Origin of the sequence: Crocinitomix algicola (genome assembly GCF_001661595.2) — a bacterium.
In the GTDB taxonomy this organism is placed as follows: domain Bacteria; phylum Bacteroidota; class Bacteroidia; order Flavobacteriales_D; family Crocinitomicaceae; genus Crocinitomix; species Crocinitomix algicola.
Map to the genome: position 1 here is coordinate 57,672 of NZ_LYPF02000007.1, position 115,343 is coordinate 173,014.

Below are 115,343 nucleotides of genomic sequence, written 5' to 3' on the forward strand. Positions count from 1 at the left end.
AGTTCAATAATATACGAGCGCTAGTTGAAACAGGAGGGTCGATGTGGCAGGATCGTTCACGACCTTTCGCGGCGTATGAGTATCCATCTGGAAGTGGTAACCATGTCTTGTTCTCTGGTGCTTTATGGATGGGTGGAACAGATATTAATGGTCAGCTAAAACTTGCGGCTCATACCTATAGACAAGGAAATGATTTTTGGCCAGGTCCTTTGGGTGATTTAATTGAAGGAACTGGAAACTATGATCCATTCATTCCTCAAAATGCTGAAGTTACGCTTTACAAAGATTATGGAGCTGCTGAAATTACGCCTGAACAATGTTCAGAGTATGATCAATTTTTTACGATAAGAAAAAACGAAGTGTTACAATTTATCACTTGGTGGAATTGTGAAAATGGAATTACTGATCCTTCAGATTGTGATGACGTTGTTCGTCCAAATGAGGATATAATGAGACGAATAGAAAACTGGCCGGCGCATGGCGATCCAGGTTTAGGACAAGATTTCTATTTAGCACCTTTCTATGATAATGCTCCTGAAGGAGAATCAGGAAATGGTATTTATGATCCAATAGCGGATGGTGATTTCCCTTGGTATGATATAGAGGAAGAAGTGGATTGTCGAAATGATAGAAGAATTACACTTTTTGGTGATGAAACGCATTGGTGGGTATTCAATGATAAAGGGAATATTCATACAGAAACTGGTGGTGATCCGATTGGAATGGAGGTAAGAGCGCAAGCATTTTCGTTCGCGACTGATGATCAAATCAATGATATGACCTTTTATAATTATGAGTTGATTAACCGTGGTACGCAAACTTTATATGATACTTATTTTGGTCAATGGGTGGATCCAGATGTAGGATTTGCAGAGGATGATTTTGTTGGTTGTGATGTGGCTAGAGGTTTAGGGTATGTTTATAATGCAGATACTGAAGATGAAGGGGCTACTGGTCAACCAGGTTATGGTTCAAATGTTCCGGCTGTAGGAATTGACTTCTTTGAAGGTCCTTATTTGGATAATGATGGTATTGATAACCCATTATATAAGCCAGAAGCAGATGAAGACGGTCCTGCTGTTTTAATACCAGAAGTATATGCTCAAAAGGGTATTCCTTACCCAGGTCTTGGAATTGGTTATGGTGATGGTACTCCAGATAATGAGCGATTTGGTATGTCACGATTCATGTATCATAATAGAGATAACGGTCCTTATGGGGATCCAAGTTCGGCTGCTGATTATTACAACTACCTTAGAGGTATTTGGAAGAATGGTCTAGACATGCAATTCGGTGGTAATGGAAATACAACCGGTTCAGGTGTTGCAACAAAGTATATGTTCCCAGGGGATTCTGATCCATTGCATTGGGGAACGTATCCTGTACCACAACCATCTTCCGAACCATGGAGTGAAATTACTGCTGGAATATCACCTTTCGATAGAAGATTCATGCAATCTGCAGGTCCATTTATTCTTAGACCGGGAGCAGTAAATAACATTACAGTGGGTGTTGTAGTTGGTCAAAGTAGTGAAACGGATTTGGAAGCACCAGTTAGGGCTTTAAAAACGGCTGATACAAAAGCACAAGCTTTATTTGATAATTGTTTCCAAATTGTTGAACCGCCATTTGCTCCAGTTCTAGAAATTCAAGAATTAGAGAACGAGTTAATTTTGTTTTTATCAGATCCTGCGGGAATTGAGCCGTTAGAGGATTTTGAAGAGGAAGATCGTATTAATATTATTACTCCTGATGAATTATTAGCTGAAGGTATAGAGTACGATAATAAATACCGTTTTGAAGGTTTTCAAATTTACCAAATGGTCGATGAATTAGCTTCGGTTTCGGATATAGGTGAAACGGATAAAGCGCGTTTAGTCGCTCAATCTGATGTTGAAAATGGCGTTGGTAAATTGGTGAACTATACTTATGATGAAGAATTAGATATTTCTATTCCTGCTGTAATGGTTGAACCTGCGGGTGATGGAGAATTAGATCAGGGGTTAAAGAGATCTTTCCGTGTAACTGAAGATTTGTTTGCTACTGGTGATCGTACATTAATAAACCATAAAAAGTATTATTATATTGCGGTGTCATACGCTTATAATCAATACAAAGAGTATGATCCAGATGATCCAACTTTAATTGATGGACAAAAAACACCTTATTTGCGTTCACGTTTAACAGCAACAGGGGGTTCTATCGAATCTGTTATAGGAATTCCTCACGACGTTACGACAGAGGCTGACGGAAGAGTTTATACCACTTCTTATGGAATGCAACCAGAGATTACTCAAGTTGAAGGTCTAGGAAACGGAGGAGAGTTTTTAGAGTTGACTCAAGGATCGGTTGATCAAATACTTAATAACGTGAGTATAAAACACCCTACTTATCAAGTAGGTGCTGGTCCAATAGCAGTTAAAGTTATAGATCCACTTAATCTTAAAGGGGGTGATTATGCTTTAGGTTTTGAAAATGATTCAACCGAGGTTGATGAATCAACTTGGTGGTTGGCTAGGTCTTATACGGATGAGTCAGGAGTAAGTTATAACGATACTGTTCGTTCAAACAGAGCAATAACTGTTGTTAGGGAAGAATTAATTCTCGACTGGGGATTGTCGGTTACCATTAATCAACAGTATTTTGTTGGCGGTGGTGCTGCGAATTCATATACAGAACCGATAGGTGCTACAATTGAATTTGCGGATTCATCTCTACAGTGGTTGAGTTTTGTTCAAGATAATGATGCTTTTTATCCTTCTAACTGGATTTTAGTGGGAACAAATGATGAAGGTGCAAATCATACCGAAACACCAAATCCTGACTGTGTTGCAGATAACTGGATTTACCAACCATGTTTATATGATGACAAAGCTCTGGATGCTGAAAATCAATATTACGAAACATTGTTAGACGGTGGAATAGCACCATTCAAATTCGTTGGATATGGTGCATATGGTCACCCATTTGGTTTGCCTGGTGAGAATACGAGTACACCGCATTATGAAACGAATGACTCATGGTTTACAACTGCTTCTTCTATTCAAAACCAAATTTCATTACAAGAATTACATGACGTGGATATTATTCTTACGAATGATAAATCAAAATGGTCACGTGTTCCGGTTATTGAAATAAACGATATCTTAGAGCAAACGGAACATGGTAATGAAGTGATTACACCAAGGGGTGATGCTTCAGTGGATAAAAATGGTCTATCAGTTGCAGAAGGAGGAAACCCAGCTGAGGCGAATTTAGTGAGTGAAACTGGAATGGGCTGGTTCCCTGGATATGCTATAGATGTAAATACTGGTACTAGGTTGAATATGGCATTCTCTGAAAATTCATGGTTGTTAGGAGATAACGGGGATGATATGATTTGGAATCCAACTTCAAGCTATGCTGACAACTCGGGAGTACCGTTATTTGGTGGAATGCACTATGTATATGTTTTCGGTGATGTTTATGACGGAAATGCATATGATGAAGGTGCTTGGTTGAGAGAAATGTTAGAATATGATGTAAGTACTTCTACACGTCGATCAAACTATGGAAAAGCTTGGAAGTCATGTATGTGGGTGATGGAACCTATGTTAACAGCTGGTCAAGAATTATTGGCATGTGATGTTAAGATTAGTGCACGTGTTAATCAACCATACGTTGAGAAAACTGTGGATAATGATAATGAAGGTTTCCCGCTGTATAATTTCCGATTTGATAATCCTTCAATCGCTGGTGTTGGTTCACAGATAGTATCTGTAATTGACAAAATCAATGTCGTTCCTAATCCTTATTATGCTTACAATCAATATGAAACTGGTAAACGTGATACTCGAGTTAAGATTACAAATCTACCGGAGCGATGTGAGGTTACAATCTTTAATATGCAGGGTGCTTTAGTTAGATCTTATGTTAAGGATGATCCGTTGACATCTCTAGATTGGGATTTAAATAATCATCAAGGAATTCCAATCGCTGGAGGAATGTATATTATTCACATAAAGATGGAGATCGAGGGTGAAGATGGTTCAATGCAACAACATGAAAAAATCCTTAAGTGGTTTGGAGTAATGAGGCAGCCTGATTTAGATAACTTATAAGATTAAGAAAGATATTAATTTGAAATTCAGTAAGAATGAGAATACATAAATTAATTACAAGGGCTTTTATGGCCGCAGCTGTAGTATCATTATCAGGAACAGCCTATGCTGGGAATGGTGATCGTGTTGGATCAGCTGGTGCAACAGAATTATTGATCAACCCATGGGCAAGAAGCGCTGCTTGGGGAGATGCAGGTATTTCTTGCGCAAATGGACTTGATGCTGTTTATACAAATATTGCAGGTCTTGCTTTCACCGATAAAACACAAATTCGATTTGATCGTACAAATTGGTTAGGTGGTGCTGGAATAAATATTAATTCGGCCGGATTAGCTCAACGTGTATCAGAAAGTAGTGTTATTTCTGTAACAGTTATGGCAATGTCCTTTGGTGATATTGATATTACTACAGTTGATTTGCCTGAAGGTGGTATTGGAACGTTTACACCGGTATACTCTAACTTTAATGTAGGATATGCTAGAGAATTTTCAAATTCGATTTATGGAGGTGTAAACTTTAAAGTTATTAACGAATCTATTGCGGATCTCCGAGGAACAAGCGTAGCAATTGATGCAGGAATTCGTTACGTTACAGGTGAAGAAGATCAAATGAAATTTGGTATCGCTTTAAAGAATATAGGGCCAACGATGAGCTTTCAAGGTGATGGATTAGGAATTTCAGTGCTTTACCCTTCAACGGGTGATGAGGCTACTTTAGAGCAACGTTCTGCTACTTTTGAAATGCCTTCTTTATTAGCAATTGGAGGATCATATGATTTTAACTTTTCGGAAACTAATAAATTAACAGCGGCTTTAGGATTTACCGCTAATTCATTTTCGAATGATAATTTTCGCTTAGGTTTAAATTATGGAATGGATTTAGATAAAGCAAACTTTAACTTAATGGCGGGATATGTTTACGAAAAAGGTATTTTTTCAAGTGAATTCGATTTTAATTCTCGCGTAACAGCATTGAGTGGATTAAGTGCTGGTGTTTCTGTTGATGCAGTAGTAGGAAAGAGCAAAAGTTTGATAGGAATTCAATACGCATTTAGACAAACAAGATTGTTTAATAATGTTCACACTATTGGATTATCGATTGATTTATTATAATACTTGAATTCAATAAAATTACAAAAGCCGATGTGTATGCATCGGCTTTTTTGTTAAACGCTTATCATACTGTTGTTTAGAACTGAAGAATTAAATGTGTTTCTCAATTTAATTTTGTATATTTGTTATTCAAGAGAGTCCTATTAGGGGCTCTCTTGTTATGTTTAAAATATTGTGTTATGTCAAATGTAAACTACTATACTAAAGAAGGATTAGAAAAGCTAAAAGCTGAGTTAAATCATATGAAGTCTGTTGAACGACCGAGTATTTCAGAGCAAATTGCAGAGGCGCGTGATAAAGGGGATTTATCTGAGAACGCCGAATATGATGCAGCAAAAGAAGCGCAAGGTCTCTTAGAAGCAAAAATAAGCAAGTTAGAACAAGTGCTGTCAAATGCTCGTATTCTTGATGATTCAAACTTAGACACTTCAAAAGTGCTTATCTTAAGTAAGGTTAAGATAAAAAATGTGGATAATGGAATGGAACTAGATTATACACTTGTTGCGGAGAATGAAGCAGATTTGAAAGCTAAAAAGATTTCGGTTGACTCGCCAATTGGAAAAGGACTTCTAGGTAAAGCAGTTGGCGATATTGCGGATATCCAAGTTCCAAACGGAATAATGAAATTTGAAATAATAGAAATCTCACGTTAATATGTCATCTATATTCTCAAAAATTATAAAAGGTGAAATTCCTTGTCATAAAGTTGCGGAAAATGAGCAATTTCTTGCTTTTTTAGATATATCTCCACTCCAAAAAGGACACACCCTCGTGATTCCTAAAACTGAAGTAGATTATATTTTTGATATAGAGGATGATTTGCTAGCAGAGATGATGTTGTTTGCAAAAAAGACCGCCAAAGGAATTAAAGCAGCCTTTGAGTGTAATAGAATTGGTGTAGCAGTTGTAGGTTTAGAAGTTCCTCATGCCCATATCCATCTCATTCCAATAAATTCAATTCAGGATATGAATTTTGCAAATCCAAAAATGAATCTCTCACAGGATGAATTGGTGAGCATAGCTACTGCAATCAAGAATGAGCTTTAAAGTTACGTCTAGAGGTATTAAAAAAGGCTGCTATGATTTCATAGCAGCCTTTTTTAATGATTTTTGATTGACACTATTTTTTATCGTTCTGTAAATTGGAGTCTCCTTTCTCAATTGTTTTAACCATTAGCTTATTTGTAGTGCCGTGAACATATGCTACATAAATAATATTTTTATATTCACAAGAAGCTACTGCTTTTGCAGGTTTATTCGAAAGATTGGTTAGCTCGCCCCAAACCCCTTTTTTATTGTTTTTTAAATACTGTGGCATACCCTCCTTGTTTAAAGAAGTATAAAAGAAATACTCAGAAATATTTAGATTATAATCGCGTGTGCCAATAGCAATAGGTTTATCACATTTTTCTACTATCTCCCATTTTTTTGCTAAATCTTCAAGAGACATAATTAACGGTCCTTTTTCGTCTCTAAACGTGATGTAAGCTTTGTTTTGTATAAATTCAAAGTCATCAATAGCTGGTATGTTTTCATCAACTTTAAGTCGTTTGGTTAAATCCTTCCAAGCATTAACATCTTCTTCTAGTTGATTGACTTCTTTAAATGAAATCCCTTCATTGTTGAGAACAGATAAGTATAAATCACCTCTATAATTCGCAGCTAATTTATAAGACTTCACTCCAATACTTGGCATTAAGTCAAAATCATACCAAGTGGATTCGTTTAATAAAGAGTACATTCTCAACATTTCATAGTCTTTGTCCTCATAAACGATATATGGAGTTTCTCCAATCACCGAGAATTCTGGATTGTGAACACTACCTTCACCAAAACTTTCTTCTCCAACAAATTCCCATTTGTCTTCAATAGCTCTTATAACAGACATCTTATCATCATAATAGCAGAACACGTAAGGAACAGCTTTATATGCAAATAATTTTAACGCTTTAAGCTTGAATATACCCTTGATTGGAGTTACATCAAAATTTTCCCATTTATGTCTATAATACCTTCTGACAACTAGTTGTCCTTCCTCCACCGTTGCAACATGAATGGATCGACCAATTTCTTTAATGTCAATTTTGTCCATCACATGATTGTCCGAGACATAGCCATCGCCATATTTTTCCACAATCTGCGAACTTACGTGAAGCGCTGTAAAACACAGTGCCAAAGCAAATAAAAACTTTTTCATTTTCTCAATTTTTTTCGAATATAATTAAAATCCTAAAACTTTATTACCAAAACTAGCTATTTAGAATTGCATTCTTTTCTCATTATACAATTGCTGTACCAAACTGATGGTATAGGGTGTGTTAAAATTTAAATTTTTCTTCAAAATCACTTTTTTTATACTTTGAAAGTTTTGCGGTTAAGTCATTTTCTAAAAGTACGGTTAGTTCGGATTTTGAATATTTTTTGATTAATGGGATTTGTATAATCCATGATTTGTGTGAGCGGTAAAATTGTGACTCGCCCTCTAAAAGGTTTTCAAAGTGTTTTAAGTTTTTACTCATCATAAATCGACCTTCATCAATAGTATGAATTGTGGTATAGGCTTCTTTCGCCTCAAAAGCAATAATGTTGTTTAACGGAATAACTTTTTGATCGCCATGATTTGGTATGATTATTTTTTTGTGAGATTCTTTACTTAAATTATCTTTTAAAACTTGATAATTTGATTTGATGTGCTTTAACTTCACTTTTTCTTGCAGTCGTTTAACAGACTTTCTAAAACGATCTATATCAATCGGTTTTAATAAATAATCCACAGCAGATAATTCGAATGCTTTTACAGCGTATTGATCATAGGCCGTAACAAATATGATTTCAAATTCAATTTTATCAAAGTAATTCACAATTTCATATCCGGCATAATTCGGCATTTCAATGTCCAAGAAAACTACATCAGGTTGTTCTTTTCGTATTGCAATGATTCCTTGTTCTAAGTCTTCACATTTCGCTAGAACCTCTACATTGGGAAAATAGTTTTTTAACAATCCTTCAATTATGTCTCGAGCGCTTGACTCGTCATCGATAATTACGGCTTTTATAGTTTTCATTTTAATAAATTTGTTGAAATGGTAGATTGATAATGACAATAGTTCCAGTAGCAATACCCTCGTTCTCAAGGTCTGTATAGGTAAAACCAACATGCGGTCCATAGATGTTTTTAAGAATATCAAAACGGCCACTTATTGCACTTGTTGCGAATGATTCGTGTCCTTTTGCTCTTCTTTTATTTATTTCTCTAGAGGCCTTTCGTCCAATTCCATTGTCTTCAATAACACACCTTAATCGTTGTCCAAGGTCAAATCGAATTGTGAGTTGTTTTGATCCTTTTTTATGAAGTAAGCCATGCTTGATCGAATTTTCTATAAATGGTTGAATTAATAATGGTGGAATTTTAATACCTGAAATGTTATTCGTAATAAAATTAATTTGTAAGTCTTCTTTAAAACGCAATCGTTCTAGCGCCAGATAAACTTCAATAGATGAAAATTCATCGTCAATATCTATAAAGTTTTGGTTGGAATGATTTAGCGTTTTTCGAACCAGATCGGCAAACTTATTGATGTATCGATATGATTCTTCCGCTTGTCCTTTTAAAATTAAATCTTGAATCGAGTTTAAAGCGTTGAATATGAAGTGGGGGTTCATTTGGGATTTCAACGCTGTCATTTGGTAGTTCGCAATTGCTTTTTCCGTTTTTTCTGCAGCCAATTTTCGTTCTAATAAATTCTTATTGTAGATTAATAAAGTAATCAATATGAGAATGATGATTATTGTAATCGTTACAAAAATGGCTAGTTTAAAAAAATTGTTCTGCGCTTCTTTATTCTCTTTATCTAAGGCTAAGTTTGCGATCATAGCATTTCGCTCACTCATTTTAAATTTTACTTGTAACATTTCTAATTGTTCAGCCTTTTCATTTTTTTTTTGTGTTTCGTAGGCTTTAATGTATTTTTCCTGATACTGAAATGATGCTTTTAAATTCCCTCTTTCTTTATAGAGCTTACTCAGTGATTTGTATATTGTCAAAAGACGATCACCCAAATCTTGCGTTAGCGCTAATTGTTCTGCTTGTAAATATTTAACAATCGCCGCTTCAGGTTTGCCTTCCGCTTCAAAATTTTGCGCAATTTTAATGTCTGTAATTGCTTCAAGATTGTATATTTTATTTGCCTTAGACAACTCTAAAGCAATGTCTAAATTTTGATTCGCGCGTTCAAAATCTTTCTCTATTATCGCGAGTTTAGACAGGTTTAAGCGTGCATAGATTTCGGCAGTTGTTATGCCGTGCTGATTTGCAATTTTAAGCGATTGTAAAATGTGTTGCTCACCCAAGGCCAAACTGCCAGATGACAAATAAATATTTCCCCACATTAAGTGATTGTTGCAACGAGACTCAAAATAGTAAGGATGACCTCTAAATAAAGCGCAAATTTGGTCGGCTTTTCGCATATATTCCTTCGCAGCTTCCACATCACCAAAGTACGCTACCATTCCAGCAATTGTGTTATAACAAGCGGAAGTTTCTATGGCGTTGTATTTTGATAAAATTTTTAAAGCATCTCTCGCATCGTTCATTCCTGGAGCAAAATTACCGCTCAAGGTTTCAATAATTGACTGACGAAGGAGGAATTTGCCTTCAATCAGTTCAAATTTTAAGTCCTGCGACCTTTTTAAAGCAACTTGTACCAGTTTTTTGACTTCTAACGAATTGTATGCAGCATTAGTAGCAGTGATGATTGAGTCAACGTATCGGAAATCATTCCTTTTTGTGGATGACTGCAATACGAGCCTCAAGCTGTCCGGATTCATACCACTGAACAAGACACCAATTTTAAATAAGAAGAGTAGACTTAAAATTTGACGCATTTACTTCTTTTTTAATCGCGCGGGATTGTCGGATAAAAAGGCTTTCCATGAGCCAGATTTTGATTTATTATGTTCACCAACTCCACCCTGAAAATGATGACAAACAGCCGCAGCTAATCCATCAGTAGCGTCTAAATGTTTTGGCACTTCTTTCACTTTAAACATACGCATCAACATTGCTGCTACTTGCTCTTTTGAGGCATTACCACTTCCTGTAATACTTTGTTTGATTTTTTTTGGTGTATATTCTTCAAAAGGAATGTTTCGATGTAATGCAGCAGCAATAGAAACTCCTTGCGCCCGACCAAGCTTTAACATAGACTGAACATTTTTACCGAAAAATGGAGCTTCTATAGCCATTTCATCTGGATGATACTCCAAAATAAGCTGGTCAACCCTTGTAAAAATTCGTTTTAGTTTATCGGGATGATTGGATAGTTTGTTTAGGTGTATGACCCCAAATGTCACCAAATCCATTTGTCCATTTTTAACATGAATTAAACCATACCCCATGATTGACGTACCAGGGTCGATTCCAAGAATGATTTTGTCTGTTTGTTTTTTCAAAAGGTATGTACTTTAGGCTCTATTATTCGTGTAATTTCACCAGTATTCTTACTAACGTATTTCCAGTCGTCAAAGTTAAAATTAATTTGTACTAACATCGAAGTTGATAATAATAGGTTATCATTTGAAAGGTAGTTTACAGTGTCACTCAAACCGAAATTATGACCTACAAGTAGAACGGCATCTCCTTTTGCTTTAACATTAATAAACTTGACAATTTGTGAACAATCAGCTAAATATAAATCATCAAAAAAATTAATTTGAGGTGAATTAAGGTGATATTTCATTATTTCCGCAGTTTGACTGGTCCTAGTTGCACTTGAACTTAAAATCGTATCAATTTTAACTTTTTCTTCGTGTAAAATATAACCTACCTGATTGACTTGCGCGTTTCCTTTTCGATTTAATCGTCTGGAAAAATCTGGACTATCTCGTTCAGGTCGTGTAGCTTTGCCATGTCTTAATACAAACAATTTCAACATAATTCTAAATAATTTAAAGAATAACCAACCCTAAATTAAGAATAACCGTTATATAAATTGATAAGTTTGTCATAGTTATGGGTTTACTATGATAAAGTGAATCAAACTACTTATTCGAACCAGTCGAGACTAATTCGACTGGTTCTTTTATCCAAAAAGAGTGTATGATTGATCACAGTATTATTGAAGCTTGTCGTAAGAATGAGCGGCGTGCCCAGGAAAAATTATACGAATGGTGTTATGTAAAATTAATGCCTACCTGCATGCGTTATCACAAAAATGAAGAAGACGCACGCTCCATCTTAAACCTAAGTTTTGTGAAGATTTGTAAAAACCTTGATAAGTTAAAGGAAGGGACACCTTTTGAAGCATGGGTGAGAAGAATTACAATGAACACCATAATTGATGAATTTCGTAAGCATAAAAATTATATTCAATTAGTTGATGCCAAAGAGACCGATCGAGAATTAGAAATTCATGTAACTTCTGTTGAAAACGGAGTTTGGTCAAAATTAGAAATGGATGTTTTAATGGGATTGCTGAAACGATTACCTGATGTTTCCCGAAAAGTCTTTAACCTCTATGTGATTGATGGATACACTCACAAGGAAATAGGTAATATGCTCGGAATTTCAGACGGTACTTCAAAATGGCATCTTTCGAATGCAAGAAAATTATTAAGAGAGATGGTCGCAAAACTAGGACGATCAGAAAATAGAGAAATGTGGGCGTAGGAGATGAAGGAGGAAAATAAATACATGGACGAAAGCTTTAAAAGGTTAGAGAAGGAGTTTCAAGTTTCCTACCATAAGTCGTTTTGGGATGAAGCTAAAATTGCGTTGGAGAATGATGCTTTGGACAATGCTTTTCGTAGTGCAGCAACTTCTTCTACTAAAATAACAGTTCCTAACTGGGACAATCAGGGACTTGAAGAAGCTTTTATGGATGAGGCTTTTAGGGACGCTGTTCAAGCTTCTGAAACGAAATATCAAGCAAGTTTTTGGAATGATTTTGAAAATCAGCGTGAGGAACTTGAAGAAAAAGATGCTTTCCAAACAGCTGCGCAGCAAATTAAAGCAACTTACAATCCAATATTTTGGGAAAACGCCAATACGGAACTTGAAAAAGAAGGATTACATTACGAATATCAATCCGCATATTGGAATGAGGCAAAAGAATTGTTAGACAAGTCGGATAGACGAAGATTTATTGGACGTTGGTCGGCGGTGGCAATTGCCCTCTTATTGATTTCCTTAGGCGGGTTCAATTTTGACGGAGTTGAATCAAACCAAAGCCATGTTAGGTATGAGCGCGAGGCTAGTTTAGGTCAAAGATTAAAATCAATAAACGATAATTTTTTCAATATTGCTGAAAATCATCAGCCAACAAGAAATCAAAAATTTGATCTTGTAGGTTCTGTTAAAACGCCAATTAATAAAGGTATTGAATTACAGGATGAAGCGAACAATAACGAGATTTCAGCCGATGTTTTTGATCAAAATAAGCAAGCAGTGTTAAGTCATGGAGAAACGAATATAGTAGCTGAAAACCACTATCAAGAAGAGCAATTAAAATTTGCGAAAGAGGCTTCTTTAAGGACACATGATAAAAGAACACTCAATAATAAACGCGATTCGAGGTCTCGTATTTCGCATCTTCAACAAAATGAACGAATTCAAAATTATGAGTACAGCTTGCTGACACCTATAGAACTAAAAAATAGGCCTAAATTAAACGTCCAAAATTTATCCGTTAATGCAGGATTCGGTTTTGGTAGAGGTTACGGTATAAATCAAAATTTTAATCTTCCCAGGGCTTATTTGGGAGTAGATTATTCTCGGAAAGGTTCGAATAAATTTAATCGGTTTGAGTTTGGAGGAGGCATAGGGGTAAAAGGGTTAAAAGAGGATGGAATTGTTCATGAAAAAAGAACGGTGCGATACATGGAAAACACGAATGCCTTGACAAGTTGGAGAAAACTGAAGATTAATGATTTAATTTATGGGAATTTAAATTTATTCCTCTCTTTTAATATTCGTTCAAAACATTGGACAACAGTGGGTGTAGGTCTTGATAAACTGTTAGCTGTAAGGTCAAATATGGCTTATTTCATCAATGATACCAAAACCAAAAATAAGGTGGGGGAAAATGCATTAGCATCTGATGATTTGACTGATATTAAAACAGTAAACAATAACTGGGGAGTTCAAGAAGGTATTAGAAGAAATGACTTGAATTTCACGCTTGGATATGAGTATCGATTAAACTACAAACTCAGCCTTCAAACAAAATTTAACTTCGGCATATTTGACCGAACAGATGATGATTTTTACAACCAAGACCAAACTTTTAATAATGAAATGAATGCCACAGTTGGTATTCGATATAGATTTTTTACGAAAATATGACAAACAAAACAATAGGTATTTGGGCACTGTGTACAATTGTATTTTTGTTAGGCTGCAAAAAAGAAACGCTCCCTGATTTAGGAGAAAGTAATGCCCCAATCTATCATTTAAAAGGCAGTTTGAATGGAGATGACTTTGCATTTGATATGGAAAAGTCAGATATTTCTGTGAATTATGGAGTAGAAGAAATAAATGGTATGACGGCTCATTTTGGGTCGATGGAGGCAACCAATTCGGGTGAAAAAATTAAAATTAGTGTTCTTGCGAATGAAAAAAGAGTTATCAATAATAACTTTAACGTTTTTCAAGATCAAAATATTCCGTTTTTAATCCATGAGAAAGGTCGTGTGCAGTTTGATTTTGGTGGGATTGGTAATCAAAATAATTATCTGTACCTTCAAGATAAAAATGGAAATTTTGTAAAAACAGATATTCTTGAAATACCGCAATTTGGCAAAATAAATATTAACGCTGTATTTTATGATTATGGAAATAATGCATTTGAATTCGCAATAAATCATGGTTTTCAACAAAATTTATTACTCGCTCAATTCCAAGTTTCTGGTGAAAGCGACACGTTGAAACTTTCTCCAATTCAAGATAATTATATCGATGAATGGTATGTGGATGATATTCTAGTAAGCACCAAAGCACTTTACAAAGGACATATCGAAGATGGAATTCACGTAATTAAGCATATTGTAATGGATAAAGACGGAAATTCTGCAGAAGCATATAACCTTGTTCGTTATAAAGGAGGGAAAAACTTTTGGACAATGAAAATGAATTATCTTCCTAGTTATGAGTTTGAGCCATACAATTTCGGACGACCAATAGTTTCTGTCTATAAAAATAATGAATGGTATAGTACAGATTTATCAATCGCCAATAAGACTAATTCAATGTCGGTAACTAATATCAACGTAATTCCTAATGAAAATGAAAATAAACCACTCGTTGGTTTTGATTTGGAGTTTTCTGCTTATTTAGCAAACGCGAATGCAACAGATTCTATTTTTGTTGAAAATATGGAAGGCCGTTTTTACCTAGGTTTAAAATAAACAAGAAAGTTTTCTACATTCAATGCATTTCGTAAATTTGCAGGGTAAATAATCTTGTCGCTCTGTGTTAGTATACAGAGAGGAAAGTCCGGGCAACAAAGAGTATCATACTTCTTAACGGGAAGGATTTCGGTTAACGAAATACAGATAGTGCCACAGAAAATAAACTACCTCGTTTTACGGGGAAAAGGTGAAAAGGTGGGGTAAGAGCTCACCGCTCTCAAAGTGATTTGATGAGGCAAGGTAAACCTTATGAGTTGAAACATCATGTAAACCAAGGCTTGAAGCTTACTCGGCTAATCTTGGAGGGTAGATGGATTGAGTCTCAAAGTGATTTGAGATCTAGATAAATGACAAGAATTTGGTTCGCTGAATACAGAACCCGGCTTATACATTTACAATTTTAAAAAGGTACTTTATTCGTAAAGTGCCTTTTTGTTGTTTTAAGGTTTTATACGCGAAGCTGTTTTATTCAAGTCCAAAGCCTTATCTTTGCAATTTAAATTTTGATTTTGTGAAAAAGGAAACGGCTCAGGATAAGAAAATTAAAGAATTGCTAAATGATTTAACCTCAAGTCAGGTGGAATATCAAGTTAAGGCGGTAAAAGGATTAAAACAACATGGTAACGAATCAGTTATTGTACCATTATTAGATGCATTATTGGTTTCAGATTCGGATGAATTAAATGCCGAAATAATTGATTTGTTAAATACGACTAAATCTACGAAGGTGCCCAATGAAGTAGCGAAAGCTTTAATGGACAATAAATATTTCCCTTTGAGGCATACTTTATTAACGACCATTTGGAATTCAGGATTGGATTATAAACCGTATTTGCGAGAAATTGTTACGGTTGGTACTGAAGGAGAAATGATGGAGGCGCTGGAATGTATCACCATAATTGAAAATTTGGAAGGAGAATTAACAGAGGATCAGTTATTCGAGCCATTATTGGTGTTAACAGAGTATATTGGTAAAAACCGGAAAGTGACTGGTCCAAAAATGGACATGATTAAAGAAATTACCGTTCTTTTACAAGAAATGAATAACCGATTATAGTTTAGGAATGGCGAAAAATAAGTTAAAACGATTTGCCGATATGCAGACCATGGACCGCGTCATTCAGCCAGAAATGGAGTCGGTTAAACGGGATAATTTTTTCCTAAAAGGTAAATGGGGTAAAGATTTTTTTAAAAATGATAATCCAATTGTTTTAGAACTGGGTTGCGGTAAAGGAGAATATTCGGTAGGTTTAGGTAAGCATTATCCCAACAAGAATTTTATCGGTGTAGATATAAAAGGTGCAAGAATTTGGGAAGGTGCAAACCAAGTGCGAGAAGAAGGGATGTTAAATGTTGGGTTTCTTCGAACAAGAATTGATTTTATAACCACTTTTTTTGACACCAATGAAATCGATGAAATTTGGTTGACTTTTTCTGACCCTCAACCGAAAAAGCCCAATAAACGATTAAGTGCAAAAATCTTTATTGATCGGTATCGTAAATTTTTAAAAACAAATGGTATAATTCATTTGAAAACGGATAGTGACTTACTATTCGAGTCTACATTGGACGAAGTGGAAAAACATAATTATGAGCTTTTAGAGCACACATGGGATTTGTATGGAGAAATGATTGAAGATTTGGATCCATCAACGCAGGAAATTTTATCCATCCGCACGCATTATGAGAACTTGTTTTCGGCAAAAGGATTTAAAATTAAATATTGTAAGTTCAAAGTGTAAATGATTGTTTTCAATAATTTCGGGCAACGCTTTTATTTGGCGAGCGTTTCTTAAGTAAGGAAATTGGGCAAAATTTGAAAATTCAAAAATTTAATAGCGAGAACAAATTATCTTCCATTCGCATGTCTTGTGCAGATGAAGCTGTTTCAGAGGTGAAAAACTTGTTTTTTACAGATCAGCTTATTGAGGAAAATATCCTGCTTGACATCTATACACCAAATTCAGATGGTGTCCAACAAATCGATTTAAAGCGACTGAATATTGATCGCGTTTTTTCAAAAAAACAGATAGCAAGTAAATTCCTATTCAAAAGAGTTCGTTTGGTTGATTCAGTTAAATATCAAGAAGACTATGCGATTAAAACAATTCTTGAAATAAAAAATGAACAAAAACGGCTCGGAAAAAATTTTAAGAATTATTACACATTAATTCCGTCTAGAAGTTTCATAAAAAGAAAAAAAGAGCCGCTTCTATTTGCTCAGGTAGATGAACATATTTTTTATTTAATTAATAGTTATTTACTGGAGGAGTTAGAGGATAAACCTTTCAGTTTTAATGCAATTTACAATTGGCTAATCAAGAAGATTTCTATCAAAACGTATACGAAGTAGTAAAGTTAATTCCATTTGGAAGAGTAACATCCTATGGTGCTATTGCAAATTATTTAGGTGCCAAACGGTCCAGTCGTGTTGTAGGATGGGCGCTAAATTCTTCGCATAAAAATAGTATTGCTATACCGGCTCATCGCGTTGTTAATCGCCTAGGCCTTTTATCTGGGAAACATCATTTTCAAACACCAAATCTAATGGAAGAACGATTACTGTCGGAAGGTCATGTGATTGTAAATGATCAAATTCAAAATTTTGATGCCGTGTTCTGGGATCCTGCCTCAGCGCTTTCACTTTAAGTGAATTATACGTCAACTGAAAAATTACACTATCTTTGCGCCAAGTTTTGGTTTTCGTTTCGGCGAAATTAAAAGGGAATCAAGTGCTGTCCTTTGACAAATTCTTGAACTGTTCCCGCAGCTGTAAGCTTCAAAACTTTTGAGTAATACCACTGTCTTTTTTTGATGGGAAGGTTCAAAAGCAAGGAGTAAGTCAGAAGACCTGCCAGAATTTATAAACAGCACAGTATGTGCAAGCTTTCGGGATAAAAGCAAAGTTTAGGAGGTCTGTTCTAGACCCCTTACACCTTGTTGGTATTCCTTTTTATTAATTCGCTCTAATGATTTAACACGAGCACAAAATTTAAAAGGATGAAAAAAACATTACTTTTTGGAATTTCATTATTCCTTACCGTATTGGGGAAAGCCCAATTCACACAAAACGACTTGCTTTATTATGTTGGCGAAGGTCCTGATACAGCAGTTCTGGTTATTGATTTTTTAGATGAAACAGATCCTTATGCATGGGGGTATTTGTTTGATGCAACAGAATCGGTAACTGCAGAAGCAATGTTGGCAGATATTTCTGATGATGAGGCTTTTTTGACAGTTGAACTTGCAGGAGGTTTTTTAAATAATATCTACTATAACCAGAAAGAAGGCATTGCTGGAGATCCTAATTATTGGGGCACGTGGAGTAAAGATGAAGAAGGTGCCTGGTATACAAATGGCGGTGTAAGTGAAGTACTTGAAAATGGAGAATGGTTTGGTTGTTCTTATACCGACTTTGATCCGGCATTGGAACCTAATAATCCAATTGCGGCGTACGCTTCAAAATGGTTTAGTAAAGATGAAATCGTATATACGGTTGGAGAAGGAGATGATACTGCTATTTTTGTAATTGATTTTGTGACAGCTGGTTATAGTGAAGCAGTTTCTTATGCTTGGGCTTATGCTTTTGATGGCGTAACCACTGGAGGAGAAATTTTAGCTGACTTAGCTGCTGATGACATCAACCTTGATGTTGATGCGGGCGCTTTTCTAAACGATATTATTTATAATCAATTAGAAGGAATAGGTGGAGATCCTCATTATTGGGGAACTTGGAGTGGGACCAATTTGTCTGATTGGGAAATGAATGCAGGTTTATCAACTGAAGTAAATGACGGTGATTGGTTTGGTTGTTCTTATGCAGAATGGGCTCCACGTAGACCATGGACACCGATACCTTCCATTTCTGCTGATACTTTAATTGCTTCTGATCTTGACTTTGTAATTGGTGAAGGTGAAAATCAAGTGGTAATTGTTATCGACTTTAATGAGCGTGTAGCAGGTGGTTCTTACGCTTATGGATATAATTTTGATACAGAAACAATCTTGGCGAGTGAAGTACTTGAGGCGCTACACGAAGCTGATTATGGTTTGTCCATTGACCTGACAGGTGGATTTTTAAATAGTATTTCAAGCAGTGCTTATGGTGAAGAAGGTATTGGAGGCTCTCCATATTATTGGAGCACATGGAATGCTACAAATGCCGGTGGTTGGTACTTAAATTCAGGAATAGGAGAAGAGTTGTCAGATGACGACTGGTTTGGTTGCTCATACACATCTTGGTCTCCGGCAACACCACCAAGTGTTCCTGTGCCAGGTTTATATTTATTAAGTGTCGAACAGGAGGATGAAATAATAGGAGCTTATCCAAATCCAACAGCTGGAACGCTAACTGTACCGGCGAATGATTATGATTATCTAAATGTCTATGATGCTCAGGGAAGAGTGGTTTTTTCAACTCAAGAAACTACAAATAATGTAATAATCGATTTAAATGAGTTTGAAAATGGTGTTTATATCCTAGAGGCAACAATTGGAAATCAAACTTCTCGAGAAAAAATTATTTTAAATAAATAAGTTGAATCATTTCGAATGAACAAGTGTATTTATACCATTTTCATTTTATGCTTGCCGTTCGGAACAAAGTTAATGGGGCAGGATACAACGAGACAGTTGGATCCTGTTCCCGTTTTTGCAAAAAATGATTCAATTACAAGATTGACCAATATTCAGGCAAGTATCCCACATTATATCTTAAATGAAGAAAAAATAGATGCCTTGGGTGCCCTTGATGCTGGAGATGCTTTAAAAGTAGTGCCAGGTGCATTAGTGAAAGATTATGGCGGAATAGGTGGGATTAAAACAATTGCTTACCGCGGATTGGGGGCTGGACACACAAATGTTCAAGTAGATGGGCAACAAATACCTAATCTCCAAAGTGGTGTGGTTAATCTTTCTAATTTTGAACTCTTTGGGGTTGAACAGGTTGACTTTTCTACTGGGCAAACAATGAGTGATCAGGCAGTAGCTTCGTCCTTTGTTCAGGCAAATTCCATTGCTATTCAATCTGTTTTAAATAGTACTCCCAATAAAAGGCGTCTCGGTATTTATTTTAATTCAAACACAATTCGTGCTTTCGAAAAAGGGCTATATTATCAGGAAAAATTAGGGAGAAATTTTTTTATAGGTGGTCAAGGAATGATGCGTTTCGGTGAAGGGACTTATTATTTTAAACACCCCGAAATAAAAAAAGATACGTTATTAAAAAGAGAGAATACGGCCTTAAAGGATTATCGAATTCGTGGAGTCTTTGGTTATGAAACCAAGCTGATGAAAATATTGGTTGGTGGATATTATCGTAATAGTGAACAAGAGTTGCCAGGAGCAGCTGTATTGTTTAATCCTTCTAACGATCAAAACTTATGGAATGTTGATTGGCGCACAAATACCGAAATCAATGTAAGAAAGGGAAAATGGGCAGGAAAAGTACATGGGAACTATCAATCAAATTATACTCGCTATTATGATCCTTTTTACTTAAATCTAGATGGATTTATTGATGCGCGGTATCAACAAGAAAATGCAACTACTGGCCTATTGTTGTCTAGAAGGTTTCGATTTCCCAATGAACGAATTTTTGTAGCAACCGATTTTACGAACGCTAAACTTTTTGGAAATGGGATTACCAATTCACCAAAACGTTTGCAGATGGTAAATGTGATTGGAGGTTCGACTTTGTTTAATAAACTCAAGTTAGACGGTAATCTTACACAACAGATAATAAGGGATGATTTTTTAGTTGACGATCAACTGGAGGAAAGATCCTTTTTACGATTTTCGCCTTTTGTTTCTTTGGCCTACAGGCCGTTTTCGAAGCAAAGATTAAGGTTAAGAATGTTTTATAAAAATACATTCCGCATGCCAACTTTTAATGATCTTTATTACAATTTTATAGGGAACATAGATTTAAAACCGGAGGACGCCCAGTTGTTTAATATTGGGATTACTTATTCAAAAGCGTTCAATAATTGGGGTGTTGAATCGAGTATAGACGGTTATTTTAACGCGGTGAAAAATAAGATTGTTGCCATTCCTACAAAGGATTTGTTTAATTGGAGTATGCAAAATATTGGAGCTGCTGAAATTAAAGGAATTGATTTGAATATGCTGGTGTATTATGAATCGAATAACTGGAAGTTAAACATCTCAACAAATCATAATTTTAATTCTTCCGTTGATATAACTAACGAAAATTCGATAACCTATTTAGATCAAATTCCTTACACTCCTTTCTATACATCATCTTCCAGTACATCAGTCGATTATAAATCGTATAGTTTAAGTGTAAATGTTTTATACACTGGATATCGGTATTCCTTGAATGAAAATATTTATGCCAATTATCTTGAGCCGTTTACTGCAATGAATATTGGTGTTGCTAAAGGATTTACTTTTGAAAAATCCAAGCTGAAAGCCAGTCTAAGGGTCATGAATCTTTTTAATGTCAACTACCAAGTTGTAAGAAGTTTTCCAATGCCGGGAAGATATTGGCAATTTAAAATCCATTACAAATTAAATCAATGAAAAAATTAATTATCATTCTAATAACTATTGGATTGGCTGCGTGTAAAAAAGATAAACCAATCGAACCTGTTGCACTTGGCACTTATGAAAAGGGTATTCTTGTTTTAAACGAAGGGCTTTTTGAACAAAATAATTCGTCTTTAACATTTTATGATTATAATGCGTCTTTTCAGCAAGTTTTTAAAGTTGAAAATGACCGAGGATTAGGGGATACTGCAAACGATTTTAAAGGAGTTGCGTTTGGTAATAAAAATTATATCATCATTGCGGTTGATGTTTCTAGTCAAATTGAAATCATTGATCGATTTACTTTAAAGTCTGTTAAGCAAATTCCACAATTTGAAGGTATAAATGCAAGGGAGCCGAGACGTGTTGTTTTTGCAGCGAATAAGGCTTTTATATGCAATTTTGACGGAACTGTTGTAGTTGTTAACATGGCATCTCTAAATCAAGAAGCGCTGATAGAGGTTGGAGCTAATCCAGATGGTATGGTCGTTGTCGATGATCGTTTATATGTATCCAATTCTGGAGGTTTAAATTATCCGGTGTATGATTCAACCATTACAGTTATAGATATTCACAATAATCTTGTTCTTGAGACTTTTGAAACACGCATAAATTCATCTCAAATGGTGGTTGATCAAGAGGATGATATTTACCTTACTTCAACAGGGAATTATGATGATGTTGCTCCCGCATTTTTAAGAATTAACACCGAATTGAATGAAGTAGAGGCAGTAATGGATAAAAAAGTGTCATCTATGCAAATGGTGGGAGATTGGCTTTATTTTTATAATGGGGAATCGAAGGCAATAGAACGTTACCATACCATTACAGAAACCTTCGAGAATAATCCAATAATTGATGTGAGTGGGTATGAAACATTTTATGGTATGGAAATAAATCCCGTTAATCAAGAGATTGTATGTCTAGACGCAAACGGTTATGTTGTTTCATCTACAGTGAGAGTTTATGATTTCGGCGGAAATTTTTTATATGAATTTAATGGTGGTTTAAATGCTACCGGTGTACTCTTTAATAATTAATTATGAGAATTATAATAACAAGTTTTGTATTAATGTCAACCTTTCAATTGTATAGTCAATTTGCTCCGCCAGTTGGTGAAGAGGGGTCTACGGCTATAAGTAAAGATTCTTCTGCAATTATTGCTTGGGCAACTGAGGTAATCACTTTTGAAAGAGGGTTAGAGGATATCACCAACCCTGAAGGACCATTGGCGAGTTTTGGAGAAGCAGAGGCAGCCTTGTTCGAAGCTGAAGGGACGAGTGTTAATGTTGTAAGCCTTGGAGATGCAGGGCGCATTACACTGGGTTTTGATTATAGTATTAAAAATCAAGAGGGTCCTGATTTTGCCGTTTTTGAAAATAGCTTTTCGGATGATTACCTTGAATTTGCACATGTTGAAGTAAGTTCTGATGGTGAAAGATTTGTTCGCCTGCCATCGATTTGTAATATTAATTCGGAAGAGCAGTTAGGAACCTATGAAACATGTGACGGGAGTTTGGTGCATAATTTAGCAGGTAAATACCGACAAGGATTTGGTACCCCTTTCGATTTAGAGGATATAAAAGACTCAATTGGGATAGATATTATGGATGTGGGTTTTGTCAGAATAGTGGATGTTGTAGGAAGTATTAATCCTGATTATGGTAGTTTTGACAGTGAAGGGAATATTATTAATGATCCTTTTAAAACTGATTTTGAGAGTGGAGGATTTGATTTAGATGCAGTTGGGGTAATTCATAATAATGATCCTTCAGTAAGCATCAAAGAAGAAGTAGCTATTACAGCATCATTTTACCCTAATCCATCGAATGGTGTTATTTATATGAAATCGAAAAATGTGGAAAAGGTAGTAGTCCTTAATTTAGAAGGAAAGGAAGTGTTTAGGGCGAATAATGCGGATGTTATTCAACTTCCAAATAATCTAAATAACGGAATCTATATCGTTTGTTTCGAATTCACTACCGGTCAATTAAAGCAAGAAAAATTACATTTAAATCGATAGTGTTAAAACCAATAAATCATAACCAAAATGACGGTTTTATCGGATGTTGTCAAAAATTAAACTTGAGGTCACGCTCATTCATGATGTCGAATGATATTTTGAACTGCGCGTTTTTCGGTTGATCTATTTTTGGTAATTCAAATTGATTGTTGGCAACACTAAAAACCATGTAAGCTCCTAGCCTTAATCTCCTTCGTGCGAATTTAAAAATTCGTTCTGCACCAAAAAACAGTTCGGTATAAAAATAATCATTATGTTCAGGTAGGTAAATAAAGCCCCCTCCAAGAATAGCTTTTATACCTGTACGTTTCATGAATGGTATTTTATTTATGAGAGCACCGTTGAAATGATGAATATAATGTGCTTCTATGTAAAATTTTTGCGTTTCATAAGAAGAATCTAAATTTTGAAAGGAGTACAGCGGTTGACTGAAAAGGTACCGGAAGATTGCATCCTGATCCGATTGTCTAAAAAATTTACGATCAATGTGTAAAATACTATCTTGATTTACATAGGTTCCTGTTCGAATGCGGTAATTCGATTCTCCAATCGTTCCTATTTGTAAACGCTGTTCGATACCCAAACTTATATAATCAAAATCTACGATTGATTCAAAAGGACCATCCCAACCTTTCTCCCAATAAAAGGTAAAGGTGGGCCATCTACTGCCAAGTATTACTTTTCGATAAGGTTCGGACATGTATTTTTGGGCAGGGGTATAGGATAAAGAAATATTTGTTCGAAATGCTGTATAAGGGTTAAATTGAATGGGAGGAACATTATCTAATTCTTCATCTAACCACGTTACAAACTTATAATCTAATGAAAAAGGTGAACGGTACTCTAAACGCGCTCCAGTAGCTAAAAATAAACCGTTAACTATCTCAAATCGATGCCAAATCCCACCTTGCGTATTTTGATAAATATTATTTCGTGTAAGTAATTTAAACCAAGCGTCATAAGAGTTGATAAAAGAAGCTCCTTTGTTGAACCAGACAGAATAAGTGGCAAACTTTTTAGGGTTGTAGCGATGATAAATTCTACTGCTGCCTCTAAAATCTGCGTTATTAAATCCAATTGTTATATCCCCATCCACATCAACCCATTGCTCGTTTTTCCATTTTTTAAAATAACTTAACCCAGGCCCAAATCGAATTCCACCAATCGCAAATGGTTCAACTACATCAACCACCGAAGACAAGTACCATTGTTCTTTCTTTTTACGATCCCGATGTTCTATGCCAAACCAAAGCACTTTTAGGGCGGTGATTTTATTGAATTCCGCATCAACAGAATCTAAATAGCTCTCAGAAGTATAAATGGCTTTTAGGCTGTCTTGAACAAATTTTTTTCTTTGCTCTTCTTTTGTTAAAGGGATGGGTCTAATTTTCCCCCAATAAGTGGTGTCTCGCTCATAGGCTTCTTTTGTTGTTATTCCTACCTCATTTGAGAAATACTTTGGAGGGAAGTTTGGATTTATTTTATAATCTGAATAAACAACTTGTGTTATGCCTTCGACTGTTTCTTTGCCATACTTGGTTTTATATTCAAACAATTGCTTTTTCATGAGCCATAATGAATCATTTTTCTCAAATTCTTGAACAATTCTAAAGTCATCATATTTTTTAAGGTTACCCTTATGCATTGCGACATCAACTTTAACTAATACCCATTCGTTTTTCAAAATATAAAGTTTACCCTTCATGGTCGATGTTCCTACACTTCTTGGTGAAATTTCAACCGTGTACACCGTATCGTTATCTTCGTTAGTGTTAATTTCTGTCAATTTGTATTTGTAAGATAGAATTCCCGCAGGGTGCAGTGGTGATACTATCGGCGTAAGGTGCAAATCATCTTTGCGAATGAGGCTCTCATAGAAATTAAAATCACCAGATGTAGTGCTTTGAAAATAAATTTGATCAGGTCGACCGACCTTATCGTAACCTGTTCTAATCTCCTTAATTTTATTGGGTTGTTGGAAATGTTTGGTCAGATTGATCTCTACAATATTCAAACGGTCATCACCTTCGATTTTTTTTCGTATTTCTTCTTTTTGTTCTTCGAATATATCTGAAGGCTCTGTATCTTCTGCTTGCTTCTTTTCCTTTTCTTTTCTGTCAAAAGTTTCAACTCCTTTTATGTAAATTTCGCAACTGTATCCATCAAATTGTTGAAGCATTTTATCTTTGTGCTGTATTACATTTTGAGCGATTTGCCAACCCACATTTTTCTTTTTATCCTTAATTTCTATTGTATTTAGCTCATTATTTGATTGTTTGAGAAAAACATTTTGAACCGTTGGCTCAAATTGATTATCTACAGTGACTTGAACGGTTAAATCATCAAAGCCAACACAACGGTAAATAACCTCATATGTGCCTATTTCACAAGCGAAAGAGTATAATCCGTCATGGTTAGTTATGGAACCAACATTGGTGAAATTTTTGGCGTAAACTTTAACGTATGGAATCGGTTGATTATTCTCATCCATAACATAACCAGTAATACTTTGCGAAAAAGCAATGGCCTGCACAAAAAATGTAACTAGATATGTCCAAAATTTGGTTTGCATTTATAGGGTAACTGGTCTCTTGTAGTAAGACAAAAATAGAAGATAAAGGTTACATTTAGAACGTTTTATTTGTTAATGACTAAAATTGACTTCATCTATACAATTACTTTCTACTAAAAAGTAACAGAAAATATCGACACTTTTATAAAAGATTTTTGATGAGGAAATGAATTGAATGGGCAGGATATTTCTACTTTCTGCTTTTTTGAGGAGGAAAGAGTTTTATTTCATGCTAATTAATATTAACTTTGTGCTCTTTTAAAAAAAATTAAAAATCTTTATGAAGTTATCTGCTTTCAATTTTGAACTCCCGGAAGAATTAATTGCAAAACATCCTAATCAAAATAGAGACGAATCTCGTTTGATGGTGTTAGATCGTGAAAAAAGAACAATCGAACATAAGCTTTTTAAAGATGTGTTAGATTATTTTGACGAAGGCGATGTGTTGATTATGAACAACACAAAAGTATTTCCTGCTCGTTTATATGGGAATAAAGAAAAGACTGGAGCTCGAATTGAAGTTTTCTTATTAAGAGAATTAAACAGAGAGAGTTTGTTGTGGGATGTTCTAGTTGATCCTGCTCGTAAAATTAGAATAGGGAATAAGCTTTATTTTACAGAAGATGATTCATTGGTTGCTGAGGTAATTGATAATACAACTTCTCGTGGTAGAACAATTCGATTTTTATTCGATGGTTCTTATGAAGAATTTAAAGCAAAGATTACCGAATTAGGCGAAACTCCAATTCCTCCTTATATAAAAAGTTTAAGAGACGTTGTTCCTGAAGATGAGGAAAGATACCAAACAATCTACGCTAAGAAAGAAGGTGCAGTTGCGGCTCCAACGGCAGGTTTACACTTTAGTAGAGAGTTATTGAAGCGTTTTGAAATCAAAGGAATCGATTTTGCTGAATTAACCTTACACGTAGGTCTAGGTACTTTCAGATCTGTGGATGTTGAGGATTTGACGAAACACAAAATGGATTCGGAGCAAGCTGAGATTACGCAAGAGGTAGCCGATATGGTGAATAAGGCTAAAAAGAACAAAAAACGTGTTTGTGCAGTTGGTACTACCAGTATGCGCGCTATCGAGTCGAGCGTATCTACGGACGGATTGCTTAAACCATTTAATGGGTGGACGAATAAATTTATTTTCCCTCCATATGATTTTTCAATTGCTAATGCGATGATTACTAACTTTCATACGCCGCAATCGACATTGCTTATGATGGTAGCAGCATTTTCTGATCTTGATTTTGTAAAAGAAGCATACGAAGAAGCCGTTAAAGAGAAGTATAAATTTTACTCGTACGGAGACGCAATGTTGATTATTTAAATACGATATTCTTTATATTTAAACCGTCTTGAATTTTCAAGGCGGTTTTTTTTTAGTGAATAACGAATATGGAACAAACCGTAATTATTACAGCTGGGGGAATTGGTAAGCGGATGGGCTATGATATTCCAAAACAATTTATTCCGATAAATGGACGTCCAATATTAATGCACACCATTAAAAAGTTTTATCAGTTTAATGAAAAAATTCAAATTATTGTAGTGTTGCCAAAGGATCAGATAGCGATTTGGGAAAACCTATGCCAAGAGTATGAATTCGACCTTAAACATGAGGTGGCCGCAGGAGGAAAAGAACGTTTTCATTCGGTTAAAAGTGGATTAAATTTAGCTAAAGGAGATCTTATAGCTGTGCATGATGCTGTAAGGCCTTTTGTAAGTTCTTCAGTAATAAATACTTGCTTTGAGTCCGCAAAAAAAGATGGAGCAGCTATTCCTGTTGTGCCCGTTACGGAATCTTTGCGACAACTAGTAGAGGATGATGTTTCTTTAGCTCTTGACCGTTCGAAATTCCGGTTAGTTCAGACCCCTCAATGTTTTAAACGTTCGGTTTTATTCTCGGCTTATGAAACGCCTTATAAATCGCAATTTACGGATGATGCAAGCGTAGTAGAGGCGAGTAATTATAAAGTACAGCTGATAGAAGGGAATCCTGAAAACATAAAAATTACACGTCCTATGGATTTAAAGTTGGCCGAATTATTTTTAAATGCAAATGAATAAAGCGTATTATTTTAAAAGTCCAAATTGCGTTGTTTGTGAATCCCTTTTGCCTAAAATCGAAGCGCATATTAAGTCTCAATACCCTTTATTAGAATGGGAAGTTATTGAGGTTGATAGGTATCCTGATACGGCTGCTCAATTTCATGTTTTTACCGCTCCTACTCTGCTGGTATTTTTTGAGGGGAAGGAATATTTTCGTTGGGTACGTAATTTTTCAGTAGGTGAAATTGATCATCGTTTAAAACGAGTTTATGATTTGATGTTTGATTAAATTTGTATCTTTTGCTTCATGATTAGCTTAAGAAATATTCTCTTTTTTATTGGGGTTCTTAACTTGAATATTTCTTTTTGTCAGTTTACTTATGGTTTCGGTCTTGAAAACTCATTTCTAAAGGTAAATGGTGAATATCATCCATGGGTAAGTGTATACAATGAAAATGAAACAGTTGACCTATATCGGTTGCGTAATCAAATTGGAGTAAGTAGTCAGGGGTTTTCATTGCGAAATTTTGGTGGGCAATTTTTAAATACGAAAGATTTTTCATTTGGATATTCCTTAGAACTGGGTTATCATTTTTTTAAATCACAAAGTCAATTTGTTTATATTGGTAGTTCTACTTCAGATCGTGATTCAATTGTTAATTTGTACGATGATTTTAAGTTTCATACCCGCTATCATAATGTTTATGTTCGTAATTTTCTTGACGCGCATTGGAATTTATCGGAAACTATAAAATGGAGTAATTCTATTGGAGTGGGGCTGCATGCGTTAGTGAAGTATCACGCCGTAAATTATGGGTACGATGGATCTGTTTTTAATACCAATCATCCAATTATAAAACTCATTTATCAAACACAAATCACGGAGCAATACGAGGACTTTTCAATAAGTTATTTCGCAAATATTGATTTGTATTCATTCGCAATCTTTACCAAAAATTATAATTATTCCATCCCCGATTTTCGTATCGGTTACAATAAAATTCATTTCAATTCGATAGGATTAAGATTTATACCGCACTTCAATAAATCGGATGATCAAAGGATTATTTATTAGAAGTTTTGATCCCAACGCTTTTAAATCTAGATACTTTTTACAATTTCTGAGAATTTTTAGCGATTCCAAGAATAATTCCTTGCAAATGTATAAATTTGTTATCCTAATTACTTCTAAATAAAATCTATCAGATTTAATAAAAATCATAAAATGGCACAAAAAGAATCAAAAATAATTTATACCATCACAGATGAAGCGCCAGCATTGGCTACTCAATCATTTTTACCAATAGTTGAAGCGTTTACAAGTTCTGCAGGGGTAGCAGTTGAAACAAGAGATATTTCATTGTCTGGTCGTATCTTAGCTGCATTTCCAGATTATTTAACTGATGAACAAAAAGTGTCTGATGACTTGGCAGAATTGGGTGATTTAGCGAAAAAGCCTGAAGCCAATATTATAAAACTACCAAATATTAGTGCCTCAATTCCTCAATTACAAGAAGCAATTGAAGAATTGCAAAAGCAAGGTTATGCAATACCATCTTACCCAGAAGATCCAGCGAATGAAAAAGAAGTAGAGATCAAGGCACGTTACAATAAAATCAAAGGAAGTGCTGTTAACCCTGTTTTAAGAGAGGGGAATTCGGACAGAAGAGCACCAAAAGCGGTTAAAAATTACGCCAAAGCGAATCCTCATAAAATGGGTGAGTGGCGAGCAGATTCTAAATCGCATGTGGCTAGCATGTCCAAAGGAGATTTTTATGGAAGTGAAAAATCGGTGACGCTTGACAAAGCGACGGATGTAAAAATTACGTTTGTCGGTGCTGACGGTACATCAAAAGTATTAAAAGAGAAGACTTCTTTATTGGATGGCGAAATTATTGATGCTTCAGTAATGAGTGCGAGTGAATTAAAGTCATTTTTAAAAGAACAAACAGCCGAGGCAAAAAATCAGGACGTTTTAATGTCAATACACATGAAAGCGACAATGATGAAAGTCTCAGATCCAATCATTTTTGGTCATGCAGTAAAAGCTTATTTCGAGCCGTTGTTTACGAAATACGGTGAATTGTTTGAAGAGCTAGGAATTGATCCAAATAATGGTTTCGGAGATGTTGAAGCTAAAATTGGCAATTTGCCAGCGGATAAACAAGCTGAGATAAAAGCGGAAATAAAATCATGTTTAGTAAATGGTCCTGAATTAGCAATGGTTGATTCTGATAAGGGGATAACTAATTTACATGTGCCTTCTGACGTTATTATAGATGCTTCAATGCCTGCAGCAATACGTAGTTCAGGTCAAATGTGGGGACCGGATGGTAAGTTGAAAGATATGAAGGCGATTATTCCAGACCGATCATACTCAGGCGTGTATAGCGCAACAATTGATTTTTGTAAAGAGAATGGTGCTTTTGATGTAACAACAATGGGTACAGTTCCAAATGTCGGGTTAATGGCCCAAAAAGCCGAAGAATATGGTTCTCACGATAAAACTTTTCAAATTGAAAGTAAAGGAAAAGTTCAAGTGACAGATGCTAATGGAACTGTATTAATTGAGCATGACGTAGCGGAAGGTGATATTTGGAGAATGTGCCAAGTAAAGGATTTACCAATTCAAGATTGGGTTAAATTGGCTGTTTCTCGTTCAAGAGCAACAAATACACCTGCGGTTTTTTGGTTGGATGAAAATAGAGCGCATGATAGAGAGGTTATCGCAAAAGTGAAAAAATATTTGCCAAATCACGATACCGAAGGATTGGAAATTTTGATTAAAAGTCCAGTTGAGGCTACTAAATATACTTTAGAGCGAATTAAGGCGGGGAAAGACACAATTTCAGTTACGGGTAATGTTTTAAGGGATTATTTAACTGATTTATTTCCAATTTTGGAACTCGGAACGAGTGCTAAAATGTTATCTATTGTACCTTTAATGAATGGTGGAGGATTATTTGAAACGGGTGCTGGTGGGTCAGCTCCAAAACATGTTGATCAGTTTATGACAGAGGGTCATTTACGCTGGGATTCATTAGGCGAATTCTTAGCATTAGCCGTTTCTTTAGATCATCTTGGGGAATCTTACAATAATAACCGCGCTAAGATTTTAGGTGATGCTCTGGATAAAGCCACGGGAGAATTCCTATTGAAAGATAAATCACCTTCTCGAAAAGTTGGGGAACTAGACAATAGAGGATCCCACTTTTATTTGGCAATGTTCTGGGCTAAAGCTTTAGCAGAGCAAAATGAGGATACTGAATTGAGAGAGAAGTTTTCAGCGGTTTATAAGCTTATGTCTGCAAATGAAAACTTAATTGTGGATGAATTAAATAATGCACAAGGCGATACAATGGAAATAGGAGGTTATTATAAGCCAAATGCCGAAGCAATTGCAAAAGCTATGCGGCCTTCTAAAACGCTAAACGGTATAATTGATTCAATTTAACGCAATTTAAAATAATGATATCAAGCTCGATTCTTAGTGAATCGGGCTTTTTTTAGTTAAGAATTAACCATGTGTTGCGCAACTTGTGGGAAACAATTGTAAAGGGCTGTTTTTAGCTCTTCATTCATATCCTTTACCTCCCAAATGGATTCTTTCATCAGTTTTAACCATTCCTCTTTTGCTTCTTGCGTAATTTTGTGGGGCATATGTCTCATTCGCATTCTTGGATGCCCATATTTGTTGTTGTATCGTGGAGGTCCCCCAAGAAACTGTGTTAAAAATCGATATTGTTTATCGATAATTTCATTTGCGTTTGTTTGATTAAAAAGTGGTCCAATGATTTCACTTTTAAATACGCGAGCATAAAAAGCCTGAAGTATTTTTAAAAGCCGCTCATCGCCTACTAATTCGTATAAAGTTTTTGTTTCTTCCATGTTAAGCAAACAAAGTTCGGTAAGATTTTTGATTATTTAAAGTATCTTTATAATATTATCTCAACTATGAGGCTTTTGATTGGCATATTCATTTTTATAACCTGCGCTAATTTGTTTGGGCAAGGCTTTAATATGCATTACTCAAATTCATTTGCTGATTGTTTTGGAGCCGTTGAGGTTACCGATTATGATTCTCCTTCTTATGTGCAATTTCCGGGTAATTTTGGTCAACGAGACGATTTTATTGAAATCGATCCAGACTTTCATGAAGTGAATTCAGTTTGGTTAAGACTTGAACCAAATGTGAATGGAACATTTGAATTTGAGATTTCTACTGAAAATAATGTTGATTTTAGTTATTTTTTGTTTAAAGCTCCGGATAATATGTTTTGCGAAAAGTTAGAGGCCGATCGTGTAAATGCTATGGTTTATCAATCTACTTCATATAGAAATAAAGGAGCAAAAGATGAAGGCGGTCCAGAGTTTTCACATTCAATAGAGGCAAAATCGGATGATATTTATTATCTGATGATTCATACCAACTCTACTTACAAAGGGAAAATTACAGTGAAGTATAACCGGATAGGTGAAATAGCAGCAGAAAAATCAGTTTTACAGGATTTTCGAGATGAAAAGGGATCAAAATACATTCGTATTCGCATTCGAGATAAGGCTACAGGACAACCAGTGGAAGCAAATATGATTATTTCTGGTGTAGGAAAAGACAATTATTTATTCCTTGGAACTGATTTTTATTTTGACGCAAGTACTCACCGAACAATGCATATTGAAACCAATACACAAGGTTACTTTTTATTTGTAAAAGATTTTAAGAATATGGGGCCAGCGAATAATATGGAAATATTAATCGAGTTGGAAAGATTAGCGCCAGGGAAAAGTCTTGCCATGGAAAATATTAAATTTAGACAAGATTCTGATCAGTTTGTTCAAATTTCATATCCAGCCTTAAAACGTTTGTTGGATTTTATGGCTGTTAATTTAGAGGTTAGAATTCAAATTCTAGGTCATGTTAATGCTCCAGGTTATCGGAACAATATGAAGATTAAAAAACTATCCGAAGATCGTGCAGAAGCCGTTAAATCATATTTGGTTAAGGGTGGTATTGATGAGTCTAGAATAGAAATACTGGGATTAGGCAATACACAAATGTTGTATGAAGAGCCACTAGATGAAGCGCAAGAAGAGGCGAATCGAAGAGTAGAAATAAAGATTTTAGAATAAAAATGGCAAGAATACTTTGTATTGAAACGGCGACGAAAGTTTGTTCTGTTTGTTTAGCTGAAGATGGAGTGTCAATTGGGAGTCGATGGTTTGAGTCAGAAAAATATTCACATGCGGAAAAGTTAAACTTGTTAATCCAAGAGCTCTTCCAAGAATTGGATTTAGCGTTATCGGATATTGATGCTGTGGCAGTGAGTGAAGGACCGGGTTCATATACCGGACTGAGAATTGGTACATCTACAGCAAAAGGGATTTGTTATGCGTTGGACAAACCGCTTATTGCAATTAATTCATTAAAATCGTTAGCGGCATTGTCTCAAATAGAAAGTGGTTTGGTTTGTCCATTGTTTGATGCCAGAAGAATGGAAGTTTATGCCGCAGTATTTTCTTCTAATCTCGATCTTCTAATGGAAACTCAACCCGTTATTGTGGATGAATCTTCTTTTAAGTCTTTCCTGGCTAAAGAAAAAGTTTTATTTATCGGTCCAGGAGCTGAAAAATGTTCCGATATTATTCAACATCAAAATGCCTTATTTAACATTGATTTAAAGGTTAGGGCAGAAGGTATGACTGGTTTAGCTCACGAAGCTTTTCAAAAAAAAACGTTTGTTAACTTAGCTTATTTTGAACCTTTTTATTTAAAAGATTTTATAGCAGGAACACCTAAAAAAATTTTTTAACGACTATTTGATCACAGATAAACGAACGATTTCATTTTTTGAGCCTGTCTCGATTCGAATGAAATATATCCCCGATTCATAGTAGCCAAAATTAAATACAATTTCCGCTTTGGCTTTAGCGATGACTTGTGGGTGAATTATACGGCCAAGTTCATCCAATACCGTAATTTTCGAAATGTCAAGATTTTCACCGTGTAAAGTAACTATGTTATCAGTAGGGTTTGGATAAAGATAAGTATCTGAACCGAATACAAATACACTTTCAACATTAGAGTAGGAGAAAGCCCCATTAAAATCGACCTGTTTTAGTCGATAATAATTGAAATTTTCTTCAGGATAGAGGTGAGTATATTCATAGTTTATAACTGATACGCTGTTGCCTGCGCCATCTACGTTATCAAAAGCAGTCCAATCAACACCGTTTACTGAATGTTCCAATGTGAAATAGTCATTATTTCGTTCCGATTTTGTTGTCCAACTAAGTTGTACCTGCGAATTGCTTGTTAGGCTTGCTTCAAATTCTATTAATTCAATGGGTAATGGTCCTGTAAGAATATCAAGAATTCCGGTATTGTCAGGGCCTACGCCATTGGCGGCTTGAGAATTACACGGACTAGAATTATTGTTGCATCCACCATCACCTGTAAGTGTTTCAACTGTAACGTTAGCGGTTGGCTCAATTGTAGAGAAATATATGACGCCTTGACCACCACCACCTCCGCCGCCATGTGTTCCAGAATTACCAACTGAGCCACCATCGCCACCATTCGAAGAAATGGTAAGCGGGCAATCAGAATCTATATTCCACGTGTCCACTTCAAAAACGATTGTTCCACCAGCGCCACCGCCTCCGCCACCATCGTTACCAGGAGCAATTAAAATAGAGGCCCCGTCCGCAGAAATATTAACTCCAGCACAAGAAATTGTTCGAATTTCTTCGGCTTTTACTAACACAATTCCACCTCCATCGGCACCCTCTGTTGCGTAATTATTATTTCCTTCTCCAGCACCTCCACCGCCACCCATAAAAATGCGGTCAACTGAAGCTTCTCCTGATAAAGATAATCCTCCAAGTCCACCAGCACTAGGACTGCAATTATTCCAACCTGGACCACCTAAACCACCAGCAGAATAGTTGCCCCCGCCACCTCCACCTGCATTGTGGCTGTTTCCACCACCTCCACCATTCAATATACGACCTCTTCCAGCTACTTGATTTGCAGTAGTATTTCTATAAATTCCTTCTCCCTTATTAGCATGATTATCTTGTTCAATTACTCGGTAGGCTCCTGTTGGAGTGCAACCTGTGGAACCTCCTAAATTTGTGGCTCCTCCTCTAAAACCTGCGTTATCAGCTGTTAGGTCATGTTCAAGTGTCAGAATTCCTGGTACATAAATAGCTAAAACACCACCGATATTTCCATCCCAAGGCAAAGCTTCCATATCCGAAGTTGTTGTATAGTCAGGACTACCAAATTCTCTTAATGTAACAATTTGTACGCTTGAGTTTGTTCCGGTGTTAAATGTATTTGTTGTAGCATTTTTAATCGTAATACTGGTAGGTACTCCGGCGGTTTCGGTATGCGAGTCTATTTGTCTAATTTCATATAGTCCGGCAGACTCAATATCTCCCAAACTACCGAAAGACGCATTATTATCTATTCCATCTATTACATTATCTTGAATTTGAATAATTACAATCCATTCTTCGTCTTCAAAAGTGTCGGCCGATTCGTCTACAAAATCTATTGAATAAACTAGTCCAGTAATGTTAGTGACACGTGCATAGCCGTTTACAATTTGAGCATAAATTGTAAACTTGGCCATTAGTCCAAATAGAAGTAGGGCGAAATTTTTCATTATTTTGTTCAATTGTTCGATGCTGAACGAATTTAAACAAATGAATAATGTAAATGTTTAACTAATTCATGTAGTTATTAACGATTCGCCCGTCATATCTTCTGGTTGATCAACTCCCATGAGGGATAGAATAGTAGGAGCTACGTCTTTTAAAGCACCATTTTTAACAGCCTTAACTTTGTCGTTTAAAACGATGATCGGAACTGGATTTTTAGAATGCGCTGTGTTTGGAGTACCGTCCTCATTTATCGCATAATCCGAGTTTCCGTGATCAGCGATTATGACAAAAGTATAGCCTAGCGTCGTACCAACTTTTATTAAATCGTCCACACATTGATCAACAGTTTCAGCTGCTTTAACTATGGCGTCATAGACACCGGTATGTCCTACCATATCGGTGTTTGCAAAATTCAAACAGATGAAATCAGGTTGGTTTTCTTGCATTTCAGAGATAATTGCAGCCTTAATTTCTAATGCACTCATTTCGGGTTGTAAATCATATGTTGCAACCGAAGGGCTTGGGATCATAATTCTTTTCTCGCCAGAAAATTCTTTTTCTCTTCCTCCTGAAAAAAAGAAACTAACATGAGGATATTTTTCAGTTTCGGCTATTCTAATTTGACTTTTACCGGCATTAGATAGAACTTCTCCCAATGTGTTTTTTAAATTGTCTTTTTCGAAAATAACATCAATTCCTCTGAAAGATTTATCATAATTGGTCATTGTTAAATATTTCAAGTCAATTATTTCCATTTGTTGATCCGGAAAATTTTTCTGCGTTAACGCGGTTGTGATTTCTCTGCAACGATCCGTTCTAAAATTAAAACAAATTACAACATCACCTTTTTTGACTTTATGGTCGGTTATTCGTTTTGGAGTAATAAATTCATCCGTAATATTGTTTTGATAGGATGAATCAATAGCATCAGCTACAGAATCAAATTTTTCTCCAGTCCCGTGCACCAAACAATTGTATGCTTCTTTAATTCTTTCCCAACGATTGTCTCGATCCATAGCGTAATATCGACCAATGATGGATGCGATTTTTGCCTTCGAATTTTCTAAGTAGTATTCTAGGTTTGCTAAGTGCTTTTTACCAGTAGTTGGATTGCAGTCTCTTCCGTCAGTAAAAGCGTGAATAAAAACGTTCTCAAGTTTGTGCTGATCTGCCATATCGCATAAGGCATATAAATGCTCTATTGAAGAATGGACGCCACCATCAGAAACAAGTCCAATGAAGTGGACTGATTTATTGTTGGATTTTGCATAATTAAAAGCGTTAAGAATGGTTTGATTATTCTGGAATTCTCCTTCTCTTATTGCTTTATTAATTCTAGTAAGCTCTTGGTAAACTATTCGACCGGCCCCAATATTTAAATGTCCCACTTCTGAATTTCCCATTTGGCCTTCAGGCAGACCAACTACCTCGCCGTGTGTAATTAATTCTGCGTTAGGTGCAGTTTTTTCTAATCGATCTATATTTGGAGTGTTTGCATTGAAAATTGCATCCGACTTGGAATGATCGCCATGGCCCCATCCATCTAATATAAGTAGTGCTACTTTTTGATTCATTTTCTTAATTGTATTTTTACTTTTAGCCCATTAGGCGAGTTGTCTTCTAAAGTGATTATACCATTGTGTTGATACACTAAATATCTTGTTATGTAAAGCCCTAATCCAGTCCCTTTAGATTTTCGTGTCATTTCGTTTTCATCTCGATAGAATTTCCGAAATACGATTGGTTTAATTTCTTTTTTAATGCCAATTCCTTCATCAAGTACTTCAATAATAATATGCTCTGGATTATTAATGAGGTTAACGGTAATTTCCGTGTCTTGTGGACTATATTTAGTTGCGTTTTCAATTAAATTGGCCAGTATACTCTGAAAGGCTATTTTGTCGATTTTATAGTTAACATCTGCTAACTGAAGTGTTATTTTATGGTTTTTGAGAAATGTGTTCTGAAAGTTTGGGATGAGCTGTTCGATAAAGATTTTAAGGTTGACTTCCTTTTTTTCAAGGTAATAGTTCTTGTTTTCAATACTTCTTGTTAAAAGCAAGTTATTGACTAGACCATTTAATCGATTGATTTCTTGAAGGGATTGCTCGTACATTTTATCTGTTTGCGTTTGACTGAGCTTTCTTTTCATTAAAGTTTGCAGCGCAAGTTTCACAGATGAAATGGGTGTTTTTAATTCGTGGGTAATTGAAAGGATAAAATTTTCTTGTTGTTTGATTAATTTTCGTTCGTATCGAAATGCCCTTAGAATGGTCAAAATTCCGAAGACCATGATTAGGAAAAATACGATTCCTTCACCCAATAGCATCCACACCTTATTCGATAAGGTTTCAGGGTTGCTATACATTTGATTGTATAACCTAAAAATCAAATACAACCACCAACAAAACTGAACCGTCACGTAACCGACCAGTACGTAGATTAAGAAAATTGGATTTTTAAACCGCTTTTTAAGCATAATACAAATGTGCGGATTTTTTACCAAAAAAAACACCACCACAAGATTCTTGCGGTGGTGTTTAAGGTGATTTATATCAATTTATTAATGAATTATAAGTTTTTTGGTGATTGATTCTGTACCATTTTTAAGTTGCACGAAGTACGTGCCTTTTGCAAATTGTGAAACATTGATGTTTACGGTACTCGACTGTGCAGTAGACTGATAAACTTTTTCTCCTAAAATGGTGTGTATTTGAATAATTGTTCCACTTGAAATTCCCGAAATATTGAAATTGTCGGCTGTTGGATTAGGGTACATTTTAATTTGTGCTTTAGTTTCAGCAGCAATACTGACATCATCCGTCGTTACAGTTACCAAAATTGAGTCTGTATTACATGGTCCAAATACATAAAACCAAGCTTCAAATGTTCCAATTTCACTATAAGTATAGGTCGGATCTTCTAGTGAAGACGAGTTTCCATCTCCAAAGTCCCAAAATACGGAATCGGCTAAAAATGGTTCGCCGTCAAAATACACTGTTGAACCACTGTGGGTGAAAGATGCATTTGCAGATGCTGAGTCTAATACTTCGATAGTTTGACTTAGTTCAACCACGCAATAACTCGGAGCGTATTCAAACCTACGAATTGTGTCAGTCATAGAAATCGTGTAGGTTCCACTTTCGCTATAGGTATGACAAAGTTCGGTTAAGTCCTCATTTTGAAGTCCATCACCCCAGTACCAACGAATTTTACTCTCAGGTTCATCAGCATGGCGATTGTAATGAGGATCAGAAAATATTTCAAATTGATTATATTCGACACAAGCTGCACTCACCACCAGTGGACAGATAGAGTCGGAATTTAGAATGAAATCGTTACTCATTTTATACTTTACTCTAGGATTAATCAAATAATCAATGTCATATCCTGGACCAAAAGTTGCTAATGTATTGTACCAGCCGGTGTAACTTGGTGCAGCGGGATTATCATAATAAGCAAAGGAAACACCTTCAGCTTCTCCATCTCCAGATGGGTCATTCGTTATAATTTTCAACGAATCATCTAGCGAGGTATATAAAGCGACAATGTAGTCTTCTTCAACAAGAACTGGTGAGTCAAAATAACTATTAACTTCAATTTCTGGTAAATCAGCCGTAAATGCATCATGTTTTACCCAAACAGTGTCGCGAGCGAGTTCTGCTCCAGCTGAATCAATATCTTGGTCGTAATCATAAAGTAAGGTGACCACCATTAAAGAATCCTCGTCTGGATTTGTATGGAAAGCGTAGAATTGTACACCGCTTACTTCTATTGGTTGATAGGCATGAAATCGTTGCCCTCGACCTGCATAGGGGTCAAAGTCGGATACACTTCCCGTTCTCAAACCTTCAAAATAAAGATCTGTTGTTTTTTCCAGTCCAATATAATTATTGAAATATGCTCCACATGAATCTTCCGCAGCACGCGTTTCTATACTGCTCCAGTCTGGGCTCGTATTTAACTCATGACTCACAGGTTGAGTTAAAAAGTCAGATTGACTAAATGCTGATGTTGCAGCTAGTAATCCTAATAAAAGGTATGTTTTTCTCATATTTTTTTGAATAGTACACAGGTATATACGCAAAAATTAGGCCAACGGTTTATTTTATGATGGTTACATTTCCATCTAAATAAAATTCCTCACCTAAGACGTTTTCTCCAGAGATTCGATACACAAACGTTTGGGGTGCTAATAATTCATTTTTAAACGTTCCGTCCCAGCCTTCTTTCTGATCATCAGATCTATAGACTCGTTTACCCCATCGATCATAAATTTCAAAATTAAAATTAGTTAAAGCTGGGCCATAAACAAAGAGTTTATCATTGGAGCCATCATTGTTTGGTGAGAAGATGTTCGGAACAAAAATTTCCATAATTCCATTTAAGTCGACAAAAACCGTATCCGAGTTTAAGCAGTTATTATCGTCTCTAACCGTTACAATATACAAAGTTGCGGATTCCGGAATCGCGGTGATTTCAGAGCAATCCTCCGTAATACAGTTAACTTCCGGTGACCATTCATAAAAAGTACTTCCTTCGCTATACGCCCATAAGTTAACTTCACCACCTAGACCAATAACTGTGTCGTTGCTTACTTCAATATGAGGTGGATTATAAACTGTTATGGTAAATACATCTTCACTTGAGCCACAAGCAGGATTTGTAGCCGTTACTGTATAAGTACTGGTTGTTTCCGGTTTAAACCAAACACTTGGACCAGACTGACCATCACTCCATGTGATTTCATAACCATTATGATCAGCATTGATTTGAATTGAATCGCCTCTACAAAGGGTAAAATTTTCGAGAACGTCGATATAAGGTGCGGCTTGAACCAAAATGGTAACTTCAGTCGGGTCGCTTTGACATCCGCCTAATACTTCATATACAAGAATTGTGGACTCACCTGGTGTAAGAGCTGGGATGTACGTTGTTCCAGTTGCCAATAGGGTACCTCCTTCAGAGTACCATTCGATTGTTCCTTCAGAAGCAATTGTGGCTGTTAACTCGCTGGCAGGGTCGCCTTCGCAATACTCCGTAATTCCATCGACTACAGGCGGTTCAGGAGTGGGACTTACACTAATTTCAATTTCAGTTGCTTCACTTTCACACCCATCGGCCGTTTCAGTAATATATAGAGTTGTACCAGGTACGGCCAAGATTGGAGTATAAGTTGACCCTATTGAAAGGATGTCTCCCGTGGGTGGCGCATCATCATACCATGTTATCGTTCCGTCTAAGGAGGGTATTCCAATCAATTCTTCGGCAACGTCACTTTCGCAGTACTCTGTTTCACCAGTGTATGTTGGAGCAGGTGGCACGGGGTTTATTGTGATGGTCACCGCATCCCCTTCACCCTGACAGCCTAAAATATCTTCAGTTTCAGCAGCATAATAGGTTGTCGTTCCAACCCCAGGAAATGGTGTAAAAGTAAGTCCTGTGCCGATTGCAGGAGGAATAAGACCAGGGTTATCATACCAATTTACTTCACCTCCGTCCGTACTAACGACTTCTAAATCTTCAATAGACTCTCCTTCGCAATATGTTGCACTGGATTCAATGTCTACATTAAAAGGAACGATAACAGAGATACTACCAGTCCCGGTAAATGTGCCTTCACAACCATCACCCGAAACAAATGATATTGAATAACCTCCGTCCTCATCAACCAATACTAAATACGGACTTGACATGATGTCTGTTATTAATGGCAAAGTACCACTCGGTCCTGTAATTTCTACGGTATATGGTGCAGGTCCTGTAAATTCAATGATTAACTCTCCTTCATCCCCAGCGCAAATTGTTTCATCCCCAGATATGGTAGCAGTTACGGGAGGGTGAACGTCAATCTCAATAGAGTCTATAATTGTACATCCTGTTTCAGGGTCAGTTATCTCAACATGAAACCAAGTGGCATCAGTAATTGTTGCAGTTGGATTAGGATCTGTATCATCTGAAAGTAGTAACGGATTGTCCCATTGGTATACATAGGATGGCGGGTCAATTCCACAATCGACAGTATGTGTTTCAGTAAGCCCATCTTCCCATTCTCCTGAGCCACCATCAACAGCTATTAGTTCAGTTAGATCGGCATCCAAAAAAATATATTCACATTCAAAAGGACTGTCTTCGCCATGGATAATGAGCTCTAACTCCGTTCCCTGATCAAAGCATAGATCGATAGTGTCACTGGTTGGTGTTCCTGGGGAATATGAAGTTGGTGTATATGTTCCAAAAGTAACGCCGTCAGCAATTATTTCAATTTCGTTTGCAATACCGCTACCCCAATAATCGCCCCATGCGTCATTTAACACAAGTTTGAAACAACATTCTGTAGCTTCAAAAGGAAGTCCTTGCGCATGTAGAATGGTGCTTTCCCCTATACAAACAACATCGTCATCAGCAATCACTTCAGTGTCAAATCCAACTGGTACTGGAATGGTAATTGAGTTTTCACATCCTTCATCGTCTGTTATTGTCAATACTACCTCATATTCACCAGATTCATCAAATGTAAATGAAGGGTTTTCAATGGCTGAGCTACCTATACCACCGAAGTCCCAGCTCCAATCTGTTATCGAATTGAAGGCAAAAGAATTATCAGAAAATGAAATTTCTTCGCCTGGACAATTAGTTGGTGTATAAGAGAAATCTGGTTCTAAAGCTAGGCAAACTGTTTGAATATTTGACAAAACGCCGGTGCTACCAGTCCATCCCCATAATACGTTTGGATTTCCGCCAAATTGCTCGTCAATCATGTCTCCAATATATGTCAATGAGGTTATTCCATCTACAATAATTTCAATGGTTTGATTCGCTCCTGGCGTCCAATTAATTTCAATTAAATGATCTTCGCAATCTTCCATCTCAGGGAATCCTGGTTTAATTTCATGAGGTGTTGGTGTTTCTCCGCTATTTAGACCAGTAGGTGTACCCAAAAGATTGTTGGGATTGTCCGCTTCGTGAAAGGTATCACCATTATCCTGAAGAGAAATATGATCACTTGCAATGTCTAAATTTTCCACTTCTCCCGCGGCATCATTGTTTCTTGTGTCAAATTCAACACTTAGGACGTTGCCTGCAATGTCTTCATAACCAATACCTGCACCATCGTTTCCAGTATTCCAACCTGCGTTCTGTAACACAAATGCCATTCCTTCACCACCTGTTGATTCGCAACCAAAATTGACGGTGAATTTAAAGTTAAAGGCCGTATTCAAGTTGATTGCTGCGTCCTTATGGAATGAACCGTTCTCATTGACTTCATCAGCAGTGATTTCAAAACAATTACAAGAAATGGCAGTCGCATCACCGGTTGTTGTGTACTGCGCATGCAGTTTCGAGAGTCCGAAAATGAATAATAATAGAAGACCGTTTTTATAATGCATAGCGAAATTTGTACGAACGAAATATGTCGTTTTTTCTAGTATTTATACGAGATAAAGTTAAAGAAAGTTGTCTTTTATCCCTAACATTGTAAGGTAAAGTTAATCGTTATGAAAATATTACATAATAATAGATGTTCAAAAAGTAGAACAGGTTTAAAAATTTTAGAGGAAAGCGGACTGGATTATGAGGTTGTTCATTATTTGGAAACTCCCTTGAATGCAGATGAAATCAGAGATTTATTAATAAAGCTAGGTGTGTCTGCAGAATCAATAATTCGAAAAGGAGAAAAAGATTTTAAGGAAAACTTTAAAGGTAAGACAATGTCAGAGGAAGATTGGATTAATGCAATGGTTGAGTTTCCTAAGTTAATTGAGCGTCCAATTGTTGTAAAAGGTGATAAAGCGGTTATCGGACGTCCACCTGAAAATATTTTAAATTTACTTCAATAATAAAAAAAGGGAGCCTACTTGGTTCCCTTTTTTTGTAAAATTTATTTTCAAATGACGTAAGAATTATTCTTCGTCTTCAGTTAATCTTTTTGGTCTTAACATTTCAACAGCACCAATTGTAAGCCACATAGGAACAGCGACTCCTAAAACAAATGCCAATAGCCAAAATGCCATCAAACCAACTAAAAGAAATAAAGCAAATCCTAATGCGTACATGATTTTAAGTATTATTTTTGTGTCAAAATTGTGCGGTAAAGTTAATATTAATTCTTAGAAAAAGAAATAAAAATGAGCTATAGAATAGAAAAAGATACAATTGGAGAGGTGAAAGTACCATCTGATAAATACTGGGGGGCTCAAACAGAGCGTTCTAGAAATAATTTCAAAATTGGTCCGGCTGGTTCGATGCCTCTAGAAGTGGTTTACGGTTTTGCCTACTTGAAAAAGGCGGCAGCATTTGCGAATTGTGAATTAGGAGTTTTGCCTGCGGAAAAAAGAGATTTAATTGGACAGGTTTGTGATGAAATTTTAGCAGGAAAATTGGATGATCAATTCCCTTTAGTTATATGGCAAACCGGATCTGGTACACAATCGAATATGAATGTTAATGAGGTAATAGCTCATCGCGCTCATGAATTAGCGGGAAATACGATTGGAGAAGGAGAGAAAACTCTACTGCCGAATGATGATGTTAATAAATCACAGTCCTCTAATGATACTTTTCCAACGGGAATGCATATCGCCTCCTATAAAATGATTGTAGAAAAAACAATTCCTGGAGTGGAAGCACTTTTGGAAACACTTGAGGCTAAATCGAAAGAATTTTCCGATGTTGTGAAGATCGGAAGGACGCATTTAATGGATGCAACTCCTTTAACCCTAGGACAGGAGTTTTCAGGATATGCCTCGCAATTAAAACATGGTCTAAAAGCACTAAAAAATACGTTAGCTCATCTTGCTGAGTTAGCTTTAGGAGGTACTGCAGTCGGTACAGGACTCAATACACCTAAGGGTTATGACGTGTTGGTAGCAGAATATATTGCAGAGTTTACAGGACTTCCTTTTGTAACAGCTGAAAATAAATTTGAAGCCTTGGCAGCCCATGATGCAATCGTTGAATCGCATGGTGCTTTAAAACAGTTAGCTGTTTCGCTCAATAAAATTGCTAATGATATTCGATTAATGGCTTCAGGTCCTCGCTCAGGTATCGGCGAAATTATTATTCCTGCAAATGAACCAGGATCTTCAATTATGCCAGGAAAAGTAAATCCTACGCAAGCAGAAGCGATTACAATGGTGTGTGCGCAAGTTATGGGTAATGATGTGGCTGTATCTGTTGGAGGAGCTCAAGGACATTATGAATTGAATGTGTTTAAGCCGATGATGGCGTATAATCTATTACAATCAGCTGAGTTAATTGGTGATGCATGCCTTTCTTTTAATGAAAATTGTGCAAAAGGAATTGAACCTAACGAAGGTCGTATAAAAGAACTGCTCAATAACTCATTAATGCTGGTAACGGCGTTAAATACGAAAATTGGGTATTACAAAGCAGCGGAAATTGCTAATACAGCTCATGAGAATGGAACAACATTGCGAGAAGAGGCTGTTCGATTAGGTTATGTGCCCGAAGAAAAATATGATGAATGGGTTGATCCAAAGAAAATGATCGGTTCATTAGACTAATTAGTAATTTTAAATGTGAGCGTCCTGGCGTACAGCTAGGGCGCTTTTTTAATCAATAAATTATGGATAAACGAACAGAGTTGGAGCAACTAGGCGAATTTGGATTAATTGATCGTTTGACAGAAAAGTTCACTATAGAACAAAGCTCTACAGTAAAAGGTATAGGTGACGATGCAGCTGTGTTAAATGGAGGTGAAAAGTTAAAGGTTGTGTCAACTGATATGTTGGTTGAAGGTGTCCACTTTGACCTCTCTTATGTTCCTTTAAAGCATTTAGGGTATAAAGCGGTGATCGTTAATTTATCTGATATCTATGCGATGAATGCAGAAGCAACGCAAATTACTGTTTCAATTGCCGTTTCGAATAGATTTTCACTTGAGGCTTTAGAAGAAGTTTACGAAGGAATTCGTACTGCTTGTGATTTATATAAGGTTGATTTAATAGGTGGAGATACGACTTCTTCGTTGAGCGGATTGGTGATTTCGGTTACGGCAATTGGAGAAGTTGATAAGGATAAAATTGTATACCGATCAGGGGCACAAGAAAATGATTTGATGGTGGTGACAGGAAATTTGGGTGGAGCCTATATGGGGCTTCAGGTACTGGAACGTGAAAAGATGATTTTTAAAGAAAATCCTGATATTCAGCCGGATTTGGCGGGTGTAGATTATATATTGGAACGTCAGTTAAAGCCCGAAGCGCGCAAAGACGTAATACATTATTTAAATGATTTGGGCGTAGTACCTACCGCTATGATTGATATATCCGATGGTTTAGTTTCAGAGGCCATGCACCTCTGTTCAAATAGTAATTTAGGATGTAATATTTATGATGAAAAACTACCAATCGATCATGAAACTTATCGGGTTGCACGTGATTTCGATTTAGATGCAAGCACTTGTGCTTTGAATGGTGGAGAGGATTACGAATTACTTTTTTCTATCAGCCAAACCGACTATGAAAAAATAAAAGGAAGTGAGCATTTGACAGTTATTGGACATTTTACTGAAAAGAATAGTGGAATGAATGTAGTTCAGCGTGATGGCTCTCTTGTGCCTATGAAAGCACAAGGTTGGAATCATTTTTCGGAAGAATAAAATTCAGTAGTGAAGATAAAAAAAGGGAGGCTAATTAGCTTCCCTTTTTTTTTAATCTATTTTTTGGTCAGGATGTACAAGTTTCCTTGTCCTTCCAATTTGGTTCCGTCATCGGATATTGCTGTGTAGTTGTAAAAGTACGTACCATCTTTACATGGGCTACCACTTTTGTCAGTGCCATCCCATCCATTTCCTATGTCATTAATTTCACCAACCACAACGCCCCAACGATTTACAATTACGCAATTAAATTCAGAGATTGAGGCTGACGAAAATTGGAAAGTGAAAATATCATTGATCCCATCGCCATCAGGGCTAAAAACATTGACAGGTGTGATTTTAATTGGTTCAAAAATTTCAATAGTCTTACAAGTTGTATCAGCACAGCCATTTTTGTTTTGAGCAATTAGACAAACATCAACTAAATAAGATTCACCCCTTGCTTCGTAAGTAGTGTCAAAAGTTTCGAAGTAGTCATACGAGAAAAACCAATCATTAAAAGGAGAGTCTAAATTCCATTGGAATGTTGTGTCAGCTAATGGGTTTTTCGGATTAGCAAAGTATAACGATGTGTTGGTGAAAGTTACGTCCACTGGAGCTGTTCCTTTTAGATCATTATTCAGTTGATCAGAATTAATCGTAAAATCTGCGATAGGGTTTAACGAGTCGACCTTTACAGTGTCTGTTAAAATACAGCCGTTGCCATCTTCGATTACAACTACGTAATCTCCTGGGTTTCTTCCTCCCCATGTTCCTTGTTCAACAGTTGTTCCATCTTCAAGGTAAGTCCATTTTGGAGTGGTATAATCAGGTGTTCCTCCTGTAGCAGCTGCAAACACCTCTCCGTTTCCGCTTTGGTAACCATAAACACGGCAATAAGCAGGGAAATGGCCTATTTCGGAGAACTTAAGTTCGGGTGGTGATTGGATCGTAAAATCAAATGTTTTCGAACATCCATTTTCATCATTAATGGTTAACGTATAATCACCATCACCTAAATGATTAGTGAAATAAGCTCCAATTCCATTAAATCCACTTGGGTTAGGAGCCCAATAATAACCAATTTGATCATACGCACCTGTATAATTGAATACTGTGTCGACTTCTACATACCCCGTTTCGATACCGTAACAAAGCGGTTGGTTAACGGTGAATTCAATGTCTAACTCGTCAGGTTGACCAAGCGTGAATGATTCGGAAATCGTACATCCGTTTTTATCTGTTACGGTAATAAAGTACGTTCCTGCTTTTAACGTATTAATCGTGTTTGAATTTTCAACGTTTAATTGTACGCCGTCCGCGTCTGTCATTACATAGGTTTCTCCGCCATTACCGCCTTCTGTATTCACAGTAATCGAACCGTCTGAAAACCCAAAACATGTTGGTTCATTGTGGATTAATTCCATGGTTAGTTCCTCAGGTTCGAATATTTCAAAAGAATGGGACCAAGCACAGCCTTCTTGATCAATCACCGTAACTGTCCAGGTTCCACCATTTAAGTTGTCAATTTCACTATCGCCATCTACAGGGACATCTGTATCTGTGTCATAAACACCTCCAATATTTGTCCAAATAACATCGTATGGAGGTTCAATTCCTCCATTAATATCAAAGATATAAGCTCCTCCATCCATGTCACCAAAACAAGTTACGTCTCTCAGGCTGTCAACCTCCCAAGTGGCAAGAACAGCGTTTTCTCCTAGTCCAACAGGAACTATAGTGTCCATCGTACAACCGTCTTCGTCTGTAATTACTAAAATATAGTCAATTCCTCCAGCAAGGTCATCAAAAACACCACTCGGAACCGGTCCTTCGTAGCCAACAAGTTCGTAGCTCCAAGTCGGGTCATCAGGAGCAACGATAATTGATCCAAGTGTAGGATCGGCAATACCGGGACAATCAACGGCGTCAATAACTGTTATTCCTTCCAAATCAACTTCACCAAATTCAATTTTTACAGAATCCTTAACTGTAAAACAGCCGTCATATACCGAAAGATAATACCAGCCTTCGGCTATAGCCTCTGTGGTGATGTCTTCTGTCTCATCTCCAGTAGGATCCCATTCAAAAGTTAATTCGTCCTCATCATACGGGTCATGCACTGTAGCGTCAATAAAAATCTCTTCTTCAGGGCAAATCACAAATAAGTCTTGGTTGAAGGTGAGATACATATCTGATGCTGGATCGAGTGTGACCTCTATTTCACCAGTGGCTGTCTCGCCGCATACATCTGTAACCTCAACTGTATAAATTGTGGTGCCAATAATATCACCAGGTACCCATTCTTCTATTTCAGTTCCACCTGAACTCCATTCTATTTCCAATTCAGGTACACCATCCGTTTCAAAAGTAAGCATGAGTGAATCTTCCGCACACTCAATAAAAATATCATCAGTAAATACAGAAATGTCGTATGGGTCTATAATTTCTATCGTGGCTTCGGTTAAAATTGTATCACCACACTCATTAATGATTTCTACGGTAATTGTAACGGTTTCAGGTCCCTCAATTACTCCATCATCTTCGGGTACTATCCAAACGGTTACTGTATCTTCGCCTTCCGGGAAAAAAACAAAATCATCCAATTCACCATAATCAACTCCATTAGTCGCTGTTCCTCCTATCTCAAAATCAACAGTTAGATCTACTGTATCCGACCCTACAGGACGAATGAAAGTAACAAGTGCAGAGTCACATCCCTCAATTAATGCATCTTCACCTAAAACGGAAGCAATTTCAACCTCTACACCATTAGAGGAGAAAGAACTAGCTTCAAGAAAAACACCAGAATCATAGGACATATCTCCAGCATCACCTATCGCCATTTTGATATGATACGTTTCTCCACATTCAACTGATGCTCGTGCATACATAACAACGGTGTGCGCATCGTATTGAATTTCTGTTCCTCCAGTATTATCAACTAAAAATTCACAATTAACACATGGGCCAGTATTAGAAGAGCCGTTATTTAAGTTGTTCATTGATACAGGAAGGGCTGTTCCAGGAATAATAGCAATGTTCTCAGCTCCATCCTCATATGGTCCAGCAAAACCTGGTCCGGAAATGAAAAAACCAAATACATCGTTAAAGGAAGAAGTTGAAAACTCATGGTATTCCTCGGAAGCAAAAACATATTTAAACACGACGGAGTCACCAGAGGGTACAAAGTCAAATTCAAGAACTGCTTCATTGTTAATAGTCGTGGTTCCAATAGCGTCGAGATCCGCATCATTTGGGTCTACGGCAACTCCTTCGTTATCAGTAGCAGACCCTGAATCGTTCGGTCCTTCTGCGAGTCTTACATTTCCTGTTGCTAAAATTACTCCTGATGGTATTGGGAAATCCATTCCGCTAGCATCAAAAAAACCAGCTTGCGCTTGTACAACACCAGCTAGGGGTATGGAGTGGTTAAATTCAACATTTGATATTTCTACTCCAGCACCTACTAGGACATCACTTACAAGTTCTTCCGGTGTTTGGGTATTTGTAACTGTGATTTGACTATATCCTATTCCTCCTATCAAGAAAAAAGAAAGAATGAACATTGAGCGTATTGCGTTATCCATGATTTTAAGGCATTAATTTCAAATAATAGACTTTGTGATTGACTTTTTCGTTGCATAAAGTTGTAGAAATTTTTATTAATTCCTAATCTTTACAGTCGGAAAGTATTGGTAAATTTGTAACGCTAACAAACAAAAACACTATGTATAAACAATATATTGAGGAAAATAAGGATCGGTTTTTAAATGAGCTTATAGACTTGTTAAAGATTCCGTCAATCAGCGCAGATTCTAGTTATGATGATGATGTCAAGAAAACTGCTGAGTTTTTGAAGACAAAATTCGAAGAATTAAATATGGATCGCGTCGAAATTATTCCTACAGATGGACATCCTGTTGTTTATGCTGAGAAGATTATTGATGACAAGCTACCTACTGTTTTAGTGTACGGTCATTATGATGTTCAGCCTGCAGATCCTCTGGAATTGTGGGATTCTGGGCCGTTTGAGCCAGTGATCAAAAAAACAGACATACATCCAGAAGGAGCCATTTTTGCACGTGGAGCTTGCGATGATAAAGGACAGATGTATATGCACATTAAGGCATTTGAAGCTATGATTAAAACTAATAGCTTAAATTGTAATGCTAAATTCATAATTGAAGGTGAAGAAGAGGTCGGTTCAGCCAACTTAGAGACTTTTATATCAACGTATAAAGAGATGCTAAAGGCAGATGTTATTCTTGTATCCGATACAGGTATGTTGGCAAAAGATGTTCCTTCAATAACAACAGGTTTAAGAGGATTGAGTTATGTAGAGGTTGAAGTAGTTGGTCCTAACAGAGATTTGCATTCAGGTTTGTATGGAGGTGCAGTCGCTAATCCAATAAATATTTTAGCTGATATGATAGCTTCTTTGCAGGATGAAAATAAACATATTACTATCCCTGGTTTTTACGATGATGTAATAGAAAGTACGGATGAAGAACGTGCTGAAATGGCAAAAGCACCATTTTCTGAGGAAAGTTATTGTGAAGCGATTGACATCAAGTCAACAGATGGAGAGAAAGGGTTTTCGACAATGGAAAGAGCTACAATTCGTCCTACATTGGATGTGAATGGAATTTGGGGTGGTTATATCGGTGAAGGTGCAAAAACTGTTCTGCCTTCTAAGGCTAATGCTAAAATTTCGATGCGTTTAGTTCCTAATCAGGATCCGAATAAAATTACAGACTTATTTAAGCAGCATTTTGAAGCAATTGCGCCGGATAGTGTTCGGGTGACAGTTACACCTCACCACGGTGGTGAACCTGCATTAACACCAATTGATTCATTAGAATATAAGGCCGCAAGTCTAGCGGTTGAAGAAAGTTTTGGGAAGAAACCAATTCCAGTTAGAAGCGGTGGATCAATTCCTATAATATCAATGTTTGAAAAAGTGCTGGGTTTAAAAACAATTTTACTTGGTTTTGGTTTGGATTCAGATGCAATTCATTCACCTAACGAACATTACGGGTTGTTTAATTATTTTAAAGGAATTGAAACGATACCACTTTTTTACAAGCATTATGCTCAAATAAAGAAATAATGAAAAAGATATTCTTCTTGTTTTTACTTGCGTTTAATTTAAATGCGAATGCAGGTTTTTTTTACCGTGATCTTGAGTTCATTGGGATGGAAAATTTTACGGTTGAAAAAAAAGGGGATAGAATTTATGTTGGTTTCGATTATGTGATCAATAACCCAAATTGGTATGGTGTGGTGATTAAGCCATCACACCTTAATTTAACCATTGCTGGCGTAGATTGCGGTTCGGTTAAAATAGCTGAAAAGATTAAGATTAAACGAAAACGAGAAGGAAATTATCCCTTTGTTTTAATTGGGGATGCCTCTCGTTTTGTGAAAAGTGGTTTTTCTTCAATTTGGTCCTTAATGACGGGGCAAGGTGTTGATTTTACGCTAAAAGGAAAAATTAATGCTGGCGTTGCGGTTTACAAAAGAAAATGGCCGCTTGATTATACGTATAAGATGTCTTTCGAAGAGTTCTTGTCTTTTTTCTAGTTTTGGTGTTAATATCTTTCGAACGACCCTATTTTTTTCAATCTTTAAATCCTTAATTTTAGAAATATGTTCCCATTGTGGCAAAATCAAAATAATTCTGCCACGAAATTAATTTTGAGAAATGAAAAAGAGAATTGCAATAGTTTACGGAGGGTATTCATCTGAGTATCAAATATCTGAAAAGAGTGCTCGAATGATTTATGAACATGTGAATCGTAAAATGTATGAGCCTCTATTGGTTGAGATTTCTAAGAAAAGCTGGCACGTTAACCTGAAAGGAGGCGGTGTAGCACCGATTGATAAAAACACTTTTTCATATATTGTAGATGATCAAATTCTTGGTTTTGATATCGCTTTTATAACCATACATGGAACGCCAGGCGAAGATGGAAAACTGCAGTCTTATTTTGATATGATTGGTTTGAAATATATTAATTCAGACTCATTTGGCTCTGCCTTAACCTTTAATAAATGGGCATGCAATAGCTTCTTGAGAGCCTTTGGAATAGCGACGGCGAAAGCAATTTTAATTCGGGAAGGAAATAATCCTAATACTATTGAAATAGCGGATGAAATTGGTTTTCCTTGTTTTGTTAAACCAAATGGAGCGGGCTCAAGTTTTGGAATTTCCAAAGTGAATACACTAATGGAAATGCCAGCTGCGATAGCAAAAGCTTTCGAAGAAGATAAAGAAGTGGTTATTGAGTCGTTTGTTAAAGGGCGTGAGATTACATGTGGGATTTATAAGAACAAAGCTGAAATTATACCGTTACCACCAACTGAAATTATTAGTAATAATGAATACTTTGATTTTGGAGCTAAATACAACGGTGAGTCACAGGAAATCACACCGGCAAATATTGACGCAGCTTTAATGACAGAAGTTCAAAATACGACAAAAGCAATCTTCAGACGGTTGGGACTAAAAGGAATCGCACGTATCGATTTTATAGTTTCCGAAGATAATATTCCTTTTTTAATTGAAGTGAATACAACACCGGGAATGTCCGAACAGAGTATAGTCCCCCAACAAGTTAGGGCAATGGGCAAAACCTTGGAGCAAGTTTTTGATGAGGTGATTGAAGCTGCAATTAGCGAGTCAAATTAAGATTTAGAGACTTTATTCGGGAATCAACTGTTTTCATAAATGCCGATTTTACTTCAAAATTAATACCTAACTTTAAGGCTCTTAAATTAGATTTTAATAAAGAAAATAAGCATGAAATCATATCAAAATTATGTTTTAGGAGAATGGGTGAGTGGTGAAGGTGTTGAAACGGAATTGTTTAACGCTATTTCAGGTGAGCAGATTGGAACCTGTTCTTCTGTTGGATTGAATTATGAGGAGATGATGCATTACGCCAAGGAAAAAGGCGGAAAAGCACTCCGAAAAATGACTTTTCAACAACGGGGGTTGATGTTAAAAGAATTGGCTTTATTCCTACTTAAAAATAAAAGAAAATACTATGAATTGAGTGCGGCAACCGGAGCAACAAGGGTAGATTCTTGGATAGATATTGAAGGGGGTATTGGGAATTTGTTTGCAAATGCTTCGTTAAGACGACAATTTCCTGATTTGCCTTATCATATAGATGGCGACGCAGTGCCACTTTCTAAAGGTGGCTCTTTTATTGGGCATCATATTATGGTTCCTAAAGATGGTGTTGCTATTCATATTAATGCTTTTAACTTCCCAATTTGGGGAATGCTAGAGAAAATTGCTGTGAATTTTTTGGCGGGTGTACCGGCAATCGTTAAGCCGTCTGAGTACACCTGTTACTTAACAGAATTGATGGTACGTGATATTATCGCGTCAAAAATACTTCCCGAAGGGGCTTTACAGCTTGTAGTAGGGTTAGGTCGTGGAATTATTGATTTTGTTGATAGTTCGGATGTCGTTACATTCACAGGGTCTGCTGCGACGGGTAAAATATTAAAATCTCTACCGCATATCGTTGAACGCTCGGTATCTTTTAATTTGGAAGCCGATTCATTAAACGCTGCAATTTTAGGTAAAGATGCCATTCCAGGAACGGCAGAGTTTGATATCTTTATAAAAGAGGTGCAAAAGGAGATTACGGTAAAAGCTGGACAGAAATGTACCTCTGTAAGACGAATAATCGTTCCGGAAGAACTTATCGATGACGTGCAAAACGCACTTTCAAAACGACTGGCTAAAACCACAATTGGGGATCCTTCAGATAGGAGTGTAAGAATGGGGTCTCTAGCTACAAAATTGCAGGTTGAACGTGTAAGAGCCAATGTTGAATTATTGCAAAAGGAACAAGATATTGTTATTGGTGACCTGGATAATTTTAACGTTATCGGTGCCGATAAAGAGGCAGGTGCATTTTTCTCACCGATAGTATTTAGAAATGATGATCCTCACAATAAACAAGGTGTTCATAATATTGAGTGCTTTGGTCCTGTGTCAACAATTATGCCTTATAAAGACTTAGATGATGCAATCGAAATCGCGAAGCTTGGTAAAGGGTCGTTGGTGTCTTCAATTGTTACAGCTGACGACAAAATAGCTACTGACTATGTGGTAAATGCAGCAACAATGCACGGAAGAATTCTAGTGTTGAATGAAAGATGTGCAAAAGAAAGTACGGGACATGGTTCTCCAATGCCAATGCTAACCCATGGTGGTCCAGGGCGTGCTGGTGGAGGTGAAGAAATGGGAGGTAAACGAGGGGTCTTACATTATATGCAAAGAACTGCTGTTCAAGGGCATCCACAAACCATTACGGCAATAACTAAACAGTTCCAAGTTGGAGCGGATCAACCTGAAGCAAATCCACACGTTTTTAGACAATATTTTGAAGATTTAAATATAGGAGATACTGTATTTACACATAAGCACACGGTAACGGAGTCTGATATTACGAATTTTGCAAATGTAAGTGGAGATAATTTTTATGCACATGTAGATGATACTTCTTTAGAAGGTACCATTTTTGAAAAGAGAGTCGCACACGGGTATTTTATTCTCTCAAAAGCGGCGGGTTTATTTGTTGAACCTCGCAAAGGACCTGTTTTGTTAAATTATGGGATAGATGAATGCAGATTTACTAAACCCGTCTATATTGGCACAACGATTGGCGTTCGTTTTACTGTGAAAGATAAAACGGATCAGGAAAAAAGAAATGACTCGGATATTGCTAAAGGTATCGTTAGGTTTTTAGTAGATATATATGATGAAACTGGTGAAACTGTTGGAATAGCGACCATATTAACAATGGTTAAAAAACGAAATCAAGAATAATAGAAAATAAGTATTATGAGTGCAATTAATCAAGGACACGTTAAGTCAGAAATTAATGATAAAGGAATCGCAACGATAGAGTTTGGACATCCGTTGAGTAATTCCTTGCCTGGTAAAATATTAAATTTATTGGCAAAAACGATTACGGAAATGGCCGCTAAGAACGATGTAAAAGTTATCGTTTTAAAGTCGTCTGGAGATCGTGCTTTTTGTGCTGGTGCTAGTTTTGATGAGTTGATTTCAATTAAGGATCTTGAAACCGGTAAACAGTTTTTTTCTGGATTTGCAAATGTTATTAATGCTTGTCGTAAATCATCAAAATTAATTATAGGTCGTGTGCAAGGAAAAGCTGTAGGAGGTGGAGTTGGACTTGCCTCTGCTGTTGACTATTGTTTAGCAACTAAGCATGCGGCAGTTAAATTATCTGAGTTGGCAATTGGTATTGGTCCTTTTGTAGTTGGACCTGCTGTTGAACGTAAGATCGGAATGTCTGCAATGTCGCAATTAACTATAAATGCAACCGAATGGAAATCTGCTGAGTGGGCGAGAGAAAAAGGGTTGTATGCGGATGTTTATGATTCAGTAGAGGAATTAGATGATGCTGTAAACATACTTGCGAATAAATTGGCAGAATCGAACCCTGAATCAATGAAATTGTTGAAGGGAATTTTCTGGGAAGGAACTGAAAAATGGGATAATCTTTTGAAAGTAAGGGCTGCAATGAGCGGTGAACTGGTTTTATCCGATTTTACAGTGAATGCCATTAATGCATTCAAAAAAAAGTAAAAAAATAAACTTTTAATATAGTAGCCATCCAATAATTATGGGTGGCTATTTTTTTGTTTCATTTTGAGAAAAAATTCCCTAATTGGGACAACTATTTCTTTTTTAATTTTTGCTTAACTCCCAAGAAATAAGCGTTTTTATGGTTTGGTATGGTTTTAACATTTGAAAATCAAAACTAGACCTATGATTAAATATATTTACGCACTTTTAGCATTGCTATTATCTTTTTCCTCATTTTCTCAAGATGTAACAGCTTCTTATGAACTGACAGACGAAATTACAGTTTGTCAAGAAGAAGGTGTATTTCAAACTACGTTAATCAATTACACCGGGGGAGTCCTGGAAAATCCAATCATTCAAGTTGTTCTTCCTGAGGGCATTCTATACATACCCGAGAGTATGTTTGAATTGACATCAAAAGGAGTAAGCCCTTTGGATGTTGCATCTAGCGAAAATTTGCAGTTTAGTTTAGATGATATTCCAGTTGGTGATAGCGTTACTTTTAGGATAAAATATACAGCTAAAATCCCGGCTGTAAATTTCCAAAAATCAGGTGGCGTATTCAGAAATCAAGTCAATCTAATTCATGATGCCGGTGTAGAATTTAATGAGTCTGACAGCTATAATATTCTATTTCCAGCTTTAAACATAATTAATTTATCACCAACTAGTCAAACGGTCGTTAGCGGTGATACTACAACGAGGTCTTATGAAGTCCTAAATGCTGGATTTGGCCGAACTGATGAGGTTTATATAGTCGACGTTTTCTCAGCAGGTGCTAGTTTGCTTGAGGTCAATGCAGGAACGTTAAGCGGTGATACCTTGTACCTCAATAGCGATGATTTTTTATCTGTGGGTAACGGGGATGGTTTTTTAGATCATACTGAATCAATAGTACTTACAGAAAAAATAGTGACTTCAAGCTGTGTTGATATTACTTCATCTTCGACGCTCAAAACATTCTGGGGTTGTGAAGATGAGTGGGATATATCTTCTAATGTATACGCACATGTGAGTGTTGACTTTCAAAGTCCGAGTTTAACACTGACGGCTCTTAATCAAGCGGACGGTTGTTTTGGAGCTGATCTCGGCGATGAACAAACATTAGTGATTGTGAATACTGGTGATGGTTATGCTTCAAATATAAGTTTAGATGTTTTTAAATCAAGCGGGGATGGAATGGATGAGACAATATATGCTAGGATAGAAGAAGCTTCTTTTAAAATTCGTGAGGGGTGGTTAAATAGTCCAGAGGAAATTACACCAGAATTAATTTATCCAACAACCGCCGATGATAGTTACGCTTGTTTGGGTGTAAGTCCAACAGGTAGAGTGATTTTAAATTTACCAAATATAGCTCCCGGCGATTCCTTGATAGTGACATGGGAAATGTTTTCGTGTTGTATTGACGTTTGTGAAAATTGGAAAATACAGGGTTGGAAAGCAATAGTTGATTACTCTGATATTTGTGAGTTTACTGATTATAATGGGAATGTTTTAGGTCAAGAAATTAATGAGCAATACATGACTGTTTTTACAGAGACTCCTACGGAAATTTCAAATGAATCTTTAGAAACTTATAATTTTACAATATCCTCTTTTAAAAACACCTTACCAAGCACCGGTAATTCAAGGTATATTGTAAGTTTTGAATTAGAAAATGGCTTAGTTTATGAATCCCTAGCGTTTACGAGTAATGGAGCTTTATGGGAACCAGAATCTATAACTTATACTGAAGAGGTAAATTTGGTTGAAGCTGTTTTCAATATTCCTGAGCCATTTATTCTTCCTAAAAGTGAAATTAATTTAACCTTGTCGGGTTTATGTGGTACACCTGGTTGGAAGGAAATTTCAATGTCTGTGGCATACGATGCCGACTATTCATGCGAATCAGATTGTTTAGTTCCTCTCATTTGTGATGAAGTGGTAACTACGCGTTTACATTGTCCATTGGTTGCATGTGAAGGGCTTTATTTTCATGATTTTGATGTGGAAAGAATTAGTCTTGGATCTCCAGATAATGATGCCAATGGCATTGCTGATTTGACAGGTGAGATGGATCCAACTAAAATAAAATTAAATAGAGCAATGGTGGGTGACACAATTCAAACGATTGCAACTGGTGTTGTGATGTCTGAATTGTTTGATACATGGGAGTTTGGTAGTCTAATGACAACCAATTCCCATGGTAATCATCTTGAGTATATTCAAACTACCGTGAAAGTCTATGATCAGAGTGAAGGAATTATTCATATAATTGATTTTACAGATGTGGAAACGACAATTTCCGGAGAATCTCAAACATTCAAATTCAATTTGTCAATAGACTATTTGAGTGCCATAAATCCCGATTTAAGTGCTTTGCTTTTTTCAAATGGAGATTCAATTATTGTAGTAAATCAATATCAATTAATATCTTCAGTTGAAGATTTAATAGCAGAAACGCTTTGGGAGAATGATTTTTATTTGAGTGATGTTCCAGAGCCATCTGCAGAGGATAAATTTCAATGTGATAACAAAGCTGCTCGTTCAACTTTTATTGGATACAGCTTTTTGAATGACTTTCCAAGTAATCATACCGTGCGTTCTTGCTCAAACAATATCGTTCAAAATTTTGGAATGAGTATTGGTGACTGTTGTAACAATTATGCCGGAGGAAATTTGTTTCCATATGAATATAGATCATGGGGGAATTTAAAAGAAGTTAAAGTTGTTATTCCTGAAAACTATACCGTAGTTAATTCCTTTATTCGTCAATTCAGAACAAGAAAAACGAATTCTTCTGCAACTGAAACATTATCATCGATTATACCTGATGCAATAAATGGCGACACGCTTTATTATAATATCGAAAATTATTATGCCGGAGGGGAGTTTTCTTATAGTGATGACGGGTTTTATGGTTTAATTCGAATAGAACTAGCGCCGTCATGTGATGTGCCGCAAGATGTATTTCAACCTGTGAAATGGTATTTCAATTATCAAAAATCGAATGCAATTGATGGAGAGGAAACGGATTATATAGATGCGTTAGACGATCAAATTCGATATTTGCCATCTGATTTAGAGTTGAGTTCAGCAAGTCCATGGGTGGATGCTAATCAAAAACGGGTTGAATGGAACGTTAAGGTGAAAAACGTGGCCAATGCTGATGCTGATTATACTTGGTTATTTGTAGACGCTCCAGAAAATATAACCATCGTTGATGTTTATAATGAAAATTCGGGTGAATATCTTGATAAAGTTAATGGTTTATTTCTAGTAGGAACCGTTGAAGATTATAGTACAACAAACCTCACGCTTTCGGCAGATATTGAGTCTTGCGATACTTTACTTTTTCAGGTATATACTGGTTCTGAATGTACAGGTTATCCTAGCTCTTTTGAAAGCTTCAATTGTAATATTACAGAATTAGATCTTTACGTCGAACCAAAACAAAGTGCATTTCAAGTTCGGTTGTTTTCAGACTTATTAGATGACGATGTCTGCAGTCCCCTTGTTCAAGTTGGTTTGGATATTACAAGTGTGAACATCGCGCATATGTATAACATGAATATTGCGGTTGCAGTTCCAGATACCAACAAAATTAAAGTTTTATCGGATAGCAGTTATTTTCAGTATAATATTTCCAATCCTTATTCAAGTATAGATGATCCAATTTACGATGAATTCAAGTATCAATATAATATTAATGATTACGAGGCTTCTTTTGAAGAAGATGGAATTCCAGGTGCTTTAGATCTTGATAATAATCGATTCCGTTGGCGCACGACTGTGAGCTTAGAAGAAACATTTGTGAATGGAGATTTTATTGAATTGGAAATTGGAGGTGAAAATGCTTGTGGTATTGAATTACCAGTAATTGAGTTAAACTATGATCCCAATACAAAATTCTTGAAAGATAATACAGCTGGACTACATGCCTTTGCTTCTAATACTTGGAGTTCGAGTTGGGGTGATTATGATGGCGATGGTTTTGATGATTTGTTTGTACCAAATAAAGATGCTGACGCTCCTTCAGCTCTTTATCATAATAATGGAGATGGAACCATGACAAAAGTAGAAACCGGACCTATTGCTTCAGACTTAGGAGAGTCAGTTTCTGGAACTTGGGGTGATTATGATAATGATGGAGATTTAGATCTATTTGTGGCAAATAATACTTATGCTAAAAATAAACTTTATCAAAATCAAGGGGATGGTACGTTTGTTTCAATTTCTGATGATCCAATCGTAGATTTAGGAGTTTACTCTCATTCTGCTAGTTGGGCAGATTATGATAGAGATGGTTACCTCGATATGGTTATTTCAGACATTCATCCAACACATTTTAATTTTTTATTTCGAAATAAAGGGGATGGATCTTTTGAACCTGTAACAGGGAGTGTGATTAACGAAACAGCAAGCTCCGCTGTTGGTGTGAGTTGGGCAGATTATGACAACGATAATGATCCTGATTTATTTATCGCGAACACAAATGGGGAAAACAATAATTTGTACAGAAATGACGGTGGTGTTTTTACTCAAATTACTGAAGGTGATGTGGTGAACGATGGTGGACATTCTATTGGCGGTACATGGGGTGACTATGACAATGATGGAGATTTGGATTTGTTTGTGACAAATGCGAGAGATGTTGAACCCAATTATTTCTATGAAAATGATGGCGACGGAACTTTTACTAAAATTACAAGTGGAGTAGTCCTGGTGAATGTAGGGAATTCGCACGGAGCCTCATGGATTGATTATGATAATGATGGAGACCTTGATTTAATTGTCGCAAATGATCAAGGAAATAAAAACTTCTTATTTGCAAATAATGGAGATAAATCCTTTACAAAAATTGTAAATGCTATTTCTGAAGATGAATCTGATTCTTATGGTGCTTCATGGGCAGATTATGATAATGATGGTGACTATGATTTACATATCTCTAATCACACTGAGGGTACAAATGATTTCTTTGTCAACGAAAAAGGGGCATGTAATAATTATTTTGCCGTAGAATTAAAAGGATGTAATTCTAACTTTACAGGTATTGGAGCCAAAGTTTCACTTAAAGCCACCATACTTGGTAAAGAAACTTGGCAGTTGCGAGAAATTAGTGCTCAAACCGGTGCAATTGGTGGGCAAAATTCTCTTAAAACTATCTTCGGTATTAACGATGCAAGTATTATCGATAGTGTTGTGGTTCAATGGCCTTCTGGTATGATTCAGGTAATGACCCTACAAACAGCTAATCAAACCATTGTAATAAATGAAGAATGTGGAGTTAAAGTTTGTGGGCAAGTTTTTTATGATGAAAATGAAAATGGCGTTTTTGATGAGGAGGAGAAGGGTATAGCTTCTCAAACGATTAGTTTTAATGATGAAGATATCCTTGTTTATACGAATAGTGATGGATATTATCAGACATACGTTAATTATGGAGATTATTTGATTGGTTGGGAAGAAGATGAGAGTTGGGTTCAAGAGACTCCTGCAGATGGTGGTAAACATCTGGCGGCAATTTTGCCCGGGGAGTCTGAATATTGTGGATTTGACTTTGCTTTAAAACCAACCTGTTTTTCACCCGATTTAACATTGTCAGTTGGAACAACAGCTTTTAGAAGAGGCTTGACGAATGATTTGACCGTAACTGTTTCAAATCATGGTGTAGCTGAAACTACTGTAAATCCAACGCTAGAATTGAGGTTTACTGATAATGTTTACTTGTATGGAGACGATTGGTTGTCAATAACCGAAGAGGATGGGTACAGAACTTATACTCGATTAATTGAAAATTTAAATGGATTGTCTGATTCTACCTATGAATTCATCGATTCAGTTTCCGTTGATGCAACTTTAGACGAGGTTGTGGAATTTGAAGCTACAATAAGTACTGAGGAATTAGAATGTGATGAAACAAACAATAACCGATCGGTTTTTGATGTTGTTGTCGGATCTGTTGACCCAAATGATAAATTAGTTTTGGTTAAAAATAAAGGTGTACGTCACCAAATGAGCTTGACGGATACCCTTCAATATACGATCCGTTTTCAAAATGTAGGTAACTATGCGGCCCGCCGTGTGTTCATTGTTGATACCTTATCGCAATGGTTAGATTGGTCTACTTTTAAAGTGTTAGAGTCGTCACATAGCTTTTCCGTATCTGTAGTTGACGGAGTAGTTACTTGGGTAAATAACCAAATTGAATTACCAGATTCAGCTTCAAATCCTGAAGGTAGTAATGGGCAGGTAACGTTTAGTATCGTAACGAAACAAAATGTTCCGGCTTACGAGCAAATTTTGAATAAGGCAGGCATCCAATTTGATTACAACGATTTTATCATTACGAATACAACTAAAATTATTTTAGTTCCAAACGGAGGTGATCAGCAGCAAGGGGTGTTTATTTATCCTAATCCCGCTACAACTAACGCGCAAATTATGCTAACTAATGCATTGCAAGAACGAATTGAAATTGATTATCTAGAAGTGTATAATAATGAAGGTAGATTTATGGATAATTATCAAGTTAAACTTGACCAATTCATATTGCCTGTTCATCGCTACTCAAGCGGAACATATCGTCTAGTGGCTTATGATTTAAAAGGTGATAAATATTCAGGAACGCTAATCGTACGTTAACCAATACCGCAAAAAGGTCATTTTAAACATTTCTTAAAGTAGGTAATGTCTATTTAAAAGCTAGAATTATAAGAGGTTAAGGGTATTGAACAGTTTTTACGTTGATTAAATTATTTTTATTTAGTCTAAATAAGAATTAATTTTATCCAAAAAAACTTCAAATGAAAATTAAATTATTTAGTGTGTCAATCGTCCTTTTACCATTGACACTCAGTGCTCAATCGTTTATTGAAAAAACGGTAGAGAATTATCGTTCGGTCATTTATGGAGAAGTGATTTGGTTAGATAAGGACAATGATGGACGCTCTGAAATGTTCTCAACTGGGGCAGCAGATGATTATGATCACAGTGCTCAATTTTTTAATAATGTTGGCACCAATGATTTAGAAGAAGACTATTTTTTAGAATCAATTGGGTTTTCGCTCTCGTCAGCAACCACTGCTGATATGAATAATGACGGTTATGATGATTTTCTAGTCTCTGGCTATAACGGAGAGTCGAATCAAACAAGATTATTTTTAAATAATGGAGCAGGAAGTTTTACCAATGAGTTATTGGAAATCACGGGCGTTACGAATGGGAAAATAAGAACTGCAGACTTTAATGGGGATGATTTAATTGATGTCATTATCACTGGAGTTAGTCCAGAAAGTACTTATATATCCGAATTGTATTTCCAAAATGAAGCAGGGGAATTTGAACTACAAGATCAAGTTTTAATGCCAAATTATTTTGGAGATGTCACAATTTTCGATGCGGATGAAGACGGGAGTCCAGATATTTTATTGACGGGGTTTGATTTATCATATACACCTAATACCAAACTTTTTATAAATGACGGAGAAGGAAACTTTGAAGAGAAGGTGGAATCAGGTTTACCCCGAGTATATTTCTCAGGAACTAGTGCTGGTGATTATGATAATGACGGAGATTTAGACGTATTGATATCAGGGATGACAAATAGCTATACGCCTGCTAGCAATATATACATCAATGACGGAGAAGGTAATTTTGTAGTGGATGAAACGACTTCTTTTATAGAGATGTACTTTGGTACAGCTGATTTTGTTGATGTAAATAATGACGATAAATTAGATGTTTTCTTTTCTGGATCAACTAGCGACGGCGTGCCGCATACCGTACTTTATTCATTGACTGAAGAAGGATATGTTTTAGATGAGTCTTTCTCTGAGTTGACTGTTGATGTTAACATTTCGAGTGTCGCTTGGAAAGATTATGATAACGACGGAGATTTAGATGTTTTCATTACCGGTTTTACAAGTGAAGGCGATCGAGCTTCTGGCTTTTATGTCAATCAAATGAATAGCCCAACCTACGCAAATTTTGATCAAGAAGAGAAACCGCAATTAACGGTTTTCCCTAATCCAAATAATGGGACTTTTAGTCTTAATTTCGAAAATGCAGAAGCAAGAATAATCTCCATTAGAAATTTACAAGGTCAAATCGTTTATGAATTAAATGTTCATGCTTCAATTGTTCAATTGAATTTGACAAACCTGCCTTCAGGAGTTTATATGCTTACAGATAAATCAAAAAATAGCCAACAATCAACTTTAATTACAATTGAATAGTGACTTATTATTGCAGTTCCCCACAAAATTAATAGCAACCTTTTATTACGAGGGCTTTTTAAAAAGACAATAAATTAAGAAGTCAGCTCAAATAAACTCAGTACTTTTGTACAAAGTTTGAAAGCATGGAAATTACAATTGAAAATTTAAAAGAAGCGCTTAAAAAGGTCATTGAGCCCGATTTAAAGAAAGATATTATCACTTTAGATTTGGTTTCAGATATTAAAATTGAGGACCAAAAAATAAGTTTTCAAGTTAAAATATATAACCCTGCAATGCATGCGAAAAAACGCATGCAAGAAGCATTAGAATTTGCACTAGAAAGAGCTTTTGGAAAAGATGTGGATGCAGACATTTCTCTTGTACCTTTGCCGAAAGATAAAGAGCCTGAAGTTAGGGCAATCCTATCCAATGTAAAACATATTATTGCTGTAGCAAGTGGTAAAGGTGGCGTTGGTAAGTCAACTGTGACAGCTAACCTCGCAGCAGGTTTGGCTAAGCAAGGCTATAAAGTAGGATTGGTTGATGCCGATATTTATGGTCCTTCTGTTCCAACCATGTTTGATGTCGTAGGTGCTAGACCAACAGGTGTTGAAAAAGATGGTAAAACACTGATTCAGCCGATTGAATCTTACGGTGTTAAGTTGTTGTCAATTGGTTTTTTTTCTGATCCAGACCAGGCTGTAGTTTGGAGGGGACCAATGGCTACAAAAGCACTGAACCAAATGTTTAAAGATGCGGATTGGGGTGAATTAGATTTTATGATTGTTGATTTACCTCCAGGAACTGGCGATGTCCATTTAACTCTTGTACAAAATGTTCCCCTCACCGGAGTTATAGTTGTCAGTACACCTCAAGAAGTTGCGCTTGCAGATGCACGTAAAGGTGTAAATATGTTTAGAATGGATTCCCTGAAGGTACCAGTTTTGGGAATTGTAGAAAATATGGCTTGGTTTACTCCTGCAGAATTACCAGAGAATAAGTATTATATTTTTGGTGAGAATGGGGCAACCAACTTGGCAGAACAAATGGGGGTGCCTGTATTGGCTCAATTGCCACTAATTCAAAGTGTAAGAGAAGCTGGGGATGTCGGTCGACCGGCTGTGCTACAAGATAATACAACTTCTTCAAAATATTTTGATGAATTTGTTCGTAAATTTGTACAAATCGTTGAAGACGAATAATATGGAACAAAAGGAAAAAATTGAAATAGCTTTAGATTCAATCCGACCGTTTTTGCAAAAAGATGGAGGTGATGTCGAATTTGTTGAATTGACGGATGATAAGGTGGTGAAAGTCAAGTTGCTTGGTGCCTGTGAGTCATGCTCTATGAGCGCAATGACACTAAAAGCCGGTATTGAAGAATCTATAAAAAATGCTATACCAGAAATAATTCGGGTTGATGCCGTTTAAAAATCATACCGACAAAAACATTTTTGATTTAACAGCTGTTATTAATTCACTAATTTTGCAAAACAATCAATGGGAAATCGTCACAACGATTCTCCCTAAATAGAAAATTAAACATGATCGAAACAGATATAATAATTATTGGAGCTGGTCCAGTAGGACTTTTTACAGTTTTTGAGGCTGGTTTGTTAAAATTACGTTGTCATTTAATTGACTCACTTCCTCAACCGGGTGGACAATTAACTGAAATTTACCCAAAAAAACCAATTTACGACATTCCAGGTTACCCAACCGTTGATGCTGGTGAGCTCATCGATAATCTTATGAAGCAAATCGAGCCGTTTAAGCCTGAATTTACTTTAGGAGAATCAGCGGTTACAATCGATGAGGTAGAGGATAATAAATTTGTCGTAACAACAAACAAAGGAACCAAGCATATCGCACCAGTTGTAATGATTGCTGGAGGATTAGGTGTATTCGAACCGAGAAAACCACCAGTTGATAATCTCGAGCAATTTGAAGATAACGGAGTTGAATATATTATTAAGGACCCTAAATTTTATCAAGATAAAAAAGTAGTTGTCGCAGGAGGTGGTGATTCTGCTTTGGATTGGTCAATCTATTTGGTGAAAAATAATATTGCTTCTGAATTAAGTTTAGTGCATAGAAGAAGTTCTTTTAGAGGTCACCTCGATTCTGTTCAGCAGGTTATGGATCTGGCTGATGAAGGTAAGTTGAACCTAATTACTGAGGCAGAAGTTGTTGGAATTGAAGGAAACGGTTCGTTGAAATCAGTTACAATTAAGCATAAAAAGGAGGGTGAATTTACTAAGGAGGCCGATCATTTTGTGCCATTATTTGGTCTTAAACCAAGTTTAGGTCCTATAGCAGATTGGGGACTTGAAATTGAGAAGAATGCCATTAAAGTAGATACGCGTGATTACTCAACAAATCGACCAGGTATCTATGCTATTGGGGATGTTAATCAGTATGAAGGGAAGTTAAAACTAATACTTTGCGGATTCCATGAGGGAACAATCGCAGTGCAGTCAGCTTTTGCACGTATACATCCGGATAAAAAGAATGTACTAAAGTATACAACAGTTAACGGTGTAAATGGCTTTTAATTGATTTTTAATAAATTGGAATTAAAAAAGGACCTTCAAATCGAAGGTCCTTTTTAGTTTTCTTTCGTTAATTTATTACTTTAACGTACAAGAATAATCTGTGGTAACGGTAAAGTCACCTGAAGTCATTGTAGTAGATGTCTCATCTAATCCATCACACCATTCTTCTGCATCTTTTTTCTTAAGGTTTTGGGTTGTAGATGTTTCACTCGTAACGGTTGAGCTTTCATCCTATCCAGTGGATTTTTGTGTGATTTCACAGTCACAAGTGTAATCTTTTTTACAAGATGTGAAAGATACCATAGCTCCCAAAACCAATGCTGGCAAAATTAATTTTTTAATTTAGTTAATTATTGAATATGTCCTATTAAGAACTTTAGTGTAAAAATACGGGTAGATTCTTATAAGGTTATAAAAATCATGTAAATTTGTGAAAATTAATTTCCATGGCAGAAAACATGATCACAGTTCATATTATTGATAGAGAGGGAGTAAAGCATGATTTGGAGGCTCCTACAGATATGAATATGAATATAATGGAGGTGTGTCGTTCTTATGAATTGCCCGTAGAAGGTAGATGTGGAGGAATGGCAATGTGCGCAACTTGTCAATGTTATTTAGAGTCTGAAACAGAATTGCCTGAACAGTCAGATAGTGAAATGGATATGCTCGATGAAGCTTTCTTTGTTGAAGATAATAGCAGGTTAGGTTGTCAAATTCAAATTACAGAAGAGATTGATGGCATCGTACTTCGATTAGCTCCAGAAGGAAATTAGACATGTGAATGGCGCTATTGCTGTGTAGATTTGATTTTTTGTCATGTTTCATTGAGTATTCCGTTAGATAATAGGCTGTTATTTTATAAGTTGATTAAGCTATTTATTAAATTTAGTTCCGAATTTCGAAAAATTTGAATTAAATATTTTTTATTTCCATCGTTGTGAAATAACGGGCAACGCAAGGGTTATTCTTATCGTCTTTCAAGAGCTTATATTAAATAGTCTTTCATGAAAAAATGGATTAAAACCCTGCTTTTGATTTTTGCTGTATCCTCAATACATGCTCAAATTGAAAGCAATCTTTTCCACTCAATTAGTGGGGTTAGTTACGAAGAGTATGATTTGGACTCTATTGCCAATCACACAATTTTAAAACTTGATATCCCTGAATGGTATCATTTATTAGATCATCACCCCGCTCACATCAGTCTTGAAATTCCTTATAAAGATTATGACTTGAAAGCTGTTCTGCGAGTTTCAAATGTTTATGGTCATGATTTTAAAGTAAAAACGGCCTCAGGAGAATCTATTAATTTAAATGCTGTTTCTAAAAGTGTTTATTATCAGGGGTATTTTGAAGGGTTTACAAATTCCCATTTTGCGTTTAGTGTTTTAAATAACGAAATTATTGGTGTAGGTTCGATTCCTGGAATTGGAGATGTAAATCTTGGAAAATTAGAGGGACTCAATTATATATTTTATAGCGAAAAAGATTTAAATGGACATAATCAATTTTTATGCGAGACACGAGGTGATCCTGGTACGCAGCAAGGTTACAGAGAAATCGAGAGCGATGAACGTGAACTTGTGGACGATTGTTCGGGAATTTATGTTGAAGCTGACTACGATCTTTTTCTCAATAAAGGTGGTGTATTAGAAACAGTAGACTACATCACAGCTCTTTTTAATGAAATTCAATTGCTTTACGAGATTGATGAAATGACCATTTTCATGTCCGAACTGATGGTTTGGGATGTTGAAAGTCCTTATTTTGGAATAACTGATACCGGTATTTTATTGGATTTATTTGGTACAACAACCGTTGATTGGGAGGGAGATTTAGGTCATCTTGTTACCCTAGCGGCGAGTGGAGGTTTGGCTTGGGTTGATGTATTCTGCAGTCCTGATCAGGCTATTCGAAAAGCGGTAAGTGGAATTAGTCCAACTTTTGCAGAAATTCCTATTTATTCATGGTCTGTTGAGGTTATCGCTCATGAGATGGGTCATAATATGGGGTCGCCTCATACACATGCTTGTTTTTGGAATGGTGATGATACAGCCATCGATGGTTGTGGTCCAGAAGCAGGTTTTGATGAAGGCTGCGATGAAGATCTTCCTGCAGAAGGGGGTACCGTTATGAGTTATTGTCATTTAACGGATGTCGGAATTGATTTAGGTTTAGGTTTTGGAGAACAGCCAGGTGATCATATGAGGGCTAGGATTTTAGCTTCAGGTTGTTTAGAGAGTTGTGATTTAACTGTGATGGATATGACCATCACCGGTGGGCTAATCTCGACTACTTGTGATAACGCACCCATATATAGGCAGTTGTCGGTAGAAAATAATAGTAATGATGATTTTACTAGTGCGCAAATTAATGTCTACATTGAAGGAGAGTTAGTTGAGTCGCATAGTTGGTCTGGCTTCATTCCTGAAGATGGTGACGGTACAATCAATATTCCGACGACTAGTTTGCCTGTCGGTTCATATATGATGCAGGTTGTCCTAGATCTTCCGTCTGGATATGAGGATGATAATCCAATTGACAACAGTTTTACTTTTAATTTTGATGTGCATCCGTATCCTACAGCCGGTTTTTATCCAGATCCTGTTCAGATGGTTTCTTATGACGCTACTTCAACAATGACAAATACAAGTGAAGGAGCTACAACTTTTACATGGAATATGGGGGATGAATCACCTTTAATTTATGACACCAATCCAACGCATAAATTTCCTTTTGAACGAGGAGATAATTATAATATTACGCTCGTAGCTACTTCAGAATTTGGCTGTAACGATACCGCTACTTCCTCAGTAATTGTTGAAGGGGTTAATATTTTCTTCATTGAAAATTCTTTCACTCCATCGGGTGATTTGTTCAATGAGGAATTTACACCTGTTTTTGCAGCAGGTTTAGACATATACGATTATCACTTTGTTGTGTACAATAGATGGGGGGAAGTGATGTTTGAAACATTTAATGTGGCGAACGGATGGAACGGTAAATACGGTGATAAATTAGCGCCTGCGGGATCTTACGTTTGGGTGCTCGAGTTTGGCGATTTATCCAGCGATGAAAAACATGCCCATCAAGGACATGTTACTCTATTGCGTTAATGGCTTAGAATTATTTAATTTCCAAAGGGATTGTGCAAACAGGTATAGGAACCATCTTATGCTTGTTTGCATTGTGAAACGACCGGTAAATTTTTAAAATTTCTCGTTCGCGGGTATCCAAATATTCTTCGTTACTATTAGGATTGGCTTCAAATGCCATCGCCCATTCTAGTTCGGGATATGTTGCACCAAGTTGACCTTCATCTGTTCTTTCGTCTTTCCATAAACCGTCGGTAGGTGCCGCCTTTTGGATGGCAGGTATAACGTCCATCGCTTTAGCTAAAGCGTAAACTTCAGTTTTTGTTAGATCCGCGATTGGACTTAAATCGACACCGCCATCTCCGTATTTGGTATAAAATCCAACACCAAAATCTTCAACTTTATTTCCTGTTCCAGCGACTAATAAACCAAATGATTGGCCAACGGCATACAAAGTTGTCATTCTTAGTCTGGATCGAGTATTAGCCATTGATAACCCATGGTCTTTAGTTGTTGAGGGAAGTACTCCCTTCAAAGACTCAAATGTATCAGTTAAATTTATAGCGTATTCTTTGACATTCGAATACCGTTCTTTTAAGTTTTCAATATGTGCTAAAGCCCGATTAACTTCATCTTTATTTTGATGGATGTTCATTTCTAGACAGACTACATCTAAACCAGTTTTAGCACATAATAAAGAAGTAACGGCGGAATCAATTCCGCCGCTAATACCGATTATAAATCCTTTTGAGCGAGCAGATTCTGCATAGTTTTTCAACCAAGCTACAATATGCTCTATTACTTTGCTTTCTTGCATAGCTTTATTTAGAACAACAAGCCAATCTTTAACTCAATTATATGTTGTGGATTGTTTTTAATATCTAATTGCGAGTATGAATAGTCACCAGGCTCTCCGGTTCTTTCAACTAAATGACTTGACTTTTGATATAATGCTGGTGTAATTCCATAGTTGAACCCAATCTCACCATATAAAAAAGTGTTTCCTGTAAAGTTCCATTCCGCACCTCCATAGATGCCAATCGCCGTTCTTACTTGAGCTAATCCTTTTTTTATGGCGTCCGGCTTCATGTTTTCCACTTTCAAAGATGTAAGTGGAGTAGTGGTATAAAAATCGCTTTGAGCAGGATCGTCATTGTTTCTCATGTATTTTGCATCATACCCCTCATCGTCCATTCTAACACCTGCTAAGAAACTAGTACGCAAACCAAATTTTCCATAATACTTAAATTGACCAATCATATTAGTTTGAAACTTTAAAAATATCGGTAAGGTCACATACTTTGCTCTAAACTTTCGAGTGTGTAGTAAAAATGCTGCAGAGCTGTCCGGGATATCCTTAATACCATCTTTATCATCGTATTTATGAATATCAGTATCGGAATAAGCATAAAAAACATCATTAAAGGCAGTGTTATTGTCGCTTCCGTAATTCAATTGAAAGCTTTCCAAATCAAACTGGAGACCACTAGCCAATCCTATGTTTTCATTAAAAAGGTAGTTTCCGCCAACACCAATTGTGAATCCGTTGCCTATTCCGTTTCGTTCAATCTTTGTTGTTTGTATCTTTGTCCAATTAAAAGTAGGGCCTAGTACTAAACCAACTTGGAATTTTTTGTCTTGAGCATTGGCATTTAGTCCTAATCCCGCAATTAGAATTAATGAAAGTAACTTTTTCATAATTTTGCAATTATTAATTTACATTTTTGTAGCAATAATAAGAAATTATAGCCAATGAGGGAAAAATTATTTGCATTTATATGCCTGTGTTTCGTTATTGTGTCATGTTCATCCGATAAGTTGGATGTTGACGTATCAACTATTGATTTAGATGTGGATTATCAGCGTTTTGAAATTGCACTTTCTCAAGGTAATAGTCCAATGGAATTAGCCGAAATAAATAAGGAATGTCTACAACTTGGAGGAGAGTTGTATGAATTTTATATCTACGATATGCTAAGGTTAGGGTCGGCTTACAACGATTCGATTGGGTATTATTTATACCCTTTTGTAAATGACACTATGATGCAAGTAGTTGTCGCTGATGTTAAAAGTACTTTTTCCGATTTTGAATCCATCAGCAATGAGCTCAACGATGGTTTTAAACATTTAAAATACCATTTACCTGACGCAGCAATTCCTGATCGTATAATTACATATAACGGAACTTTTGTATATGGTGTGGTGGCAACAGACTCTTTAATTGGTATTGGCTTAGAAATGTATTTAGGTGCCGATAATCCAATCGTTAAAGAAATTCGATTCCCTCAGTACATTAAAGAAAAAATGAATAGAAATTACTTACCAATAGATGTTGCCAATAGATGGATTGTTTCAAACGTAATCTCAGAAAACCCAGGAGAAACATTTTTAAGTAACTTGATCTATCATGGTAAACTACGTTATCTCATCGAAGCTATGTTTCCTGATATTGAAAAAGAATTTATAATTAATTATTCAAAAAAAGAGTATGACTATGCCGTCGCAAGTGAATATAATGTATGGCAATATTTAGTCGATATGGATTGGATTTATACGACTGATATGAAAGTGAAAATGCGATTTTTTGAAGAGGCTCCCACGACAGTTGGTATTGATAATTCTCCAGGGCGTATGGGGCAATTTATGGGATGGCAAATGGTGAGGTCTTACATGGATGAAAATCCTGGAGTTTCTTTGCAAGAATTGCTAAATGAAACCAATGAAACTAAAATATTAAAAGCATATAAACCAAAGAATAATGAGTGATTTAAAAAAATCAAATATTGATATAGAAATTTTAACAAACGAGAATAACTTACCCGAGCAGATTAATTGGACGGCAAAAGACGGTGGTGTGGAAAAGGCTAAAGCGGAAGCAATGATTTTAGCGTTTTGGGATAAGACAGCAGAAACAGCTATGCGAATCGATTTGTGGAATAAAGAAATGACTGTTGATGATATGAAAAAATTCATGCACCAGACTTTATTGACACTTGCCGATTCGTTTGAACGCTCAACTGGAGAAAAGAATATGGCAGAAGATCTTAGGGATTATTGCCATCATTTCGCAGACAAAATGGGGATTTTACCTCCTTTAAGTTAATAATCACTATAATCAACAGTATCGTTGATTTCACGAATGTATTGAATGATTTCCTCCTTGCCTGTACCATCTACTGATGATGTTATAAAGTAAGGAGGCATTTCTTCCCACATTTTTAACATTTCTCTTTTGTAATTAGTTATAAAACGTTCAGATTGCGTTTTTCTTAATTTATCCAATTTAGTGAAAACAATAGAGAAGGGAATGCCATGCTCACCTAACCAAACCATAAAATCTAAATCAATTCCTTGTGGCTCATGTCTGCTGTCTACGAGCACAAAAACATTGGTCAAGTTTTCTCGGGTAGTCATATATCTTGAAATGAACTTTTGAAATTGATCCCGAGCATTGTGATTAACTTTAGCATACCCGTATCCAGGTAGGTCAACTAAATACCAAGATTTGTCGATTAAGAAGTGATTGATCAAACGAGTTTTTCCTGGCTTACTCGAAATTTTTGCAAGCTTTTTGTTATTCGTCAACATGTTTATTAAGGATGATTTTCCAACATTTGACCTTCCGATAAAAGCGTATTCAGGCATGTTTGGCTGTGGGCATAGCCTAACATCTGTATTGCTTATAACGAATTCTGCTTGATTTATTTTTATCGACATGTCCTCAAGTATTTTTTTGCAAAGTTAGGCAAATCAAAACATGAAACAATCAATAATGTGCAAGTTCCCAGTTCTGTTATCGGAAATTAGAATAAACCGTTGATTTCAGCGTCAATCGAATGAATGATTTTACCTAAGTCGTCAGCGTCTTCATGAAAGTTGTTGCCGTCAACATCAATCACTATTAATTTTCCCTTGTCGTAAGTTGAAATCCAAGCGTCATATCGTTCATTAAGCCTTTTTAAATAATCCAATCGAATGCTTTCCTCGTAATCTCTACCTCTTTTTTGAATTTGATTGACTAAGGTTGGAACGCTCGCTTTTAAGTAGATTAAAACATCAGGTGCCGCAATAAATGATTCAAGAAGGTTGAATAATGAAAAATAGTTTTCAAAATCACGAGTTGTCATTAGTCCCATTGAATGAAGATTAGGAGCAAAAATATAGGCGTCCTCATAAATGGTTCGATCCTGAATCACATTTTCAGAATTGTTTTTAATTTCTTGAATTTGGGTGAATCGACTGTTTAGATAATAAATCTGCAAGTTGAACGACCAGCGTTGCATATCTTCGTAAAAATCATTGAGGTAAGGATTTTGTTCAACATCTTCAAAATGAGTGTCCCATCCGTAATGTTTGGCCAATAGTTTTGTTAAAGTTGTTTTACCAGATCCTATATTTCCCGCTACCGCAATATGCATATTTTCGATTTTTATTAAGAGGTATAAAAGTAGAAATAATATTCTTTTTTAGTATGCATTTTGAATTCTTTTAAAAAAAATATTCAAGCTCTAATAATTGGACTTATTTTTGCAAAATTATGAAGTTTGAAGTACGTTCATGGGTGTTGTTAATCGTTCTTTCTTTGGTTTGGGGAAGTTCATTTATTTTGATGGAACGATCAATGAGTCCTTACGGTGAAAATCAGGTCTTAGGTCCCTTTCAAGTGGGCAGTTTAAGGATTTGCTTAGCAAGTATGGCTCTTCTGCCTTTTGCCTTAAAAAATTTAAAGTTTCTTACGAAACGAAATTTAGGTTGGTTAATATTGTGCGGATTGACGGGAAATTTTTTTCCTGCAATGTTATTTACGCTCGCGGAAACAGGTATCGAAAGTTCCTTGGCTGGATTGCTAAATATGGCAACATCGATTTTTGTAGTAATAATCGGAATTGTTTTTTATCGTGTTATTCCAAGTAAACTTCAACTATTTGGTATGGCTTTGGGTGCGCTTGGGTTATTTCGAATTTTTTGGAATCAAATACATTTTGAGGCAAATAATATGAATTATGCATTATTGATTTTTATTGCAACCCTTTGTTATGCAATTAGTGTGACAACCATAAAGTATAAATTAGGACATCTAAAACCTCTCGTGATCACTTCGCTGAGTTTCTTTTTAATTCTTCTTCCTGCTATAGGTATAGCGTTGTTTACAAATGCATTTCAATCTGTAGTGTACGAGGCGGATGGAAAAGTTGCATTGATTTATCTTTCATTTCTTGGGTTGATCGGTACGGCTTTGGCTGTATTTTTGTTCAATAAATTGGTTGCCGTTGCTACACCATTGTTCTCTTCGGGGGTTACTTATCTCATTCCTATTGTGGCTGTATTTATCGGTGTTATGGACGGAGAAAAATTTAATCCCGAGAATATTTTGTGGATTCTTTGTATTCTAATGGGGGTTTATTTCTTAAATCGACGGCCTAAAGTGAAAATTCCTTCTGAAAGCATGCGTGATATTTAATGAAGATTTCAATTGATTAAGTTGATTTTTACACATCATATTGTTTATTTTGAGGGAAAAATAGATTAAGATGTTTTGTATCTAAAATAAAATGTCTACTTTTGTCGTCCGAAATAAGTTAAATAAATAGAAAATTTGTTATGTACGCAATTGTAGAAATAGCAGGCCAACAATTTAAAGTTGAGAAAGACCAGCAGATTTTCGTTCATAGATTAAAAGGTGAAGAGGGATCTAAAGTAGATTTTGATAACGTACTTTTAATTGATAATGACGGAAAAGTAAATGTTGGCGCCCCAGCTATCGAAGGAGCTAAAGTATCAGCTTCGGTGGTAAGACACCTTAAAGGAGATAAAGTAATCGTTTTCAAGAAGAAACGTAGAAAAGGTTACAAAAAGAAAAATGGTCACAGACAAAGCTTTACTGAGATCAAGATCGAAAACATTAAAGGATAAAAACTTAACGCCCATTTGTTAAATTGGGTTATAATATTTAAAACTATGGCACATAAGAAAGGAGTCGGATCTTCGAAGAATGGTAGAGAATCAGAATCGAAACGTCTTGGTGTTAAGATTTTTGGTGGACAAGCGGCAATCGCTGGTAACATCATTATCAGACAAAGAGGAACAAAACATCACCCAGGTGATAACGTAGGTATGGGTAAAGATCATACATTATTTGCTCTAACTGATGGTGTGGTTCAATTTACAAAGAAAAGAAATAATAGATCTTTCGTATCTGTTGTTCCTTTCGAAGTTGAAGCACCTGCTCAGCCAAAAGCAAAACCAGCAGCGAAAGTAGCTGAAGAAAAAGCACCTGCTGCTGAAGCTAGTTCTGATGACTTGAATTCTAAAACTGTAGCTGAGTTAAAAGAATTGGCGAAGGAAAAAGGAATTTCTGGTATTTCAGGAATGAAAAAAGCGGAATTAATTGAAGCTTTACAAGCTTAAAGAAGAATAAGAATAATGTAAAAACTCCTTTCAGCTTTGCTGTTAGGAGTTTTTTTGTTTTAAGAGGTTTTAATCGCCATTATAACAAGGACATTTTATATTTTTACAAAAAAAGATAATCAATGCTCGAAATTGCACGCATAAGAGAAAATAAAGAAGCTATCATCGAACTTTTAAAGGTTCGAAATTTTGATGGTGCTCCACTCATTGAAAAAATTCTAAAAGCCGACGAAAATTGGCGTTCTTCCAAAACCAAATTAGAGAATGTCTTGGCTGAATCGAACGGTATTGCTAAACAGATTGGTCAATTATTCCGAGAAGGAAAACAAGTTGAAGCGAATGAGGCTAAGGCGAAAGGAGCAGCCTTAAAAGAAGAAGAAAAAGTGCTAAACGATGAGGTAGGTGGATTTGCGAAGGAATTACAGGAATTGTTATTTGAGGTGCCCAACGTTCCACACCCATCTGTACCTCAGGGAAATTCTGATGAAGAAAATGAAGTCATTGATACTCCTGATACTTTACCTGAAAAAAAAGATTTCTGGTTGCCGCATTGGGAACTGGCAAAAAAATATGATTTGATTGATTTTGAATTAGGAGTTAAAGTAACCGGTGCTGGATTCCCTTTTTATAAAGGAAAAGGTGCGCGTTTACAACGAGCGCTAATTAATTTTTTCCTTGATGAAGCACGAGATGCTGGTTATCAAGAAATTATTCCTCCTTTCGTGGTAAATGAAAACTCTGGTTATGGTACCGGTCAATTGCCTGATAAAGAAGGACAAATGTACCACGATGCAAAGGATGATTTATACCTCATTCCAACAGCAGAGGTGCCTCTTACAAATATGTACCGTGATGTTTTATTGAAGGAAAAAGATTTCCCAATCAAATTAACGGGATACACACCTTGTTTTAGAAGAGAAGCTGGCTCTTATGGTAGCCATGTTAGAGGGTTGAATCGATTGCATCAATTCGATAAGGTTGAGTTGGTTAGAATTGAACACCCTAATAATTCATACGCGGTCCTTGATGAAATGACTGCCTATGTTCAAGGTTTGCTAAAGAAATTAGGTTTGCCTTATCGTACATTACGTTTATGTGGAGGTGATTTAGGTTTCACTTCTGCATTAACCTACGACTTAGAGGTGTATTCGGTTGGTCAAGATAAGTGGTTGGAAGTGAGTTCGATTTCTAACTTTGAGACGTTTCAAGCAAATAGACTGAAGTTGAGATTTAAAGATGAACAAAATAAAAAGCAATTGGCGCATACTTTAAATGGAAGTGCTTTGGCTTTGCCAAGAATTTTGGCAACCCTCTTAGAGAATAATCAGTCAGAAGATGGTATTGAAATCCCTGAAGTTCTCGTTCCTTATACAGGATTTGATAAAATATAGTTATGGAAATAAAGAAGAAAAAAGGTATTAATATTTTTTACGCATTTATCCTTTTTTTAGGATTTGTATCGTGTAACCCTGCAGAGCAATATAAAACTGAATTGTCGGAAATTGACTCTAGTCTACAAGTAATTGATAGTTTAGAGATGCTATTCGATGGAATAGAATTTGATAGCTTAAAATTAATGGCAGAGCATGTTATCAACAATGAGAAGCAGATTAAATTGCTGTATAAACCGGATACGCTGGACGAAAACCTGGGTAAATTGATGAATGAAGCGAAAACTGTCCGTAAAAAATTAGGAAATGTTCAAAAAGATCAAGTCGCTTTTGGAGACGAACTAAATGCAGTTAAAAATCAATTTAAGGATTTGAAAGCTGATATACTTGAAGGTTTGTATGACGATCAACAGATAGAGGAGTATTTAAATGTTGAAAAGGCGGCTCTAAATAAGGTTTTTGTTGGATTTACGGGTTTTCATAAGATGCAAATTGGTGAAAAAGGTCGCTACTATCATGCCACTCCTTTGATAGATGAATACATTAAAAACTTGAAGTCTAAGAATGACATTGGGGGTTAATTTTAAAATAATGTTCTTAATGAGCTGGTTCATAGGAATCAGTTTATATTCTCATGCCCAACCAGTAGATAATGAAACAAAATTGGCCGATCATTATTTTGATCGGGGAGACTTTGAAAAGGCCGAAGTATACTATGAAAAGGCTTATAAACGTTATGATGCACAAAAGTATTTCGATCGATACTTTCAATGTCTTTATTATCAAGAAAAATTTGCAGAATGTGAAAAACTAGCGGAAAAACGAATTCGAAAGGATCCGTATACCATTGAAAATAAATTTAAGCTAGCCACTGTATATAAAGCAACTGATCGTGATAGTGATGCCCAAGATATCTATGAAAGCCTGATTAAAGACCTTCCTCCAATTCAATCAAGAATTGATGATTTAGGTGAGTTGTTCGTAAGTGAAAATCTGCATCAATATGCACTTGAGACTTATTTACGGGGGCGAAAGTTGATAAAAAAGGGATATTCTTTTCAATTAGAATTAGCCCAAGTTTATTCAGCGCTGAATCGACCAAGCGATATGATTTCGGAGTATTTAAATTTGTTAAATTATAGTCCTGTCTATGTGAGAACGGTACAAACGTACTTATCTAGGGCTGTTGATTTCGAGTCTGATCCCATAATGGTTGATTTGTTGAGGGAGGAAATCCTTTTAAAGGTTCAAAAAAATCCGGATGAAATTGTCTTTAATGAGATGTTTATATGGTATTATCTCCAGAAAAAGGAATTTTCGGGCGCTGTAATTCAAGCAAAAGCATTGGATAAAAAATTAAATGAGAAAGGTAAGCGATTGTTGGATATTGGTTGGGTCTGTCAAACCAATAAAGCCTATAAAGATGCTGCAAAGGCGTATCAGTATGTAATAGATTTAGGGCCAGGAACGCCTTATTACCATCGTGCCGTTCAAAATAAATTGAATGTAAACTTCATGGCTATAACATCAAAAAAATCGTACACAAATTCCGAGCTATTAGATGTTGCAGCAGACTTTGAAAATGCCTTGAAGGAAATGGGGAAAAATCAACAAAGTTTGGAGGTAATGATTCAGTTGGCAGAAATTTATGCCTTTTATCTTGATCAAGCCGCGAATGGTTTGGCTTTAGTGAATGAAGCATTGAATATTCCTTCAAATCGTAAAAATACTGCTCAACTAAAAATTTTGAAAGGGGATATATATGTAATTATGGGGGATATTTGGGAGGCGTCCATCTTATATATGCAAGTTGAAAATGATTTTACTGAAGATGTAATTGGACACGAAGCAAAATATAAAAACGCAAGGGTTTTTTATTATGATGGTGAATTTGATTACGCAAAGTTACAATTAGATGTTTTAAAGGCTTCAACAAGTAAGTTAATCGCTAATGATGCCATGCAACTTTCACTTTTATTGCAAGATAATTTAGGGATTGATACAAGCTTAGCACCAGTTCAAATGTTTGCTGAAGCTGATTTACTTTTAGCGCAACATAAATATGATCAAGCCATTTCAAAATTGGATAGTTTAATTATAAAGTTTCCTTTTCATAGTATCGTTGATGAAGTACTCTTTAAAAAAGCTGAAGTCTTTGAAAAAAAACAGGATTGGGAGAAGTCTATTATGTTTTATAAAGAAGTTTTAGAGTCGTATGGGCACGATATTTTGGGGGATGATGCAGCGTTCAAATTAGCTCAGATTTATGAGAATAGGCTGAATGATAATGCAGAGGCCGTCAAATACTATGAAAAAATTTTATTTGACTTTAAATCTAGTTTATACACAGCAGAGGCCCGTGAACGATACCGGGCGATTAACCGAAAGGTGAATTAATTTTTTTAACATGCAAGTGATTTACAATGTTACGGTTTCGGTGGATGTAGACCGAGCGGATGAATGGTTAACGTATATGAAGGATAGACATATTCCGGACATGATGAAAACAGGCCAATTTATTGAAGCTAAAATTTCGAAAGTTCTTGGCCATGAAGAAGGGGGAACTACCTACGCAATTCAATATTTATGTGAAAGCATGGAAGTATATGAAAATTACCAATCAGAATTCGCTCCTGCCTTACAAGCTGATCATATGAATAAATTTGGATCTTGTACAGCTGCTTTTAGAACGCTTTTGCAGGTACACCAAGGGTTTAAGGTATGACAGTTAAAGCAAAAAAACATCTCGGTCAACATTTCTTGAATGACACTTCTGTTTGTGAACGAATTGCGTCTTCAATTCATCATGAGAAAATAGATTTTAAAAAAGTGCTCGAAGTAGGACCAGGAATGGGCGCATTGACCAACTATCTTCTTAAAAGAGAGGATTTAGATACGCATGTAATTGAAATTGATCGTGAGTCGGTGGCTTATTTAAAGGAGCATATGCCTTCCTTAAAAGGTAAGATTTATGATCAAGATTTTCTAAAAGTTGATTTACAGGAGTTAATGGGACCAGAAAATTTTGTGGTTGCTGGTAATTTTCCTTACAACATTTCGACTGAAATTCTGTTTAAAATTCTGGAATATCGGGAGCAAATCCCGGTAGTTGTTGGTATGTTTCAAAAGGAAGTTGCTGTTCGTGTTGCTGAAGGACCGGGTTCTAAAAAGTACGGTATTACTAGTGTTTTATTACAAGCATATTACGACATTGATTATCTTTTTACGGTACCTCCAGAAGTATTTACTCCACCACCTAAAGTTGATTCCGGCGTTATTATCCTTAAACGTAATAATACGAAGAGTTTAGGTTGTGATGAAAAATTGTTTAAACGTGTAGTGAAACTTGCATTCAATCAACGTCGTAAAACCATTAGAAACTCATTAAAGTCGTTAATTAATGAACGTGAATTGGATATAGTTGGTCATGAAGAAGTGTTTTCTAAAAGACCTGAAGCGTTATCAGTCAGTGACTTTATTGAATTAACAAAGTTATTTGAATAAGTGTTATTATGGCGATATGTGAGTTAAGAGATAATTTTTTATATTTGTATAGTAAGCAAATTTACAACGACCCTACGTATTACTAGTTATTAATGAAGAACTATTGTTTAGCATTTTTAGTGTTTTTTATGTGCTCTAACTCCCAAGCACAGGTATGGAAAACATTACGTCATGAGGTGTCGTTTGGAGTAGGTGCGTCTAATTTTTTAGGAGATTTAGGCGGAGCTAAGGGCATAGGTACGCACGGAATAAAAGATCTTAAGTTTAGGAGTACTAGGTCTACTATATCAGCAGGTTATAAGTATATGTTAAACCCTTATTTATCAGTTAGAAGTACCTTGATATGGAGCTTGCTAAGTGGGGACGATGCTTTAACGAAAAATACGGTTAGAAACAGCAGGAATTTAAGTTTCAGATCAAATATTGCTGAAATTTCAGGCTATATTGTTTATTACCCAACCGAGGACCGTGTCTTACCTCGATATAAAATTCAAGGTATTCGTGGGAATAAAACAACTTCAATATCACCATATTTATACCTCGGAGTAGGAGTTACTTTTTTTAATCCTAAAGCGAATTATGAGGGGGAATGGGTAGCCCTTCAACCACTTGGAACAGAAGGTCAAGGATTAGCTGGACGACCGGACAAGTACAATCGTTATACATTGTGTTTTCCGATAGGTGTAGGATTAAAATATCGCGTAAATAAGCAAATGTCAGTAAGCTTTGATGTTAGTTTGCGTTACACATTATCTGATTATATGGATGATGTAAGTACTTCATATTATATTGCGGACGAAATTTCGGCTAATTATGGTGAAGTAGCTGGAGCACTTTCTGATCGCTCTATTAACCCTGGACCATACGGGGTTTTAGAATACCCTGATGGAAGGAATAATTATTTGCAACGTGGTGATCCGCGCTATAATGACGCTTATATGTTTGGAATTTTGTCGTTCCACTATCGTTTCGTTAAAGGACAAGTTTTCATTCCTAAATTCTAACTGAATGCGCATTTTGCTTACAATTTTGCTGCTTGGTTTTTTACTCCAAGTTAAAGCTCAGGGCTTCAAGTCAGCTGCTGAAGTTGGTGTATATGCCGGTGGTTCATACTATATTGGAGACCTAAATAGCAAGCATCTAGTGGATAGTCGGTTTGCTTATGGAGGTATTTTTCGATACAATCTTTCAACGAGACATTCAATTCGTATAACTGGTTTTTACGGTAATGTCTGGGCGGATGACGCGAACAATTCAGATCCCTATAAATTTAATCGAAATTTGAATTTTCAAAGTCGTATATTAGAGTTAGCGGTTGGATATGAAATAGATTGGTTTAAGTATCGAATAAGTGATATGAAATATCCAATAACACCTTATTTTTTCTATCAATTTGCTTATGCTAGGATAAATCCAAAAACAGAAATTGATGGAAATGAGGTAGAATTAAGACCGCTTGGTACGGAGGGGCAAGGTACGGGAATTACAGGGACAAAAGATCGACTTTATAGCTTAAATCAGTTTACAGTGCCTTTAGGTATTGGTGTAAAATTTAATTTACGCCCTCGTGTTGCAATGTCAATTGAGTATGGTGTTAGATTGACATTTACAGATTATCTTGATGATGTGTCTGGTAATTATGTGCAAGAAGATCTTTTAATTGCTGCAAATGGACCTTTAGCGGCGGACTTGGCGAATCGTAGTCTCTCTAATGATTATTCAGGAATTAATCGTGGAAATGCTGGAAATAAAGATTGGTATTCATTTTTTGGTGTAATGCTGACAGTAAAGCCATTTAAGCGTGACATCTGTGATATGCGGGGGTGGCGTTAAGAATAATCTAATCTAATTTCCGTTATAGTAATATGCGGAAATTTCTTTTGTCACTTCTAATATATGGATTATGCGTGTGTAGGACAACGGATTTACGTTGTCAAGATTTCAATACGTGCTCTGAAATCGGTTTATTTTCAGGAGCGTCTTATTACATTGGTGATCTAAATCCTAATAGGCATTTTGTAGACTCTAAACTTAGTTTAGGAATTATTTATCGTTATAACGTATCTACGAGACATTCAGTTCGGGCTACGGCCTTTTATGGATACATTATGGCAAATGATGCGGATAATTCGAATGTTTCTTTGGTTAATAGAAATTTAAGTTTTAATTCGAAATTATTTGAGTTAGCAATAGGGTATGAGTTGGATCTATTTAAATATCGAATCAACGATATGAAATATCCCTTTTCACCCTATTTTTTCTATCAAATAGCTTATACACGTATCAATCCTACAACTGAATTTAATGGTGAAATGATAGATTTACAACCACTTGGCACGGAGGGACAAGGTACTACATTGTCAGATAGAAAAAAGTATAATTTAAATCAAATTGTTGTTCCTCTTGGTATTGGGTTAAAGGTAAATTTAAAGAAGAATGTTGCAGTATCGTTTGAATATGGAATAAGGAAGACGTTTACCGACTACTTAGATGATGTTTCAGGTGTTTACGTGGACAAGGCTATTTTACGTGCTGAAAATGGCCCCCTTGCTGCTGAACTATCTAACCGCTCTTCATCAGAAAGTGCTCAACTATTGAATCGTGGTAATGGAGCGAATAAGGATTGGTATAGTTTCTATGGTTTTATGTTGACGATTAAGCCATTTAATAAATCCGTTTGTGAACGGATGAAAGGACGTTAGGTTCCGTAAAAAGGACTAATCATTAAATAGACTACAACACCAGATACTGCTACATATAGCCAGATGGGAAACGTAATTTTAGCCAAACGTCGGTGTGCTTTAAAGTTGTTTGAAATAGCTTTTAAATAGGTAATCATTACCAAAGGTATGATAGCAATACTTAAAATAATATGGGTTACCAGTAGAAAAAGATAAATATATTTAATAAAACCTTCGTTACCATAGCTAGTATGACTTGATGTCATATGGTAAATTACATATCCAACTAAAAACAGTAAAGAACATAGAATGGCCAATTTCATGAGGTTCTCATGGCGTTTTTTATTTCCATTTTTGATACTTATTACAGCGAATACAAGAAGAATAGCAGTTAATGCATTAATAGAAGCATAAATTGGAGGCAAGAAAGAGGTGTCTATTCCTTCAATATGTACACGAAATAGAAGTGCCACTACTAAAGGTATAACAATAGATAATATGACAACTAAAGGCCTATATTTTTTCTCAATCTCCGGTCGGTAATCTTGATTATTCTCCATACTCTGTCGCAATTAATGTTCTAATATCCTTTTCTAATTGATCTACTTCTTCTGTTACAGTTCCAGTGTACAAGCCACGAATATGTCCTTCACGGTCGACCAATACAAAATGTTCAGAATGTAAAAAACCTCCTTCAGCTTCTTCATCCTCCATTGCGTTTAGCATATAGCCGTTTCTTCCGAGATCATGAACATATTCTCGTTCGCCATATAGAAAATACCAGTTATGGGTGTCTAAGTTTTTATCTTTAATATATTGATTGAGTTTTGGAATGCTATCTCTTTTTGGATCTATGGTATGTGATAAAAACTGTAATTCTTCTATATCATTCGTGTTTTCCTGTAGTCGTTTCATCTGAGCTATCATGGCAGGACAAATTGCTGGACAACTAGTAAAAAAGAAATTTGCCACGTGTATTTTTCCCTTAACACGTTCATTGTTAAATTCAGAACTGTCTTGTGCTAATAATTGATAGGTTGGAATTGTATGGTAGGAAGTGTCTCCAGGCGCTATTTCATGAAATCCAAAATACGGAAGTCCTGAACTCTTGGGTTGACGACTATTATTGTTGCTTGATGCTGTATCCTGACAGGCTGTGATTAAAAGGCCTATCGTTAAAACGTATAATAATTTCTTCATGCTTTAAACTTTTAGCAAAAGTAACGAAAGTAGGGGAGGTTTGGTAGAGCTTAAGAGGGAGTTGGTTGAATTTTGAATTTATTTTTCTTCTTCAGCTCTTTCTAAATCAAATTCTTCCTTTTTCAAGAGTTTAAGGATGTCAAAAAAGTTTCTGATGTCTGAGTCTGATTTAGCACCGGTAACTGCACGAATATGTCCTTCTTTATCGATTAACACAAGGCTGCTGGTATAAGCTTTAGCTCCAATTTCTCCATCTTCTTTAGATGCAGGGTAATTGATAAACCGATCACCATAAAAGTTAAAATCATAGAATGGTGTAACATCACCAGTTGTCATCCACCACATACCACTGGTGTCATAATCCTTCATTTCTTCAAGCAGTTTTTCGCTTGGATGCTCAATTGGTCTTCCATCAATATCAGTTAAGATTGATATAACACGAACGTTACCGTAATTTTTTCTGTTTTTAACAAGACGATGATAAAAGATTTCATCAAAGTGGAAAAGACTGAAACCACACTCCTCGGTTTTTGGACAACCATTTTGAATAGTTGACAAGACGATAAATTTATTAGTTATGGAGTCTCGGTTAATGGGTGTTCCATCAAACTTTTGAAGATTAAAATCTGGTATAGTGTAAGCTGTGGAATCAATACGCTTACCATTTTCATCAACCGTATATTCGTAACCTAGATAAGGCGGTTTGACAAAATGATTACTAACGTTTTTAGAAATAAAATAGATAATTGAGCCTGGTCCTAGAACTACAACTAAAACTAAAATAATTCGTTTCAGGTTAGCCATTTTAGCAATTTATAACGGTGAGAATTTGATACATGAGATAAAATACGTGCACGATTAGTGCAACGTATTCCACATGTCTCCAATATAACTTGCTTCAGTTAAAATGATGAAAATCAAGTATAAAATAAAAATGATATAAGGTACAAGAATCATATACTTTAAGCTCTTTGTTTCATCACCAAGGTGCATGAAAATAAGTACAATATATGCTGCTTTTACCACTGTTAAAATGATGTATCCGTATTTGATGAATGCCCAAGTTAAACCACCTACGTCATCTTTTGGGAACAATGCACCAACAACTACTTCAACGATTGTGATTACTGATAGAATAGCAGTAACCATCCAAATTTTCTTTCTAATTTTTACACCTTCTTCTTCTGTGTGATGAGCGTGTAATGAATATTCAATAATATCGTCTCTTTCCATGTTTTCCGATTTAAATCAATTTCTTTTAATACTCTATTAAACTTACACGAGGTAGTAAAAAGTAAATACAAATACCCATACAAGGTCAACAAAGTGCCAGTATAATCCTACTTTTTCAACCATTTCATAATGTCCTCTTTTGTGGTATACTCCTCGAATTACATTACGTAGTACTAGTGCATTAAAAACAACTCCTGTAAATACGTGAAATCCGTGGAATCCAGTAATAAAGAAAAAGAAATTAGCGTATAGGGTTGGACCATAAGGATTGTGTGCCAAGGTAGCGTTATCTACCCATGTAGAGATATCTCCATCTGGTCCAGCGATGAATGTTGCCCACTCCCAAACCTGAGATCCGAGAAAAATAAATCCACCAACAACTGTCCAAAGTAACCATTTGATAACCCCTTTTTTATCCATTCTGTGTCCTGCTTCAACAGCCAATACCATTGTTACAGAAGAAACAATAAGGATAAATGTCATCAATGCAACATATAATAAAGGGAGTGTTGCGTGGGTAAAGGGAAAGTGAAAGAATACACTTTCTCCAGAAGGCCATGTCATGGAAGTTTCAGGGTTTGAAAATTTAGCATAACCTAATGCAGTTAACAAACCTCCAAATGTTAAACCATCTGAAACTAAGAAAAACCACATCATTAGTTTTCCATAACTTACTCTAAATGGAGATTCTTTTCCTCCCCAAGCTGTAGATCTATCAATTTCTTGCGTAGCTGCTGACATAAATCAAAAAATTTTTGTTCTGCAAGTTTAATGAATTAAAATTAAAAATGCGTATAAAAAAAGCCATAATATGCCCAAAAAATGCCAATAAATTGAGCCTAATGTAATGCCGAGATAATTTTCTTTGGAGTATTTCATTCTTAATCCGCTGATAAACATTACTAATAATGAAATGATTCCACCTAACCAATGGAGTAGGTGAACTCCGGTGAAAGCGTAAATGTAAGAACTTGCCGTATTACGTTGTGAGTTTAATTTATCTTGATTTAAAGCAGATAAAGGAGCTCCTTTATAGTAAAACGTCCTATTGGTGTATTCCAGCTCTTCTTTGTTATAATAAATTGAAAAGTCTTCGCCGTATTTACCTTTCATCATAAAGTCACCACGATCATTCACTATATTGTCTGCAAAGTACCAAAGCCTTCCTTGTTGAATTTCTGAAAGTGGCTCATTATTTAATTTTAACTGATCGTTAACATAAGTGAGTATTTGATTGTCATATCTCAAGGTGAATGCAGTACCATAATTCGTAAACTTATAGGTTTTAGCCCCAGTTTTATCTTCGTTATAAATGACACGTGCAAAATTTTTCATCTCTTCCAAATAAGTCGAACTTACTTGTTGACCTTTGTGATAAAAGTTACCATTATCATAGGTTATCTCTTTCCCTTCACCTAGTAAAGTAAAGTATTTACCGTATTTACCTCTTGTATTGATAATATCGGCTACAACTTTATTGCCGTTTTCGGTCAATTGTTTCCAACCTAAAAATTGAAAAACTGCAAAACCAATTCCTAATACAAATGCTAAACCTAAACCAATATTGGATAACTTTTGATTATCTTTTTTGATTGCTCTGGAGCTGATATATAAGGAAATACTGCTGGCTATGATAAGGAGGGTACTGATTGTGAATGAACTCGGCATTTTTATGGCTACCCAGAAGTTTCCACCTTGCGAAACAATATATCCACTGGTTAATCCTGCAAAAATCATTATTACCGCAAAAATGAAAATCCAAAGCAGATTTTTCTTCATTTTCGCATTAATCTCAGCCGGGGTGAGCTTTCCTTTTTCCATGATTTAAAATCGAAATTAAATTTTCACAAATACGTAGAGAAACTGTATGATTGGAAGGTAAATAAACGAAGCAAACATCAGTCCTTTTGCAGATTTGTCATCTAAGCGTATGTAGAGTCTATAAGCTTTTAAGAAAAACCAGGCTCCTGCTATTCCTCCTAATATTACCGTCCATTCATCGGTCATGTCTAAAACCCAAGGCAATAAACTGACAGGCACCATACATAGGGTGTAAAAGAGGATTTGAAATGCGGATTTCTTAGATTTTCTAGATTTACTCGGAAGTAAAGAAAACCCAGCCTTGTTATAATCTTCGTCAAGTACCCATGCAATAGCCCAAAAATGTGGGAATTGCCAAATGAATTGTATGAAAAACATCAGTCCGGCCATTAATCCAGCATCTCCTTCAAAAGTGCCAGTAACTGCTATGACTCCTAACATGGGTGGAATTGCTCCAGGAAAAGCTCCAGCAAAAACAGCCCAAGGTGTAATTCTTTTTAAAGGGGTATAGATAAAGACATACATCACCAACGCTAAAACACCTAGAACGCCTGAGTAAAAGTTTATTTGAAATAAAATTACAGTTCCTACGATGGTGGCAATAGAAGAGCCAATAAAGGCTTCGTTGATTGACATTCTTCCTGATGGTACTGGACGTTCTGAAGTACGATCCATTTTTTTGTCAAGATCACGCTCAATAATTTGATTAAATCCATTGGATGCTCCAGTGATTAAAAAACCTCCTAAAAGTAGAAAAACAAGATTTAAATCAAATCCACCACCGGCGAATAAATAACTTGCAAAAGCAGATAAAACAACGGAAAATGCTAATCTCACTTTAAATAGAAGCGCGTAGTCTTTAATTTTTGATGGGGTTTTTGCCTTTTCTGCCACTGTTTCGTCTGCAACCATGAATGTTCATTTAAATGCTGCGCAAATTTAATAAAAATGTACTATTTCACTTCGACAACTTTCTAAAATGTTTGCTAAAGTGTTTAGAATTCAGAAGATAATGCCTAATTCTGCTTGAAGTCAGATGTTTAGACTTCCTTTAGATTGATTCTAAAATACAATAATAGGGGATTAGATATCTGTATACCTATTCCATATTCTAGTTTGAATGCCAAATTGTAAGCTGTGTAACTGGCTGTTGTTCGTTGCGTTAAAACTTGCTCTCCAGTTATAAATAAAATTGAAATACAGGTCTATCTCACTGATTATTGGAAAACTTATTGTTAAACGTTCGTTAATCACATTGTATTTATCACCTTGTAACATATAGTGGTCATACTCCTTGTCTCGCAATCCGTAGGATTTAAAAATGTTTTGTCCATAACTAACGGCAGAACTATCGGCACCATAAGCTAAATAACTCAACTGATTTGTTATTCTAACTTTTTTAATGGGATAAGATAAAATGGATAAGACTTCCATGAAATTAGATCCAATAGGATGAGCGACTGACGCATTCAGGTTTCCATAAGCAAGACTCGAATGATTATGAGAGTAGGTAAATGGGCGAACAAGGTTGAACTCCCCTTGAAAGTAGAAAGATTCTTTGCCGAAAAAAGTATTGGTTTTATAGCCTATTTGGGTACCATATTTATTGGCCCACCATCGCGAACGAGCGCGGATTTCTGAAAGCAAAAAGTCGTCTAGGATGAATTGAAAATAGAGTGCATGATTTTGGTTGAATTTATAAGTCATATTCGCTCCTAATAAAACATTGTCAGCAGAGCCGCTGCCATATTCAACTGGTCGATAGAATACCACTGGATTTAAATAATTAGGGTCAAAACCCCTGTTGTGTAAAGAATCATTTGCCTGCCAGATAACCGTTTCAAAAACACTTAAGTTAAACTCTCTTGTAATATTCCAACTTAGATAATGTGAAGCGGTGAACTTATAAGTGTCTTTGTGCCAAACGCTATTCGCTGTATTATCTCGCCACATTTGATAAAGGTTAACGAATTTTAGTCCAGAAAAACTTGTTTCGACTTTAAGGAAAGGTTGGGCTGCAGCATTATCGGATAATAATAATGAACGATATCCTTCTCCGAAAAAGTTTTTACCATGTCCGCCCAAAAAGGTGAAAAATTGATTGGGTCGATAAGCTAGAATTATCTCGTTTTGTTGAAAAAGATTGTGAATTAAAGGACGACCGGTTGCGGGATCGATAAACCCAACTGTTTGAATAGAGTCTCTAATGTAGCCGCCATTGTTAAAATAGGGTAAAATTTTCCCCGTAAAAAATAATTTGTTCGAACTAATATCCAACCCTAAGCCTATGCCTGTATCATAAATTAAGGAACTTGAGGACTTGCTTTCATATCCTACACTTAAATTTGCGATAGGATAAATTTTACTTTGCCATCTTTTAACTCCTTTTTCTTTTACAATTCGACCATATCCTTTTTTGTAATTGGCTAAAGTATTAACTGAAGGTAAAATTGAACTATGGTTAGTTTTTAAATCTTTACCATAAACTAAACTATTTTCAATCTGATCAAGATAGTGTAAAGATTCAACCTGCAATTGGGAAAAGCTCTTAAATCCAAATAAAAGAAATAATAATATGAAAAATTTAAGCTTTTGCACTTCCCACTTTTCTTTTGTGAAACAGAATAATAATTAGAATAAATAAGATGCTTATACCTAAACTTATAGCAAGACTGATTGTTGGATTTTTGAATTGCAAAAAATACGCCTGAACAATCATTACCAGACTAAATAAGTAAATGATGATTACGGTTTTCTTGTGACCTAACCCCAGGTCTTGTAAACGATGGTGGATATGATTTCGATCAGCGCTTAAAGGCGATTTGCCTTTTGCCGTTCGTATTATAAATACGCGTAAAGTATCTAATAAAGGGTAGGCAAGAATTGACATGGCGAGTACCGGGGTAGAGACATTTTGTTGGCCAATTGGTAAAGAAGCTGTTGAAGATTCAATAAGCTGAATAGCCAAAACGCTGATTACGGCCCCAATGATCAATGAACCAGAATCTCCCATAAAAATTCGTGCGGGATTAAAATTAAAAACAAGAAAACCCAAAAGTGAACCAGAAAGTGCAAAAGAAATTAAAGCCCAGTGCTTATCGCCGAGATAAGAAAACCACATGCCAAAGGCAATTGTTGCAATCAATCCTACTCCAGATGCTAAACCATCGACACCGTCAATTAAATTAATGGAGTTCACAATAACGATGTAAACAAATATTGAGATTAGAATACTTGCATAATCCGGTAACATAATATCCATTCCAAGCAAACCATAGAAGCTGGTGATCTTAATTCCACCCATGACCACAAGAATATAACCTACCATGACATGGGCAATTAGTTTTTTCATAGGAGACATGCCGATAATATCATCTTTTATACCCACAAAAAAGAGTAGAATTAAAGAAGCCATTAAAAACATGAATTGATTTAGACCGTCAATAACGCTAGGGTTACGAACGGGGAGCCATAAAAAACTGGAAAAAATAAATGCGCTGAAAATAATTACCCCTCCAATAGTTGGGATACTTGTAGCGTGTTTTTTACGAGCTTCTTTAGGTTCGTCTACAAGGTGCTTGAGTTTGGCAACTTTAATTAGAGAAGGAGTTGCTAATAATACAACACTAAAAGCAGTAATAAAGGCGAGTATAAAATGGTAATCTTTCATTTTTCTTGAGATACATTTTTATTTAGTAATCAATGTATTTGTTTTTTAATCTGGTTCGCAGTCCAAGGTAAGCATAATTGGTAAGTGGATTGTTGCTTGGCATTGTTTCATTTCGATATAAATGTCCTGCAAACATCTGTAAGTTGTATGCTCTGTTGAATCGATAACCAATCTCAAATTGATTATAAATGATATGTGTGAAGTTTGATTGGCTAGCGCTCATTGTAGGATTTAAGATTATTGGCAGGTTGGCAGTATTAGAAATTCGTTTCGAATAATTGATCCTATTCTGGATAAAAAAACGGTTATGTTGATAGGATATCTGTCCAATTATTTCATCAAATCCATTGGTGTATGGATGTGCTATTGGTAAGTTGAAATGGCTGAAATTGTATCTTTTTTGGTCTGAAGTATAGGTGTTTTCTGCTGCGTGGTTGTATTCTATTAAGAAGTCTAATTTATCGACCAAAACATCTAAAAATTGTAATCCGATTTGATAAGCTCCTACAGAATTTTGATCAAAGACTAATTGGCTGTAGAACTGTGTTGCTTCATGTTTAAACACGAAATTAAGACCGAGTAAAGCATTGTAGCCTTCACTTTTATCACCTTTTACAAAATAGTTGACAAAAGGGACAGGGTTGATAAATAGATAATCAGGTTGATGAGAGCCCAGCGAATCAACTCTTTTCCAGTGTGCAGCTTCAAATAGCCCAAGTGTAATCTTTTCTGTCAATGCGATATCGAGATAATGATAGGTGCCAATTTTTCGCTCATATGTCGCTTCTGGTGTTGAAAAGGTGTGAAGTCGATAAAGGTTCTGATGTAAGGCATAAATGACATTGTATTGAATTCGATCTTGCCAAAAATTGGTCTCAATTTGAGCAAAGGGGTAGTTTACCGTATAGTCTGACAATAATAAAGATCGGTATCCGTTTCCGATTTTATGATTTCCATTTCCTATTGTGAAGTTGAAAAATGAATTTGGTTCGTAGGTTATATTTCCCGTTGCAAATGCGAAGTCGTATCCCGTTAATTTGAAACTTTTTGTTCGCGCGTAACCTGGGATTACGGCATTTTGTTGCTGATAAGTGGTGTTAGCAGCATTTGGAAAAAACTCACCATAACGATTAACATAGTGTTGCTGATAGTTGGGTAGAATTGCTTGGTTTTCGTAAAATTCGGAACTAAACGAAACTTTTTCTAAAATTTCTCCCTGGACTCTGAATCCGCGGGTGTTCCAATAAAGCATCTTACTGGAATCGGATGATAGATCTGTACCTAATTCTAAATCGATAATCGGATCAATTGACATCCAATAGTTTTCACCAATAAACTGAATAAAATGTTCTTTGAAAAGTTTTTGAGTTATCCAATAATAATACTTTCCTTCAGACTTAAATAACTGGTTGGGATCTGTTCTTTTTCGTTGAAGGGGTTGTATGCTTGTGTGTTGGTTTCTTGTTGTTTGTAAACTGGAATCTCGCGCAATTATTCTATTTGATTCGGTCCGGTAGTACTCTTCAAGGGGAATGTGACCTTGCCCATAACTAGTTAAGCAAGTTAAACAGAGAACATATGTTAATAGGACCAATTTAGACATTAGGGACCCTGAATTATTTATAGAATTAGTCGACGAGTTTTCCGTGTGCTAAAGCGTGTTTATATACAGACCGAATGCCTTCATCTAATTCGATTTTGTATTTCCAGCCTTTAGCAGCAAGGTATGAAACGTCCATTAATTTTCTTGGTGTACCATCCGGCTTTGAAGTGTCAAAGTTTAGTTCACCTTTGTAACCAACAATGTCTTTGATTTTTAAGGCTAAATCTTTGATAGAAATATCACTTCCTGTTCCGACATTTACAAATTGTTTTTCATTGTAGTTTTCCATCAAAAAGTAGCAAGCCTCAGCTAAATCATCAACATGAAGAAATTCTCTCAATGGACTTCCCGTTCCCCATATCTCCACGCTTGAATCATTATTTTCCTTTGCGGTATGGAATTTTCGAATTAAAGCAGGTAAAACGTGAGAGTTTTTTAGGTCATAATTGTCATTTGGACCATATAAATTTGTAGGCATGGCAGAGATGAAATTATCCCCATACTGGTCAAAATACGCCTCGCACAATTTAATTCCAGCAATTTTTGCAATGGCGTATGGCTCATTTGTTGGCTCAAGTTCTCCAGTTAAAAGATATTCCTCTTTTAATGGTTGTGGAGCCATTTTGGGATAGATGCAAGAGGAACCTAAAAATAGTAGTTTTTCCACTTTATGGTTATGAGCTGCATGAATAATATTTGAGGTGATCATCAGGTTGTCATACAGAAACTCGCCGCGATAAATATTATTGGCCATAATGCCTCCAACTTTAGCAGCCGCCAAGAATACATATTGCGGTTGTTCTTGTTGGAAAAACGCTTCAACATCCGATTGAACCCTTAAATCGAGCTCTTTGGAAGATCTTGTGACAATTTTGTTAAAGCCTTCTTTTTCTAATTTTCTTACAATTGCAGACCCTACCATTCCGTTGTGTCCAGCAACATAAATTTTTGAATTTTTCTCCACTTGTTATTCGTTTTGATCAAGAACTTTATGTCCTCCTTCTAAAAGGTATTTGTCTCTTTTGAATAATTCTAAATCTGCTTCTACCATTTCTTTTACGAGATCATCGAAGGAATAGGTTGGTTTCCAGCCAAGTTCTTCTCTTGCCTTAGTCGAATCTCCAAGTAATAGATCCACCTCGGTTGGACGGAAATATTTTTCATCAACTTCAACTAATGTCTTATTTGTTGCAGTATCAATTCCTTTTTCATTGACTCCTTCACCTTCCCATCGTAATTCGATACCAGCATAACCAAAGGCCTTCTCAACAAACTCTCTTACCGGATGCGTTTCACCGGTCGCCAAAACATAGTCTTCTGCTTTTTCTTGTTGCATCATCAGCCACATGCCGTAAACATAATCTTTCGCGTGACCCCAATCACGTTGTGCGTTTAAGTTTCCTAAATATATTTTTTCTTGCAATCCAAGCTTGATTTTTGCAGCCGCGCGTGTAATTTTTCTCGTAACAAAAGTTTCACCTCTGTAAGGACTTTCGTGATTAAAAAGAATTCCGTTGCAGGCATACATGTTGTAGGCTTCTCTGTAGTTTTTTATAATCCAAAACCCGTATAACTTTGCAACGGCATAAGGGCTTCTTGGATAAAATGGTGTTGTTTCAGATTGTGGTGTCTCCATAACTTTACCATATAATTCAGACGTTGAGGCTTGATAAAGTTTGACATCTTTTTCTAATTTTAAAATTCGAATAGCTTCCAGTAAACGAAGTGTGCCTAGTGCATCTGTATTTGCCGTATATTCAGGTGTGTCAAATGAAACCTTGACATGAGACATGGCGGCCAAATTATAGATTTCGTCAGGAGAAATTTCTTGAACCAAGCGAATTAGGTTTGTTGCGTCAGTTAAATCTCCATAATGAAGAAAGAAACGAACGTCATTTTCATGTTTATCTTTGTACAAATGATCTATTCGATCAGTATTAAACAATGAGGATCTTCTTTTTATACCATGTACAATGTATCCTTTTTCCAATAGTAATTCAGCAAGATATGCTCCGTCTTGTCCTGTAATACCGGTGATTAAAGCGACCTTTTTCATTTTTATATATCTAATTCTTTATTCTTGGCAATAAAATGTGGGTTGTATAAACTCTCTTTATTGTACGTTAAGGGCTCAAAGTTAGCAAAATCAAGTACTTCACCGCCAACTCCTTCAAAAATTGCTTGCCCGGCAGCTGTATCCCATTCCATAGTAGGTGCTAAACGGGGGTAAAAATCGGCTTTTCCAAGAGTTAAATCCACGAATTTTAATGCGCTACCTTTTCTTATTATTTGTGGGTTTCCGTATTTGTTTCGGATGTTCGCAACAAATTTTTCGGCTTTATCTGATAAATGAGAGCGCGAGTAAGCAATGGTTTTTTTAAAATTTTTCGTTAGCGTTTCAACCTTATTGGCATCGGCAGTTGGATTGTTATCTGAGAAGCTAAAATGATAAACACCATAATTGTTACCGCCCATTGTGATATTTTGCTCCGTAGGAGAAGCGATAAGACCAAAAATAGATTTTCCATTTTGAATAAGCGCAATGCAAATGCAGAATTCATCGTTCTTTTTTATGAATTCCTTTGTGCCATCAATGGGATCTACTAACCAAACTAATTCATGTTGTTTTCTTTCTAAGTAATTGGGAATTGTTTCTTCCTCAGAGATGATTGGAATACCAGTTTTTGATAATAGTTGGTAGAGTATTTTGCTTGACGCCTTGTCAGCGATAGTGACTGGAGATTGGTCCGGTTTTAGTTCAACCTCAAAATCCGTTTGATAAATTTCCATGATTTTAATTGAAGCTAATTTTGCTCCTTCAATGGCGGTGTTCACCCAGTCTTTATTAATTTGCATCCAATTGGTTGTATTCGTTAATGAGTTCGTCGTATAAACTACTGGCACCTATTCGGAATAAATTAGGAGTGAGCCAATCTTTTCCTAAAACCTCTTCAACAATCCGATAATAGAGCAGTGCGTCAAGTGGTGTTCTAATTCCTCCAGAAGGTTTTATTCCGATTTTTTTATTGGTGGCGGTGTAGTGTTTTTTAATGGCTAAACACATCGTGTAGACGGCTTCTGGAGTAGCCCCTGTTTTGGATTTACCTGTGGATGTTTTGATGAAGTCCGCTCCACATGAAATGGCAATTTCGCTCAATTGATTTATGGCCTTCAAATCAGTGAAGTCTCCTGTTTCAAGTATTATTTTTAAAGTTTTATTCTTGGCAGATTTACGAATTGCTATAAGTTCTTTTTCTAGCGCTTCAATCTTGTCTTCTATATAAAAACCTCGGTTGATTACGATGTCTATTTCGTTGGTGGAGGTTTTTTCAATTAAATCAACTTCATTAATTTTTGCTTTCATTAAGCTAACACCAGTCGGAAAGGCTCCTCCAACTACGGCAGTTTTAATATTATCTTTTAGGGTTGAGTGAATTTGGTCAGCGAAAATAGGAAATGCACAAACAGCAGCTGGGAAACATTGTTGAAATCCTTGGTTAGCTTTTCTGCAAAGGGTGTTGATTGTATCAGAAGTGTCTGTTGGATTTAAGCTAGTCAAATCAATGAACCCAATAAGTTCTAAAATTAATTTCTTACTTAACGCAAGTTCAAAATTCTGTATTTCTTCTAAATTTTTCATAAAAAAAATCCGTCACGAGTTATTCGAGACGGATTAATATAATTATAATTAAGCTTAACCTAGTCTAAAGTGAATAGGTAAAGTAAAACTTACCCTTACTTTTTTACCAGCTTGCTCACCTGGTTTCCATTTAGGCATGTTTCTTACTAGTCTTTTTGCTTCAGAATCTAGAGCGTCAGAAATTCCTTTAACAACTTTAACTTGTTCTATTGAGCCGTTAGAGTTTACTACGAATTTCACATAAACTACTCCTTGTTCACCCATTTCTTTTGATAGTTCTGGATACTCTACTTTGTCTCTAATCCATTCTGCCATCGCCGCTGGTCCTCCAGGGAATTCAGGCTCAACTTCAGCAAATTCTAGAATTTCCTCTGCCACGGGAGCAGCTTCTGGTTCATCTGGAATCTCTTCTATAGGATCTGCAATATCAGACATGTCAAACTCTTCAACTTCTTCATCATCTTCAACTACTTCAATTTCTTCAACTACTGGAGGAGGTGGAGCAACTTCAGGTTGTTCTTCTATAATTTCTTCTTCCGGTGGAATCTCAAAGATCAAGTCGTCATCCATTGAAGTGTCTACAATTTTTTCTTTAATTGGGTCCGCAACAAAACTTTGAAAGTTAAACGCCATACCCACAATTGCAGAAATCATCAATAATCCTACAAAGAAAAAACCAAACCGCTTGTTTTCTAAGTTTGCCTCTTTCGATTTTTTAAGTTCCATAATAATTACTTTTTGAACGTCGCTAAATTACGTAATTCTGATTTAACGACCTTGTTAAATTTAGATTAATTTTCTACCCATCCAACTAAAACAAAATAGACCAAAAATTGTACCAATTAAATTTGCAACAACATCGGTTATATCGTAATATCTTTTGGTTACCAACCAGTCTTGGGCGAATTCTATTGATAATCCGAACAAGAAACTGGAAACAGTTAATAGAAGATACAAACGAATATCACGAAGGTTCAATTTATTTTTTGATCTAAAATTATGCCTATCAAACCCTATTAATAAAAATCCAGATAATGCGCTATACATTATGATATGAACAATTTTATCAATAGATACCCAGGTCAACTTTATTTCTGGAAGTTGGTCGCCTGGTAATAAGCTGAGAACGGCAATAATTGTTCCCCAAATTATCCAAGGTAGGTGGAAAATTATCTTTTTATCCAACTAAATCTGTATATTCCTCTGCTGATAACAAATTGTCTAATTCACTTGCATCAGAAATAGTTACTTTAATCATCCAACCTTCACCGTATGGATCAGAATTCACCACTTCAGGGTTTCCTTCTAAATCTTCATTAAATGCTGTGATTTCACCGCTGATAGGCATAAAAAGATCTGAAACCGTTTTTACTGCTTCAATTGAACCAAAAACTTCTTCTTTGTCAAGCGTTTCACCTTCAGTTTCAACTTCAACGTAAACGATATCACCTAATTCACTTTGTGCAAAGTCAGTAACTCCAATTGTTGCGGTGTCGCCCTCAACTTTTACCCATTCATGATCCTTTGTATACTTTAATTCTGCAGGTATATTCATTTTATGTATTATTTAATTATTCTTCAGCAAAATTAGAATTTTATTTGATTAATTAATGGGCTGTTGAAATAATAGATGCTTTTGTTCAGAACTCTTTTAAATTGATGGTTGGATTGCTGACTATTCTTGATTTTATTTCAAGGATTTAAATTTAAAAACAAAAAAAAGCCCAATTTTGTATTATGGTTACACAAGATCAATTGAAATCATTTGAAAAGCGCGTCAATGAGCTTTATGGTTATTTGAATATAGAAGAAAAGAAAATTCAGGTAAAGGAGGATGAATTGCGGTCGCAAGATCCCACTTTTTGGGATGACCCAAAGACGGCTGAAGTCGTGTTGAAGAAAATGAGAAACAAGAAGTTTTGGATTGATTCTCATGCGGCGTTAAAAACTAATCTTGAGGATTTAGTGGTTTTAATTGAGTTTTACGAGGCTGGAGAAGTTGAGGAATCTGAGGTGGTTGAGTTTTATGAAAAAGCAATTCTAAATTTAGAAGAGCTTGAGTTGAAGAATATGCTGTCCGCGGAAGAAGATAATTTTAAAGCAGTGCTTCAAATTACGGCAGGTGCTGGCGGAACGGAAAGTTGTGACTGGGCTTCCATGCTAATGCGTATGTATATTATGTGGGGAGAGAGGAATGGAATGAAAATAAAAGAATTGAATTATCAAGCAGGTGATGTTGCAGGGGTTAAAACAGTAACCCTTGAGTTTGATGGAGATTTTGCATTTGGATACTTAAAAGGGGAGAATGGAGTGCATCGTTTGGTTAGGATTTCTCCGTTTGATTCAAATGCAAAAAGGCATACTTCTTTTGCTTCTGTATACGTATATCCTTTGGTGGACGATTCAATTGAAATTCATGTTAACCCTGCCGATATTAGCTTTGAAACGTTTAGGGCAGGTGGTGCAGGCGGTCAGAATGTAAATAAGGTTGAAACTGCCGTACGACTGAGGCATGAACCTTCGGGAATAATTATCGAAAATTCGGAGTCTCGCTCTCAACTTACGAACAAAGAAAAGGCTATACAGCTACTCAAGTCTCAGTTGTATGAATTAGAACTACGTAAAAGAATGGAGAAACAGAATGAGATCGAGGCTGGAAAGAAAAAAATTGAATGGGGATCTCAGATACGGAATTATGTTATGCAGCCATACAAGTTGGTGAAAGATGTTCGTACCGGTCACGAAACTTCTAATGTGGATGGCGTCATGAATGGCGAGATTGATGAGTTTTTGAAAGCTTATTTAATGAGTTCCTAGTTTAACGCCTTAAATCGGTTTAAATTTTGTCTTTAGTTATTGGTCTGATTTTTGTGAAATTTTAGTCAAATCGCAAAAATTGGCTTATGTTAAAAAACAAACTTTTATTTTTTGTTCTTGGTGTATTTTTGTTCGCTTCTTGCACAAAGGAAGGTGAATTAAACTATAGAGAACGAAAGTTAGTAGGGACTTGGTACTATGAAACGGTTCGTGTTTCAGAAGGTTGGAGCTCCCAAAAAATCACAAATGATTATCATGCAGTTTATTTGACATTTAATGCAGACTTTTCGTTTGATTTTCGGGATGAGATTAACGAAATATATGGTTCAGGTTTGTGGGAAATGACGGAGACCTATGATGGCGAATATGCTTCTGATGAAATTTTTATTTCCTTTAATGATGATCTAACGGGAGATTTGTACCAAATTATATTTGAGAATATATCGGTCACAAAACGGCGAGTTAACGCTGTTTACCAAGATGGTAGTACCCGTTATAACTATACACTGTATAAAGTGTAGACTTGTAATGTGAGGTTAAAAAAATGATTAACTTTGCAGGATATTTTTAGAATTAAATGTTGGTAGAAGTATTAAAATCAAAAATTCACCGAGTATCAGTAACTGAAGCGGACTTGAATTATATTGGAAGTATAACTGTTGATCCGGATTTGCTGGATGCAGCAAATATGATTGAAGGTGAGAAGGTTCAAATTGTCAATATAAATAATGGTGAACGAATCGAAACTTATATTATTGAGGGAGAGCGTGGTCAGGGAGGGATCTGTTTGAATGGTCCTGCAGCTCGACGCGTAGCGGTGGGAGATATTATCATTATTATCTCTTATGCACATATGGATTTTGAGGAAGCGAAATCATTTAAGCCATCTCTGGTGTTTCCAAATACTGCTACGAATAAGTTAGATTAATACAATTTAGTTTTACTTTATTCGTTTACGGGAACAATGTCTATATTGCGCCTATGAAATCAAAAATTGTAGCGACTTTAAAACTTATTTTACCATTAGGTTTTGGTTTTTTTCTTGTTTGGTTGTTCTATGATGCCTTATGTGATGATCAAAAAAAGGATTTGTTCGCGGCATTTAGTGAAGCCAACTATTTTTGGGTGTTTCTTGCATTAGGTTTTGCCTTTCTAAGTCATGTAAGTCGTGCATATCGTTGGAAGTTTTTACTTCATCCTTTAGGGTATAAAGTTAAGTTTTGGAATGCGTATCACGCGCTGATGATTGGCTATGTGGTGAATATAGTTTTTCCACGTGCTGGTGAGGCCAGTAGGGCTGGAGTAGTCGCGAAAACTGAGGGTGTTCCGTTTCAAAAAGGGTTTGGAACTATTATTGCCGAACGGGCTGTAGACGTTGTAATGTTAGGAGTTGTTTCAGTTGTCGCTTTAGGTTTGCAGTTTGATAAAATTGATTTGTTTCAGGATAAGATAGCAGCCTTTAATGAAGGGATGTCAGTTTGTGGTAATGGAACTGTTTTTGCTGTTTTAGGTTCGGTGGTTAAATACGCTATTATTATTGGGGTAGTTGGTGTTTTGGTGTTGTTTGTTTTTAACAAAGGCTTTAGAGTTAAAATCAAGAATTTTATAAGTGGTTTGCTTGAAGGATTGCTGGCTATTTTTAAGACGGATTATAAATTGCAATTTGTTGGACACAGTGTTTTTGTATGGGTAATGTATATTGCAAACTTTACGGCTTGTTTGTATGCTTTGGATGCGACTTCTTATTTGGGTTGGGACGCGATATTAGCTGGTTTTGTTGCTGGGACTGTAGGGATGGTTTTAGTTCAAGGTGGAATAGGGGTCTATCCTGCATTTGTAGGGTTGATATTAAGTATCTACATGGGTGGTGAATCTTCTTCAGTTATCTTACCTGATGCTTTGGCTATTGGTTGGATTAATTGGACATCGCAAACGGCTATGATGATTGTTCTAGGTCTTATTTCTCTTGGGGTTAATGGAAAAAATGTAAGTTTTAAAGAAAATGAATCAGCTGCAGAGGATACAAAATAAGATTAAGTCGTCAGATAGTATTGCGCTTGAATTAAGCCGTCTTAAGAACGATGGAAAAAAAGTGGTTTTTACCAATGGATGTTTTGATATTTTACACAAGGGCCATGTTACTTATTTGGCGCTAGCTTCAGAACAAGGTGATGTATTGGTCTTAGGTTTAAATAGTGATGATTCTGTTCGAAGATTAGGGAAAGGGGATGATCGCCCGGTCAATAGCGTTGATGCGCGGGCAATGGTGATTGCAAGTTTAGAATTCGTAGATTATGTTGTAGAATTTAATGAAGATACGCCGTATGAATTGATTTCAATTATTCAACCGGATGTATTAGTTAAAGGTGGAGATTATGATCCAGAGGAAGTTGACGAGCGAAGTAAACGTTACATAGTTGGACGAGATGTTGTTTTAGAAAATAATGGAAAGGTCAAAACAATCGATTTAGTAGATGGTTTTTCGACCACGGGCATAATTAAAAAGTTAAAAGATGACAATTAAAGAAGCACAGGGTTTAGTAGATAATTGGATTAAAACTTATGGTGTTCGTTATTTTAATGAATTAACGAATATGGCCCAGTTGACAGAGGAGGTAGGGGAAGTAGCGCGAATCATAGCGCGTAGGTATGGTGAGCAATCAGAGAAGGAATCTGATAAGTCAAAGGATTTAGGAGATGAAATGGCTGATGTTTTATGGGTTCTAATTTGTTTGGCCAACCAAACAGGAATTGACTTAGAAGAAGCTTTGAAGAAGAACCTGGATAAAAAAACAAAGCGGGATTCTACGCGTCATCATGAGAATAAAAAAATACATTAGAAATTAAAAAGGGCCGTTCACCTGCAGATGAACAACCCTTTTCGTCTTTGGTAGAAGTAAAACCTTACTTTTCTGCTGCTTCCGCTTCTTCGGCAGGAACAGTACCTTGTATTTGAGCAATAATTTTTCCTTCAAGTTCTTCCATAAGTTCTGGATTGTCTTGAATTAATGTTTTAACAGCGTCACGACCTTGTCCAAGTTTTGTGTCTCCATAGCTAAACCAAGAGCCACTTTTTTTGATAATACCAAGATCTACTCCTAGGTCGAGTATCTCTCCAACTTTCGAAACTCCTTTTCCGTACATAATGTCGAATTCGGCTTTCTTAAATGGGGGAGCGACTTTATTTTTAACGATTTTAACTTTTGTTCTATTTCCGATAATTTCTTCTCCGTCTTTTATTTGACTTGATCGACGAATGTCTACACGAATAGATGCGTAAAACTTAAGGGCGTTTCCTCCTGTTGTTGTTTCAGGGTTTCCAAACATCACTCCGATTTTATCACGCAATTGGTTGATGAATATACAACAAGTGTTTGCTTTGTTTATTGAGCTGGTTAATTTACGAAGCGCTTTTGACATTAAACGAGCTTGAAGTCCCATTTGGGAATCTCCCATTTCACCTTCAATTTCTGCTCGAGGTGTTAAAGCCGCAACTGAATCGACAATAATAATATCGACCGCACCAGAGCGAATTAAGTTATCTGCAATTTCTAAAGCTTGTTCACCATTGTCTGGCTGAGAAACCAATAAGTTCTCCGTATCAATACCTAGTGCTTCAGCGTAATAACGGTCGAAAGCATGTTCTGCATCCACAAAGGCTGCAATTCCACCTTTCTTTTGACATTCTGCAATTGCGTGTAATGCTAAAGTCGTTTTACCTGAAGATTCAGGACCATAAATTTCAATTACTCTACCTTTAGGAAAACCTTTTACTCCTAAAGCAAGGTCTAGAGTGAGTGATCCTGAAGGGATGACTTCAATGTCTTCTACCGCATTGTCGCCTAATTTCATTACGGTTCCTTTTCCGTAAGTTTTTTCTAACTTGTCAAGGGTTAATTGTAACGCCTTTAACTTTTCTGCTTTTACTTCTGCCATAATTTTAATTTTAAAGCAAAGGAATTCTACCAAAACGTAAACTATTTACGTCTTCCTTTTGCTGATTAATTTTCTTCTAATTCTTCCAAAATTTGTTCTGCGTGCGCTTTGGTTTTAACCTTTTTGAATATAGCTTCAATGTTTCCTTGTGCATCAATCACAAATGTGGTGCGGTGAATACCATCGAATTCTTTACCCATGAATTTTTTAGGTCCCCATACACCATAGTCGTTGATTATTTTTTTGTCAACATCAGCTATTAAATGAAAAGGAAGTTCATGCTTGTCGATGAATTTGATGTGACGTTTTTCATCATCCGCACTAATTCCAATAATTTCGAACCCTTTTTCTTGTAGTAAGCTATAGTTGTCTCTCAAGTTACAGGACTGTGTAGTGCAACCAGGAGTCATGTCTTTTGGGTAAAAGTAAATGATGAGTCGTTTTCCGTTGAAATCTTTGAGTGAAATTTCATCACCATTTTCGATTTTACCACTGAAATTAGGTGCTTTATCTCCAATGTTTAAATGTGTCATAGACGATTTTTTAATCAATGTTTGTCACAAATCTAATCAAAAAACTGATATGTTTGATTATTTTTTCGGATTTTATTTCAAATGGAGTTTTATTTTTATCAGGATTTTTAGTTTAATTTAGCGTAGAATCAGTTTAGTTGCGATTTTATTTTCCCTAAAAATTCATTGAAAAAATACATGCAGACATTCTTAGAAGAAAAAATTAAAGAAATCTATAGTGCACATGACGGCGTTTTGAAGGATATTGTAATTGTAATTCCTAATAAAAGGGCGTCTGTATATATTTATAAATACATTGCTGCAATTCATCAAAGAGCAATGGTGGCCCCAGAAATTTTAACAATTAATGAATGGATTGATCGCTTTACACCAGATCGTATAGTTTCACAAACTGAATTATTATTTATTTTGTTTGATGTGCATCGAAGGATAGAAGATGAAGACGCCGAGGATTTTAATAGTTTTATAAAATGGGGTAAAATGCTACTTTCAGATTTTGATGAGATTGATCGGTACCTAATTCCTACTCAAAATATTTTTCGCGATTTACGAAACATTAAGGAGATAGAGAATTGGAGTTTTTTGGAAGATGAGCTTTCTTCGGGGCAAGAAAAGTTTCTGACTTTATGGGATAAATTGCCTACGTATTATCAATTGTTTAATGAGGTTCTGAATGAAAATGCACTGATCTATCAAGGAGCCGCTTATAAAAAGTTTCATGATAAGATTACAAGTGGTCTGCTCAAACTAGACTTGGCTCATCACTATTATTTTATTGGTTTTAATGCTTTGTCAAGTAGTGAGGAAGGGATAATGAAGTATCTCATAAACGAAAAAAAAGGAACTGTTTATTTTGATGTTGATCATTTTTATTTCGATAATGTGGATCATGAAGCAGGACATTTTTATCGTCAAATCATAAAAAAATGGAGGGTAAAACCAAATCTTGGAAATAACTTTAATGATTTTCAGAAAGAGATAAAGGTGATCGAAACTGCTCAACAAACTGCTCAAGCTAAAATAGCGGGAAGTATTGTAGAGGAGTTGTTTTTAAACGGTGACCAACTCAATCAAACAGCCATTGTTCTGGCTGATGAATCGTTATTAATCCCCTTAACTCGTTCTTTACCTGCCGTAATTGACAAAGCAAATATCACGATGGGGTATCCTTTAAAGTTTACCCATTTGAAAGGGTTGATTGATTTGGTTTTTGATTTGCAATTCAATTTTCAGAAATTCAAGTCGGTAAGGTTATATCATAAAACTATTCTCAACAGCTTAGATCACCCTTATTTAAAATTGATGGTGAAAGACCGCGCAAAGATTACAGCTTTTGAGCAGAGTTTAATTCAGAAGAACAAAATTTTTATCGGTCAAAATGAATTGTTGGAGGTGTTTCCACAGCTGGATAAAATAAATCAATTTTTTATCCCTTGGAAGAATATAATTGTTGATGGTTTTGGAGCATTTAATCAGCTTACATCTGCGCTTTATGAAACACTAAAACTATGCGAGGATGACATGCAGATTGATCTAGAGGTGGTTTATCATTTTACGCGTGGATTCAAAAAATTTGAGGAAATTGCATTGAAACATCCTCATCCCCTTACTTTAAGGTCGTTCAAAGTGTTGTTCTATCAATTTTGGCAGTCAGAATCACTTTCTTTTTTGGGTAATCCGACAAAAGGATTGCAAGTCATGGGGGTGCTTGAAACGAGAACGATAGATTTTGAGAATTTGATTATTTTGGGGATGAATGAAGGGAATCTACCCAAGACTAATGTGGTAAACTCTTTTATACCGAGAGATTTAAAATTGAATCATGGGTTGCCGGTGGAGGAAGATCGACAAGCAATATTTGCCCATCACTTTTACCGACTATTACACCGTGCTAAAAAAGTATACTTCACATATAATTCTACGACGGAAGGGGTTGGTGTGAATGAAAAAAGTCGATTTATTACCCAGTTAGAGAATGAGTTGGATTTTTCAAAAGGGCATCAGTTGGCACAATACACTTTTACAACAGATGACAAAGCTGCGGAAATCAAAGAGACGTCCTATAATAGCTCGGAGCTTGTAAAGTCAAAAATTGATGAACAATTAAAGAAGGGCTTGTCTCCTTCGGCGTTGAATAAATTCATATCCTGTCCATTGGATTTTTATTACCGTTATGTGTTGGGCATGAAGGAAAGTGTGGAAGTTGAAGAACATATTGAAGCATCTACTTTTGGTACCAAAATTCATGAAGTTTTAGAGCGAATAATACGAAAGAATTTCCTTGACCCAAAAGTAAAGATGGATGAGGGAACATTGGTTCGAGAAAAAAAGAAAATAAAGGAATACTTGAAAGAGGTCTATTTGGAAGATTTCAGTGAAAACGATTTAAAATATGGTCAAAATAAGCTTTCATTTGAGGTGTCATTGGGCTTTTTAGAACGTTTTATAGATAAGCAGATTGAAGAGATAAGACGGACAGATTCACCTATTTTTATCATAGATCTTGAAAAGTCTATCTCGGCTAAGTATAACTGGTTGATTGATGGTAAAAACAAGGAGGTGAAAATTGAAGGGAACGCCGATCGAATAGATCAAATTGGTTCAGTTTATCGCATTATAGATTACAAATCGGGGAAATGTAGTTCGGATAAAATTCGACTGCCTAAAAATATTGAAGCAGAGGGAGCTTTTGAAAAGTTTATGTATGATGAAACTAAAGGCTATGGTCGCCAATTATTGATGTATGCTTTGATGTTTCGTCAGACCTATCCAGCGTTTAAAAATTTTTCGGCAGGCATTATTTCTATGATCAATTTAGACGATTGGCTTCAGAATATTCAAGAGGATGGTTCTGAAATTTTATCTGATGAATTATTGGACGCCTTCGAAGAGGAGTTGAAAGCTGTATTTATTGCAGTGTACGAGAGTGACTACGAGTTTAAACATAATCCAAAAGCATTATACTGCGACCATTGTAGTGTTTAACTCATTCGGTAGTGGTCTACTGCATTGCGGACGCTGCCGTGTTTTTTGAGTAGTGCGTTAGCTTTTTCATAGGTGATGTTGAGTTCGCTCATAACCATTTTTGTGCCCCGGTCAACGAGTTTATTGTTACTCAATTGCATGTCAACCATTTTGTTTCCTTTAACACGTCCCAAGCCAATCATTAGTGCAGTTGAAATCATGTTTAAAACAAGTTTTTGAGCGGTGCCTGCTTTCATTCTTGTACTTCCTGTAACAAACTCTGGTCCTACGATAGGAGTTATGGCATGATTAGCGGTTGCAGCAAGTTCGCTATTAGGGTTGCAAGTAATTCCTCCAGTTAAAATTTTAGCTTCGTTGGCTTTTTTTAAAGTGCCAATTACATAAGGTGTGCTGCCTGAGGCTGCTATGCCTACTACTGTGTCTAGTCTGTTTATTTTATGTTTTTCAAGGTCAATCCACCCTTGTTCAGTGTCATCTTCTGCGAACTCTACCGCTTTCCTGATAGCGCCATCCCCGCCGGCCATAATACCAACAACTAAGCCGTGGTCAACACCAAATGTCGGGGGGCATTCTGAGGCGTCAACGATTCCTAGTCTTCCGCTCGTTCCAGCTCCAATGTAAAACAACCTTCCACCTTTTTTCATTCTTTCTAAGGTTTGATTAACGAAGTTTTCAATTTGAGGAATGGTTTTCTCAACTGCTGCAGCAACAAGTGCGTCTTCGCGGTTAATATTCGTCAAAATCTCCTGAGTGGACATTTGTTCTAAATGGTTGTATCGCGAATTTTTTTCCGTAATTCTGTGGTCTGCGCTCATGCTTTTTACTTTTGTTTAAAGGGTAAAAATAGAAAAACTAACGGTATATTTATTCAGTAGACATCTGGTTGCAAAGTTCTTTTCCGGCAAGTGTTCCTATTGCGATGCCCATACCGCCCAATCTCACCGCACAAGAGATGTGATTGTTAATTCTTTTTATAATCGGCGTTTTTTTAGTGCCAACACCCATAATTCCAGCCCAGCTATAGTCTACCCTGAAAGGTGTTTTCGGAAGGATTTTTTTCTGTAATATCTCTTCTAATTTAGCAGTGATATTAGAGGTGTTAGTTATTGTATCGGTGTTTTCTCCTTTTAGGTCAAGGTTTCTTCCTCCACCAAATAGAACTCTGTTTCCAACGTTCCTGAAGTAATAATAACCTTCGTCAAAATGATAGATGCCTTGGAGTTTTAAGTCGTGAATTGGTTGTGTAATTAAGACTTGTGCTCGTGCCGGTTCAATTTTTTCATTCGGAAGAAAAGCTTTAGAAAAACCATTGGTACAAATTCCTAATTGCTTGTAGCTGATTTGTCCATAATTGGTTGTAACGACTTGATGATCGATTGAGTTGACTTCAATGCCGTTCAGCATATTAACGCCTTTTTCATAACATAACTTTATAAGGTTTTCCATTAATTTTCCAGTATTAATTTGTCCTTCCGCTTTGTGAGAAATTGCCGCATCGAACCCTCTAAAACCAGCTGTTGCACAAATTGTTTTATCGGGCATATATACGTTTTTAATTCCTGTAATCTCTTCAAGGTGTTTGTTGAGTGTGGATAATTGTTCTAAGCAAGTTTGAAATTGGAGAGATTGATGCGAGTCAAACAATTCATAAGCACCCAGTTGTTTGAATTCAATTTTGTCATCACCAACTAAGTTTCTTAATTCTTTTAAACCCTTCCATCTTTTTTGGACAGTATTAAAAACTTCGTCTTCGGAGGAATGTTTTAAGTCGGCTATTATTTCAGAAGGACTACCAATACAAGCAAAACCAGCGTTTTTAGTACTTGCGCCTGACGGCAAATAACCACGCTCCAAAACTGTTACTTTTCGACGGGGAAAACGTTCTTTTAAATGAATGGCGGTAGAGAGACCAACAATACCAGATCCAATGATAAGAAAATCGGTTGAATTAATATAGGTTTCTTTCTCCCAAAAACTGAGTTGATTGAAGTTGAGCATGACGTTAAAAATATGGCTTTAAACCTAGTAAAGGTCGCTTTTTTTTTAGATATTTGTTCACTTGGACAAACAGCCAAAATTAACAAATGCAATGGCTTAAAAGAATTCATTTAGCTGAATTTTCGAACAAGAAAATGTTAGTTGTTGTGAACTTTTTAAGGCGATAGTGGTATAAAGTAATGATGCAAAGAATACTATTTCTGATTATAATTTTTGTGGGGAGCTTTGCTTTTGGGCAAACCGCTTCAGTCGAACTACGAGCTTCGGTAGGAGATGATGATACAGGTAAATCGTTAGGTGGAGCAACAATTGAAGTGTACAAAGGAGGGCAGTTATTTGCTTCGGAATCATCAAAGTCCAATGGGAAAGTGGATCCAATTGATTTGCCAGTTTGCATTGGGTGTACTTACACGATTAAGATTAAAAAAGAAGGTTACGTTACTAAAACAGCGATTTTGGATGCGCACAGTGATTATCCAGAGGAAGTTCCTCCAGGAGCTCAAATTCAAAAATTTGATGTTTCCATATTTCAAGGTGTTGAAGGAGTTGATTTTTCGTTTTTGGATAGAGAGCCCATGGTGGAATTTAAGGTGGACGCTTATGGAGTTGTGACATATGATCAGAAAAAGATAAACGTCATGACAGACAAAATCAAAAAACTCCGAAAAGAAATGGAGGAGAAAAAGGAGCAATTGGCAAAGGAGGAAGAAGCAAAGGCTAAATTAGAAGCTGATTTTAGTGCCTATGTTGCAGCTGGTGATGACGCTGTTTCTAAATCTGATTTTGAGCGGGCAATTGAGCAATATAAATTAGCCTTAGGTCTCAAGCCAGACGACCAACCTACAAAAAATAAATTGTCTGATGCTGAAATAAAATTAGAAGAATTGCGCGCTGCGGAAGAACTTGAGAAACAATTTGGGGAATTGATGACAAAAGCGAAAGAGGCTTATACTAATGAAGAGTTAGAAAAAGCACTTGATTTGTATAAGCAAGCTTCGAGTTTAAAAAAGAATGAAGCATTGCCTAAAGAGCGAATAAAGGAAATTGAAGAAAAAATTGCAACTCAAAAAGCAAACGCAGAGAAATTTGAGGCTTTAGTGAAAGAAGGAGATCAAGCTGCATCTTCAAAAGATTTCGATAATGCTATTGATAAATATGAAGCGGCCTTAGTATTGAAAAAAGAGAAAAGCGTTGAGGATAAAATTGAAGCCGTAAAAAAAGAAAAAGAAGCGGCATTAGCTGCGGAAGAAGAGGAGAAGGCAAAACAAAAGGAGTTTGATGAATTAATAGCAAAGGCGGATGGAGAGTTTGACGCCAAAAAACTGGATGACGCTGTTAAAAATTATTCGGCTGCACTTGAAATTTTTTCAGATAATGCCCATGCCAAATCTCGTCTTGAAGAAATTGAAAAATTGAAAGCCGCAGAAAAGGCCGCTGCCGAAAAAGCGGCAGAAGAAGAGGCGACTTTTAATCGTTTGTTGGAGGAAGGGAAAGAAAAAATTAATCAACGAGAATGGTCAGATGCATTGGCGAAATACAAAGAAGCATTGAAGTACAAGCCGAATGATAAAACAGCGCTTGATCAAATTGACTTCATAAAAAAGGAACAAGAAAAAGAAGCAGCAGAGGAAAAACTCGATGAAGCGTATAATGCTTTTATGGCTGAAGCAAAAGATTTGTTTGAAGCAGAGAAGTATGAAGAGGCAAAATCAAAATATAACGAGGCTTTAGGCGTGAAAAAAGATGAACAAGAACCTAAAGATCAAATAGCAAAAATAGAACAACTTATAGCTGATGCAGAAAAGGCCAAAGAATTAGAAGCGAATTATAAACAATTCATTTCTGAAGGTAATGCGGCAAAAGACCGAAAAGATTATGCAGCTGCAATCGACTCCTATAATAAAGCACTTGAGAATAAGCCGGAAGATGAGCTGGCAAAAACGAAAATAGCCGAAGTAAATGCAATAATTGAGAAGGATAAGGCAGCGGCAGAAGCAGCGGCTAAATTTGCAGAATTCGTGAGTACAGCTGAACAGGCGTTTAATGCCAAAAACTATGATGAAGCCAAGTTGAATTATAATAAAGCGCTAGAGATTAAAGATGATCCAAGTGTTAGGGATGAAATAAAGAAAATAGATGATTTAATTGCTAAAAGTCAAAGTGAGGCTGAGACAAAGGCAAAATACGAAGCCGCAATAAAAGAGGCAGACGGATTTTATGATTCCAACAACCTAGAGGAAGCACTGGAAGCGTACAAACGAGCATTTTCTATTTTAGAAGAAGATCATCCCAAAAAAAGAATATCGGAACTAAATGAAAAGATTGCAGATCAAAAAGCTGCGGAAGAAAAAGAAGCACTGTTTGCTGAGTATAAAAATAATGGTGAAGTCGCCTTTAATGATAAAAAATATAAAGAAGCGTTAGAGCACTATCAAAATGCGATAAATACCAAACCCGATGCGGAAATAACTCAAAGAATTGGAGAAATAAGAACCTTGATAGAAGAACAAGAAGCTAACCAAGAGTTGAGAGCAAAATATGACGAACTGATTGCATTAGGTAATGCAGAATTTCAGAATAAAAATTATAAGGTGGCACGGGCAACCTATAAAGAGGCGCGTGATGTACTAGGAAGTGAGACATACCCTGATGAGAAAATAGCAGAAATTGATGAAATATTGGCGAAAGCTGCCAATGCAGAAGTCGAAGCAAAATATCAAGAAATAATATCCCAAGCAGATGATTTATTTGACGCTAAAAAGTTGGATCAAGCAAAGCCACTCTACGCAAAAGCGCTGAACGTTAAAGATGGAGATGCATATGCTCAAGAACGAATTGATGAAATTGTGCGTTTAAAAAATGAAATGGCGAATGCAGCAGCAGAGGAAGAACGACTTGAAGAGGAATATCAAGCATTGATCGTTGATGCAGATCGTGCACGTGACGCAGAAAATTGGAAATTAGCACTGGAAAAATACAATGAAGCTTTATCGAAAAAGCCGAGCGAAACATACCCGGTTTTAGAGATCGAAAAGGTGAAGTCCAAAATGGGCGCGGCTGAATTAGAAGCAGAAAAAGAAGCAGAGTATGAACGGTTAATTGATCAGGCAGATAAGTCATTTGACGCTCAGGATTATATCGAAGCGATTAAAAATTATGAATTGGCATTAGCGATAAAAGAAAATGAATCTTATCCAAAAGAAAAGATTGAAAGTGCTAAAAACTTTATTCAGTTAGAGTCGGAAAATGAGGCAGAGGCCGCCTATCAAAAAATCCTTGATGTTGCTCAGGAAAAATTTGATGCCAAAAATTATGATAAGGCATTGGAGCTGTATTTAAGGGCGCAAAAAACAAAACCGTCCGACCCACTTCCGCAACAGCGAATTGATGAGATAAATCAAGCGAAGAATCGCCAGAATGAAGATGATGCATTGGAGGAAAAGTATGAAGACCTCATTAAGGAAGCCGATTATCAGTTTGAAAAAGGAGATTGGGATAAAGCTATTGGTCCATACACCGAAGCTTACAATCTTTTTAACCGTGATTATCCCAAAAATCAAATTGAAAAATGCAAGGCGTCAATGCAAGCAGCATCAGATAAAACAGCAGAAAAAAATTACCGTAAAATTATTAAAGCTGGTGACGATAACTTTGCAAAAGCGAAATATGAAAAAGCAAAAGAATATTATGAACGGGCTATCGGAATAAAGCCAACGGATCAATATCCAAAAGAACAGTTAGTAGAAATTGACAAAATTTTAAATCCTCAAAATTATACAGCCGGTCAACCTTTGTTAAAGGATTATGGTAAGCCAAACACATCTGTTTCATCTGTCGATGTTGACGCGATGTTGAGGGAAGCTGAGGAGAAGCGTAAGTCTATTTCTGCTAATAAAGTGGAGGGCATACAAGTTGATGCGTTGGAAGCTGAGCGCTTGAAAGACGAAGAACAAGAAAACTACAGCCAAAATACTCGAACGGATGTTGTTGAACTGGAAGAGACAATTGACGATTTTGCAGGTGAAGCTGATGAGGAGCGTAAAGATGCGGCAGGCAAAGTTGAGGAGATGGGAACGGTATTGAATGAGGAGGATGTTGTTCGCACGAAAATGAATGATAATGATGTTCAGCTTCAAACCCAGGTTGTAAATAACCTGAATAGGGAGATGGATGAACGTGATGAGGAAAGTGATTTAGGAAGGGAAGAATATTTACTTGATGTGGATGCCATTCGCGCTGAAATTGTCTTAGAGTCGGAGTTGGAAGATGCGAGTCAAACCAACGCTACAATGGATCAAAAAGAGTATGTGGAGCGAGAAACGAAAGCACGGATTGATTCAGACGAGCTGAGTGACTTGGATCGAAAAAATACTGAAGTACGCGTTGAGGATTTTGATGTAGAGTTGATTAATGAAGCGAATGAAAACACCTGGGATCAGGAGGACGTTGTGATGCAAGTAAAAGATGGAGCGGAATATTTAGTAGACATTCAAACTGCATCAGATGTCGAAGAAAATTTAAAACGAGTGGAAAGTGCCCAAAAGGTACAAGATGAGACCCAAACTAGAATTTCAGTTGAAGGAAATCGAGTAGATAATCAATACGATGTAAATATTTCATCAAAAAAATATACAGAAAGTGTCATTGATGATATCGATATTGAAACGGCTGCTAGCGATATTCCACGACAGGAAATGGAGGTTTTTTCAGAAGGTCAACAGGTTGAAGGAATAGAGGTAGTGGACCAATTACAGGTTGAGCAGGAGAATGAATTGCATCACACAGATAAATTTGTTGAGGAATTAGAATATGATATTGTGGATGAAAGTAAAGCTGCCGAATCTAACCGTGAAGGGTATGAACTTACTGTAGATAAAATTAAAGAAGATCAGAATTTATACCTGGAAGGGGAGGAGAGTGATATAGAGAATGAAAGTCATAGCACAGTTAATTATTTAGAGGATGAATTAAAGGAGCGTACTGATAATATCAAGTCTGCAGATGAAAATGCTGATGAAACGATTGATGCTACTGGTGATCAGGTTGATGATATGCGCGCAGAGAACAATAAAATTGAAGGGGAAAATAAAGTAGAACAAGAAGCTGTTGAAGATTATGTCGGTGATTTAAAAGAAATTGACGTAAATAAAATTACCGAACAGATGAAGAATCAACTCGGCGAAAAGTACCCGGAAGGAGTTACAGAAGAGATTTATACCATTAATGATGAGGACGGTTTATTGGTTTCTTATATTGTACGGCGCGTAGTGGTGCGAAATGGGGCTGGTAATGTGTATGAAAAATCGCAATCAAGATTTGGAACTGCAACTTATACCTGTAATGGGCAAGGAATAACTGAATTTCAATGGCAAGATGAAACAGAATCTGCCGATTTGGTAAGGAATTAAAGGTAAAATAAGCGTTAAGTGTTTCGTACTTCTTCCAAAAAAAATAACTTTGCTTTTTATTTTTAGATTATGAAGTACATCTTTCCAATTTTAATTGTTCTTTTTTCAGCGTGTGCTAATCAGTCCGCTGATGAAACAAAAAAAAATCATCAAAAAATAAAAGAATCAATTGAGATTTTAGGGAGTACACAAGGAACAACTTATGCAATTGTTGTGAACGATCCAATTGAAATTACAAAGGCGGAAGTCGATGCAATTTTTGCGAATTTTGACCGTGCGCTCAGCGGTTATATTGATAGTTCAGTTGTTACGCAACTAAACCAATCTGCAGCTGGAGATTTTTATTATCAAGACCCGTATAATTATTTTAACCGATGTTATCAATTAGCGCAAGAAGTTTATGCGAATACTAACGGAGACTTTGATCCGACTGTTTTTCCCTTGGTAGACGGATGGGGTTTTATGAAGAATGTTGACGTGGTTCCGGATAGCGCTCGTGTTCAAGAGTTGAGAGCATTATTGGGATTTCATCAAAATAAGCATTTTACTTTTTATACAGTTACGGATTCAAATGGGGTATCCTCTTCTTTAAATCATATCAATAAAAAAACACCTGGTGCCAAGCTCGATTTTAATGCAATTGCACAGGGTTTATCGGTTGATGTTATAGCGGAAGAGATTGAACGAAGAGGGGGAGAGAATTATTATGTTGAAATAGGAGGTGAAATTCGGGTAAAAGGAAGGAATTCGGACGATGTGCATTGGCGGATTGGAATTGATAAGCCAATCGATCATTCAAATGAGGAAACACGTGTCTTACAAGAGGTGGTGCAGTTGCAAGATGTCAGCATAGCAACTTCGGGGAATTATAGAAAATTCTACGAGAAAAACGGTGTTCGATATTCGCATACATTAGACCCAAAAACAG

At 36.1% G+C, this 115,343-nt stretch carries 97 protein-coding genes, 1 other RNA gene, 2 pseudogenes and 1 riboswitch (2 of these 101 cut by a window edge); of the genes and pseudogenes, 61 read left to right on the forward strand and 39 right to left on the reverse strand.

Annotation, left to right across the window (positions count from 1 at the left end):
* The 4 genes from A8143_RS04535 to A8143_RS04550 form a co-directional block, all read left to right on the forward strand.
* Positions 1-4,100 carry the 3' portion of a T9SS type A sorting domain-containing protein gene (locus A8143_RS04535; RefSeq protein WP_139134266.1) on the forward strand. It extends 145 nt beyond the left edge of the window, so 4,100 of the gene's 4,245 nt are visible here — the last part of the coding sequence; its start codon lies off the left edge, out of view; it ends in the stop codon at positions 4,098-4,100.
* Positions 4,101-4,135: 35 nt separating this feature from the next.
* On the forward strand, positions 4,136-5,212 hold the full coding sequence (locus tag A8143_RS04540) for a PorV/PorQ family protein (protein ID WP_083261217.1): 1,077 nt from the start codon (positions 4,136-4,138) through the stop codon (positions 5,210-5,212).
* Between the two features lie 179 nt (positions 5,213-5,391).
* On the forward strand, positions 5,392-5,865 hold the full coding sequence (gene greA / locus A8143_RS04545; protein WP_070137535.1) for a transcription elongation factor GreA: 474 nt from the start codon (positions 5,392-5,394) through the stop codon (positions 5,863-5,865).
* A 1-nt stretch (position 5,866) separates the two neighbouring features.
* Positions 5,867-6,259, forward strand: a complete 393-nt coding sequence (locus tag A8143_RS04550) for an HIT family protein (protein ID WP_070137537.1) — start codon at positions 5,867-5,869, stop codon at positions 6,257-6,259.
* A gap of 73 nt (positions 6,260-6,332) precedes the next feature.
* On the opposite strand, the gene A8143_RS04555 is transcribed toward A8143_RS04550, so the two are convergent.
* The 5 genes from A8143_RS04555 to A8143_RS04575 all read right to left on the reverse strand — a co-directional run bounded on the left by A8143_RS04555 (position 6,333) and on the right by A8143_RS04575 (position 11,145).
* Entirely contained in the window at positions 6,333-7,409 is a 1,077-nt protein-coding gene (locus A8143_RS04555; RefSeq protein WP_070137539.1) for a hypothetical protein, read from the reverse strand.
* 121 nt (positions 7,410-7,530) lie between these two features.
* Positions 7,531-8,277: a LytR/AlgR family response regulator transcription factor gene (locus A8143_RS04560; RefSeq protein WP_175437485.1), complete on the reverse strand. Its 747-nt coding sequence runs from the start codon at positions 8,275-8,277 to the stop codon at positions 7,531-7,533.
* A gap of 1 nt (position 8,278) precedes the next feature.
* Positions 8,279-10,096 (reverse strand): tetratricopeptide repeat-containing sensor histidine kinase, encoded by a 1,818-nt coding sequence (locus A8143_RS04565; RefSeq protein ID WP_070137541.1) that lies wholly within the window; start codon positions 10,094-10,096, stop codon positions 8,279-8,281.
* The gene (ruvC, locus tag A8143_RS04570) at positions 10,097-10,663 is read right to left on the reverse strand and encodes a crossover junction endodeoxyribonuclease RuvC (protein ID WP_262485615.1); all 567 of its coding nucleotides are present in this window, start codon (positions 10,661-10,663) and stop codon (positions 10,097-10,099) included.
* Positions 10,660-11,145 carry a SixA phosphatase family protein gene (locus tag A8143_RS04575; RefSeq protein WP_070137543.1) on the reverse strand — a complete coding sequence of 162 codons (486 nt, stop codon included), beginning with the start codon at positions 11,143-11,145 and terminating at the stop codon, positions 10,660-10,662. The genes ruvC and A8143_RS04575 overlap by 4 nt, the downstream gene beginning before the upstream one ends.
* A 164-nt stretch (positions 11,146-11,309) precedes the next feature.
* On the opposite strand from A8143_RS04575, the gene A8143_RS04580 reads away from it, so the two are divergent.
* The 12 genes from A8143_RS04580 to A8143_RS04635 all read left to right on the forward strand — a co-directional run bounded on the left by A8143_RS04580 (position 11,310) and on the right by A8143_RS04635 (position 23,189).
* Positions 11,310-11,879, forward strand: a complete 570-nt coding sequence (locus A8143_RS04580; RefSeq protein WP_070137545.1) for an RNA polymerase sigma factor — start codon at positions 11,310-11,312, stop codon at positions 11,877-11,879.
* A gap of 24 nt (positions 11,880-11,903) precedes the next feature.
* Positions 11,904-13,553, forward strand: coding sequence for a hypothetical protein (locus tag A8143_RS04585; protein ID WP_217494782.1), 1,650 nt, complete (start codon positions 11,904-11,906; stop codon positions 13,551-13,553).
* Positions 13,550-14,614, forward strand: a complete 1,065-nt coding sequence (locus A8143_RS04590) for a hypothetical protein (protein WP_070137549.1) — start codon at positions 13,550-13,552, stop codon at positions 14,612-14,614. The genes A8143_RS04585 and A8143_RS04590 overlap by 4 nt, the downstream gene beginning before the upstream one ends.
* A gap of 41 nt (positions 14,615-14,655) precedes the next feature.
* Positions 14,656-15,020, forward strand: an RNA gene (gene rnpB / locus A8143_RS04595) — RNase P RNA component class A.
* A gap of 108 nt (positions 15,021-15,128) precedes the next feature.
* Entirely contained in the window at positions 15,129-15,674 is a 546-nt protein-coding gene (locus tag A8143_RS04600; RefSeq protein ID WP_070137551.1) for a hypothetical protein, read from the forward strand.
* Positions 15,675-15,681: 7 nt separating this feature from the next.
* The gene (gene trmB / locus A8143_RS04605; RefSeq protein ID WP_070137553.1) at positions 15,682-16,359 is read left to right on the forward strand and encodes a tRNA (guanosine(46)-N7)-methyltransferase TrmB; all 678 of its coding nucleotides are present in this window, start codon (positions 15,682-15,684) and stop codon (positions 16,357-16,359) included.
* A gap of 74 nt (positions 16,360-16,433) precedes the next feature.
* Positions 16,434-16,970: a hypothetical protein gene (locus A8143_RS04610; protein ID WP_070137555.1), complete on the forward strand. Its 537-nt coding sequence runs from the start codon at positions 16,434-16,436 to the stop codon at positions 16,968-16,970.
* On the forward strand, positions 16,928-17,266 hold the full coding sequence (locus tag A8143_RS04615; protein WP_070137557.1) for an MGMT family protein: 339 nt from the start codon (positions 16,928-16,930) through the stop codon (positions 17,264-17,266). Before A8143_RS04610 ends, A8143_RS04615 begins: the two co-directional genes overlap by 43 nt.
* A gap of 31 nt (positions 17,267-17,297) precedes the next feature.
* Positions 17,298-17,490, forward strand: a riboswitch (cobalamin riboswitch).
* Between the two features lie 127 nt (positions 17,491-17,617).
* Complete coding sequence (locus A8143_RS04620) at positions 17,618-19,153, forward strand: T9SS type A sorting domain-containing protein (RefSeq protein WP_070137559.1); 1,536 nt, start codon at positions 17,618-17,620, stop codon at positions 19,151-19,153.
* A 15-nt stretch (positions 19,154-19,168) separates the two neighbouring features.
* Complete coding sequence (locus A8143_RS04625; RefSeq protein ID WP_083261219.1) at positions 19,169-21,160, forward strand: TonB-dependent receptor plug domain-containing protein; 1,992 nt, start codon at positions 19,169-19,171, stop codon at positions 21,158-21,160.
* Positions 21,157-22,206, forward strand: coding sequence for a YncE family protein (locus A8143_RS04630; RefSeq protein ID WP_070137563.1), 1,050 nt, complete (start codon positions 21,157-21,159; stop codon positions 22,204-22,206). Before A8143_RS04625 ends, A8143_RS04630 begins: the two co-directional genes overlap by 4 nt.
* A gap of 2 nt (positions 22,207-22,208) precedes the next feature.
* Complete coding sequence (locus tag A8143_RS04635) at positions 22,209-23,189, forward strand: T9SS type A sorting domain-containing protein (RefSeq protein ID WP_070137565.1); 981 nt, start codon at positions 22,209-22,211, stop codon at positions 23,187-23,189.
* Between the two features lie 49 nt (positions 23,190-23,238).
* Here the strand turns inward: A8143_RS04635 and A8143_RS04640 are convergent, their stop codons facing one another.
* Positions 23,239-25,761, reverse strand: a complete 2,523-nt coding sequence (locus A8143_RS04640) for a DUF5686 family protein (protein WP_070137568.1) — start codon at positions 25,759-25,761, stop codon at positions 23,239-23,241.
* Positions 25,762-26,041: 280 nt separating this feature from the next.
* Here A8143_RS04640 and queA point away from each other — a divergent pair, with 280 nt between their 5' ends.
* The 5 genes from queA (at position 26,042) to A8143_RS04665 (ending at position 31,273) form a co-directional block, all read left to right on the forward strand.
* A complete protein-coding gene (queA, locus tag A8143_RS04645; protein WP_070137570.1) occupies positions 26,042-27,097 on the forward strand; it encodes a tRNA preQ1(34) S-adenosylmethionine ribosyltransferase-isomerase QueA in 1,056 nt (351 codons plus the stop codon).
* A gap of 68 nt (positions 27,098-27,165) precedes the next feature.
* The gene (locus A8143_RS04650; protein ID WP_070137572.1) at positions 27,166-27,837 is read left to right on the forward strand and encodes a 2-C-methyl-D-erythritol 4-phosphate cytidylyltransferase; all 672 of its coding nucleotides are present in this window, start codon (positions 27,166-27,168) and stop codon (positions 27,835-27,837) included.
* Entirely contained in the window at positions 27,830-28,108 is a 279-nt protein-coding gene (locus A8143_RS04655) for a thioredoxin family protein (protein WP_070137825.1), read from the forward strand. Before A8143_RS04650 ends, A8143_RS04655 begins: the two co-directional genes overlap by 8 nt.
* Positions 28,109-28,126: 18 nt before the next feature.
* Positions 28,127-28,894: a hypothetical protein gene (locus tag A8143_RS04660; RefSeq protein ID WP_070137574.1), complete on the forward strand. Its 768-nt coding sequence runs from the start codon at positions 28,127-28,129 to the stop codon at positions 28,892-28,894.
* Positions 28,895-29,044: 150 nt separating this feature from the next.
* Positions 29,045-31,273 carry an NADP-dependent isocitrate dehydrogenase gene (locus A8143_RS04665; RefSeq protein WP_070137576.1) on the forward strand — a complete coding sequence of 743 codons (2,229 nt, stop codon included), beginning with the start codon at positions 29,045-29,047 and terminating at the stop codon, positions 31,271-31,273.
* Positions 31,274-31,329: 56 nt separating this feature from the next.
* On the opposite strand, the gene A8143_RS04670 is transcribed toward A8143_RS04665, so the two are convergent.
* Positions 31,330-31,707 carry a globin domain-containing protein gene (locus tag A8143_RS04670; protein WP_070137578.1) on the reverse strand — a complete coding sequence of 126 codons (378 nt, stop codon included), beginning with the start codon at positions 31,705-31,707 and terminating at the stop codon, positions 31,330-31,332.
* A gap of 66 nt (positions 31,708-31,773) precedes the next feature.
* Between A8143_RS04670 and A8143_RS04675 the strand changes: the two genes are divergently transcribed.
* Both A8143_RS04675 and tsaB read left to right on the forward strand, forming a co-directional pair.
* Positions 31,774-32,949: an OmpA family protein gene (locus A8143_RS04675; RefSeq protein ID WP_083261221.1), complete on the forward strand. Its 1,176-nt coding sequence runs from the start codon at positions 31,774-31,776 to the stop codon at positions 32,947-32,949.
* 2 nt (positions 32,950-32,951) lie between these two features.
* Complete coding sequence (tsaB, locus tag A8143_RS04680) at positions 32,952-33,629, forward strand: tRNA (adenosine(37)-N6)-threonylcarbamoyltransferase complex dimerization subunit type 1 TsaB (protein WP_070137583.1); 678 nt, start codon at positions 32,952-32,954, stop codon at positions 33,627-33,629.
* Between the two features lie 3 nt (positions 33,630-33,632).
* Here tsaB and A8143_RS04685 read toward each other — a convergent pair whose 3' ends face one another.
* The 5 genes from A8143_RS04685 to A8143_RS04705 form a co-directional block, all read right to left on the reverse strand.
* On the reverse strand, positions 33,633-35,489 hold the full coding sequence (locus tag A8143_RS04685; RefSeq protein WP_096348981.1) for a T9SS type A sorting domain-containing protein: 1,857 nt from the start codon (positions 35,487-35,489) through the stop codon (positions 33,633-33,635).
* Between the two features lie 66 nt (positions 35,490-35,555).
* Positions 35,556-37,061 carry a 2,3-bisphosphoglycerate-independent phosphoglycerate mutase gene (gene gpmI / locus A8143_RS04690; RefSeq protein WP_070137587.1) on the reverse strand — a complete coding sequence of 502 codons (1,506 nt, stop codon included), beginning with the start codon at positions 37,059-37,061 and terminating at the stop codon, positions 35,556-35,558.
* Positions 37,058-37,966, reverse strand: coding sequence for a sensor histidine kinase (locus tag A8143_RS04695; RefSeq protein ID WP_070137589.1), 909 nt, complete (start codon positions 37,964-37,966; stop codon positions 37,058-37,060). Before A8143_RS04695 ends, gpmI begins: the two co-directional genes overlap by 4 nt.
* An 84-nt stretch (positions 37,967-38,050) precedes the next feature.
* Positions 38,051-39,541, reverse strand: coding sequence for a T9SS type A sorting domain-containing protein (locus A8143_RS04700; RefSeq protein WP_070137591.1), 1,491 nt, complete (start codon positions 39,539-39,541; stop codon positions 38,051-38,053).
* 49 nt (positions 39,542-39,590) lie between these two features.
* A complete protein-coding gene (locus A8143_RS04705) occupies positions 39,591-42,878 on the reverse strand; it encodes a lectin-like domain-containing protein (protein WP_070137594.1) in 3,288 nt (1,095 codons plus the stop codon).
* A 108-nt stretch (positions 42,879-42,986) separates the two neighbouring features.
* On the opposite strand from A8143_RS04705, the gene arsC reads away from it, so the two are divergent.
* Positions 42,987-43,328 (forward strand): arsenate reductase (glutaredoxin), encoded by a 342-nt coding sequence (arsC, locus tag A8143_RS04710; RefSeq protein ID WP_070137596.1) that lies wholly within the window; start codon positions 42,987-42,989, stop codon positions 43,326-43,328.
* A 63-nt stretch (positions 43,329-43,391) separates the two neighbouring features.
* On the opposite strand, the gene A8143_RS17005 is transcribed toward arsC, so the two are convergent.
* Positions 43,392-43,544 carry a hypothetical protein gene (locus A8143_RS17005; protein ID WP_096348982.1) on the reverse strand — a complete coding sequence of 51 codons (153 nt, stop codon included), beginning with the start codon at positions 43,542-43,544 and terminating at the stop codon, positions 43,392-43,394.
* A gap of 72 nt (positions 43,545-43,616) precedes the next feature.
* Between A8143_RS17005 and fumC the strand changes: the two genes are divergently transcribed.
* Positions 43,617-45,014: a class II fumarate hydratase gene (gene fumC, locus A8143_RS04715; RefSeq protein WP_070137598.1), complete on the forward strand. Its 1,398-nt coding sequence runs from the start codon at positions 43,617-43,619 to the stop codon at positions 45,012-45,014.
* 62 nt (positions 45,015-45,076) lie between these two features.
* Positions 45,077-46,111, forward strand: coding sequence for a thiamine-phosphate kinase (gene thiL / locus A8143_RS04720; protein ID WP_070137600.1), 1,035 nt, complete (start codon positions 45,077-45,079; stop codon positions 46,109-46,111).
* 56 nt (positions 46,112-46,167) lie between these two features.
* Here the strand turns inward: thiL and A8143_RS04725 are convergent, their stop codons facing one another.
* Positions 46,168-49,680, reverse strand: a complete 3,513-nt coding sequence (locus A8143_RS04725; protein ID WP_070137602.1) for a choice-of-anchor L domain-containing protein — start codon at positions 49,678-49,680, stop codon at positions 46,168-46,170.
* A gap of 140 nt (positions 49,681-49,820) precedes the next feature.
* Here A8143_RS04725 and A8143_RS04730 point away from each other — a divergent pair, with 140 nt between their 5' ends.
* From A8143_RS04730 to A8143_RS04785, 12 genes are all read left to right on the forward strand, one after another.
* Positions 49,821-51,203, forward strand: coding sequence for a dipeptidase (locus tag A8143_RS04730; RefSeq protein ID WP_070137604.1), 1,383 nt, complete (start codon positions 49,821-49,823; stop codon positions 51,201-51,203).
* The gene (locus tag A8143_RS04735) at positions 51,203-51,676 is read left to right on the forward strand and encodes a hypothetical protein (RefSeq protein WP_070137606.1); all 474 of its coding nucleotides are present in this window, start codon (positions 51,203-51,205) and stop codon (positions 51,674-51,676) included. Before A8143_RS04730 ends, A8143_RS04735 begins: the two co-directional genes overlap by 1 nt.
* A gap of 121 nt (positions 51,677-51,797) precedes the next feature.
* On the forward strand, positions 51,798-52,784 hold the full coding sequence (locus tag A8143_RS04740; protein WP_070137608.1) for a D-alanine--D-alanine ligase: 987 nt from the start codon (positions 51,798-51,800) through the stop codon (positions 52,782-52,784).
* Between the two features lie 111 nt (positions 52,785-52,895).
* Entirely contained in the window at positions 52,896-54,944 is a 2,049-nt protein-coding gene (gene paaZ, locus A8143_RS04745; RefSeq protein WP_070137609.1) for a phenylacetic acid degradation bifunctional protein PaaZ, read from the forward strand.
* Positions 54,945-54,959: 15 nt separating this feature from the next.
* Complete coding sequence (locus A8143_RS04750) at positions 54,960-55,730, forward strand: enoyl-CoA hydratase/isomerase family protein (RefSeq protein WP_070137611.1); 771 nt, start codon at positions 54,960-54,962, stop codon at positions 55,728-55,730.
* Positions 55,731-55,913: 183 nt separating this feature from the next.
* Positions 55,914-62,360 carry an FG-GAP-like repeat-containing protein gene (locus A8143_RS04755; protein ID WP_070137613.1) on the forward strand — a complete coding sequence of 2,149 codons (6,447 nt, stop codon included), beginning with the start codon at positions 55,914-55,916 and terminating at the stop codon, positions 62,358-62,360.
* Positions 62,361-62,521: 161 nt separating this feature from the next.
* Positions 62,522-63,952 carry an FG-GAP-like repeat-containing protein gene (locus A8143_RS04760; RefSeq protein WP_070137615.1) on the forward strand — a complete coding sequence of 477 codons (1,431 nt, stop codon included), beginning with the start codon at positions 62,522-62,524 and terminating at the stop codon, positions 63,950-63,952.
* A gap of 125 nt (positions 63,953-64,077) precedes the next feature.
* On the forward strand, positions 64,078-65,136 hold the full coding sequence (locus A8143_RS04765) for an Mrp/NBP35 family ATP-binding protein (protein ID WP_083261222.1): 1,059 nt from the start codon (positions 64,078-64,080) through the stop codon (positions 65,134-65,136).
* Between the two features lies 1 nt (position 65,137).
* A complete protein-coding gene (locus A8143_RS04770) occupies positions 65,138-65,365 on the forward strand; it encodes a NifU family protein (protein WP_070137616.1) in 228 nt (75 codons plus the stop codon).
* A gap of 113 nt (positions 65,366-65,478) precedes the next feature.
* Positions 65,479-66,489, forward strand: a complete 1,011-nt coding sequence (locus A8143_RS04775) for an NAD(P)/FAD-dependent oxidoreductase (protein WP_070137618.1) — start codon at positions 65,479-65,481, stop codon at positions 66,487-66,489.
* Positions 66,490-66,935: 446 nt separating this feature from the next.
* The gene (locus A8143_RS04780) at positions 66,936-67,265 is read left to right on the forward strand and encodes a 2Fe-2S iron-sulfur cluster-binding protein (RefSeq protein ID WP_070137620.1); all 330 of its coding nucleotides are present in this window, start codon (positions 66,936-66,938) and stop codon (positions 67,263-67,265) included.
* Between the two features lie 231 nt (positions 67,266-67,496).
* Positions 67,497-69,608 (forward strand): M12 family metallo-peptidase, encoded by a 2,112-nt coding sequence (locus A8143_RS04785; protein WP_070137622.1) that lies wholly within the window; start codon positions 67,497-67,499, stop codon positions 69,606-69,608.
* 10 nt (positions 69,609-69,618) lie between these two features.
* Here A8143_RS04785 and nadE read toward each other — a convergent pair whose 3' ends face one another.
* Positions 69,619-70,404, reverse strand: a complete 786-nt coding sequence (gene nadE, locus A8143_RS04790; protein ID WP_070137624.1) for an NAD(+) synthase — start codon at positions 70,402-70,404, stop codon at positions 69,619-69,621.
* Between the two features lie 8 nt (positions 70,405-70,412).
* Positions 70,413-71,285 carry an outer membrane beta-barrel protein gene (locus tag A8143_RS04795; RefSeq protein ID WP_070137625.1) on the reverse strand — a complete coding sequence of 291 codons (873 nt, stop codon included), beginning with the start codon at positions 71,283-71,285 and terminating at the stop codon, positions 70,413-70,415.
* Between the two features lie 54 nt (positions 71,286-71,339).
* On the opposite strand from A8143_RS04795, the gene gldB reads away from it, so the two are divergent.
* Positions 71,340-72,353, forward strand: a complete 1,014-nt coding sequence (gldB, locus tag A8143_RS04800) for a gliding motility lipoprotein GldB (RefSeq protein ID WP_139134267.1) — start codon at positions 71,340-71,342, stop codon at positions 72,351-72,353.
* A complete protein-coding gene (gldC, locus tag A8143_RS04805; RefSeq protein ID WP_070137629.1) occupies positions 72,346-72,690 on the forward strand; it encodes a gliding motility protein GldC in 345 nt (114 codons plus the stop codon). Before gldB ends, gldC begins: the two co-directional genes overlap by 8 nt.
* Here gldC and yihA read toward each other — a convergent pair.
* Both yihA and A8143_RS04815 read right to left on the reverse strand, forming a co-directional pair.
* Complete coding sequence (gene yihA / locus A8143_RS04810) at positions 72,687-73,304, reverse strand: ribosome biogenesis GTP-binding protein YihA/YsxC (RefSeq protein WP_070137631.1); 618 nt, start codon at positions 73,302-73,304, stop codon at positions 72,687-72,689. The two genes, gldC and yihA, sit on opposite strands and share 4 nt — an antisense overlap.
* Positions 73,305-73,390: 86 nt before the next feature.
* Complete coding sequence (locus A8143_RS04815) at positions 73,391-74,005, reverse strand: deoxynucleoside kinase (RefSeq protein WP_070137633.1); 615 nt, start codon at positions 74,003-74,005, stop codon at positions 73,391-73,393.
* Between the two features lie 119 nt (positions 74,006-74,124).
* On the opposite strand from A8143_RS04815, the gene A8143_RS04820 reads away from it, so the two are divergent.
* The 12 genes and pseudogenes from A8143_RS04820 to porG (A8143_RS04870) all read left to right on the forward strand — a co-directional run bounded on the left by A8143_RS04820 (position 74,125) and on the right by porG (A8143_RS04870) (position 83,592).
* Positions 74,125-75,048 carry a DMT family transporter gene (locus tag A8143_RS04820; RefSeq protein ID WP_070137634.1) on the forward strand — a complete coding sequence of 308 codons (924 nt, stop codon included), beginning with the start codon at positions 74,125-74,127 and terminating at the stop codon, positions 75,046-75,048.
* A 140-nt stretch (positions 75,049-75,188) separates the two neighbouring features.
* Positions 75,189-75,491 (forward strand): annotated as a pseudogene (gene rplU / locus A8143_RS04825) (50S ribosomal protein L21); the annotation flags it as partial.
* A gap of 54 nt (positions 75,492-75,545) precedes the next feature.
* Positions 75,546-75,794, forward strand: a pseudogene (gene rpmA / locus A8143_RS17190) (50S ribosomal protein L27); the annotation flags it as partial.
* A gap of 93 nt (positions 75,795-75,887) precedes the next feature.
* Positions 75,888-75,995: a Rho termination factor N-terminal domain-containing protein gene (locus A8143_RS17195; protein WP_262485616.1), complete on the forward strand. Its 108-nt coding sequence runs from the start codon at positions 75,888-75,890 to the stop codon at positions 75,993-75,995.
* A gap of 122 nt (positions 75,996-76,117) precedes the next feature.
* Positions 76,118-77,386 carry a serine--tRNA ligase gene (gene serS, locus A8143_RS04835; protein WP_070137638.1) on the forward strand — a complete coding sequence of 423 codons (1,269 nt, stop codon included), beginning with the start codon at positions 76,118-76,120 and terminating at the stop codon, positions 77,384-77,386.
* A 2-nt stretch (positions 77,387-77,388) separates the two neighbouring features.
* Positions 77,389-77,967: a hypothetical protein gene (locus A8143_RS04840; protein WP_070137640.1), complete on the forward strand. Its 579-nt coding sequence runs from the start codon at positions 77,389-77,391 to the stop codon at positions 77,965-77,967.
* A gap of 19 nt (positions 77,968-77,986) precedes the next feature.
* On the forward strand, positions 77,987-79,783 hold the full coding sequence (locus A8143_RS04845) for a tetratricopeptide repeat protein (protein ID WP_175437486.1): 1,797 nt from the start codon (positions 77,987-77,989) through the stop codon (positions 79,781-79,783).
* Between the two features lie 10 nt (positions 79,784-79,793).
* Positions 79,794-80,111, forward strand: coding sequence for a DUF4286 family protein (locus A8143_RS04850; RefSeq protein ID WP_070137644.1), 318 nt, complete (start codon positions 79,794-79,796; stop codon positions 80,109-80,111).
* Entirely contained in the window at positions 80,108-80,890 is a 783-nt protein-coding gene (gene rsmA, locus A8143_RS04855; protein WP_070137646.1) for a 16S rRNA (adenine(1518)-N(6)/adenine(1519)-N(6))-dimethyltransferase RsmA, read from the forward strand. The genes A8143_RS04850 and rsmA overlap by 4 nt, the downstream gene beginning before the upstream one ends.
* A gap of 92 nt (positions 80,891-80,982) precedes the next feature.
* Complete coding sequence (locus A8143_RS04860; RefSeq protein WP_083261224.1) at positions 80,983-81,894, forward strand: DUF6089 family protein; 912 nt, start codon at positions 80,983-80,985, stop codon at positions 81,892-81,894.
* A 4-nt stretch (positions 81,895-81,898) separates the two neighbouring features.
* On the forward strand, positions 81,899-82,723 hold the full coding sequence (gene porG, locus A8143_RS04865; protein ID WP_070137649.1) for a type IX secretion system protein PorG: 825 nt from the start codon (positions 81,899-81,901) through the stop codon (positions 82,721-82,723).
* A 32-nt stretch (positions 82,724-82,755) separates the two neighbouring features.
* Entirely contained in the window at positions 82,756-83,592 is an 837-nt protein-coding gene (gene porG, locus A8143_RS04870) for a type IX secretion system protein PorG (RefSeq protein ID WP_083261225.1), read from the forward strand.
* On the opposite strand, the gene A8143_RS04875 is transcribed toward porG (A8143_RS04870), so the two are convergent.
* The 17 genes from A8143_RS04875 to gcvH all read right to left on the reverse strand — a co-directional run bounded on the left by A8143_RS04875 (position 83,589) and on the right by gcvH (position 98,293).
* Positions 83,589-84,131 (reverse strand): DUF420 domain-containing protein, encoded by a 543-nt coding sequence (locus A8143_RS04875; protein ID WP_070137653.1) that lies wholly within the window; start codon positions 84,129-84,131, stop codon positions 83,589-83,591. The genes porG (A8143_RS04870) and A8143_RS04875 overlap by 4 nt on opposite strands.
* Positions 84,121-84,771, reverse strand: coding sequence for an SCO family protein (locus A8143_RS04880; RefSeq protein WP_070137655.1), 651 nt, complete (start codon positions 84,769-84,771; stop codon positions 84,121-84,123). The genes A8143_RS04875 and A8143_RS04880 overlap by 11 nt, the downstream gene beginning before the upstream one ends.
* A gap of 78 nt (positions 84,772-84,849) precedes the next feature.
* Positions 84,850-85,575, reverse strand: a complete 726-nt coding sequence (locus tag A8143_RS04885) for a hypothetical protein (RefSeq protein WP_070137657.1) — start codon at positions 85,573-85,575, stop codon at positions 84,850-84,852.
* Between the two features lie 54 nt (positions 85,576-85,629).
* A complete protein-coding gene (locus A8143_RS04890) occupies positions 85,630-86,004 on the reverse strand; it encodes a cytochrome C oxidase subunit IV family protein (protein ID WP_083261226.1) in 375 nt (124 codons plus the stop codon).
* A gap of 42 nt (positions 86,005-86,046) precedes the next feature.
* Positions 86,047-86,745 (reverse strand): cytochrome c oxidase subunit 3, encoded by a 699-nt coding sequence (locus A8143_RS04895; RefSeq protein ID WP_070137659.1) that lies wholly within the window; start codon positions 86,743-86,745, stop codon positions 86,047-86,049.
* Positions 86,746-86,772: 27 nt separating this feature from the next.
* A complete protein-coding gene (locus A8143_RS04900; protein ID WP_070137661.1) occupies positions 86,773-87,825 on the reverse strand; it encodes a cytochrome c oxidase subunit 3 in 1,053 nt (350 codons plus the stop codon).
* A gap of 15 nt (positions 87,826-87,840) precedes the next feature.
* Positions 87,841-88,737 (reverse strand): heme o synthase, encoded by an 897-nt coding sequence (gene cyoE, locus A8143_RS04905; protein ID WP_070137663.1) that lies wholly within the window; start codon positions 88,735-88,737, stop codon positions 87,841-87,843.
* Between the two features lie 171 nt (positions 88,738-88,908).
* Positions 88,909-90,423, reverse strand: a complete 1,515-nt coding sequence (locus A8143_RS04910; protein ID WP_139134268.1) for a hypothetical protein — start codon at positions 90,421-90,423, stop codon at positions 88,909-88,911.
* Positions 90,410-91,495, reverse strand: a complete 1,086-nt coding sequence (locus A8143_RS04915) for a glycosyltransferase family 4 protein (protein WP_070137667.1) — start codon at positions 91,493-91,495, stop codon at positions 90,410-90,412. Before A8143_RS04915 ends, A8143_RS04910 begins: the two co-directional genes overlap by 14 nt.
* Positions 91,496-91,517: 22 nt before the next feature.
* Positions 91,518-93,098, reverse strand: coding sequence for a hypothetical protein (locus tag A8143_RS04920; RefSeq protein ID WP_070137669.1), 1,581 nt, complete (start codon positions 93,096-93,098; stop codon positions 91,518-91,520).
* 25 nt (positions 93,099-93,123) lie between these two features.
* The gene (gene fcl, locus A8143_RS04925; protein WP_070137671.1) at positions 93,124-94,062 is read right to left on the reverse strand and encodes a GDP-L-fucose synthase; all 939 of its coding nucleotides are present in this window, start codon (positions 94,060-94,062) and stop codon (positions 93,124-93,126) included.
* Between the two features lie 3 nt (positions 94,063-94,065).
* On the reverse strand, positions 94,066-95,154 hold the full coding sequence (gene gmd / locus A8143_RS04930) for a GDP-mannose 4,6-dehydratase (protein ID WP_070137674.1): 1,089 nt from the start codon (positions 95,152-95,154) through the stop codon (positions 94,066-94,068).
* Between the two features lie 2 nt (positions 95,155-95,156).
* Positions 95,157-95,954 (reverse strand): 3'(2'),5'-bisphosphate nucleotidase CysQ family protein, encoded by a 798-nt coding sequence (locus tag A8143_RS04935; protein ID WP_070137676.1) that lies wholly within the window; start codon positions 95,952-95,954, stop codon positions 95,157-95,159.
* On the reverse strand, positions 95,944-96,738 hold the full coding sequence (gene deoC / locus A8143_RS04940) for a deoxyribose-phosphate aldolase (RefSeq protein WP_070137678.1): 795 nt from the start codon (positions 96,736-96,738) through the stop codon (positions 95,944-95,946). The genes A8143_RS04935 and deoC overlap by 11 nt, the downstream gene beginning before the upstream one ends.
* 54 nt (positions 96,739-96,792) lie before the next feature.
* Positions 96,793-97,464, reverse strand: coding sequence for an energy transducer TonB (locus tag A8143_RS04945; RefSeq protein WP_070137680.1), 672 nt, complete (start codon positions 97,462-97,464; stop codon positions 96,793-96,795).
* 60 nt (positions 97,465-97,524) lie between these two features.
* Positions 97,525-97,923: a VanZ family protein gene (locus tag A8143_RS04950; RefSeq protein ID WP_070137682.1), complete on the reverse strand. Its 399-nt coding sequence runs from the start codon at positions 97,921-97,923 to the stop codon at positions 97,525-97,527.
* Positions 97,916-98,293, reverse strand: coding sequence for a glycine cleavage system protein GcvH (gcvH, locus tag A8143_RS04955; RefSeq protein WP_070137684.1), 378 nt, complete (start codon positions 98,291-98,293; stop codon positions 97,916-97,918). The genes A8143_RS04950 and gcvH overlap by 8 nt, the downstream gene beginning before the upstream one ends.
* Before the next feature lie 182 nt (positions 98,294-98,475).
* Here gcvH and prfB point away from each other — a divergent pair, with 182 nt between their 5' ends.
* The 6 genes from prfB (at position 98,476) to A8143_RS04985 (ending at position 102,395) form a co-directional block, all read left to right on the forward strand.
* Positions 98,476-99,555 (forward strand): peptide chain release factor 2, encoded by a 1,080-nt coding sequence (gene prfB, locus A8143_RS04960; RefSeq protein WP_070137686.1) that lies wholly within the window; start codon positions 98,476-98,478, stop codon positions 99,553-99,555.
* An 86-nt stretch (positions 99,556-99,641) separates the two neighbouring features.
* Entirely contained in the window at positions 99,642-100,076 is a 435-nt protein-coding gene (locus tag A8143_RS04965) for a hypothetical protein (protein WP_070137688.1), read from the forward strand.
* 56 nt (positions 100,077-100,132) lie between these two features.
* Positions 100,133-100,483: an aspartate 1-decarboxylase gene (gene panD, locus A8143_RS04970; RefSeq protein WP_070137690.1), complete on the forward strand. Its 351-nt coding sequence runs from the start codon at positions 100,133-100,135 to the stop codon at positions 100,481-100,483.
* Positions 100,484-100,536: 53 nt separating this feature from the next.
* Positions 100,537-101,586: a lysylphosphatidylglycerol synthase transmembrane domain-containing protein gene (locus A8143_RS04975; RefSeq protein WP_070137692.1), complete on the forward strand. Its 1,050-nt coding sequence runs from the start codon at positions 100,537-100,539 to the stop codon at positions 101,584-101,586.
* Positions 101,558-102,079 (forward strand): D-glycero-beta-D-manno-heptose 1-phosphate adenylyltransferase, encoded by a 522-nt coding sequence (rfaE2, locus tag A8143_RS04980; RefSeq protein ID WP_070137694.1) that lies wholly within the window; start codon positions 101,558-101,560, stop codon positions 102,077-102,079. Before A8143_RS04975 ends, rfaE2 begins: the two co-directional genes overlap by 29 nt.
* Positions 102,069-102,395: a nucleotide pyrophosphohydrolase gene (locus A8143_RS04985; RefSeq protein ID WP_070137696.1), complete on the forward strand. Its 327-nt coding sequence runs from the start codon at positions 102,069-102,071 to the stop codon at positions 102,393-102,395. Before rfaE2 ends, A8143_RS04985 begins: the two co-directional genes overlap by 11 nt.
* 64 nt (positions 102,396-102,459) lie before the next feature.
* On the opposite strand, the gene recA is transcribed toward A8143_RS04985, so the two are convergent.
* Positions 102,460-103,491, reverse strand: coding sequence for a recombinase RecA (gene recA, locus A8143_RS04990; RefSeq protein ID WP_070137698.1), 1,032 nt, complete (start codon positions 103,489-103,491; stop codon positions 102,460-102,462).
* A 65-nt stretch (positions 103,492-103,556) separates the two neighbouring features.
* Entirely contained in the window at positions 103,557-104,024 is a 468-nt protein-coding gene (gene bcp, locus A8143_RS04995; RefSeq protein ID WP_070137700.1) for a thioredoxin-dependent thiol peroxidase, read from the reverse strand.
* A gap of 177 nt (positions 104,025-104,201) precedes the next feature.
* Here bcp and A8143_RS05000 point away from each other — a divergent pair, with 177 nt between their 5' ends.
* Entirely contained in the window at positions 104,202-107,009 is a 2,808-nt protein-coding gene (locus tag A8143_RS05000) for a PD-(D/E)XK nuclease family protein (protein WP_070137702.1), read from the forward strand.
* Here A8143_RS05000 and murQ read toward each other — a convergent pair.
* Complete coding sequence (murQ, locus tag A8143_RS05005) at positions 107,006-107,824, reverse strand: N-acetylmuramic acid 6-phosphate etherase (protein WP_070137704.1); 819 nt, start codon at positions 107,822-107,824, stop codon at positions 107,006-107,008. The genes A8143_RS05000 and murQ overlap by 4 nt on opposite strands.
* Before the next feature lie 49 nt (positions 107,825-107,873).
* Positions 107,874-109,007 carry an NAD(P)/FAD-dependent oxidoreductase gene (locus tag A8143_RS05010; RefSeq protein ID WP_070137706.1) on the reverse strand — a complete coding sequence of 378 codons (1,134 nt, stop codon included), beginning with the start codon at positions 109,005-109,007 and terminating at the stop codon, positions 107,874-107,876.
* A 179-nt stretch (positions 109,008-109,186) separates the two neighbouring features.
* On the opposite strand from A8143_RS05010, the gene A8143_RS05015 reads away from it, so the two are divergent.
* Positions 109,187-114,415: a hypothetical protein gene (locus tag A8143_RS05015; RefSeq protein ID WP_175437487.1), complete on the forward strand. Its 5,229-nt coding sequence runs from the start codon at positions 109,187-109,189 to the stop codon at positions 114,413-114,415.
* Positions 114,416-114,484: 69 nt separating this feature from the next.
* Positions 114,485-115,343 carry the 5' portion of an FAD:protein FMN transferase gene (locus tag A8143_RS05020; protein ID WP_070137710.1) on the forward strand. It continues 224 nt past the right edge of the window, so only the first 859 of its 1,083 coding nucleotides appear in the window; it begins with the start codon at positions 114,485-114,487; its stop codon lies beyond the right edge, outside the window.

Coding starts and splice junctions, on each gene's coding strand:
- A8143_RS04540 (WP_083261217.1), top strand. CDS start 4,136: ATGAGAATACATAAATTAATTACAAGGGCTTTTATGGCCGCAGCTGTA.
- greA (WP_070137535.1), top strand. CDS start 5,392: ATGTCAAATGTAAACTACTATACTAAAGAAGGATTAGAAAAGCTAAAA.
- A8143_RS04550 (WP_070137537.1), top strand. CDS start 5,867: ATGTCATCTATATTCTCAAAAATTATAAAAGGTGAAATTCCTTGTCAT.
- A8143_RS04555 (WP_070137539.1), bottom strand. CDS start 7,409: ATGAAAAAGTTTTTATTTGCTTTGGCACTGTGTTTTACAGCGCTTCAC.
- A8143_RS04560 (WP_175437485.1), bottom strand. CDS start 8,277: ATGAAAACTATAAAAGCCGTAATTATCGATGACGAGTCAAGCGCTCGA.
- A8143_RS04565 (WP_070137541.1), bottom strand. CDS start 10,096: ATGCGTCAAATTTTAAGTCTACTCTTCTTATTTAAAATTGGTGTCTTG.
- A8143_RS04575 (WP_070137543.1), bottom strand. CDS start 11,145: ATGTTGAAATTGTTTGTATTAAGACATGGCAAAGCTACACGACCTGAA.
- A8143_RS04580 (WP_070137545.1), top strand. CDS start 11,310: ATGATTGATCACAGTATTATTGAAGCTTGTCGTAAGAATGAGCGGCGT.
- A8143_RS04585 (WP_217494782.1), top strand. CDS start 11,904: ATGGACGAAAGCTTTAAAAGGTTAGAGAAGGAGTTTCAAGTTTCCTAC.
- A8143_RS04590 (WP_070137549.1), top strand. CDS start 13,550: ATGACAAACAAAACAATAGGTATTTGGGCACTGTGTACAATTGTATTT.
- trmB (WP_070137553.1), top strand. CDS start 15,682: ATGGCGAAAAATAAGTTAAAACGATTTGCCGATATGCAGACCATGGAC.
- A8143_RS04620 (WP_070137559.1), top strand. CDS start 17,618: ATGAAAAAAACATTACTTTTTGGAATTTCATTATTCCTTACCGTATTG.
- A8143_RS04625 (WP_083261219.1), top strand. CDS start 19,169: ATGAACAAGTGTATTTATACCATTTTCATTTTATGCTTGCCGTTCGGA.
- A8143_RS04630 (WP_070137563.1), top strand. CDS start 21,157: ATGAAAAAATTAATTATCATTCTAATAACTATTGGATTGGCTGCGTGT.
- A8143_RS04635 (WP_070137565.1), top strand. CDS start 22,209: ATGAGAATTATAATAACAAGTTTTGTATTAATGTCAACCTTTCAATTG.
- A8143_RS04640 (WP_070137568.1), bottom strand. CDS start 25,761: ATGCAAACCAAATTTTGGACATATCTAGTTACATTTTTTGTGCAGGCC.
- queA (WP_070137570.1), top strand. CDS start 26,042: ATGAAGTTATCTGCTTTCAATTTTGAACTCCCGGAAGAATTAATTGCA.
- A8143_RS04650 (WP_070137572.1), top strand. CDS start 27,166: ATGGAACAAACCGTAATTATTACAGCTGGGGGAATTGGTAAGCGGATG.
- A8143_RS04655 (WP_070137825.1), top strand. CDS start 27,830: ATGAATAAAGCGTATTATTTTAAAAGTCCAAATTGCGTTGTTTGTGAA.
- A8143_RS04660 (WP_070137574.1), top strand. CDS start 28,127: ATGATTAGCTTAAGAAATATTCTCTTTTTTATTGGGGTTCTTAACTTG.
- A8143_RS04665 (WP_070137576.1), top strand. CDS start 29,045: ATGGCACAAAAAGAATCAAAAATAATTTATACCATCACAGATGAAGCG.
- A8143_RS04670 (WP_070137578.1), bottom strand. CDS start 31,707: ATGGAAGAAACAAAAACTTTATACGAATTAGTAGGCGATGAGCGGCTT.
- A8143_RS04675 (WP_083261221.1), top strand. CDS start 31,774: ATGAGGCTTTTGATTGGCATATTCATTTTTATAACCTGCGCTAATTTG.
- tsaB (WP_070137583.1), top strand. CDS start 32,952: ATGGCAAGAATACTTTGTATTGAAACGGCGACGAAAGTTTGTTCTGTT.
- A8143_RS04685 (WP_096348981.1), bottom strand. CDS start 35,489: ATGAAAAATTTCGCCCTACTTCTATTTGGACTAATGGCCAAGTTTACA.
- gpmI (WP_070137587.1), bottom strand. CDS start 37,061: ATGAATCAAAAAGTAGCACTACTTATATTAGATGGATGGGGCCATGGC.
- A8143_RS04695 (WP_070137589.1), bottom strand. CDS start 37,966: ATGCTTAAAAAGCGGTTTAAAAATCCAATTTTCTTAATCTACGTACTG.
- A8143_RS04700 (WP_070137591.1), bottom strand. CDS start 39,541: ATGAGAAAAACATACCTTTTATTAGGATTACTAGCTGCAACATCAGCA.
- A8143_RS04705 (WP_070137594.1), bottom strand. CDS start 42,878: ATGCATTATAAAAACGGTCTTCTATTATTATTCATTTTCGGACTCTCG.
- arsC (WP_070137596.1), top strand. CDS start 42,987: ATGAAAATATTACATAATAATAGATGTTCAAAAAGTAGAACAGGTTTA.
- A8143_RS17005 (WP_096348982.1), bottom strand. CDS start 43,544: ATGTACGCATTAGGATTTGCTTTATTTCTTTTAGTTGGTTTGATGGCA.
- fumC (WP_070137598.1), top strand. CDS start 43,617: ATGAGCTATAGAATAGAAAAAGATACAATTGGAGAGGTGAAAGTACCA.
- thiL (WP_070137600.1), top strand. CDS start 45,077: ATGGATAAACGAACAGAGTTGGAGCAACTAGGCGAATTTGGATTAATT.
- A8143_RS04725 (WP_070137602.1), bottom strand. CDS start 49,680: ATGGATAACGCAATACGCTCAATGTTCATTCTTTCTTTTTTCTTGATA.
- A8143_RS04730 (WP_070137604.1), top strand. CDS start 49,821: ATGTATAAACAATATATTGAGGAAAATAAGGATCGGTTTTTAAATGAG.
- A8143_RS04735 (WP_070137606.1), top strand. CDS start 51,203: ATGAAAAAGATATTCTTCTTGTTTTTACTTGCGTTTAATTTAAATGCG.
- A8143_RS04740 (WP_070137608.1), top strand. CDS start 51,798: ATGAAAAAGAGAATTGCAATAGTTTACGGAGGGTATTCATCTGAGTAT.
- paaZ (WP_070137609.1), top strand. CDS start 52,896: ATGAAATCATATCAAAATTATGTTTTAGGAGAATGGGTGAGTGGTGAA.
- A8143_RS04750 (WP_070137611.1), top strand. CDS start 54,960: ATGAGTGCAATTAATCAAGGACACGTTAAGTCAGAAATTAATGATAAA.
- A8143_RS04755 (WP_070137613.1), top strand. CDS start 55,914: ATGATTAAATATATTTACGCACTTTTAGCATTGCTATTATCTTTTTCC.
- A8143_RS04760 (WP_070137615.1), top strand. CDS start 62,522: ATGAAAATTAAATTATTTAGTGTGTCAATCGTCCTTTTACCATTGACA.
- A8143_RS04765 (WP_083261222.1), top strand. CDS start 64,078: ATGGAAATTACAATTGAAAATTTAAAAGAAGCGCTTAAAAAGGTCATT.
- A8143_RS04770 (WP_070137616.1), top strand. CDS start 65,138: ATGGAACAAAAGGAAAAAATTGAAATAGCTTTAGATTCAATCCGACCG.
- A8143_RS04775 (WP_070137618.1), top strand. CDS start 65,479: ATGATCGAAACAGATATAATAATTATTGGAGCTGGTCCAGTAGGACTT.
- A8143_RS04780 (WP_070137620.1), top strand. CDS start 66,936: ATGGCAGAAAACATGATCACAGTTCATATTATTGATAGAGAGGGAGTA.
- A8143_RS04785 (WP_070137622.1), top strand. CDS start 67,497: ATGAAAAAATGGATTAAAACCCTGCTTTTGATTTTTGCTGTATCCTCA.
- nadE (WP_070137624.1), bottom strand. CDS start 70,404: ATGCAAGAAAGCAAAGTAATAGAGCATATTGTAGCTTGGTTGAAAAAC.
- A8143_RS04795 (WP_070137625.1), bottom strand. CDS start 71,285: ATGAAAAAGTTACTTTCATTAATTCTAATTGCGGGATTAGGACTAAAT.
- gldB (WP_139134267.1), top strand. CDS start 71,340: ATGAGGGAAAAATTATTTGCATTTATATGCCTGTGTTTCGTTATTGTG.
- gldC (WP_070137629.1), top strand. CDS start 72,346: ATGAGTGATTTAAAAAAATCAAATATTGATATAGAAATTTTAACAAAC.
- yihA (WP_070137631.1), bottom strand. CDS start 73,304: ATGTCGATAAAAATAAATCAAGCAGAATTCGTTATAAGCAATACAGAT.
- A8143_RS04815 (WP_070137633.1), bottom strand. CDS start 74,005: ATGCATATTGCGGTAGCGGGAAATATAGGATCTGGTAAAACAACTTTA.
- A8143_RS04820 (WP_070137634.1), top strand. CDS start 74,125: ATGAAGTTTGAAGTACGTTCATGGGTGTTGTTAATCGTTCTTTCTTTG.
- serS (WP_070137638.1), top strand. CDS start 76,118: ATGCTCGAAATTGCACGCATAAGAGAAAATAAAGAAGCTATCATCGAA.
- A8143_RS04840 (WP_070137640.1), top strand. CDS start 77,389: ATGGAAATAAAGAAGAAAAAAGGTATTAATATTTTTTACGCATTTATC.
- A8143_RS04845 (WP_175437486.1), top strand. CDS start 77,987: ATGAGCTGGTTCATAGGAATCAGTTTATATTCTCATGCCCAACCAGTA.
- A8143_RS04850 (WP_070137644.1), top strand. CDS start 79,794: ATGCAAGTGATTTACAATGTTACGGTTTCGGTGGATGTAGACCGAGCG.
- rsmA (WP_070137646.1), top strand. CDS start 80,108: ATGACAGTTAAAGCAAAAAAACATCTCGGTCAACATTTCTTGAATGAC.
- A8143_RS04860 (WP_083261224.1), top strand. CDS start 80,983: ATGAAGAACTATTGTTTAGCATTTTTAGTGTTTTTTATGTGCTCTAAC.
- porG (WP_070137649.1), top strand. CDS start 81,899: ATGCGCATTTTGCTTACAATTTTGCTGCTTGGTTTTTTACTCCAAGTT.
- porG (WP_083261225.1), top strand. CDS start 82,756: ATGCGGAAATTTCTTTTGTCACTTCTAATATATGGATTATGCGTGTGT.
- A8143_RS04875 (WP_070137653.1), bottom strand. CDS start 84,131: ATGGAGAATAATCAAGATTACCGACCGGAGATTGAGAAAAAATATAGG.
- A8143_RS04880 (WP_070137655.1), bottom strand. CDS start 84,771: ATGAAGAAATTATTATACGTTTTAACGATAGGCCTTTTAATCACAGCC.
- A8143_RS04885 (WP_070137657.1), bottom strand. CDS start 85,575: ATGGCTAACCTGAAACGAATTATTTTAGTTTTAGTTGTAGTTCTAGGA.
- A8143_RS04890 (WP_083261226.1), bottom strand. CDS start 86,004: ATGGAAAGAGACGATATTATTGAATATTCATTACACGCTCATCACACA.
- A8143_RS04895 (WP_070137659.1), bottom strand. CDS start 86,745: ATGTCAGCAGCTACGCAAGAAATTGATAGATCTACAGCTTGGGGAGGA.
- A8143_RS04900 (WP_070137661.1), bottom strand. CDS start 87,825: ATGGAAAAAGGAAAGCTCACCCCGGCTGAGATTAATGCGAAAATGAAG.
- cyoE (WP_070137663.1), bottom strand. CDS start 88,737: ATGGTTGCAGACGAAACAGTGGCAGAAAAGGCAAAAACCCCATCAAAA.
- A8143_RS04915 (WP_070137667.1), bottom strand. CDS start 91,495: ATGAAAGATTACCATTTTATACTCGCCTTTATTACTGCTTTTAGTGTT.
- A8143_RS04920 (WP_070137669.1), bottom strand. CDS start 93,098: ATGTCTAAATTGGTCCTATTAACATATGTTCTCTGTTTAACTTGCTTA.
- gmd (WP_070137674.1), bottom strand. CDS start 95,154: ATGAAAAAGGTCGCTTTAATCACCGGTATTACAGGACAAGACGGAGCA.
- A8143_RS04935 (WP_070137676.1), bottom strand. CDS start 95,954: ATGCAAATTAATAAAGACTGGGTGAACACCGCCATTGAAGGAGCAAAA.
- deoC (WP_070137678.1), bottom strand. CDS start 96,738: ATGAAAAATTTAGAAGAAATACAGAATTTTGAACTTGCGTTAAGTAAG.
- A8143_RS04945 (WP_070137680.1), bottom strand. CDS start 97,464: ATGGAACTTAAAAAATCGAAAGAGGCAAACTTAGAAAACAAGCGGTTT.
- gcvH (WP_070137684.1), bottom strand. CDS start 98,293: ATGAATATACCTGCAGAATTAAAGTATACAAAGGATCATGAATGGGTA.
- prfB (WP_070137686.1), top strand. CDS start 98,476: ATGGTTACACAAGATCAATTGAAATCATTTGAAAAGCGCGTCAATGAG.
- A8143_RS04965 (WP_070137688.1), top strand. CDS start 99,642: ATGTTAAAAAACAAACTTTTATTTTTTGTTCTTGGTGTATTTTTGTTC.
- panD (WP_070137690.1), top strand. CDS start 100,133: ATGTTGGTAGAAGTATTAAAATCAAAAATTCACCGAGTATCAGTAACT.
- A8143_RS04975 (WP_070137692.1), top strand. CDS start 100,537: ATGAAATCAAAAATTGTAGCGACTTTAAAACTTATTTTACCATTAGGT.
- rfaE2 (WP_070137694.1), top strand. CDS start 101,558: ATGAATCAGCTGCAGAGGATACAAAATAAGATTAAGTCGTCAGATAGT.
- A8143_RS04985 (WP_070137696.1), top strand. CDS start 102,069: ATGACAATTAAAGAAGCACAGGGTTTAGTAGATAATTGGATTAAAACT.
- recA (WP_070137698.1), bottom strand. CDS start 103,491: ATGGCAGAAGTAAAAGCAGAAAAGTTAAAGGCGTTACAATTAACCCTT.
- bcp (WP_070137700.1), bottom strand. CDS start 104,024: ATGACACATTTAAACATTGGAGATAAAGCACCTAATTTCAGTGGTAAA.
- A8143_RS05000 (WP_070137702.1), top strand. CDS start 104,202: ATGCAGACATTCTTAGAAGAAAAAATTAAAGAAATCTATAGTGCACAT.
- murQ (WP_070137704.1), bottom strand. CDS start 107,824: ATGAGCGCAGACCACAGAATTACGGAAAAAAATTCGCGATACAACCAT.
- A8143_RS05010 (WP_070137706.1), bottom strand. CDS start 109,007: ATGCTCAACTTCAATCAACTCAGTTTTTGGGAGAAAGAAACCTATATT.
- A8143_RS05015 (WP_175437487.1), top strand. CDS start 109,187: ATGATGCAAAGAATACTATTTCTGATTATAATTTTTGTGGGGAGCTTT.